Genomic DNA, 113775 nt, shown 5'->3' on the forward strand with positions numbered 1-113775 from the left:
ATATACACCAGCAGCGCCGGAACCTCCGAGCTGATGATAGCGGGTGGCGTGTTTTCCAGTGGTGCGTTGTCAGCCTTCTGTTCAGCCGAGAGCACGCCAACCGCGGCTTCGAGTTGATCCAGTGAAATGGTTTTCTTGCGACTTTCGGCGTCTTTCTGCAGTGCCGCGAGCCAGGTTTCGGACTGGCTGGCATCCGCCGGGAAGTCAGCCTTGATGATTTTGTATTGATCGAGGGCGACCCAGCGTGTGGCCTTGTCGACCAGCGTGTGCGCGCTGAATTGCACAATCCCGTAGGTCGATTTGCCATCGGCGCCCGTGGCTTCGACGGCCGCGCGGGCATTAAGGGTGTAGCCGTCCCAACTGTCGAGTTGCGGTTGGTACACGGTGAGTTTGGCCTTGCCGCTGGTGATCACCTGAGGCCACGTCGGCTCGCTTGGCGCGGCATCGGCAGTCTTCGCCGGGGTCGCCGCCCAAGCATTACCAACCGTCAAAAGGCTCAGCATCAACATCATCAAAAACACACGCGGGTAAGACATTGTCAGCTCCATCGACAGGCCGATCTTTGAAGAAATAACCGCGAAACCACGGCCGTCGAAAAAGCATAGTCGCCCGCCATGGAAATACCCGGTCGATTCGCGGATTGGCGGAAAGTCGAGTGTGGCAATGTGTTGCGATGTGGTATTTCAGGGCACGAGATTCTGAAACCTGTCATTGGAGACCAGCATGTTCAACGCCATTGTGATCAACAAAGACGACAGCGGTTATCGCGCCAGCGTGCAGCCACTTAACGACGATCAGTTGCCTGAGGGTGACGTAACGGTGCGCGTTGCCTACAGCACGATGAATTTCAAGGATGGTTTGGCGATTACCGGCAGCAGTCCGGTGGTGCGCAAATTCCCGATGGTGCCGGGCATCGATCTGGCCGGGACGGTCGAAACCAGCGCGCACCCTGACTATAAGGTGGGCGATCAGGTGGTGCTTAATGGTTGGGGTGTCGGTGAAAACCATTGGGGCGGTCTGGCGCAGAAGGCACGACTTAATGGTGACTGGCTGATTCCGTTGCCCGAAGCGTTTACCGCCGCTCAGGCCATGGCCGTCGGCACCGCGGGTTACACGGCAATGCTCTGTGTTCTGGCATTGGAGCGCAACGGGGTAACGCCGCAGCACGGGGAAATCCTGGTGACCGGCGCCAATGGCGGCGTCGGCAGTTTTGCCATTGCGCTGCTCAGCAAGCTCGGCTATCGCGTGGTGGCGTCGACGGGACGAGTGGCGGAGCACGAATACCTGAAGCAACTGGGTGCCAGCGAAATCATTGATCGCGCGACCTTGTCCGAGCCGGGCAAACCGCTGGCCAAGGAACGCTGGGCGGGCGTCATCGACTCGGTCGGCAGCCACACGCTGGCCAACGCCTGCGCCAGCACCCGCGCGGAGGGAACCGTCGCGGCGTGTGGTCTGGCTCAGGGCATGGATTTCCCGGCTTCGGTGGCGCCATTTATTTTGCGCGGCGTAACCTTGGCCGGCATCAACAGCGTGACCCAGCCCAAGGCGCGCCGATTGGAGGCTTGGGATCGTCTGGCGAAGGATCTGGACTTTTCGCTGCTCGACTTGATCAGCCATGAAATCGCCCTGAGCGAAGCCATCGATGCCGCGCCGAAACTGCTTGCCGGACAGCTGCGCGGCAGGGTGGTGGTCGACGTCAATCGCTGACAATCACCCTCGCGATCTACATCGATATTCATTGAGGCTGGGTTTCGCGCTCAAGCAGTTGACGTTTGCGCTCGACACCCCAGCGATAGCCCGAGAGATTACCGTCGCTTCGGACCACACGGTGACAGGGGATGGCCACGGCCAGGCGGTTAGCCCCACAGGCCTGCGCCACCGCGCGCATCGACGTCGGTGCGCCAATGCGCTGGGCAATCTCGGCGTAGCTGGCCGTGGTGCCCGCCGGGATTTCTCGTAACGCCTGCCACACGCGCTCCTGAAATGCCGTGCCTCTGACATCCAGTGGCAGATCCAGGCCGATGGCCGGCGATTCGATGAAACCTACGACCTCAGCGATTAGCTGTTCAAACTCACTGTCGGCGCCAATCAGGTTGGCCTTGCGAAACTGATCCTGCAGATCGCACACCAGTTGATGCGGATCGTCGCCCAACAGGATCGCACAAACGCCACGTTCGCTTTGGGCCACCAGGATCGCACCGAGCGAGCACTGGCCGACAGCGAAACGGATGTCGTTGTTCTGGCCCGCGGCGCGGTAGTCGCCAGGTTTCATGCCCAATAGCTGATCTGCCGCTTCATAAAACCGGCTGTTGGAATTGAAACCGGCGTCGTACAGCGCATCTGTCACGGAACCGCCGTCGGCGAGACGTTCACGCACTTTGCGCGAGCGCTGCGCGGCTGCGTAGCCTTTGGGCGTAAGCCCCGTCGCCGCTTTGAAGACCCGGTGGAAATGGAAGGGGCTGAGCCCGGCGGTTTGTGCCAGCTCATTCAGCGTTGGCAATGTTTCGGCGGAGGCAATCTGCCGGCACGCTATCGCTACCGTGGCGGCGTGCTGTGCCGCCACGTCGCTTTGATCCTTGCTCGCGCGTTTGCTTGGCCGATAGCCCGCCGCCTCGGCCTGTTCGGCTGTGTCGAAAAATTCGACGTTCTGCGGTTTTGGCAAACGCGCCAGGCTGCTTGGCCGGCAGTAGATGCCCGTGGTTTTCACTGCGTAGACAAATTGCCCGTCTGCTTGCGGATCACGTGCGACCACCGCCGCCCAGCGTGGGTCGTTTTCGGTGGTAAATGGCGTGGAAAGCGTTTTCATGATGGGGGAATCCGTTGACCTGTTTGATTCAGGTTAACCAGCGCCGATGATCGCAACACTCCGCGCCTTGCGGTCAAACTTTTGCGGGTTATCCGGCCACGCGGAATGTCAGGTTGAGCCGCTGCTCGCCCAGACGCGGATGCCGTCCTTGTTTGATCGGCAGCACTCCGTGAAAGCGCAAGCGGTCAACGCCACCCCAGACGACCATATCACCATGCAGTAACGGGATTTTCTGTTGTTTGTCGCCCCGCTTGAAGCCGCCGAAAAGAAACATCGCCGGCAAACCCAGTGACAGCGAAACGATCGGCGCGCTGTAGGCTTTTTCGTCTTTGTCCTGATGCAATGACATCTTGGCACCGGGGACATAGCGATTGATCAGGCAGGAATCAGCATCAAAATCAGCAAAACCCGCATCTGCTGCTGCCGCGCGCGCCAGGTCGGAAAACACTGCAGGCATCCGCGGCCACGGCAATCCGCTGAGCGGATCGACGGTGGAATATCGGTAGCCGCTGCGATCTGTGATCCAGCCCAACGCGCCGCAACTGCTGGTGCCCACCGACATGCTGAAACCTCCCGGTGTCATCATGTGGCGCAAGGGCGCTTGGGCAAGGATCATGTCCAGCGCTGGCAGCAGTTGGTCGATCACACCCAGAGCGAAACCGCGCAGCAGCCACGATTGCTCACCAATCTGCTCTTTACGCGGTTGCTGTTCGGGTTCGTGTTCGGCGAACAGATCAAAATTATTCGGTTGCATGACGGTCGCGACGCATCGTGGAAGGTGGGCCTAGGGTATGCCGATTTCCACTGTGAAGGCGATTGACGATCTACAGTGCTTTGCTGACGGCAATTTCGCTGATGTCGTCGGTCTGGTCATGCAGCTTGTCCAGCTCGGCCTTGGCCTCTTCTTCGCTGCCGTTTACCAACTCAGCGAACTCGAAGCGGCGTTCACCATTGAGTTTGTACTTGATGACGTATTTGGTCGTTTGAGCCACGGTCATGCTTTCCTGTATGAATGAACGGAGTGTCTCAGCTGAGTTTGGTGCTGGAACGGCGGATGATCTTGATCGAGTGAGTCAGCGTCGGTTTGCGCGTCACGCTGATCGGGCGGCGGTTGACGGTGTCGATGGTAATGTTCCAGAAACCGGTGCTCGGCGCGGTAATGCGCGCCGGGAACGTATCAAAGGCGCCACCGTGGTAGGTGTGGCGACCGCCGTTCTTGAAGCTGCGGAAGTTGGCGTCGTTCATCAAACGAATGTTGCACATCTGCGAGCATTGGATGACGACGATGTCGTCTTCGTTGAGGTGCTCGCGCTGGTGAATAAATTTCATGGGCGCCTCCAGAAGGGCTTTTTCTACAAAATCAAAACGATAGCTTGTCGATTGGCGCAGTTTATCAGCCCGGACGGGTTATTATCTGGCCGTCGGGCGTCGGTTTGACAATTTTGAACAGATATTCGCGATTGGATGCGGGTTAAATGCAAAAGGCCTCGGAGAAAAACAGCATTTGTGCTGTCGGACGGTCTTTAACGGAGGTTTTGTATGAAGTGGGGTGTGTTGTGTCTGCCGTTGGTTCTGGTGATGGGTGGCTGTGCCAATGTTTCGGAAATCAACGAAACGTTGCCGACCATGAATGTGATCTCCGGCAAGAAGCCCCATGAGTATGCTCAGTGCCTGACCGAAAAACTCGCCGACAGCCGCGGCGCGTTGCAGGTACAGCCACAGAAGGACGGGGTCCGGGTGATTGTTCCAGGCAAACTGTCCTCAGGCCCTGCGGCGGTGTTTGATATCGAAGATCGCTCCAGCGGGAGCAGCATCAAGCTGCACGAGCGCATGTCGAATGTGCCGGTGCGCCCCAAGGATGTGCAGAAGGCCGCCAATGCGTGCATTTCCGGCTGATAGACTGTCCGCTATCAGCACCGATGCCGTCACAGTCATGCTGTGACGGCATTTTCATTTCTGGAGTCGCGATGAAGCGAGAGCAAGTACGGGAACGCCACGTAGAGGGCCTGATCTCGGCCACCCATGTGATTCAGAATCCGGCCAATCCGGGCGAGTGGATCGTGTTTTTCAAGAAGAGTGCCGGACGGAGTTATTTTCTGGTGGACGATAACGACGAAGTCGAGTCGTTCAACCGTCTCGACGATCTGATCGAAGTCGTGCGCGGTCTTGGGATCAAGTTCGCCGAGATCCACATGTAGGGCTTATTTGCAGACCACTACGACGCTGCGGTTTTTGTAGTTGCCAACATCGACGCCAAGGGTTTTGTCGCTCTCTTTGGGCTGCGGGGTGCCGTCAGTGCCAACGATGCGATAGCCAGTGCCGGCGCAGGATGCATCGGCTTTTTCGTAGCAAGTGGCCCACGAGTTCGCTTCGCCGGAGCAATCGATGCTCAGGCCTTGCTCGCCATTGTTCAGGTAAGTGGTTTCCGAGGTCGCGCAACCGCTCAGTGCCAATACCGCAAAAAGGGGCAGCCATCTGTTCATGTTCATGGTGTATGTCGTCTTCAGCTAAGGGGGACTAGACGCTCTGACAGCGCGGCGATGAAAAGGTTATAGCGATTGGCCACTTGTTTGTACGCGGGTACAAAAAAGCCCTGCGCAAAGGCAGGGCTGAGGCGTGTTGTGACAGATCAGTCCTGATCTTTGCCACGACGTTTGGACGAAGAAGGCGTGTCGGTGAACACGGACGCAACATCAGTCGCCATTTGCTCGCTGTCGAAAGGGCCAGCAATGTGCTCACCGTTGGTGGTGGTCAGCGTCCACTTGCCGTCCTTCTTGTCGATCACATACCCGTTGATGATTTTTACCGCAGCCATCTATCTGTCTCGTTCGCTGGTTCAAAGTCGCCATGATACCGGCAAATGCTCGCATTGGGGGGCGATGAGCGTATGGTGGTGCAGTTTGCTGGCGTCTTTGAGCTACGCTGATCTGGCCGCACAAAAAGGCGGATGGAACTATCGGCGAGAATATTTCTCTATGATGGCATCGGTTAGCCAGTGCGGGGCATTGTAAGGTGCACGCCGCCTGATTAGACTGCGCCGAAACTCGTACACACAGCCCTTTCAAGGACTTATATGATCAAGAAATGCTTGTTCCCAGCAGCCGGTTACGGTACTCGCTTCCTGCCAGCGACTAAAGCCATGCCCAAAGAAATGCTGCCGGTGGTAAACAAGCCACTGATCCAGTACGGCGTTGAAGAAGCTCTGGACGCTGGCCTGACGGAAATCTCCATCGTTACCGGTCGTGGCAAGCGCGCTCTGGAAGACCACTTCGACATCAGCTACGAGCTGGAAAACCAGATCAAAGGCACCGACAAAGAGAAATACCTGGTCGGTATCCGCAAACTGCTCGACGAGTGCTCGTTCTCCTACACCCGTCAGACCGAAATGAAAGGCCTGGGTCACGCGATCCTGACCGGCCGTCCGCTGATCGGTGATGAGCCGTTCGCCGTGGTACTGGCGGACGACCTGTGCGTCAACCTCGACGGCGACGGCGTTCTGACCCAGATGGTCAAGCTGTACAAGCAGTTCCGCTGCTCTATCATCGCTATTCAGGAAGTCGACCCGCAGGAAACCAGCAAGTACGGCGTAATCGCTGGCGAGATGATCCGCGACGACATCTACCGCGTTCACAGCATGGTCGAGAAGCCAAAGCCGGAAGACGCACCGTCGAACCTGGCGATCATCGGTCGCTACATCCTGACCCCGGACATCTTCGACCTGATCGAACAAACCGAGCCAGGCAAGGGCGGCGAAATCCAGATCACCGACGCCCTGATGAAACAAGCCCAGAACGGCTGCGTCATGGCCTACAAGTTCAAAGGCAAGCGTTTCGACTGCGGTGGTGCTGAAGGCTACATCGAAGCGACCAACTTCTGCTTCGAGAACTTCTATAAGACTGGCAAGGCTTACTAAGAGCGCTTGATCGGTTTGCATGTAAAAGCCACCTACGGGTGGCTTTTTCATTTTCTGCCCTTATATGTTTGGCAGCGCTTGCCCAATGGATGGCGGCAGGTATGCTGATCCCCTGCCGAGGAGATAGACATGGCCTACGATTTTGACCTTTATGTGATTGGTGCCGGTTCCGGCGGTGTGCGTGCTGCGCGTTTTGCGGCCGGATTCGGTGCGAAAGTGGCGGTGGCCGAGAGCCGTTATCTAGGCGGGACCTGTGTCAACGTCGGCTGCGTGCCGAAGAAGCTGTTGGTGTACGGCGCGCATTTCGCCGAAGACTTTGAGCAGGCATCCGGTTTCGGCTGGAGTCTGGGTGAAGCGAATTTCGATTGGGCGACGCTGATCGCCAACAAGGATCGCGAGATCGATCGCCTCAACGGCATCTATCGCAATTTGCTGGTCAACAGCGGCGTGACCCTACATGAGGCGCACGCGAAAATCGTTGGTCCGCACGAAGTTGAGGTGAATGGCGAGCGCTTTACCGCGAAGAATATTCTGATTGCTACCGGTGGCTGGCCGCAGATTCCGGAAATTCCGGGGCGCGAGCACGCGATCGGTTCCAATGAGGCGTTTTTCCTCAAGGAACTGCCTAAGCGTGTGCTAGTGGTTGGCGGCGGTTACATCGCGGTCGAATTCGCCGGGATCTTCCACGGCCTCGGCGCGAACACCACGCTGTTGTATCGCGGTGATCTGTTCCTTCGCGGCTTCGACGGCTCGGTACGCAAACACTTGCAGGAAGAGCTGACCAAGCGCGGTCTGGATCTGCAATTCAACGCCGACATCGCGCGTATCGACAAGCAGGCTGACGGCAGCTTGAAAGCCACCCTCAAGGATGGTCGTGAGCTGGAAGCGGATTGCATTTTTTATGCAACCGGCCGGCGTCCGATGCTCGACAATCTGGGGCTGGAAAACACCGATGTGCAGCTCACCGATAAAGGTTTCATCAAAGTCGACGAGCAATACCAGACCAGCGAGCCGTCAATTCTGGCGCTGGGCGATGTTATCGGTCGTGTGCAACTGACGCCAGTGGCGTTGGCTGAGGGCATGGCGGTAGCGCGTCGTCTGTTCAAGCCAGAGCAATACCGTCCGGTGGATTACAAGATGATCCCGACCGCGGTGTTCAGCCTGCCGAACATCGGCACGGTCGGTTTGACCGAAGAAGAAGCCCGGGAGGCTGGTCACGATGTGGTGATCTTCGAAAGCCGCTTCCGACCGATGAAGTTGACCCTGACTGAATGTCAGGAAAAAACCCTGATGAAACTGGTGGTCGACGGCAAGACCGACAAGGTCCTTGGCTGCCACATGGTCGGTCCGGACGCCGGCGAAATCGTGCAAGGCTTGGCGATTGCGTTGAAGGCTGGCGCGACCAAGCGTGACTTCGACGACACGATCGGGGTGCACCCGACGGCCGCCGAAGAGTTTGTCACCATGCGTACACCGGTCGGCGCTTAAGCGTCCTTCGGTTTGCCTGGGTCTGGCGCTGCCGCAACGGTAGCCGCCAGACGCTGGCTTTCTTCCAGGCTCGCCTGAGCTTTGCCTAATTCCTTTTCCAATGCCTGATTGACTAGCGTCTGTTCCTCGACGCTCTGTTTGAGTGCCTGGCTTTCCAGCGTGGCCACCCGCAGGCGTTCCTGGAGGAGGGTGCGCTCGCTGTCGACGCGCGTGGCCTGTTCGAGTAACTGATCCTGCCGCTGATTGCTCTGTTTGAGCTGATCCTGCGTCAGGCTCAGTTCGCGCTGAGTGCCACGATTTTCAGTCAGCAGGCGCTCGTTGTCGCGGTGCAGTTGGGTGATTTCGTCCTGACGTACCAACGCGCTTTGCTGAGCCTGACGCAGCTCGGCCTGAATCTGCTGCACCTGACTTTCGTGACGGCTCTGCTCCTGCTCGCGCTGCTCTTTCGTGGCATTGCGGTAGTGCTCCAGCGCGTCGCGTGCGTGCAGGTGCTTTTCCTCTAGCGAGCGGATCTGCTCATCCTTGTCCTGGAGGCGCAATTCAAAGTCGGCCAATGCCTGATTAAGCCCGGCGTTGCGCGTCTGTTCGGTTTGCAGCATCGAGCGCGTGTTGTTCAGTGCTTCGGATTCGCGCTCCAGCGCGGCACATTGAATGCTGTGTTCGTGCTCGATTTTTTCCAGCGCCTGACGAACTTGCTTCAGCTCTGATTCCAAAGCCTCGCGTTGTTCTTCGAACTGCTCACGCGCCTGCTCGATGGGCTCTTGCGCCTGTTCCTTCAAGCGCTGAGCGAGGCGCGAGACCAATGCGGTCAACTCGTCGTCGATCGGCTCTGCTGACGCTTCAATCGGCTGAGCGCCGTCGTCCAGCTCTTTCAGATAGCGATGGATCGTGGTTTTCGAGCCGGTGTTGCCCATTTCGATGCGTACTGCATCGATGCTTGGGTGTTCGCCGCGAGCCAGAATCGCGGTGCGCGCGATTTGCACTAGTGCCTTGGTAATGCCGCCACGGGCCATGTGAACTCCTACGGTTTCGTACTGTGGTACATGCCACTAAGGTACGCAGTGTACCATCCTGAATATAAAGGTAAACCTTTGGAATAAAAGACGCGGGATATACTGGTATTACCCAGTGTCAGGCGGCAAAATGCGCATCTGCACCTATTCATCAGTACGCCAGCGAGAAGAACAGCCCATGAGCGATCTGGATCGCTATCTGCAAGCCGCCACCCGTGACAACACGCGCCGTAGTTATCGCGCGGCCATCGAGCATTTCGAAGTGAAGTGGGGCGGGTTCTTGCCAGCGACCGCCGACAGCGTCGCGCGGTATCTGGTGGCGCACGCCGGCGAGCTATCGATCAACACGCTGAAGCTGCGCCTTTCTGCACTGGCGCAATGGCACAACAGCCAAGGCTTTGCCGACCCGACCAAATCGCCAGTGGTGCGCAAGGTGTTCAAAGGCATCCGGGTATTGCACCCGGCGCAGGAGAAGCAGGCCGAGCCACTGCAGTTGCAGGATCTGCAGCGCGTCATTGACTGGCTAGAACAGGAAGTGCAAACCGCGAGAGAGCAGCAGGATCGCCCGCTATTGCTCAAGGCTTACCGCGATCGTGCGCTGATCCTGTTGGGATTCTGGCGTGGCTTCCGCAGCGACGAGCTGTGCCGCCTGCAGATCGAGCATGTGCAAGCGCACGCCGGCAAAGGCATCACTTTGTATTTGCCGCGCAGCAAAGGTGATCGGGAAAACCTCGGGCAGACCTATCAAGCGCCGGCGCTGCTAAAGCTGTGCCCGGTGCAGGCGTACATCGACTGGGTCACCGAAGCAGCGCTGGTGCGCGGCCCGGTATTCCGCAGCATCGATCGCTGGGGCAATCTGAATGAGGAGGGTTTGCACGCCAACAGCATCATCCCTTTGCTGCGCCAGGCACTGCAGCGCGCAGGGATTGCTGCCGAAAACTACACCAGCCATTCCCTGCGTCGCGGCTTCGCCACTTGGGCGCATCAGAGTGGTTGGGACCTGAAATCGTTGATGAGTTACGTCGGCTGGAAGGATATGAAGTCGGCGATGCGCTATGTTGAAGTCAGCCCATTCCAAGGGATGGCTCGGATTACGGATAACCCGGCTTCGTCGTAGATATCGTTTTCTTCTATAAATACAGTCCGCTAATAGCGAAAACAAATCAGCAGCATCAGGTTTGCCAATGAGCCATCCGTCGAGTGAGTGGGTAGGATTCACCCATCGAATTCACAACCCTGACGGAGAGTCATCAATGCCTATCATCAACAGCCAAGTAAAACCGTTCAAAGCTACCGCGTTCAAAAACGGCGACTTCGTTCAAGTCTCGGACGCTGACCTGAAAGGCAAGTGGTCGGTCGTGTTCTTCTACCCAGCCGACTTCACCTTCGTTTGCCCAACCGAACTGGAAGACCTGGCTGACAACTACGCTGCTTTCCAGAAGCTCGGCGTAGAGATCTACAGCGTTTCCACCGACACCCACTTTGCCCACGCTGCCTGGCACAACACTTCGCCAGCTATCGGCAAAATCGAATACACCATGATCGGCGACCCGACCCACGCCATCTCCCGCAACTTCGACGTGCTGATCGAAGAAGTTGGCCTGGCTGACCGTGGCACCTTCGTGATCAACCCTGAAGGCCAGATCAAAATCGTTGAACTGAACGATGGCGGCGTTGGCCGTGACGCTTCCGAGCTGCTGCGCAAGATCAAGGCTGCTCAGTACGTTGCTGCTCACCCAGGCGAAGTTTGCCCAGCCAAGTGGAAAGAAGGCGAAGCCACTCTGGCTCCGTCCCTGGACCTGGTCGGCAAGATCTAAGTCTGTGACACGCAACTCAGGGCGGTACGCCGCACCTTCTTAAGTACGCTGCACCGCCCAATAAAAATGCCCGGGCGAGATTCGCTCGGGCTTTTTTTCGCCTCAAATAAAGGAAATCGCCCGTATGTTGGACGCCAATCTTAAAGCCCAGTTGAAATCGTACCTGGAACGGGTCACCCAGCCGATCGAGATCGTTGCTTCCCTCGACGACGGTGCGAAATCCCGTGAAATGCTGGAACTGCTGAAAGACGTTGCCAGTCTTTCGAGCCAAATTACTCTGATCGACAGCGGTGACGATGCACGCAAGCCATCGTTCTCGATCAACCGTCCAGGCGCTGACATCAGTCTGCGTTTCGCCGGCATCCCGATGGGCCACGAGTTCACCTCGCTGGTACTGGCCTTGCTGCAAGTCGGCGGCCACCCATCCAAAGCCAGTGTTGAAGTGATCGAGCAGATTCGCTCGCTCAAAGGCGAGTTCAGCTTCGAGACCTACTTCTCGCTGTCCTGCCAGAACTGCCCGGACGTGGTCCAGGCACTGAACCTGATGGCCGTGCTCAACCCGAACATCCGCCACGTCGCCATCGACGGCGCGCTGTTCCAGGATGAAGTCAACGATCGCAAGATCATGGCGGTGCCGAGCATCTACCTTAACGGTGAAAACTTCGGTCAGGGCCGTATGGGCCTGGAAGAAATCCTCGCCAAACTCGACACCGGCGCCATCGAGCGTCAAGCCGAGAAGATCAGCGCTAAAGAGGCCTTTGACGTACTGGTCGTCGGCGGTGGCCCGGCTGGCGCTTCGGCCGCCATCTATGCGGCGCGTAAAGGCATCCGCACCGGTGTGGCGGCTGAACGTTTCGGCGGTCAGGTGCTCGACACCATGGCTATCGAGAACTTCATTTCCGTGCAGGAAACCGAAGGGCCGAAACTGGCCACGGCGCTGGAAGAACACGTCAAACAATACGACGTCGACATCATGAACCTGCAACGCGCCGACAAGTTGATCCCTGGCAAAAACGGCGAGCTGCACGAAGTTCACTTCGCCAGCGGCGCGACCCTCAAAGCCAAGAGCGTGATTCTGGCGACTGGTGCGCGGTGGCGTGAAATGAACGTGCCGGGCGAGCAGGAATACCGCAACAAAGGCGTGGCTTACTGCCCGCACTGCGACGGTCCGCTGTTCAAAGGCAAGCGTGTGGCGGTGATTGGCGGCGGTAACTCCGGCGTTGAAGCAGCCATCGACCTGGCCGGGATCGTGTCGCACGTAACGCTGCTGGAGTTCGACGTACAACTGCGCGCCGACGCTGTACTGCAACGCAAATTGCACAGCTTGCCGAACGTCACCGTGATCACCAGTGCGCAAACCACTGAAGTCACCGGTAATGGCGAGAAGGTCAACGGCCTGCGTTACAAGGACCGCAACACTGACGAACTGCGCACGGTCGAGCTGGAAGGGATTTTCGTGCAGATCGGTTTGCTGCCGAACACCGATTGGCTCAAAGGCACCATCGAGCTGTCGCCGCGCGGCGAGATCATCGTCGACAATCGTGGGGAAACGTCGATCCCGGGCATCTTCGCTGCTGGCGACGTGACGACCGTGCCGTACAAGCAGATCGTGATTGCGGTGGGCGAGGGCGCTAAAGCTTCTCTGAGCGCGTTTGATCACTTGATCCGCACTTCGGCTCCGGCTTAAACGCCCGGCCAGAAATGAAAAAACCCGTGAGCGATCACGGGTTTTTTATGCCTTACACCAAATCAGTTACAGCGGGGTTGGCTGAATGATCTCGACCCAGTAACCATCCGGATCCTTGATGAACGCCAGGCTTTTCATGCGGCCATCGGTCAGGCGCTTCTGGAAGTCGCAGCCCAGTTCTTCGAAGCGCGCGCAAGCGGCAACAATGTCCGGCACCGAGATGCAGATGTGGCCAAAGCCACGCGGATCGGTGTTGCCGTTGTGATAGGCAAACTCAGCATCGTTTTCGGTGCCGTGGTTGTGGGTCAGTTCCAGAATGCCCGGGATCGACTTCATCCACTCGGTGCGCGCAGCCGCATCGGCCGGGATCTGGGCTTTGTCGACCAGGGCGAGGAAGTACAGGCTGAACTCGGCTTCCGCGAAGTCGCGCTTTTCAACCAGCGAGAAACCCAGCACGCGTGTGTAAAAGTCCAAAGACTTGGTGATGTCTTTTACACGCAGCATGGTGTGGTTGAAAACGAAGTTGCGGGTTGCGCTGTCTGGCGTGGCGGTGACGCCGGGGAAAGTGTTCAGTTCTTGCAGGCTCATGGGCCCTCCAATAGCTATGGGCGAGTGAATGGGCGCAATGATACGCATGCCTGCCGGCATCGCCAAATGAAAGGGCGGGCTTGCCCTGCGCACAGGCGGGGCTCAGACTTTGCCGTTCAATCTTCGAGTGCGCCCGGTAATGATCCGACTGTTTAAATCCCCGTTTGTTTTTTTTGCTTTGTCTCTGATCGTGGCCCCTGTGGTGGCGGACGAACCGAGCATCACTTGGCCGGCAGGTTGGGAAGTCGAAGCGCTTCCGGACGTGTCACCGCAGGTTTCCCGTCAGCGTGCGGTAAAAAATGACGCCGATGGCAATCAGGTGATGGTCATGGAGTTGACCATGACTCAGGTTGAGGCGGGCCATCAGGTCAACTTGCAGGGCGTGCTGCTGGAGATGCGCAAATCGATTCAGAAAGATTTTTTCCAGGGCGGTTACCAGAGTGTCTGCAACAAAGTGCACTCGGCTACGCTTGGCTCTTTACCGGCGCTGGAGTCGACTTGCACGATCACCGAAAACGGTCGACATGTGTTATCGCAAACGCTGGTGGCGGCGGTCGAGGCAGACAAGGCTTATGTTCTTTCCTACGCCGGTCAGGCAGAGGTTTATAAAGCGAGCGCAGACGAAATAGTCGCTGTGAGAAACAGTCTGAAACTTTAATTTACCGACTCTAGCCACGGCGGAGATTAGATACTCGAAGGGATTAAGTACAAAGTTTAACATTGAGCTTCTGCTGCAACATTGAGCAGCAAATTGTTTAGGCATCTGCTTCATAGACGTTACAGGGTTGGCTCAACTTGTTCGATGAAATTCATTTCATTTGTTAGATATTGTCAACAAAAAAGCCCTGCGTGATGCAGGGCTTTTTTGTTGACGTCAAAGTTAACCGCGCAACCAGGAATCAACGGTGGCAGCACCGTATTGTTCTTTCCAGGCTTTCAGCCCACGGTGGTTGCCACCTTTGGTTTCGATCAGTTCGCCGGTGTGCGGGTTCTGGTAAACCTTGACTACGCGAGCGCGGCGGGTCTTAGGTGCAGCAGACGCCTGCAGGGCCGACTTGCCCGGGTTCGGATCGAGAATGGCGATGATGTCCTTAAGGCCTTTGCCGTAGGTTTTCATCAGCCCCTGGAGCTTTTCTTCGAATTCGATTTCCTTCTTGAGACCGGCATCGTTCTTCAGCGATTCCAGCTGCTTGAGCTGTTCCTGAAGGGCCTTTTCAGCTGCGCGAAATTCAGCGAGTCTGGACAATATCTTTACTCCAATAGTGTGTTCGGCTGATACCAACCGCAAACAAAGCTATAAGCCAAGAGCCTTGAAGCGACTCGGTGATAAATGGCTCACCTGCCAATCTTGCATCAGGTTGAAAAAATTGTAGTAGTTAATGCGCCAAGAGTAAATCCTGATGTTGTCTTCATGTAACGACAGTGGTGTTTTGAATCAATTTGGTGCGCTTCGTCGGTGTGCCCGGCATAAATCTGAATAGTTAATCGTGACTTAATGCACGGAGAAAATCCGCCGCTGGCATTGGCTTGCCGAACAGATAGCCTTGCATAAAGTTGACGTGATGAGCGGTCAGGTAATCGGCCTGTTCCTGTGTTTCGACACCTTCGGCAACAATACCCAGATCGAGCTTCGCCGAGAGTTCGATGATCGTGTCCAGAATATGCCGCGACAATGCGTCGATGCCGATCATGGCGACGAAACTCTGATCGATCTTGAGAAAGTCGACATTGAATTTGCGCAAGTAACCCAGGCTCGAGTGACCAGTGCCGAAGTCATCGATTGCGATCATCACGCCCATGGCATGCAGTTGCTCGAACAGTTGGCGGGTGATGTCGGTGGGCTCGATCAATTCGCGTTCGGTCAACTCCAATACCAGGCTGATGCTGCCGGGAGCAAAGGCTGCAAGAAGCTCGCGGCAATCTTCGACCAGTTCCAGATCCCGGCAGTGACTGGCGGTGATGTTGATGCCGAGGTGAAACGGCTGCGTCAACAGGGCGGATTGCGGCCCCAGCAACGCAGCGGTCTGCTGCATCAACGCGCGGGTCATTGGCACGATCAGTCCCGAGTGCTCGGCAAACGGAATAAACAGATCAGGACGCACCAGACCTTCTTTGGGATGATTCCAGCGCATCAATACTTCAGCGCCCGACCATTTTTTGCTGTCGCCGTGCACCACCGGCTGGAAGTATGGAATGAACTCGCCGGCATCCAGCGCGCGTTGCATTTCGTGGCTGGGCGAGGTCGAGCGTTTCTGCAGAACATGGCCGATAGCGCCCGAGACCGCGCCGAAGAAGATCAGCAGACTGAACAGCGGCGGGTATTCCTCAGCCATGTAGCGCCAGGTTTCTCCCTGCGGGAAACCCGCGGAAACGCTGAACCCATGATCCGGCGACACCAGCGTGCTCTGTGCGACGGGCAGCGGGGGCAGGGGAGCTTGATGGACTTTGCCATCGACCGAGAGCCAGTTGTCGCCAACTTGCAGCAACAACAGCGTTTGCCGGCCAATCAGACGCAGGATGTTACTCAAGTGATAGCCATCCAGTGTAGTCAGGGCGCCGCCGCGACCGTCGCTGAGGCGATACACCAACAGTGCGGAATTGGGCGTCACCGGGTTGCCGTTCATGAGCCACAACTTGCCTTGGTGATAATCCCCGGCGTTGACCGCCTCTTTGAAATCGCCGAACAGCGAACTGCAATAGAGATTGTTGTCCCACACCAGATTGGTCGAACGCACAAAGGGGCGGCGCGTCACTTGTTCGCGCAACGCCAGTTTTACGTCTTCGCAGGGTTTACCGGCCAACGGCAACAAGTCCCGCGCCGCTTGCGCGGTGCTGTCGAGCATCAATTCGAACTGGCGCAAGGCCTCTTCGGCCGTGTGTCGAGCACTCTGCTCAAGTGTGCGTCCGGCTTGCATATAGAGAATCACGCCGCCTGACAGTATGGGCAGCAGACCACTCAATAAAGTGACGGCGATACGGGTGCTGCGCTTGCGGCGCGGTCTGACGGTCAACGGCATGGGCGCATCCTGTCGCGATGGGGTGAGGCTCTTGAACGCAAGCCGGAAAACGGCGCGCCGCTGAAATACGTTTTCAGCCAGAGGGAGGATAGATGGCAGATGCCGCTTGCGCTGCTCACGGCGGGGGATTGGCGTCGTCAGCTTGAAAAAGGCATTTTACCTGTGCGACAAACCCCTTGCACCCGTCGGAAAAAAGCGGATTTTAGAGAGAGGGCAGACAAGCCTATTTACGCTGTGTAGAATCGGTTTACGCATACAATAATAATCGTCTTCTGGCAGCAGAAGCCTCGCCCGCAAGAGCCTTGGGTCGACAATGAAGATATTCGGGTTTCAACTGATCTACGGTGACTTCCTTGCCCGCAGTGTGCGTGGCATCTCCTGCGCGCCACCCACCGACCTCACATGACTGACAAATAACCCTGGTTAATTGATAAGAAATGATGAGGTGCCACCATGGCAGATTTATACGAAAACCCAATGGGCCTGATGGGCTTTGAATTCATCGAGCTCGCATCACCGGTGCCGGGCACCCTGGAGCCGATCTTCGAGATCATGGGCTTCACCAAAGTCGCCACTCACCGTTCCAAGAACGTGCACCTGTACCGTCAGGGCGCGATCAACCTGATCCTCAACAACGAACCCAACAGCGTCGCTTCGTACTTCGCGGCCGAGCATGGCCCGTCGGTGTGCGGCATGGCGTTCCGCGTCAAGGATTCGCAAAAAGCCTACAACCGCGCACTGGAACTCGGCGCTCAGCCGATCCACATTGAAACCGGCCCGATGGAGCTGAACCTGCCGGCGATCAAAGGCATTGGCGGCGCACCGCTGTACCTGATCGACCGTTTTGGCGAAGGCAGCTCGATTTACGACATCGACTTCGTGTTCATCGAGGGCGTTGATCGTAATCCGGTTGGTGCCGGCCTGAAGATCATCGACCACCTGACGCACAACGTGTATCGCGGTCGCATGGCGTACTGGGCGAACTTCTACGAGAAGCTGTTCAACTTCCGTGAGATCCGTTACTTCGACATCAAGGGCGAATACACCGGCCTGACCTCGAAAGCGATGACCGCGCCGGACGGCATGATCCGCATCCCGCTGAACGAAGAATCGTCCAAGGGCGCAGGTCAGATCGAAGAGTTCCTGATGCAGTTCAACGGGGAAGGCATCCAGCACGTGGCGTTCCTCACCGACGACCTGATCCAGACCTGGGATCAGTTGAAGAAGATCGGCATGCGCTTCATGACGGCACCCCCGGACACCTATTACGAAATGCTCGAAGGGCGTCTGCCGAACCACGGCGAGCCGGTCGATCAACTGCAATCGCGCGGCATTCTGCTCGACGGTGCGTCGGAGCAGGGCGACAAGCGTCTGCTGCTGCAGATCTTCTCGGAAACCCTGATGGGCCCGGTGTTCTTCGAGTTCATCCAGCGCAAGGGCGACGATGGTTTCGGCGAGGGCAACTTCAAGGCCTTGTTCGAATCGATCGAGCGTGACCAGGTGCGTCGTGGCGTGCTTGCCACCGAGTAATCCGCTGCTGAAATGAAAAATCCCGGCCTGCAGAAATGCAGAGCCGGGATTTTTTGCTTTTAAGGGCGGCGTTGACGCATCAGATGTTTGAAGCCTTCGAAGATCAGTACCACAACCGCCATCCAGATCGGAATGTAGGTCAGCCATTCGCCAGACTTGATGCTCTCGCCCAACAGTAGCGCCACACCTAGCAACAACACCGGCTCAACGTAACTCAACAAACCAAACAGACTAAACGGCAGCAATCGGCTGGCAATGATGTACACCACCAGCGCCGAGGCGCTGATCAAACCGAGCAGCGGGATCAGCCACAACAACCCGGGGTATTGATCGAACACGCCAAAACCCTGTTCGCCGCCGTGCACAAACCAGTAAGCGATGGGCAGCATCAGTGTCATGTCGACCCACAACCCGCCGAGGTGGTCGGTCTTCAGGTACTTGCGCAGAACGAAGTACAGCGGATATCCAATGACGACCACCAGCGTCGCCCAAGAAAAGCCACCCACCTGATACAGCTCGTTCAACACGCCCAGCGAAGCAAATAACACTGCGATTTTCTGCAGGTACGACAGGCTTTCGCCGTAGGCGATTCGTCCGGTCAACACCATTGCCAGTGGCAGCAGGAAGTAGCCGAGCGACACGTCGAGGCTGTAGCCATTGAGCGGCGCCCACATGAACAGCCACAGTTGCACGCCGAGCAGGGCGGAAGAGACGAGCAGGCCAGCGATCAATTTCGGCTTGGCGGCCATCAGCCGCACCAGTTCCAGCACCCGCCGCCATTCTCCGGATACCAGCATGAACACGGTCATGCACGGCACCGTCAGCAGCATGCGCCAGCCGAAAATTTCCACGCCGCTCAATGGGGTGAGCAGCGAAGTGTAGTAATACATGACGGCAAACAGCACCGAGGCTGAAACCGATAAAGCGATACCTTTAGACAAACTGTCCTCGCGGGTGGGTGAGCAAACGGGGCGCGAAGGATACGTGGTTTTTGTGCTGAATATTGGCCGGTTGCTCAATATTTACAACATCCCGTCCTCACGAATGAAGGCGCTGCCGTGGATCGAGATTTCGGCAACGCCTACAGGAGTGTAGTCAGTGAGGTTTGATCAGTGGATTGCCAAGGCGCTGAATGTACATCTCGCCCAATCGGTACGACGCGTGATCGGTGATATGGCCAATGTCGCGGTAAACCGGCAATCCATCGACGGTGGTCATGCAGGATTTGCCCTCGCATTGCACGCTTTTCGGGTCGACGATGATCAGGCTTGGGTATTCCGCCTGCAGTTCACTGAAGAGTTTTTCCAGTTCCGGGTCTTGCGTGCCAGACAATGGCGCCAAGGCGCAGCCACGACTTTGCTCTGCGCTGCCGAACAGTCCACGCAATTTGATCTGTTGAAACAGGCATTCATTAATGCCCGGTGGCATGGGCAGGGTGCTCTTCAGAAGAACGGGCGTTGCGCCGGTGTTCACGATGGTGTCCAACGCTTGGCGAATCGCCACGGCCATGCGTTGGCGCGACAGTTCGATGCTGCGCGGGTCATCCAGGCGGGTGACGATCGCATCGGACATATAACCCTCCCAGAAGTGTCCGATAATCACGTACTGGAAGGCGTTATTCCGGATGATCTCGTAGTAGCGCTGAGCGGCATCGTGGCACTTTTTATACAGCGCGTTTTTATATTTATACCAGTTGTATAAATAGAGCTCGGGCAGCGCCAGGCATGCCGGGTACGCCTGCGCGAGCACGGAAAGGTCGGCATCCTTGGCCAGCGTGTCGACGAACCCCCAGTACTGATTCGAATAGGAGTCCCCCATCAGAAACACCTGTGGCGCGGCTTTTACGGCGCCGAACAGACAGTCTGGATCGGCGCCGTCGCTGACGCCCAGGCACTTTTCCCTGGCGGCTGGAACCGACGCGTTCAAACGGTCGAACAGCTGACGGGTCTCAGAGCCGAAGCGGCCCGGCCAGCCCTCGTGTTTCTGCCCAGCCGCGTGCAGGATCGACAGGGCGATCGCGGGCACGATCATCAGCACCACCAGGGTTTTGGCAAAACTGGCCCGGGCTTTTCGGAATCTGTTTTCGATCAGGACAAAGGACAGGTAACCGCTCACGAAGCTGGCGACGAAGTAGAAGATCGTTACGGGCGGGGTCAACGCGATGCCCAAGTCGTTCATCACCGCGAGGATCGGCCAGTGCCACAAGTAAATGGAATACGAGAGCGTGCCTATGAACACCAGAGGTTTGAACGCCAGCACTTTCGCCGTGACGCTGACATCGCCGATCCCGCGAAACAGCAGGGCCGCGGTCGCAAGGCACACCGCAATGGCGTGATAGCTCGGAAAGCCTGAGAGGATGTCGTTGCGGGTCGCGCAGTAGGCGATCGTGGCCAGCGACAGGGCGCCGATCAGCGATGCGCTCAGGCGATTGAGCCGGAATGTCTCGGTGCTGAAGATCACGGCGCAGGAGCCGATCATCAACTCAAAAATACGTGCGGTGAAAAAGTAGTAGTTTTGCTCGGGATGCGCGTACGACAAATACAGCGCCACGGCCATCGCCGCCAAGGTCAGAGCGAGGACGGTCGCCTTGAAGATTTTTTTCGCCACATAGCGGTGGAGCAGCCAGAGGCCCAGAGGCAAGAGCAGATACCACTGCCACTCGATGGCCAGCGACCAGGTGTGTAACAGCGGCAGACTGGCCGCATCCGGCGTGGCGTAACCGGTTGTCGCTTTGGCAAAGTATTGATTGGAGATGAGCAGCGAGGTGTACTTTTCGCTTTTGAGAAAGTCGATGTAATCACTTGGCAAGTACAGCAGCGTGGTCACCGCCAGGGTGACGATGAGCAAGGCAATGACCGCCGGTTGCAAGCGCCAGATCCGCCGCGTGTAAAAGCCGGAGAAACTGAACGTACCGTTATCCAGCGACTTGAGGATGATCGAGGTGGTCAGGTATCCGGAGATGACGAAAAAGATGTCGACCCCGATGAAGCCGGCCGGGAACAGCGTCAGTCCGCCGTGAAAAATCAATACCAGCAGCACCGCGACGGCCCGAAGGCCGTCGACATCGGCGCGGTATTCAAGTGAGGTTTTGCCCACACCGGACGTTGCAGTCGTCCCTGGCACCGCCTGTATGCCCGGGCTGTTTTTGGTGCTGAACAGTTTAAACAGCAACGCGCGCAGTGGTTTCCGCGCAGATTCGATGGGGCGGTTGAACATTGATGTATCCCGGGCCGTGTCAGTGCGATCAATCAGATTCCGTTTGATCGCGATCAATTCCATGAAAAACAGCCGATTGTATCGGCTGTTGATACAGAGGGAAAATCTTAAACCTGACGCGGCGTGCGACCTGACACAAAGTGACTGACATCGTTGAACCCCGGCGTCGACGAGTGCCCCGGCGTGACCAGCGAGTCGATAAATGCCTCATCCTCCGCCGTGATTTTCACTGTTTGTGCCTTTGTGTAGGCATCCCACTGTTCTTCTGTGCGTGGCCCGACAATCGCCGACGTCACCGCGCTGTTGTTCAACACCCAGGCAATCGCAAATTCAACAATGCCAACGCCACGTTGCTCGGTGTACTGATGAATCTGCTGGGCAATGCGCAACGACTCCACGCGCCATTCGGTTTCCAGAATGCGTTTGTCCTGACGTCCGGCGCGGCTGTTGGCGTCCGGTTGCGCGTCCGGCGCGTACTTGCCGCTGAGCACACCGCGAGCCAGCGGGCTGTAAGGCACCACGCCGAGGCCGTAGGTTTGCGCCGCGGTGATCTGCTCGGTTTCAGCCTGGCGGTTGACGATGTTGTACAGCGGTTGGCTGATCACCGGGCGATCAACGCCGAGTTGATCGGCGATGCGAATCACCTCGGCAATCCGCCAGCCGCGATAGTTCGACAGGCCCCAGTAACGAATCTTGCCCTGACGAATCAAGTCGCCAATCGCCGAAACGGTCACTTCGAGCGGCGTATTGTGGTCTTCGCGGTGCAGGTAATAAATGTCGAGATAGTCGGTGCCCAAGCGAGTGAGGCTGGCTTCCAGACCATTGAAAATATGCTTGCGGCTCAAACCGCTGCGATTCGGCAGGCCGTCCACCGGGCCGAAACCGACCTTGGTCGCCAGTACCCAGTCATGCCGATGGCGGGCAATCGCTTCGCCGACGATCTCTTCGGAGCGACCCTGGGTGTAGACGTCAGCGGTGTCGATGAAGTTAATCCCCTGATCCCAGGCCTTGTCGATGATGCGCAACGAATCTTCGGCGCTGGTTTGTTCGCCGAACATCATCGTGCCGAGGGTGAGGGTGGACACCTGCAAACCCGAATGCCCCAGTGTGCGATAGCTCATGCCGAAATCCTTTTGTCGGTGGGAAATCCTCAACAAATACCAGATGCCTTAAAGCGCGCAAAGTGAATTATTGATGGGATAAAAAAACGGCCCATAAGGGCCGTTTTTTGTCTGCCGCCAGGGCTTAAGCCCGCAACGTCCGCGTCATGCGCAGCGCCAGCAAGCTGCCGCCGACAATCACACCCGCCAGCAGATACAACGCCGCATCGGTCGAACCGGTGCTGTCCTTGACCCAACCGACCAGGTACGGGCTGAGGAAACCGGCCATCTGCCCCATCGAATTGATCAGCGCCAGGCCACCGGCCGCCGCGCCCGCGCTCAACATCGCCGTCGGCACTGGCCAGAACATCGGCAGGCCGGTCAGCGCGCCCATGGTCGCAATGGTCAGACCGAGAATCGCGATCGCCGGATTGGCGGCGAAATTCACCGCGATGACCAGACCGATCGCGCCCATCAGCATCGGCACCACCAAGTGCCAGCGGCGTTCTTTGCGCAGATCCGCCGAGCGACCGACCACCAGCATGAACACCGCCGCTAGCAGATACGGAATCGCACTGAGCCAGCCGATCACCAGGTTATCGCTGAAGCCAAGGTTCTTGATGATCGACGGCAGCCAGAAGTTGATCGCGTACACGCCACTCTGGATGCAGAAGTAGATCAGGCCGAACGCCCAGATCGCCGGATTCTTGAACACGGCAAGCAACGAGTCGGAGGTGGTTTTCGGCTTGTTCGCCAGGTCTTCGGCCTGATCCGCCTCAAGCACCGCGCGCTCGTGCGGGGTCAGCCACTTGGCATTGGCGAAGCTGTCGCTGAGCAGGAAATAGGCGAGGGCGCCGAGGATGACCGTTGGAATCCCTTGCAGCAGAAACATCCACTGCCAACCGGCCAAACCGCCTTGGCCGGCGGCGAAGTGGTTGAGAATCCAGCCGGAAAACGGGCTGCCGAGCAAACCGGAGACCGGAATGGCCGACATGAACAACGCCATGATCCGGCCACGGCGAAAGGTCGGGAACCACTGCGAGAGATACAGCACGACACCCGGGAAGAACCCGGCTTCGGCGGCGCCGGTAAACAGGCGCAGGGTGTAGAACTCGGTCGGGGTGGTGACGAACAACAGGCAGGTCGACAGCGTGCCCCAAGTGATCATCATCACCGCAATCCAGCGTCGAGGACCGAATTTGGTCAACGCCAGGTTGCTCGGTACGCCACACAGGACGTAGCCGATGAAGAAGATGCCGGCACCGAGGCCGTAAACGGTTTCGCTGAATTTCAACGCGTCGAGCATCTGCAGTTTGGCGAATCCAACGTTGACCCGGTCGAGGTAGTTGAACAAGTAGCAGATGAAGATGAAGGGGATTAAACGCAGGGTGATGCGTTTATAAACGGCATTTTTATCGTCGTCTTTGGTCTGGGTAGCTGCGGCGCTGTGCGACATAGCGGCTCTCTCTTTATTATGATTTTTTGCGATGCAAAGGGTAACGTTGATCGCCCTGAGAGTCTCGGCCAACCTTGGCAGGATTGTCTTTGTGCCTGAGCACAGGGTTTGCCGCCAGACCCTGTGCGGGTGAACAACCGCCAGTGCCAGAAAATAAGGATTGCCGCCGCTATGTTTGAACTCGATCACGACCTCGCCCAGGACATCGTCGACCGGGCCATGGCCATTTTGCCCTACAACGTCAACGTCATGGACAGCCAGGGCCTGATCCTCGGCAGCGGCGAACCGGAGCGTATCAATACCCGCCACGAAGGGGCGCAACTGGTGCTGGCCAATGGGCGCGTGGTGGAAATCGATGCGCAAACCGCCGTGCATTTGAAGGGTGTGCAACCGGGGATCAACCTGCCGTTGCTGCTCGATCAACGCTTGATCGGTGTGCTCGGCATCACCGGCGAGCCTGAACAATTGCGTACTTACGCGGAGCTGGTGCGCATGACCGCCGAAATGCTTGTCGGCCAGCGCAATCAGCAGGCCGAGCAGCAGTGGCGACGTCAGCGCTGCGACGATCTATTGGCGTTGCTGCTGAGCGAGGCCGGGGATTCGCCACGGCTGATCGATGAGGCCCAGCAACTGGGGCTCAAGCCGCAATTGACGCGGGTGCCGTATCTGTTCGAACTCGGTCTGGAGCATGGGCCGGGGCAAACGGTGGATGCGCTGAGTGCCTGGCTGACCTCGCGCTATCCCGACAGTTGGTGCGTGAGTTCGGCCAAGTCATCGCTGCTCTGGTGCCGGCCGGCGAGCCAGAACGTCGAGCATGATCGGCTGCTGGAAAAACTCGATAGCGGTGGCTGGAATATTTTGCGCATTGCCGTGGGTGGCCAGGCCGATGGCTTGCTGGGACTGCGGCGCTGCTATCGGCGGGTCGGCGATTTGCTCGCCTATGGCCGCGAAGTGCTGCCGCATTCGCGCTTGCTGACGCTTAATCGCTACCGGTTGCCGGTGATGTTGTGGCGGCATCGCAATGACGATGCGCTGGATGAATTGCTCAAGCCCTTGCGCAAAGTGATCGCCAAGGACGGCAACGGCCAGTTGCTGGCGACGCTGCGCAGTTGGTGCGAACACGACGGGCAGAGCCAGGCGTGTGCGGATGCGTTGGGGATTCACCGTAATAGCTTGCGCTATCGGATGGAGCGGATCGCCGAGTTGAGTGGGGTTGATCCGTTGCGGCTGGATGGGATGTTGGCGCTTTATCTTGGGGTGCAGCTCCTTCCCCAGACCGATCCGAATTGATAGGGCGCCTTTTAGGACGCCTTCGCGAGCAGGCTCGCTCCCACATTGGAATGCGGTCAACCTGTGGGAGCGAGCCTGCTCGCGAAAGGGCCGGGACATTCAACAAAAGTTTCTTTGTGGAAATGAACAATAAACGCCCGCACCGCTTGTGCAGCGGACCGGCGTCAATGCGCATGCCGACTGGCAGCATGAGGGGCATTGGAACTGGAGAATTCGCATGAAGATCGTCATCGCCCCCGATTCGTTCAAGGACAGCCTGAGTGCCCAAGGCGTTGCCGAGGCCATTGCGCTTGGCCTGGCGCAAGTCTGGCCGCAAGCCACGTTGGTCAAATGCCCAATGGCCGATGGCGGTGAAGGCACGGTCGAGTCGATTCTCGCCGCGTGCGAAGGCGAACTGCGCCGCACCCGCGTGCGTGGCCCGCTCGGCGCGCCGGTTGACGCCGCTTGGGGCTGGTTGCCGCACAACCACACCGCAATCATCGAAATGGCCGAGGCCAGTGGCTTGCAATTGGTGCCAACGGGGCAGCGCGATGCCTGCATCACCAGCACCTTTGGCACTGGCGAGCTGATCCGCGCGGCGCTGGACGCCGGCGCTCAACGGGTGATTCTGGCAATTGGCGGCAGTGCGACCAACGATGCCGGCGCCGGCGCCATGCAGGCGCTGGGAGTGAAATTGCTCGATGTGCAAAATCAGACGCTGGTACCGGGCGGTTTGGCCTTGGCGCAACTGGCGCGGCTGGACATCAGCGAACTGGATCCGCGTCTGGCGCAGGTGCGTTTCGATATCGCCGCCGATGTGGACAATCCACTCTGCGGCCCCCACGGTGCCTCGGCGATTTTCGGCCCGCAAAAAGGCGCCTCGCCGGCGCAGGTGCAGCAACTCGATCAGGCACTCGGGCACTTCGCCGACCTGTGTGCCGAGGCGCTGGACAAAGACGTTCGCGATGAGCCGGGCTGCGGTGCAGCGGGCGGTCTGGGGTTTGCGGCTAAAGCATTTCTCGGCGCGCAGTTTCAGGCCGGGGTTGAAGTGGTCGCCGAACTGGTCGGCCTTGCTGCAGCCGTGGAAGGCGCGGATCTGGTGATCACCGGCGAAGGTCGCTTCGATGCGCAGACCTTGCGCGGCAAAACGCCGTTTGGCGTGGCGCGAATCGCCAAACAGCGCAACGTGCCGGTAATCGTCATTGCTGGCACCTTGGGCGACGGATATCAGGAGCTCTACGACCACGGCATCGATGCAGCATTCGCCGTGACCAGCGGCCCGATGACGCTGGAGCAGGCGTGTGCCGAAGCACCGCGCTTGCTGCGCGAACGCGCCACCGATATCGCTCGGGTTTGGCAACTGGCGAAGAGCAGCCTGTAACTCCCGGCGTGAAGGGTGTTTCAATCTTGTAACACCCTGAAAAATAGTTGTGCTTGACCCGCAATCTTCCTAAAGCCTGGCCGATACAGCTAACAGGCGCGCACACCACACCCCCAAATAGTGACGCCGGACTGAAGCCCGCCCCACGGGCCAGTGATCACGGCAAGGACGCTCGTAGTTTCTATCATCCGAGAGTCCATCTATGTCCTTGCGTAACCTGAATATCGCGCCACGTGCCTTCCTCGGTTTTGCCTTTATCGCCTTGCTGGTGGTCGTGCTCGGCGTGTTCGCCGTCAACCGCATGTCGATCATCCGCCAGGCCTCGATGGACATGGAGTCGACGCAACTGCCCAGCGTGACGCATCTGGCTGTAGTGACGGAAAACGTCCTGCGTCTGCGCATCCTGTCTTTCCGCGTGCTGGTCAACCGCGAGCCTGCCGGTTTGCAGGAAGCCCAGACCCGCATCGCGGCGCTGGTCGACAAGGTGCGCAGCGCCCAGGCCAGCTATGCGGCATTGCCGGCCGGCGCGGAAGAGCGCGCGTTGTATCAGACGTTCGCGAGCACGCTGGATAACTACGTGCAAGCGCAGAACCAGATGATGGAGCTGTCACGCCAAGACAAAATCGATGAGATGCGCAGCCTGATCAACACGCGGATCAAGGACGGCACCGACCAGATGGGCGAGCAGCTCAACAAGCTGATTGCGATCAACGCCGCTGGCGCCAAAGCCGCTTCGGCGCAGGCCGGTGAAAAATACGACAGTGCGATCTTCGGCATCGTCCTCGTCGCCATCATTGCCGCGCTGGCCACCGTGCTGCTGGCCTGGTTGCTGACCCGCAGCATCGTCACACCGTTGAACCGCGCCGTCGCTGCGGCGCGAACCATCGCCGAGGGCAACCTGACCAAAACCATCGAAATCGACGGCAACGACGAGCCGGCGCGCCTGCTTGAAGCCTTGGCGGCGATGCAGACCAACCTGCGCAAAACCATCGAGCAGATCGCCGGTTCCGCCACCCAACTGGGCGCCGCTGCCGAAGAACTCAGTGCGGTCACCGAAGAAGCCTCCCGTGGCTTGCAGCAGCAAAACAATGAGATCGAACAAGCCGCCACGGCGGTCAACGAGATGACCGCCGCCGTCGAAGAAGTCGCCCGCAACGCGGTGTCGACCTCCGAAGCGTCGAACCAGTCGACCCAAGCCGCTCGCGAAGGTCGCGATCAAGTGGTGAAAACCGTCGACGCGATCCAGACCATGACCCACGACGTGCAGAACACCGCGCAAATGATCGAAGGCCTCGCCACCCAGGGTCGCGACATCGGCAAAGTGCTCGACGTGATCCGCGCCATCGCCGAGCAGACCAACCTGCTCGCACTCAACGCCGCCATCGAAGCTGCGCGCGCCGGTGAGGCCGGTCGGGGTTTTGCCGTGGTCGCAGACGAGGTTCGCGCGCTGGCTCATCGCACGGCGCAATCGACCCAGGAAATCGAAAAAATGGTCGCTGGTATTCAGAACGGCACCGGTGAAGCAGTTTCGTCGATGCAACAGAGCAACCAGCGTACCCAGTCGACCCTGGAAATGGCCCGTGCGGCCGGCGTTGCTTTGGAGCAAATCACCCAATCGATTCACCAGATCAACGAACGCAATCTGGTCATCGCCAGTGCTTCGGAAGAACAGGCGCAAGTGTCGCGGGAAGTCGATCGCAACCTGGTCAACATCCGCGATCTGGCCACGCAATCGGCCGCCGGGGCCAACCAGACCAGCGCTGCGACTCATGAACTGTCGCGTCTGGCGGTAGATTTGAATGCGATGGTGGCGCGTTTTGTGATTTGAGATAGGGTGAAGGCTGGAGACCGCGCCATCAGGAGACGTACATGCGCTATTCAGCCTTGACCCAACGAATCGCCGGGGAGGGCGCCGCTGCCTGGCAGATTCACGACCGAGCGCTGGCGTTACGCGCCGAGGGGGTTGATGTTCTGTTGTTGAGTGTGGGCGATCCGGATTTTGATACGCCGCTGCCGATTATTCACGGCGCGATCGACAGTCTGTTGGCGGGTGACACGCATTATTCTGAAGTCCGTGGCCGGCTGGCGTTGCGCAAGTTGATTGCCGAGCGCCATCGCCGCCACAGCGGTCAGGCGGTCGATGCCGACCATGTGATCGTCATGCCCGGCGCGCAGTGTGCGGTGTATTCGGTGGCGCAATGTCTGCTCGATCCGGGCGATGAGGTAATCGTCGCCGAGCCGATGTATGTCACTTACGAAGGCGTGTTTGGTGCCTGTGGCGCGACGGTGGTGCCAGTGCCGGTGCGGCCGGAAAATGGCTTTCGCGTCGATCCGGCGGATGTCGCGGCACGCATTACACCGAAGACCCGCGCCATGCTGCTCAACAGTCCGAACAATCCGTCTGGCGCCAGCCTGTCACTGTTGATCTGGCAGGAACTGGCGGCGCTGTGCGTGCGGCACGACCTGTGGCTGATCAGCGACGAGGTCTACAGCGAACTGCTTTATGAAGGTCATCACGTCAGTCCGGCGAGCCTGCCGGGCATGGCCGAACGCACGGCGACGATCAACAGTCTGTCGAAATCCCATGCCATGACCGGATGGCGCATCGGCTGGATGATCGGGCCGAAATCCCTGGCTGAGCATTTGGTCAATCTGTCCTTGAGCATGCTCTTTGGTCTGCCGGACTTTGTGCAGAAAGCGGCGGAGGTTGCGCTGAAGTCGGATCTGCCGGAAGTGACGCAGATGCGGGAGGAATATCGTTTGCGTCGGGATCTGGTGTGCGAGCGTTTGCAAGGGTGTCCGGGGCTGTACCCGATCCGCCCCGACGGCGGCATGTTCGTGATGGTCGACGTACGCCAGACCGGGCTCGGCGCCCAGGCATTCGCCGAGCAGCTGCTGGAGGGTTATGGGGTTTCGGTGCTGGCGGGGGAGGCGTTCGGACCGAGTGCGGCGGGGCACATTCGCATCGGTCTGGTGGTGGATCGGGTGAAACTGGCGGATGCCTGTTCGCGGATAGCGCTGTGTGCGGCGCAGCTTTTACAGGCGCGCAGTGCCTGACAGGTGTGTGTGTTGTCTGTATTGGCCTCTTCGCGAGCAGGCTCGCTCCCACATTGGTTTTGTGAACACTGAAGATCCAGTGCGGGAGCGAGCCTGCTCGCGAAGGCAGCATTACAGCGACCGATTAATTCAGCCCTGCCAAGCCGATGGATTCACCACATTCGCCGGTTTCTCTCCACTCAACGCCGCGAGCAAATTCTCCACCGCACACCGCGCCATCGCTTCCCGCGTCTCATGCGTCGCCGAGCCCATGTGTGGCGTCGCCACGACATTGTTGAGCTGCAACAACGGCGAGTCATGATTCAACGGCTCACGCTCAAACACATCCAGCCCCGCCGCGCGAATACGGTTATTGCGCAAGGCGTCGATCATCGCCGCCTCATCCACCACTTTGCCCCGGGAGATGTTGATGAAGATGCTCTCCGGGCGCATCAACGCAAACTGCTCGGCGCCGATCAGCTTTTCAGTCTGTGCAGTCAGCGGCAACGTCAGACAAATGAAATCGGCCTCCTGCAACAGCGCCTCAAGGCTGCGATATTGCGCATCGAAACGCGCCTCGACCGCCGGTTTGCGCGATTGACTGTGATAGAGCACCGGCATGCCAAAACCGAAATGCCCGCGTTGCGCCAACGCCTCGCCGATGCGGCCCATGCCGATGATCCCCAGCGTCTTGCCATGCACATCGGTGCCGAAATGCGCGGGGCCGATGTTGCGGTTCCATTGGCCGCTGCGCACCCTGTTTGCCAGTTCCACCACGCGCCGAGCGGTGGCGAGAATCAGGGCGAAACCGGTGTCGGCGGTGGTTTCGGTAAGCACGTCCGGCGTGTTGGTCAGGACGATTCTGCGCCGGGTCAGGTAATCGATGTCGTAATTGTCGACGCCCACCGAAACACTGGCGACAGCTTCAAGCTGCGGTGCCAGATCAAGCAGCGCAGCATCAAGTTTCAGGCTGGCCCCGAGCAAACCGCGGGCGCCGGGCAGGGCGTCACGCAGTTGCATGAGGCCATCGGCGTCGAGGCTGTCGATCAGCGTCACCTCGCACTGTTCCTGTAAACGCGCCATCAGCGCGGGCGAAAGTTTCTTGTACAACACGACCTGTTTTTTCATGGCAAAAGTCTCTTCAGGAATGCGCCGGCACGGCTTGCGTGGCGACGGCTTTGGCGACGACGCGATCACTGGCGCCGGGCTTGAGGAAAATCGTCAGCACCACCGACAGCAGCAACGCGCCGCTCATCAACAAGTACGAAGCGCCGGGCGAACCGGTGGTGCTGTTCAGGTAACCGACCAGGTACGAGCCGCCGAACGAACCCAGCGCGCCCATGCTGTTGATCAGCGCCATCGCACCGCCGGCAACGTTGGCTGGCAGAATCTCCGGGACAATCGCGAAGAACGGGCCGTAAGGTGCGTACATGCAGGCGCCGGCAACCACCAGCAGCGTGTACGACCACCAGAAATGCTCAGCGCCCAGCGCGTACGAACCGTAGAAAGCGATGGACGCAATCAGCAGGGGCGGCCAGACAAAGCGTTTGCGCTTCTGCAGTTTGTCCGAGCCCCACGACACCGCGAGCATGCCGATCACCGCCGCCAGATACGGCAGCGCCGACAGCCAACCGGCCTCGATCATGTCCATTTGCGCGCCGGCCTTGAGGATCGACGGCAGCCACAGCACGAAGCCGTAGACGCCGATGCTCCAGCAGAAAAACTGCAGCGCCAGAATGATCACCTTCGGCGACCGGAATGCTTCGGCGTAATTCTTCACCGCTTTGATGCCGACCTGTTCGGCGGCCAGTGCGCTTTCCAGATCCTGCTTTTCCTGCTCATTGAGCCACTTGGCCTGCGCCGGACGATCATCGGCCAGACGCCACCAGATAAACGCCCACAACACCGCCGGCAAACCTTCGATGATGAACATCCAGCGCCAGCTGAAATGCTGCACCAGATAGCCCGACACCACCGACATCCACAGCATGGTCACCGGGTTGCCGAGGATCAGAAAGGTGTTGGCCCGCGAGCGTTCCGCGCGGGTGAACCAGTGGCAGAGATAGACCAGCATCGCCGGCATCACCGCCGCTTCGACCACGCCGAGCATGAAGCGAATGACGATCAGCCAGTAGGCGTTGGAGACCACGCCGGTCAACGTGGCGAGCCCGCCCCAGAGGATCAGGCTGACGAAAATCAGCTTTTTCACGCTGTGTTTCTGCGCGTAGATAGCGCCTGGCACCTGGAAGAAAAAGTAGCCGAGAAAGAACAGTGCGCCGAGCAGTGATGACAGGCCCGGGGTGATCATCAGGTCTTCGGCCATGCCCGACGCGGCGGCGAAACCGTAGTTGGCGCGATCGAGATACGCCAGGCTGTAGGTGATGAATACGATGGGCATGATGTACCACCAGCGGCGGGTGGCGAGGGTTGCGGTTTTCATGGGTGTTGCTCCTGAGCTTGTTGTTTTTGTCGCAGCAGGTTCAAATTTTTATAGCGCTTATGCGGGCCTCTTCGCGAGCAGGCTCGCTCCCACAGGGGAATGCGGTTTGACTGTGGGAGCGAGCTTGCTCGCGAAGGCGGTTTCAAATTCAACAGATAATTCGAGGCGGGTCGGCAAACCCTCCATATCTCCACGACTCTGCACCGCACGACTGCCAATCCAGTTCGCCCGCTGCACCGCTTCGGCAAAGCTCTGGTGCTCCAGCAAGGCACTGATCATCCCAACGGCGAAACCATCACCGGCGCCGACCGTGTCGACGACATTGGCCACCGGCACCCCGGCGACAAATCCCGACGCCAGATGCGTTCGGTAATAAGCACCTTCCGGCCCGAGTTTGATCGCCACCGCCTCGGCACCCTGATCGAGATAAAACGCCGCGATGTCCGCCGGGTCTTCGAACCCGGTGAGCAGACGCCCTTCGCTCAGGCCCGGCAATACCCAATGGGCGAGGGCGGCGAGGCGATTGATCTCGCGGATCATCTCGCGTTCATTGGCCCACAGGCTCGGGCGCAGGTTGGGATCAAACGACACGCTGCGCCCGGCCGCACGCATACGCGTCATCAGTTCGAAAGACATTTCCCGCGCCGAGGCCGATAGCGCCGGCGGAATGCCAGTGGCGTGCAGATGTCGCGCGCTCAGCAGGCTGGCGTTGATCGACTGCGGGGACAGATGACTGGCCGCCGAACCGCGCCGGAAATACTCGACCTGCGGGTCGCTGCCGTCGTCGCTGCGCGACTTGAACTGGAAACCGGTCGGGTGATCGTTATCGATGGCGACCTGGCTGCAATCCAGCCCTTCGTTGGCCAAGGTCTGCACCACAAAGCGCCCGAGCGAATCATTGCCGACGCGACTCAGCCACGCGACGTTGAAACCCAGCCGCGACAGGCCTATCGCGACGTTGCTGTCGGCACCGGCAATGCGCTTGTGAAACTGCTCGACCGCTGCCAGATCACCGGTCTGCTCGGCGACCAGCATCGCCATGGTTTCGCCGAACGAAAGGATATCGATCTCAGACATGGGCAGGCTCCAGACGGGATTGGCCGAGGCGGGCGAGGGCGGCGACATGCTCAGTGGTCAACTGCACCAGATCATCGCCCTGCAACGGGTATTCGGCGGCGCGCATAACGCCTTGGGCCATGTGCCGCAGGAGTTGTTCCCACAGGTGCAGGTCGCTGACGGCGGGTGGCACGGCGACGAGTTTGCCGTCGGCGCGACGGGCCACGGCTTTGCAATGCACATAGCCGACGTGTCGACCGAGCAGGCGCGCGGCGCTGGCGGCGGACTGGTCTTGCCACTGCCAATTGCCGATGTCGAAAGTCATTTTGATCGGCAGATTGTGCTGTTCGACAGCGGCGAAAAAGCGCTGGAACGGTTCGATGCGGCCGCCGTGCAAAGTCTGGTCGTTCTCCACCAGCAACTGCACCGGGCTGTGTTTCAAGCGCTCGGCCAGGGCTTGCAGATCATTGGTGTCGGTGAAATAGCCCAGCGACACCTTCAGCCATTTCGAACCGAAGACCTCGGCCTGTTGCAGGGCGGTGATCAATTCGGGATTGGGCTGCGCCTGACCGGCAAGCCACAGCTCGGTCGGCGAGGAATAGATGCTTTGCAGGCCCTGCGCCTGGGTCGCTTGCGCCAGTAGCGCCGGATCTTCTCGGGTCAGCAGCTCTTCTCGCCATTCGATGCGATTGGCGCCAGCGGTGGCCAGCACATCGATGAACGATCCTTGACCGCGCTGGCGGACAAGCTCGGCGCCGTAGCTGGACAGGCTGATGGAAACGTCGGGTTTATTCATTGTTATTGACCTCTGAAACCGGTTTCATTTTTGTTCAAAAAAATATCAGTGATTCTGGGTTGTTCTTTCGGGCGCCTTCGCGAGCAGGCTCGCTCCCACCTTTGGAATGCGGTCAACCTGTGGGAGCGAGCCTGCTCGCGAAAGCGTCAGCTCAAACACCGCCAACCTGACGGGTCGATCCCCGCTCAACCAACACCGGCGCAAAATCAATTCTGCGCGCCAGCCCATCATCCCCGCGCAAACGCTTGAGCAAACACTCAAAGGCCCGCGCGCCAATCTCTTGCGTCGGCTGGGCCAGCGCCGTAATCCCGCTGCCTACCAACGGATACCAATCCAGATCATCCAGAGCAATCAGCCCGACATCCTCGAACAACCGGCAACCGATCTCGCGCAACGCAGTGGTCGCGGCCAGCGCCGCCACACCGTTGGCGCAAAACAGCGCTTTCGGGCCGTTCGCAGGATTCTTTAAAAATGTTTGAAGATGAGTAGAGAGATCCACGCCTGTTTCAACAACGGCTCCGCCTAACCCCGAACGCTGCTCAATCTGCGCCTGAAAACTGCTGACCCGTTCGATCCGCGAACTGGTGCCGTCATACGGTTCGGTCACCAGTAGCACATCGCGATAACCACGCTGCTCAAGGTGGGCGAGGGCCATTTCCACTGCTTGCGGGTTGTTCAGGCCAACCATGTCGCTGTCGAGCCCATCGACCTGGCGATCGACCAGCACCAACGGCATCTCGCGGTGAAGTTCATGCAACTCGTCACGGTGATGGCCGAGGGTGTTCACGATCAGCCCTTCGATGTTGTACGAGCGCAACAGCGCCAGGTGCTGGCGTTCCTGCTCGTCATCGCGGTCGGTGTTGCACACCACCAGGCTGTAACCGTGCGCACGGCAGGCGGTTTCCACCCCGTGCATCACGGCAATTGAATAAGGGTTACGTATATCGGCGACGAGCATGCCGATCAGGCGGGTACGGCCGCGTTTCAGGCCACGGGCCATTTGATTGGGACGGTAGCCGAGCTCATCGATTGCCTGCTCGATGCGCAGGGCAATGGCATCGGAGAGCAGGGCGCGATCCTCACCGATGAAACGCGACACACTGGCCTTGGACACGCCGGCGCGTTCGGCGACATCGAGCATGGTCACGCGGCTGCGCTGGGCGGTGGAGAAGTCGTTCACGGTCTGAAACCTTGTTATTGGATTTATAGGTTCAGGCTCTGCAGGCAGTCCTGAAACCGGTTTCAGGAAACACCAAAAGCAAATCCTTCGTCAAGTAAATGATCATCTGCCATTGACTCGCCGACGACGGGCGGGAATGAGTCAGCCGAACAAACCGGCAGCGATATTGATGGAAAAGCCCAGAATGGCCGTGTTGAACACAAAACCGATCAACGATTGTGCCAATACGATTTTGCGGATATCGCGCGTAGCCACACCGACATCGGCAGTCTGCACGGCAACGCCGATGGTGAAAGAGAAGTACAGAAAGTCCCAGTAGTTCGGCGTCGTCAGCCCTTCGGCAAAACGCAATGCTGGTTCCTTGCCATCCCAGGTGTAATACAGCCGCGCGTAGTGCACACAGAAAATCACCCCGATCAGCAGCCACGAACCAATCACGGTGAGTGCGGTAAAACCGTAGTGCAGCAGTTTGCGCGAAGTTTCCAGGTCTTTGCTGCCGGCCAGTTCAAAGGTGATTGTGGCGAGACTGGCGAGTGCGGCGATGCACACCACAAACAGCACCAGCCCGGCGTTTTCGTCCTCGACTTCGGCGATGCGTTTGACGTCCGGGGCCTTGGCGCGGACGGTCAGCCAGAACATCAGGATCAGGTAAGTCCATACGCCGGCGTTCCAGCCGATGAGGATTTTGCTGACGATGGAATCGGCGGGAACCAGGAGACCGGTGGCGAGGCCGAACAGCGCGGCGGCGGACAGGCGAGGGTGGGTGCGGGCGAGGAAGCGCATGGGGACTCGATGGGCCAGGGTGGTTAAGACACCTTAGCCCAGCGCCGACAGGAATGACCACTGGCTCGAGTTTATGACGATCCCTGTGGGAGCGAGCTTGCTCGCGAATGCGTTCGATCAGTCAACATCAACGTTGAATGTAACGACGCTTTCGCGAGCAGGCTCGCTCCCACAGTTTGGATCAGTGGGGCTTGGTGAAGCGTTGTACGAGTTTCATGACCACGACAAAGAACACGGGCACGAAGATCACCGCCAGCGTCGCAGTGATCATCCCGCCAATCACCCCGGTGCCGATCGCCTGCTGGCTGGCCGAGCTTGCGCCAGTGGCAATCGCCAGTGGCACCACGCCAAGGATGAACGCCAGCGACGTCATCACGATCGGCCGCAGACGCAGGCGCGCCGCTTGCAACGTCGCGTCGATCAGGTCGTGGCCTTCGTCATACAAGCTCTTGGCAAACTCGATGATCAGGATTGCGTTTTTCGCCGACAGACCAATGATGGTGATCAGGCCCACTTTGAAGAACACGTCGTTAGGCATCCCGCGCATCGTCACCGCCAGCACCGCGCCGAGTACGCCCAGCGGCACCACCAGCAATACCGAGGTCGGAATCGACCAGCTCTCGTACAGCGCCGCCAGACACAGGAACACCACCAGCAGCGACAATCCAAGCAGGATCGGCGCCTGATTGCCGGACAAGCGCTCCTGCAACGACAGACCGGTCCATTCCTGACCCAGACCTTTCGGCCCTTGCGCGACCAGTCTTTCGATTTCCGCCATGGCTTCGCCCGTACTGTGTCCCGGTTTCGGTTCGCCGGAAATCGCAATCGCCGGATAACCGTTGTAACGGGTCAACTGCGCCGGCCCCTGAATCCAGTTGGCTTGCACGAATGCCGACAACGGCACCATGTGCCCGGCGTTATTGCGCACATGCATCTTCAGCAGATCGGCGACCTGGCTGCGTTGATCGCCTTCGGCCTGCACCACCACACGCTGCATGCGGCCCTGGTTGGGGAAGTCATTGATGTAACTCGAACCGACGGCGGTGGACAGCGCATTACCAATGTCGGCGAACGACACGCCCAGAGCGTTGGCTTGCTTGCGGTCGACGATCAATTGCACCTGCGGCGCTTCGGCCAAGGCACTTTCGCGCACGTTCATCAGCACCGGGCTCTTTTCGGCGGCGGCGAGCAGTTCTGTGCGCGCCTGCATCAATGTCGCGTGACCGAGGCCGCCGCGATCCTGCAAGCGAAACTCGAAACCGCTCGATGTACCGAGGCCATCGATCGGCGGTGGCAACACCGAGAAGGCCATGGCGTCCTTGATTTGACTCAGCGCGATGTTGGCGCGGTCGGCAATCGAACTGGCCGAATCATCGCTACCGCGTTGCGACCAATCCTTCAGCGTTGAAAACGCCAACGCCGCATTCTGCCCGCTGCCGGAGAAGCTGAAACCGAGAATCACCACACTGTCGCTGATGCCCGGCTCGCCGGCGTTATGCGCCTCCAGCTGCTCGGCGACGGCCACGGTGCGGTTCTTGGTTGCGCCGGGTGGCAACTGGATGTCAGTGATGGTGTAGCCCTGGTCTTCCACCGGCAAAAACGAGGAGGGCAGGCGCATAAAGCACAGGCCCAGACCGATCAGCAACACAACGTAGATCAGCAGATAGCGTCCGGTGCGTTTCAACGCATAGCCGACCCAGCCCTCGTAACGATCCGTCAGGTTTTCGAAGCGGCGGTTGAACCAGCCGAAGAACCCACGTTTTTCGTGATGCTCCCCTTTGGCAATCGGCTTGAGCAAAGTCGCGCACAGGGCCGGTGTCAGGGTCAGCGCGAGGAACGCCGAGAACAGAATCGAGGTGGCCATCGACAGCGAGAACTGCTGGTAAATCACCCCGACCGAGCCCTGCATGAACGCCATCGGAATAAACACCGCCACCAGCACCAGGGTGATGCCGATGATCGCCCCGGTGATCTGGGTCATGGCCTTGCGCGTGGCTTCCTTGGGCGACAGGCCCTCGGTGGCCATGATCCGTTCGACGTTCTCCACCACCACAATGGCGTCGTCGACCAGAATACCGATGGCCAGGACCATGCCGAACATGGTCAGCACGTTGATCGAGAAACCCAGCGCCAACATGGTGGCGAAGGTGCCCATCAGCGCCACCGGCACGACCAGCGTCGGAATCAGCGTGTAGCGCACGTTCTGCAGGAACAGGAACATCACCGCGAACACCAGCAGCATGGCTTCGCCGAGGGTGTAAATCACTTTGGTGATCGAGACTTTGACGAACGGTGAAGTGTCGTACGGGATCTTGTATTCCACCCCGGCCGGGAAGTAGCGCGACAGCTCATCCATCTTCGCCCGCACCAGCGTCGCGGTGTTCAGCGCATTGGCGCCCGGCGACAGTTGCACGCCGACGGCGGTGGACGGCTTGCCGTTGAGGCGCGTGCCGAACTGATATTCCTGACTGCCGATTTCAACACGAGCGACATCGCCGATACGCACGGTCGAGCCATCGCGATTGGCTTTGAGCACGATGTCGGCGAACTCTTGCGGCGTCGACAACTGGCCCTTGACCAGAATCGTCGCGGTGATTTCCTGGGTCGCTGGCGACGGCAGATCGCCGATGCTGCCCGCCGAAACCTGAGCATTCTGCGCGACGATGGCTTCGTTGACGTCAGCCGGGGTCAGGTTGAAGGCGATCAGCTTCTGGGGGTCAATCCAGATGCGCATGGCGCGCTCAGCGCCGTACAACTGCGCTTTGCCGACACCGTCCAGACGCTTGATCTCGTTCATCACATTGCGCGCCAGATAGTCACTGAGCGCGACGTCATCGAGTTTGCCGTCGCTGGAGGTCAGGGTGATCAGCAGCAGAAAACCGGAAGAAACTTTCTCGACCTGCAAGCCTTGCTGGTTGACCGCTTGCGGCAGGCGCGACTCCACAACCTTGAGACGGTTTTGCACATCGACCTGGGCCAGTTCCGGGTTGGTGCCCGGCTGGAAGGTGGCTTTTATGGTGGCGCTGCCGAGGCTGCTCTGCGATTCGAAGTAGAGCAGGTGATCGGCGCCGTTGAGCTCTTCTTCGATCAGGCTGACCACGCTTTCATCGACGGTCTGCGCCGAGGCGCCCGGGTACACGGCATAGATTTCGATCTGTGGCGGGGCGACGTCGGGGTATTGCGCCACCGGCAACTGCGGGATGGCCAGCGCACCGGCCAACAGGATGAACAGGGCGACGACCCAGGCGAACACCGGGCGGTCGATAAAGAACTGCGGCATATAAAAGCGTCCTGCTTACTGACCAGAGGTCTGGGCAAGTGGAAGAGGGGTGTCGTCGATCTGCACCTTTTCGCCGGGGCGGGCGTGTTGCAGGCCTTCGATGACTATACGGTCGCCAGGCTTGAGGCCGCCGGTGACGATCCAGCGATTGTTCTGCACCGCGCCCAGTTGCACCGGTTGCTGCGCCACGCGCATTTGCTCGTCGACGGTCAGCACCTGAGCAACCCCGGCGCTGTCACGTTGCACGGCGCGTTGCGGTACGGTGATGCCGTTCTGGATCGTCGCTTGTTCGAGGCGCACGCGGATGAAACTGCCCGGGAGCAAATCCAGATCCGGGTTGGGGAATTCGCTGCGCAGGATGATCTGGCCGGTGCCTGGGTCGACAGTGATGTCGCTGAACAGCAGTTTGCCCGGTAGCGGATAAAGACTGCCGTCATCCTGAATCAACGTGGCTTTGACCTGATCCTGACCGACTTCCTGCAGTTGCCCCGAGCGGAAGGCCCGACGCAGTTCGTTGAGTTCACGGGTGGACTGGGTGAGATCGGCGTGAATCGGGTTCAATTGCTGAATCAGCGCCAGCGGCGTGGTTTCGTTCTGCCCGACCAATGCGCCTTCAGTCACCAGTGCGCGACCTACGCGCCCGGAAATCGGCGCGGTGACGGTGGCGTAGCCAAGGTTTAACCTGGCGCGCTCGACCGCAGCTTTGTTGGCGGCGACATCGGCGGCGGTTTGCCGGGCATTGGCACGGGCGTTGTCGTAGTCCTGACCGCTGATGGCCTGGTCGTCGATCAACTGCGCATAGCGCTGTTCCTGCAGTTTTGCCTGGAATGCATTGGCTTCGGCTTTGCGCAGTGCAGCTTCGGCGCTGTCCAGGTCTGCCTTGAACGGGGCCGGATCGATGCGGAACAGCACGTCACCCTTTTTCACGTCGCTGCCTTCACGGAAAGTGCGTTGCAGCACCACGCCGGCCACCCGTGCGCGCACTTCGGCAATGCGCGGCGCGGCGATCCGCCCGCTGAGTTCGCTGCTGATCGTCAGAGGGTGGGTTTCGATGGTCTCGATGCGCACCGTGGCGGGTGGTGCCTGCTCTTCCGCGTTCGAGGATGAGTCACAGGCGCTCAGCGTCAGCGCCATTGCGATCAGGCCGAGCCCGGCCAGCAGTTTGTTCGACATGTACAACCCCCAATATTGATGGCCGCATCCTACGACCAGACGCGCAGATTAGCGGTGAAGCTTTGTAGGCGCTGTGTGAAATTGTGTAAGGGTTTTGCTCAGGGACGGGTGAGGGCGTATATCCTTTAGCCCTTGAAATTTATTGCGACTGATAAATAGCTTTCGCGAGCAGGCTCGCGCCCACGAGGGATCGCATTCCAAGAGTGGGAGCGAGCCTGCTCGCGAATTCGCTTTATCGCTCGTCACAGCACCTTCTGGAAACACCCATGCCCAACATCCTCCTGGTCGAAGACGACACCGCCCTCGCCGAACTGATTTCCAGCTACCTCGAGCGCAACGGTTATTCCGTCAGCGTGATCGGCCGGGGTGACCACGTCCGTGAGCGGGCGCGGCTGAATCCGCCGGACTTGGTGATCCTCGACTTGATGTTGCCAGGGCTCGATGGCCTGCAAGTCTGTCGCTTGTTGCGGGCTGATTCGGCGACGCTGCCGATTTTGATGCTGACCGCCCGCGATGACAGCCACGATCAAGTGCTGGGGCTGGAAATGGGCGCTGACGATTACGTCACCAAACCTTGCGAACCGCGTGTGCTGCTGGCGCGGGTACGGACGTTGTTGCGCCGCAGCAGTCTCAGCGAGCCACTGACCGCCAACGATCGCATCCTCATGGGCAACCTGTGCATCGACCTGTCGGAACGCACCGTGACCTGGCGCGGCCAGCCGGTCGAACTGTCCAGTGGTGAATACAATTTGCTGGTGGTGCTGGCCCGGCACGCAGGCGAAGTGCTCAGCCGTGACCAGATTCTGCAACGTCTGCGCGGCATTGAATTCAACGGCACCGACCGCTCGGTGGACGTGGCGATTTCCAAGCTGCGGCGCAAGTTCGACGACCACGCCGGTGAGGCGCGCAAGATCAAGACCGTGTGGGGCAAGGGCTACCTGTTCAGCCGTTCCGAGTGGGAATGCTGACCTGATGTTTCGCATCCTCTTTCGCCTGTATCTGGTGACGATCGTTTCCTACAGCGCGGCGATTTATCTGGTGCCGGATCTGGTGGTCATGGCGTTCCGTGAGCGTTTCGTCACCTATAACCTCGACTATTCGCGCGGCCTGCAATCGCTGATCACCAGACAGTTTCATGCCGCGCCGCATGATCAATGGCCCGCGCTAGCGGCGTCGATGGACAAGGACTTTCAACCGCTGCACATCCTGCTGGCTCGCATCGACAGTGCCGATTTCACCGCGATCGAGCAGGAACGTTTGCGCCGTGGCGAAAACGTTGTGCGCATTGGTGATTGGGGTTGGCGCACGCTGGCGGTGACGCCGCTGGATAACGACACCGCCGTGCAAATGGTCGTGCCGCCGGACCCGCTGGACGTCAATCTGTTGTACTGGAGCATCAACGTGCTGATCGGCGCGAGCCTGTTGGGGTGCTTGCTGCTCTGGCTGCGCCCGCACTGGCGTGATCTGGAACGCCTCAAAGGCACCGCTGAACGTTTCGGTAAAGGCCATCTCAGCGAACGCACGAAGATCACTCCAAGCTCGAACATCGGCAGTCTGGCCAACGTCTTCGACACCATGGCCGGTGACATCGAGAACCTGCTCAACCAGCAACGTGATCTGCTCAACGCAGTTTCCCACGAACTGCGCACACCGTTGACGCGCCTGGATTTCGGCCTGGCGCTGGCGCTGTCCGACGATTTGCCGGCCGCCAGCCGTGAGCGTCTGCTGGGTTTGGTCGCGCACATCCGCGAACTGGACGAACTGGTGCTGGAGCTGCTGTCCTACAGCCGCTTGCAGAACCCAGCGCAACTGCCGGAGCAAGTCGAAGTCTCGCTGGACGAGTTCATCGACAGTATTCTCGGTAGCGTCGACGAAGAACTGGAATCGCCGGAAATCGTCATCGACGTCCTGCTGCACGGGCAACTCGAACGCTTCGCGCTGGATCCGCGGCTGACCGCACGTGCGATCCAGAATCTGCTGCGCAACGCCATGCGTTATTGCGAGAAACGCATCCAGATCGGTGTGCAGGTGAATGCCGAGGGCTGTGAGATTTGGGTGGATGACGACGGCATCGGTATTCCCGATGACGAACGCGAGCGGATCTTTGAGCCGTTTTATCGACTCGACCGCAGTCGCGATCGTGCCACCGGCGGGTTTGGCCTGGGCCTGGCCATCAGTCGCCGGGCACTGGAAGCGCAGGGCGGCACGTTGACCGCGGAGAGCTCGCCGTTGGGTGGGGCGCGGTTTCGGTTGTGGTTGCCGACCACTGCTTAAGAGGTCGGTGATGCCGATGTAGGAGCGAGTTTGCTCGCAAAGGCGTCAGTTCACTCAAAGTAACCGAAACCGCTTTCGCGAGCAGGCTCGCTCCTACAAGGGAGGATCAGATCAGGTCGGTTGACTGGATCAACTTAACGCCGGCCACCTGCATCCGCTCAATTGCCGCCGCCAGCGATCCATTCAAATCGATCGCCCGACACGCATCCAGCACCACAATCGCATTGAATCCCGCCGCCCGCGCATCCAGCGCCGAGTACATCACGCAGAAATCCAGCGCCAGTCCAACCATGTAAACCGTGTCGATCCCGCGTTCTGACAAGTAGCCGGCCAATCCTGTAGTCGTGCGGCGGTCGGCTTCGAGAAAGGCCGAGTAACTGTCGATGTCCGGATTGCAGCCCTTGCGGATCACCAGTTGCGCATGGGGCAGGTCGAGTTCCGGGTGAAATTCGGCGTCGGCACTGGCCTGCACACAATGATCGGGCCACAGCGTCTGTTCACCGTAAGGCAATTGAATGACGTCGTAAGGCTGGCGGCCGGGATGGCTGGAGGCGAACGAGGCGTGCCCGCGCGGGTGCCAGTCCTGGGCGATGACGACTTGCTGGAACTGAAGCGCAAGCTGGTTGATCAGCGGCACGATCCGCTCACCCTCAGGCACTGGCAGGCTGCCGCCGGGGATGAAGTCGTTCTGAACATCGATAACCAGTAATGCAGTGCGAGACGAAATCGGCATAGGTGCAATCCTCCTTGGACAAATCACTTGCCCAGAATAGTGGCAGCGCCTGCTAGGCGGTTAAACGACTTCTCAACAACTGCGCCCGTGCCTGCAGATCTGCTGTGGGCACATGGCCGATCACCATCCACGCGTGTTCGCGTTCGGTCCAATACACGACGTTCATCTCGTGCCGGCGCTCGTTGGCCAACGGCTGGCTGCCGCTGTTCGAACGGGTGATACACAAGGCCAGCGGCCCATGATGCTGATCCAGATAGACGATCTGCGCGATCGGCACGCCGTCGTATTCAAGCAGTTGCGCGCGTTTGAATTCGCCACCGGGCAATTTCAACGCTTCCGCAGAAAGAGTCAGCCCCAGACGTGCATTGATGCTGCGCAGTTGTGCCCGTTGCGTGGCGTCGTCGGAAGGCAAATGCTCAAGGGTCTGCGGCACGTAGAGCGCCATGTAGTCGCTGACCAGACCGCGCCAGTTATGCGCTTGCTGCGCCTGCCAGCCCAGTATCAACCGGTCGGCCAGCACGCCGGCGGCGACCAGCGCTGCCGCCGCGCCGCCGATAAACCAGCGTCGACTCAACCCCGGACGCTCCGGCGAAGGGATCGCATCCAGCCGCGCCTGCAAGCGATCCAGCGGCGCCTGTTGCGCGAGTTCGTCATAGGCGTTTTTGAACGGCAGGTTACTCCGCTCCAGCCATTGCACGCGCAGACTGAGCAGCGGATCCTCGGCGGTTGCCGTGTGCAATTGGCTGCGATAACCCGGGTCGAGTTCGTCGTCCAGATAGGCAACCAGTTGTTCGTCCGAAGGGGTGTTCATGACCGGTCTCCTTCGGTGGTTTTCGGCACCGCTTGCAACGGCGGGTATTCGGCGAGTTTCAGGCGCGCCGTGGCCAGGCGGCTCATCACTGTGCCGATCGGCACTTGCAGGATCTCGGCAACTTCACGGTAGGACAAACCCTCGACATAGGCCAGATACACCGTTTCACGCTGGGTTTCCGGTAGCGCATCGACGCGGCGGATGACTTGGGTGGCCATCACATGGGTGTGGGCGGCGTATTCACCGTCGAAGGTCAGCTGCGTGTCGGCGTCGACATGCCCCGAGCCATGACGCACGCGACGGGCGCGCACTTCGTTGAGCCAGATCGAATGCAGAATGCTCAGCAACCAGCGATCCATGCGCGTGCCGGCCAGGTATTGGCCGGATCGCTCCAGTGCGCGCACGCAAGTGGCCTGGACCAAATCCTCGGCGACGTGGCGATTGCGTGACAGCAGCAAACCGTAGCGCCACAAACGCGTCAGATGCTGTCCGAGTTCGGCTCTGAATGCCTGATCGCTGACGATGATCGTCTCCACTTATAAAAGTCAGGTTTTCGTTGAACCGTTAATGGCTTCAGCCAGATCCTGATATTCCTCACAAGCTGTGCCGCAAATCGACTGGATCTGCTGCAGCTGCTCTTGCGCCAGGTCGACGCGCCCTTTGATCACATAGGCCTCGCCGAGGTATTCGCGCACTTGCGCGTACTGCGGATCGAGTTTCACCGATTGCAGGTAATAGCTGATGCCTTCGTCGGTGCGTCCCAGTTTGCGCGTGGCATAACCGCGATAGTTGAGGGCCTTGGCGGTATTCGGTTGCTTGAGCGTGTCGAGCAACGCCAGTGCCTCCTCGTAACGGCCGGCCTTGGCCAGGCGATAGGCGTAATCGGTGCGGTCGGCGTCGGGCAACAGGCTGCTGGTCTGCAACACGCATTTTTGCGTCTGGCTGTCCCATACCTGGCCTTTCGGGCATTCGGGCTTCTGCACCGGATCCTCTTCGTCACCGTTGGCGAAGGCCAGATGACTGGACATCGCCGCGGCCAGCAGCAACGGGGCGGCGAACATAACGGAACGGATAGTCATGGGCAAGGCTCCACAGGGGGTTATGTTTCACTTTGAACACCACAGGGTGAAATTTTATTCATTGCTTAGTCAGTGACTGTTCCAGTCAGGCACAAATTCCGGCGCTATGCTCGTCAGCGTCTGCCGTTGATCCGAAGCTTGAACCGGAGGGGGAAACTGCCATGAACGAACATCTCCACCATTCCACGGGCGGCTACAAAACCGCCGCTGACACCTACGTCAAAGGACGCCCGGATTACCCGCCGCAGGTCAGCGGCTGGCTGAGCGCGACGTTGGGTCTCGATCGTCATAAAACCGTGATCGATCTGGGCGCCGGCACCGGCAAGTTCACGGGTCGACTGGTGGCGACGGGCGCCCAGGTGATCGCGGTTGAACCGGTGCCGCAGATGCTCGAAAAACTGTCCGATGCCTGGCCTCAAGTGCTGGCAGTCAGCGGCACGGCGACGGACTTACCGTTACCGGACGCCTCGGTCGATGTGGTGGTCTGCGCGCAGGCGTTTCATTGGTTCGCCAGTGCAGACGCGCTGACCGAAATCGCCCGAGTGCTCAAGCCCGGCGGCAAGCTCGGTCTGATCTGGAACCTGCGCGACACAACCGTGAGCTGGGTGCCGAAACTGGACGCCATCGTCAATGCACTGGAGGGCGATACGCCGCGTTACTACACAGGCGAGTGGCGCAAGGCGTTCCCGCATCCGGCGTTCGGGCCGTTGCAGCTGCAGCGCTTTCACAATGGTCACACCGGATCGCCGGAAGACGTGATTTTCAATCGGGTGCGATCGACCAGTTTCATTGCCGCGTTGCCGGACGCGCAGCGGGCGAGGGTGGATGAGCAGATTCGTGAGTTGATCGCGGCCGAGCCTGAGCTTCGAGGCAGGGATGTGCTGACAGTGCCGTATGAGACTGCTGCGTTTGTGGCGGTGAAGGGTAGTTAGATTGGCGGGGCGGCTAATCGCTAGCAGGTCTGGCTCCCACAGGGAATTTGTGAACACAGACAGGCTGGCGATTGGAGCCGCCGCCGATGCCATCCAGTCCCGCATTTGTCCGAACCGCCACTGTGATGCCTTGTTATAGTTCGGGACTCATTTTCAGCCCGGTAAAGGATCACTGCCATGACTCAATACTCCGCTTTCAGCGTCGAACTGGCCGACAACATCGCCCATGTGCAGATCAATCGCCCGGAAAAGATCAATTCGATGAACGCGGCGTTCTGGAGCGAGATCGTCGATATCTTCCAGTGGATCGACGACACCGACGAAGTGCGGGTGGTAGTCCTCAGCGGTAACGGCAAACATTTTTCCTCGGGCATCGACCTGATGATGCTCGCCGGCGTCGCCAATGAATTGGGCAAGGACGTCGGCCGCAATGCGCGTCTGCTGCGGCGCAAGATCCTCACCCTGCAAGCCTCGTTCAATGCCGTCGACAACTGCCGCAAGCCAGTGCTCGCGGCGATTCAAGGTTATTGCCTCGGTGGCGCCATCGATCTGATTGCCGCTTGCGACATGCGCTACGCCGCCGAAGATGCACAATTCTCGATCAAGGAAATCGATATCGGCATGGCCGCCGATGTTGGCACTTTGCAACGGTTGCCACGGATCATCGGTGACGGCATGCTGCGTGAACTGGCTTACACCGGTCGCACGTTCGGTGCTGAAGAGGCGCGCAGCATGGGCCTGGTCAATCGCGTCTACAGCGACAAGGATGCGTTGCTCGAAGGGGTGATCGACATCGCCCGCGAGATCGCCTCGAAGTCGCCGATTGCGGTCACCGGCACCAAGGAAATGATCAGCTACATGCGCGACCATCGCATTGACGACGGTCTCGAATACGTTGCCACCTGGAACGCCGCCATGCTGCAATCCACCGATTTGCGCGTGGCCATGGCCGCCCACATGAGCAAACAGAAACCCGAATTCCTGGACTGAGAAACCATGACAGCTCGCTGGACCACTGCAGTACTCGACACCGATCTACCGGGCGGCTGGGCCGTGGCGCGCAGCCCGGAAGGCTTTCTGTTCGATGACAATGGCGCGCTGTTCCCGCGGGAATGGCTCAAGCGTCAGGACCTGTCGATCCTCGCCGAGCACGGCATTGGCCATCTCGACGGCGAACCGGTGTACCTGCTTGAACTGCGCAGTGCCAGCGAAGTGTCGGGTTGCAACTGGAAAGGCCTGCGGGCGTTCATGCTCGATGGCGATCACACGATCTACAAAGTCTTGGGTTACGCTGCGCAAATCGGCACTTGGGCCCGCGAGCACCGTTTCTGCGGCAATTGTGGCCAGGCAATGACGCAGGTGCCGCGCGAGCGGGCGATGTATTGCCAGCCATGCGATCTGCGCAGCTATCCGCGTATTTCGCCGAGCATGATTGTGCTGATCACTCGCGGTGACGAGATTCTGCTGGCGCGCTCACCGCGTTTCGTCACCGGGGTTTACAGCACGCTGGCCGGGTTTGCCGAGCCGGGCGAGTCTGCCGAGGACTGCCTGATTCGGGAAGTGCGCGAGGAAGTGCAGATCGAGGTGAAGAACATTCAGTATTTGGGCAGCCAGTGCTGGCCGTTCCCGCATTCGATGATGCTCGGCTTCCATGCCGAATATGCCGGTGGCGAGATCGTCTGTCAGGAAGACGAGATCGAAGACGCCCAGTGGTTCAACGTGCACGATCTGCCGCCGTTGCCGGCGTCCAAATCGATTGCCCGTTACCTGATCGACGTCTACGTCGCGCGGCGCTTAGGCCACGCTGAACCAGTGCTGCCAGGCTAGGCGTACGGTCAAACCCAGCACCACCGTGATGAACACCGGCCGAATGAATTTGGCGCCGCCGCTGATCGCGGTGCGCGCGCCAAAGAACGCGCCGACCATCACCGACAGGCCCATGCTCAGGCCGATGATCCAGTCCACCTGCCCGGAAAACACAAACACCGACAGCGCGGCAATGTTGCTGACGAAGTTCATGCTGCGCGCCACGCCGCTGGCCTTGACCAGATCGATCGGGTAGAGCAGCAGGCTGCTGACCGTCCAGAACGCGCCAGTACCGGGGCCGGCCACGCCGTCGTAGAAACCGAGGCTGAAGCCTTGGGTCGATTGCCATTTCTTTTTGATCGGCGCGTCGCTGTCCAGTGGCGCTTTCGGCGTGCCGCCAAACAGCAGATACAAACCGCAAGCGAAGACGATCACCGGGAGCATCTTGTTCAGCCATTCCGCTGGCAGGTAATGGGCGACGACAGCGCCAGTCAAGGCGCCGACGAGTGTGCCGACAATCGCGTGGACCCATTGCCGCGGGTGGAACAGCTTGCGCCGGTAGAAGGTGAAACTGGCGGTGGCCGAACCGAACGTCGAACTGAGTTTGTTGGTGCCCAGCACCAGATGCGGCGGCAGGCCAGCAGTCAACAGCGCCGGGGTGGTCAACAGACCGCCACCGCCGGCGATGGCGTCGATGAAACCGGCAATGAAAGCGACGAGGGCCAGAATGGCGAGGGTGGTGAGGTCAACGCTGAGTTCGAAAGGCATGGAATCGGCTTATTCGGCAGGGCGCAGCACGTGAGCTGCGGGGAGGGCGGTCATGTTACTCATTTCCAAGTGTTGCGGCGAGCGATCGGACGCCATCGCTAGCAGGGCTAGCTCCCACAGGTTTTTGTGGTGTACGAAAGTTCACGTTCACTTTGATCCTGCGTAGAGCGTAAACATCTGTGGGAGCGAGCTTGCTCCCACATTTGAAATCACCGTGAAATTACAGGCCCAGGTCCGACAGGCTCGGGTGATCATCCGGGCGGCGGCCCAGTGGCCAGTGGAACTTGCGTTCGCTTTCTTTTATCGGCATGTCGTTGATGCACGCGTAGCGCTGGAACATCAGACCGTTTTCATCGAACTCCCAGTTTTCGTTGCCGTAGGAGCGGAACCAGTTGCCTGAATCGTCGTGCCATTCGTAGGCATAACGCACGGCAATGCGGGTGTCGGAGTAGGCCCAGAGTTCCTTGATCAAACGGTAATCCAGTTCTTTCGCCCATTTACGCGTGAGGAATGCCTTGGCCTCTTCGCGGTTATTGGCGAATTCGGCGCGGTTGCGCCATTTGGTGTCGAGGGTGTAGGCGAGCGATACCCGTTCCGGATCGCGGGAGTTCCAGCCGTCCTCGGCCAGACGGACTTTTTCGATGGCCGATTCATGGTTGAACGGCGGCAATGGCGGGCGTTGCTGGGCTGCAGTAGACATGTTCAGTCTCCCAATCTGATTAATCATTGAACAACAAGTCCGGCTTATTAAGGCATTACAGGTCCAATAACTTTCGCGCCATGCATTGCGCATTATCGGCCGCACTGTGATCACCCATCACAAGCGCTACGGTAATGGCACCGTCAATCAGGATCAGCAACTGTTTAGCCAGCAGTTGCGGGTCTTCGGCGCCATGTTCGGTACACAGCTCGCACACGTAGTCGAGCAGCTTCTGTTTGTGTTCTTTGGCAACCAGCCGCACGGGGCTTTGCGGGTCGCCGGTCTCGCCGCTGGTGTTGATGAACGCGCAGCCGCGAAAGCCTTCCGAGGCGAACCAGCCTTTAAGCACGGTAAACAGGTTGAGCAGGCGATCGGCCGGGGTTTCGGCCTGATCGACGGCGTTGCTGTACCAGTGCATCCAGCGGATGTCGCGGCGTTGCAGTGCGGCGGCGACGAGTTCATCTTTATCTGCAAAGTAACGGTAGATGCTTTTTCTCGAGACGCCGGCAGTTTTCACCAGAAGATCCATGCTGGTGGCAGCGATGCCACTTTTGTAGATCAGTTTTTCGGTGACATCCAGAATGATGTCGCGTGTGTCAGTGCTAGTGATTTCGTTCATGCTGTGCACAGTAGAACGGTTGTTCTCCTTGGTCAAGCGAAGATATTTGTTGAGTATTGATCGTTCCCACGCTCCGCGTGGGAATGCAGCCAGGAACGCTCTGCGTTCCCAAAGAGCCGAACGCGGAGCGTCCGTTGAGGCGTCCCCACGCAGAGCGTGGGAACGAGCCTTCGGCGGGCAGACCCGAAGGATGTGATGGTGTAAGCTCTCGGGTTCTTCGGATTCGACCCATTGCGAGCCCTATGCCGTTGCTTTTCAAACGTTCCTTGCTGCCCAAACTGCGCAGCTTTCCGCTGACCGCCGAGGCCGTGACCATTCTGTCCGGCGCCGCCGAGTTCCGTCGTTGCCTGCTTGAGAAAATCGCCGCAGCGACCCAACGCATCTACATCGTCGCGCTGTACTTGCAGCAGGACGAAGCCGGTCAGGAAATCCTCGATGCCCTCCATGCCGCCAAGCTCAAGCGGCCCGAGCTGGAAATCGCCGTGGTCGTTGATTGGCTGCGCGCCCAGCGCGGATTGATCGGTGCCGGCAAGCAGCCGGGCAATTCGGCGTGGTATCAGGAAATGACCCGCACGCACCAGAGCGAAGTGCCGGTGTACGGCGTGCCGGTGCAGACCCGCGAACTGTTCGGCGTCCTGCACTTGAAGGGCTTCGTGATCGACGATTGCGTGGTTTACAGCGGCGCGAGCCTGAACAACGTCTATCTGCACAAGTTCGACAAATACCGTTTCGACCGCTACCACGTCCTGCAAAGCCGTGAACTCGCCGACTCGATGCATCACCTGGTCAAGCATGGTCTGATCGAATCAAAAGCCGTGCATCGGCTCGACCTGCCGAACCTGCCGACCACGCGCAGCCTGCGCAACGACATCGGCGACCTGCGCAGCCGTCTCAAATACGCGACGTACGACACCGCCACCGGCAGCACGACCCGAGACGGTTTGTCGGTGACCCCGTTGCTGGGCGTCGGCAAGAACAACCCGCTGAACCGAGCGATTCTCGAACTGATCGCCAGCGCGCAAACCCAGCTGACCATTTGCACGCCGTACTTCAACCTGCCGCTGGGGGTGATCCGCGAGATCAACCGCGCGTTGGCGCGTGGCGTGAAAATTGACATCGTCGTCGGCGACAAGACCGCCAACGACTTCTATATTCCGCCAAGTGAGCCGTTCAAGGTGATTGCGGCGCTGCCGTATCTGTACGAGATCAGCCTGCGTCGTTTCGCCAAACGGCATCAGCGCAACATCGACAGCGGCCAGTTGAACCTGCACTTGTGGCGCGATGGCGACAACACCTATCACCTCAAGGGCATGTGGATCGATCAGCGCTATACGCTGCTGACCGGCAACAACCTCAATCCACGGGCGTTCCGCCTGGATCTGGAGAATGCGTTGTTGATTGATGACCCGAAAGGCGAGTGGCTGGAGCCGCGGGCGAAAGAGCTGGAAGAGATTTTCCGCAATACCACGCGGATCGACAGCTTTCAGACTCTGGAGACGTTGCCGGAATACCCGGCCGGGGTGGCCAAGTTTCTCAAGCGGGTGAGTCGGGTGCGGATTGAGCGGTTGCTGTACCGGATTCTCTAACAATCGAAATTATCTAGCGCGGCTGATAAAGCCTTCGCGAGCAAGCTCGCTCCCACAGTTGGAATGCATTCCCATGTGGGAGCGAGCCTGCTCGCGAAGGGGCCCGCTCAGACGCTACAAAAAATCAATTCAGACCCAACTTCCCACGCAACGTGGACAAGTCTTCAGCCAGTGTATTCACCGGCCCTACCAGCGCTTTACGGTCGTTATCCTTCACCTTGTCGTAAGTCTCAAACCCACCGTCCTTGGTTTTGTACTTGGCCAGAATCTTGTCGACCGTCGCGAAGTTCTTGTCGACCTTAGCGATGAACGCCTTGTCCTGCTTCTCGATCTGTGGACGGAACAGATCGACGATTTTCTTCGCGCCGTCGATGTTGCCCTGGAAGTCGTACAGGTCGGTGTGACTGTAGCGATCTTCTTCGCCGGATATCTTGGTCGCGGCGACTTCTTCCAGCAGCGCAGCAGCGCCACCGACGACTTTCTCAGGCGGGAAGGTCAGGCCAGCCACGCGGGTTTGCAGGTCTTTGACGTCGCTGTTGAGCTTGTCCGGCAGTTCGTTGAGGCCCTGGGTGCTTTTCTCCGAGAACAGCGTGTATTCAATGCGGTGGAAACCGGTGAAGTCTTCAGCCTTTACGCCTTTCTCATGGTCGTCGACGCGGGAGTCGATGGACGCATCGAGGTCACTGAACAGCTCGGCGATCGGCTCGATCGACTCGTAGTAAACGCGGGTCGGTGCGTAGAGTTTTTGCGCAGTGGCGAGGTCGCCTTTTTTAACCGCATCGGTGAACTGTTGGGTATGGCTGCCCAGTTCATCGAGTTTTTCGGTGACGTAAATCTTGTAGTCCGACACCGGCCCGACCAGATCCAGCGGCGCCGTGGCGGCGAACGCCGACAGCGGGGTGTTGAGCAAACCAAGGGTCAGCAATAACGCGAGTGGCGTCTTTTTCATGGGGGCGGCTCCAGTGTGGGAATGTTGTTTTATGCAGCTGTTTTCGGTTGTGTGGCATTGAGCAGCGAGCGACCGATGAAATCCTTGTCGCCCGTGACACCCGGCAGGGTGAAGAAATAGCCGCCGCCGACCGGTTTGAGGTATTCCTCAAGCGGTTCGCCGTTAAGGCGGGTCTGCACGGTGATGAAGCCTTTTTCCAGGTCGGCCTGGTAACAGATGAACAGCAGGCCCATGTCGAGCTGACCGTTCTTGTTGACGCCGTTGGAATAGTTGAAGGGCCGGCGCAGGATCAGGTTGGCCTGGCTCGCGGCGGTGCGCGGGTTGGCCAAGCGAATGTGCGCGTCGAGTTTGGTCAGCTTGCCTTCCGGGTCTTTGTGGTAATCCGGCACTTCAGTTTCGTGTTTGCTACCGATGGGCGCTCCGGTGGTTTTCACCCGGCCGAGGATGCTTTCCTGTTCCTGCAACGGCGTGCGATCCCAGCGTTCGACGAAGTTGCGGATGATCCGCACCGCTTGATAGCTGCCGTGCGCGGCCCATGCCGGTTCGTCGCTGCCCGGTTGCACCCAGACGATGCTGTCCATGGCTTTCGCATCGTTGGAATTCGGGTTGGCCGAGCCGTCGCGGAAACCGAGGAAATTGCGCGCCGATTGCGCCGGCACACCGGGTTTCGCCGGAGCTTGCGGCGGCACGCTGCCTTCCTGTTTCCAACGCACCAGCAGCAGGTCGGGCAGGTTTTTGACGATGTCGCGCAGGGCGTGGATGTTGGTGTCGGTGGTGTTCGAGCAAAACTGCAGGCTCAGGTCGCCGTGGCAGCAATCGGCTTCCAGCGCATCGTTGGGGAAACCGACCATGCGGATCAGGCGCTTGGGCTTGGCGTCGGCCAGACCGAAACGCTCGTCGAACAGCGATTCGCCGACGGAAACGGTGATGGTCAGGTTGTCCGGCGTCACGTTCGGGCCGAGGATGCCGGAGTCCGGCGGCGGCAGTTTCGGATCGATCTGCGCGACCGGGCCGCCCTTCATCAGGAAGGCGATGCGCTCATTGAGGGTGCGGAACAGCCGCTCCAGGTCTTCACGGTCACTGGCCAGCACATCGAACGAAACCAGCATGCCCGACGCCGGACGCGGGGTGACGATGCCGGTCTGGTGTACGCCGTGGAAATCATGGCGGTCTTCGGTTTTGTCGCTGCTCGGTGCTTCGGTGACCTGTGCGGGCGCGGCGGCCATCGCCGGGCAGCTCAGGGCTGAGCCGGCGAGGGCCACACCGGCGGCGCCCATGCCCATCAGGACACGGCGACGTTGCAGGTTGAGTGTTTCTGAATCGTTCATCGGTATTCGTCTTCTGCTTACAGGCCGGAGAGGCCGAGGGCGGGATCAATGCCATCAAGCGCGTCGGCCAGAGCCTGGGCCTTGTCGGCGATCTGCTTGCGTTGTTCGCCGCTGACGGAGTCGTAGCTGGCGTAGCCGTCCTTGATCTTGTAGCTGTTGAGTTCTGTGTCGAAGTCGGCCAGGGCCTTGTCGATTTTCGGCAGCAGGTCGGCGGCGGATTTACTCAGCATCGGCCGCAGCAGATCGACGACTTTGTGTGCAGTTGCGGCATTTGCAGCGAAACCGTTGAGGTCGCTGTGGCTGTAGCGTTCTTCTTCACCGCTGGCGGCGCGCACGTCGGCCAGGGTGTTGAGGTTGCGCACGACGATGTTGACCAGTTGCTCGGGTGGCAGGCTCTGCGCGAGCAGTTGCTGTTTAAGCGTGGTGACGTCGCTGAGCAGGCGCTGGGCCACGGGCGCCAACTCATCGAGTTTGCGCTGTTGGAACAGGCCGAATTCGAGGCGGTGGAAGCCGACGAAGGCCGGATCCTGTTCGCGTTTTTCGAAGTAATCGGCGCGGGCGTTGATGCTGTTGTCCAGCTCGGCCAGGCGTTGCGCCGCCGGGGCCAGACGCTGATAAGCGGCACGGGCCGGCAGGTAAAGCGCCTGAGCCTGACTCAAATCTCCGCTTTCGATGGCTTGATTCAGCGCAGTCACGGCTTTGATCAACGCGCTGCTTTGGCTGGCCAGATACACGCGGAACTCCGACAGCGGGCCGACGAAGGCAACCATCGACGGTTTGGCTTTGGCGGCCGCATCAGAGGCGGCAGTCGGCGTCACATGCAACGTCCCGCGCGGGTTACTGAGCAATCCGCAGGTGATCGCGTAATCGCCGGGTTGCAGATTGGCGTTGATCACTTGGCTCAGGCCGGGAGCGATGTTTTCGCGTTCTTCGACGACCAGCACACCGTCAAGAATTTCCCATTCCACCGCGCGGTCGGAGCGGTTGACGATGCGGAAACTGGCGCGGCCGGCCGGCACGGTCAGCGCGTTCGGCTCGCAGCTGCCCGGATGGATGTTCACCACCACTTCATCGTGATTGTGCTGACGCTTGGCTGCGGCCATTTTCGAGGCGTACCAGAACAGGCCACCGGCAGCGATCATGATGACCACCGAACCGGCCACCGCCCAGCGCAAGGCGCGGGGAGGCGAGGCCTGAGGAGTATTAGGCTTTGACATGAATGCCCTTATTGGCTGGAAACGGAAGACGATTGTGCGGAGGGCTTCGGCGCGGGAGCCGGGTAAAAGAACATCACCAACGCCACCACCAGATAAATCAGATACGCGCCGAGGGTGCTGACGGTCGGCGCATCCTGATAACCGAACATGCCGGCCAGCACCGAGCCCAGCGGGCCGTCCATCGGCAGCGTCGCGCTGAAGTCGAAGAGCACGGTCTGCAGGTGATTCCATAGCCCGGCTTCATGCAGGGCCTGCACCGAGTTGGCGAGAATCCCGGCGGCGACTACCAGAATGAACAGGCCGGTCCACTTGAAGAACGCCGAAAGATTCAGGCGCATGCTGCCGCTGTAGATGAGGAAACCGACGATGATCGCCAGAATCAAGCCGAGCAGGGCACCGATCGGCGCGCCCGGGCCTTCGCTTTGCTGGAACACGGCGAGCAGGAAAAACACCGTTTCCAGACCTTCGCGGGCCACGGCGAAGAAGACCATGGCGATCAAGGCGATCACTTGATGCTTTGAAGAAGTCAGTGCGTGATCCAGCGAGGCTTGCAGCGAGTGTTTGATCGAACGCGCGACTTTGCGCATCCAGAACACCATCGAGCTAAGAATGCCCACGGCGACCAACCCGACGATGCCTTCGAACAGTTCCTGCTGCTTTTGCGGGAATTCAGCACTGACCAGTTCCAGACCGCCACCAACCAGCAGGGCGAGGGCGGCGGCGAGGAAAACCCCGATCCACACGGCGGGCATCCATTGGCCACGGCCGGTTTGCTGGAGGTAGCTGGCAATGATGCCAACGATCAGCGCGGCTTCAATGCCTTCGCGCAGCATGATCAGAAAGGGAACGAGCATTCGGTGTCCAATAAGTCATTTGTAGAGGTTACAAGTTGTAACATAATGACAACCATTCTCACATGACAATCATTGACACAAACCTGAACACAAGCTGAACAAGTTAAAGAACAACCATTCTCATGCGCGAGGCACCGATTCATCGTGGGAACTAGCCCTGCTAGCGATTGGCGGTGTGTCAGTTGAAGGAATATTCGACCGGGACGGCCTCATCGCTAGCAGGGCTAGCTAGCTCCAACAGGGGATCTGTGTGGTGTTTGAGGTAAGATGCCGGTCACTCAAAAACAACAAGGTTCACCGCGTTCCATGTCGGAAAAAGACACCATCGCCGTTCAACTGGTGCGTGAAGCGCTGCTGCAAAGTTGTGCCCCGGGCGTGGCCACGGAAGAAGTCTTGAACAAGGTCGGCATTGCGCCGACGCTGCTGCAAACCGAGCAGGGCCGGGTTCCAGCCTCGCAGTACGCCAAGCTCTGGCGGCTATTGGCCCGACGCGGTGATGACGAGTTTTTTGGCATGGACCCGCGCAAGCTCAAGTCCGGCAGCCTCGAATTTCTCTGTCGCAGTGCGATGGCGCAATCGACGCTGTCGGCGGGTTTGAGCACGGGTTTAAGTTTTCTCTCGTTGATGCTCGAGCGCATGCCGGCGCAGTTGGTGCACCAGCAGAGTCTCGCCGAGATCGTTTTGCTGGAAGACGATCCCGAACCGCGTCGCGCCTTCACCTATTTCACCTATTGGATGATCGTCCACGGCGTGGCCTGCTGGCTGGCCGGGCGGCGGATTCCGATCTTGGCGATTGAGTTGCGTTGCCCTGAACCGGGCTTCACCGACGATTACCGAGTGATGTTCTCGGAAAACCTGCGTTTCGACCGGCCACGCACGCGGATGATTTTCTCGGCTGATTGCCTGGACCTGCCAATCAAGCGTTCAGCTGAAGAGTTGAAGCGTTTTCTGGCCCATGCGCCGGCCAATATTCTGGTCAAGTACCGCGATCCCGAAAGCCTGGCCAGTCGGATCAAGCAGGATTTGCGGCAGTTGCCCGCCGAGCAATGGCCGGAAACCGAGGCGTTGGCCCAGCAGTTGTGTATGTCGGCCTCGACCTTGCGCCGGCGTCTGGCCGAGGAAGGGCAGACGTATCAGGGGCTCAAGGACAGTGTGCGCAAGGAATTGGCGATCATCTGGCTGGCGGAGCCTTCGATCAGTTTTGTCGAGATTGCCAGCCGTTTGGGATTTGCTGACGCGAGTTCGTTTTACAAGGCGTTTCGCAAATGGTCGGGATCGAATCCGGGCCACTACCGCACGCTGATCCTGAATGAGGTTGTCTGATCCGGCGCCATCGCCAGCAGGGCTGGCTCCCACAGGGGATTTGTGCACGACGCGAAAACCTGTGGAAGCTAGCCTGATGATCGCTCCCACGCGGAGCGGGGGAACGATCGGTGTGGCAAGGCATGGCCAAACCAGTCAGCCACTTTGATAGCTTTGACCATTGCCGCCACAGCCCCACAGCGCGACTATCCCTCTGTTGTTTACGGTTCCCAGCCTAATAAAAACACAGAGGGATTCTGGCAATGCGCGATTACTTGTCTGCCACCGAACAGTTCAACTATCAGCACACCGTGGATGCCGCGCTCAGCGGTACGCTGGAGGCGCTCAACGCTTGCGTCGAATGCTGCGACCGCCATGCCTTGCCGGGGCGCATCGCGCTGTTCTGGGAGGGCCGCGACGGCGCCAGTGCGACGTACACCTTCAGTGATCTGCAAGACAACGCCGCGCGTTTCGCCAATTTCCTTCTCGCCGAAGGCGTGCAGAGGGGCGACAAAGTCGCTGGTCTGCTGCCGCGCAATATCGAATTGCTCATCACCGTGCTCGCCACCTGGCGCATCGGCGCGGTGTATCAGCCGTTGTTCACCGCGTTCGGCCCCAAAGCCCTCGAACACCGTCTGAATACCTCCGGCGCCAAAGTCGTGGTGACCGATGCGGTCAACCGGCCGAAACTCACTGAAATCGCCGACTGCCCAACACTCGTCACTGTGGGCGGCGCCAAAGGGCAAGGCATCGTCCGTGGCGATTTCAGTTTCTGGGCCGAACTGGCCAATTTTTCCAACGTCTGCGAGCCAGTGCTGCTGACCGGCGAAGACCCGTTCCTGCTGATGTTCACCTCGGGCACCACAGGCCCGTCGAAAGCACTGTCGGTGCCGCTCAAAGCCATCGTCGCGTTCCAGAGCTACACCCGCGACGCCGTCGATCTGCGCCCGGAAGATTCGTTCTGGAACGTCGCCGATCCGGGTTGGGCCTACGGCATTTATTTCGGCGTCACCGGCCCGTTGTCGATGGGGCACCCGATCACTTTCTACGATGGCCCGTTCACCCTCGAAAGCACCTGCCGGGTGATCAACAAATACGGCATCACCAATCTCACCGGCTCGCCGACGGCCTATCGACTGCTGATCGCCGGCGGTGACGAGTTCGCCAAGTCGATCAAGGGCAAGCTGCGTATCGTCAGCAGCGCCGGCGAGCCATTGAACCCGGAGGTGATTCGCTGGTTCGCCGACAACCTCGGCGTGGTCATTCACGACCACTACGGCCAGACCGAACTGGGCATGGTGCTGTGCAACCACCACGGCTTCGAACATCCGGTGCACCTCGGCGCCGCCGGTTTCGCCTCGCCGGGCCATCGCATCGTCGTACTCGATGACCAATACAACGAGCTCGGTGTCGGCCAGCCCGGCATTCTCGCCATCGACCGTCCGCAATCGCCGATGTGCTGGTTCGGCGGCTACGAAGGCGCGCCGACCAAGGCGTTCGTCGGCGACTACTACTTGAGCGGCGACACCGTCGAGTGGAATCCGGACGGCAGCATCAGTTTCGTCGGCCGCAGCGATGACGTGATTACCACCTCCGGCTACCGCGTCGGCCCGTTCGACGTCGAAAGCGCGTTGATCGAACACCCGGCGGTGGTCGAAGCGGCGGTGGTCGGTAAACCCGATCCGGAGCGCACCGAACTGGTCAAAGCCTTCGTCGTGCTCAGTGCGCAATACCGCGCCGCGCCGGAGCTGGCTGAAGAACTGCGCCAACACGTGCGCAAACGTCTGGCCGCGCATGCGTACCCCCGAGAAATCGAATTTGTCAGCGAATTGCCCAAGACCCCGAGTGGCAAATTGCAGCGCTTTATCTTGCGCAACCAGGAAATCGCCAAGGCTCAAGAGGCCGCGGCGCATAACGTTTCAGCTTGAATCAGGAAAGACAGTCATGCAGATCGAGAACAAGGTTTTTATCGTCACCGGCGGTGCGTCTGGCCTAGGCGCGGCCACCGCTGAATTGCTGGTGAATGCCGGCGCGAAAGTGATGCTGGTGGACATGAACGCCGAAGCGGTTGCCGCCCAGGCTCAGCGTCTGGGCGCGCAAAGCGTGGTGGCCGACATCAGCAATGAAGCCGCTGCTGAAGCCGCCGTGCAAGCGACCGTCAAAGCCTTCGGCAGCCTCAACGGTCTGGTCAACTGCGCCGGCATCGTCCGTGGCGAGAAGATCCTCGGCAAGAACGGTCCGCATGCGCTGAGCAGTTTCGCCCAAGTGATCAACGTCAACCTGATCGGCAGCTTCAACATGCTGCGTCTGGCCGCTGCGGCGATTGCCGAATCTGATGCAAACGCTGACGGCGAGCGCGGCGTGATCATCAACACGGCCTCGGTTGCAGCCTTCGACGGCCAGATCGGTCAGGCAGCTTACGCGGCATCGAAAGGTGCGATCGCCAGCCTGACGCTGCCCGCCGCCCGTGAACTGGCGCGCTTCGGCATCCGCGTGATGACCATCGCCCCGGGGATTTTCGAAACCCCGATGATGGCCGGCATGACCCCGGAGGTGCGTGACTCCCTGGCCGCCGGCGTGCCGTTCCCGCCGCGGCTCGGCAAACCTGCCGAATACGCCGCGCTGGTTAGGCATATCATCGAAAACAGCATGCTCAACGGCGAGGTGATCCGTCTCGACGGCGCCTTGCGCATGGCCGCCAAGTAAGGAGGATTTGTCATGACCATTTCCAACGATCCGATTGTTATCGTCAGTGCCGTGCGCACGCCCATGGGCGGCTTTCAGGGCGAACTGAAAAGCCTCACTGCGCCGCAACTCGGCGCCGCAGCGATCAAGGCTGCGGTCGAACGCGCCGGTGTCGCCAGTGATTCTGTTGATGAAGTGCTGTTTGGTTGCGTATTGCCGGCGGGGCTCGGTCAGGCGCCGGCGCGTCAGGCTGCGCTGGGCGCCGGGCTGGATAAATCGACCCGCTGCACCACGGTCAACAAGATGTGCGGCTCGGGCATGGAAACCACCATTCTTGCTCACGACATGCTGATGGCGGGTAGCGCCGATGTGGTGATCGCCGGCGGCATGGAAAGCATGTCCAACTCGCCGTATCTGCTGGACCGTGCCCGCGCCGGTTACCGCATGGGCCATGGTCGAGTGCTTGATTCGATGTTTCTCGACGGCCTCGAAGACGCTTACGACAAGGGTCGGCTGATGGGCACGTTTGCCGAAGATTGCGCCGAGACCAACCACTTCAGCCGCGAGGCGCAAGACGCCTTTGCCATCGCCTCGACTACTCGCGCGCAGCAGGCGATCCAGGACGGCAGCTTCAAGGCCGAAATCGTCCCGCTGACCGTGACCGTCGGTAAAGAGCAGGTGCTGATCAGCAATGACGAGCAGCCACCGAAAGCCAAACTGGACAAGATCGCCTCGCTGAAACCGGCGTTTCGTGAAGGCGGCACGGTGACGGCGGCGAACTCCAGTTCGATCTCTGACGGCGCTGCGGCGCTGGTGCTGATGCGTCAGTCGCAGGCGCAGAAGCTCGGTCTCAAGCCGTTGGCTGTCATTCATGGCCACGCCGCATTCGCCGACACGCCGGGCCTGTTTCCCGTGGCGCCGATCGGTGCGATCAAGAAGCTGATCAACAAGACCGGCTGGTCGCTGGGTGATGTCGATCTGTTCGAGGTCAACGAAGCGTTTGCCGTGGTCGGCATGGCGGCGATGACGCATCTGGAAATCCCGCATGACAAGTTGAATGTGCATGGCGGTGCCTGTGCGCTGGGGCATCCGATTGGTGCGTCGGGGGCACGGATTCTGGTGACGTTGCTGTCGGCGCTGCGCCAGAGAAAACTCAAACGCGGGATCGCCGCGATCTGCATCGGCGGCGGCGAAGCCACGGCGATGGCCGTGGAATGCCTCTATTGATCGCTAAATAGCCCACGTGGGAGCGAGCCTGCTCGCGAAGGCGTTCTGTCAGTCAACACTTGCTTCGCTGATACACCGCTTTCGCGAGCAGGCTCGCTCCCACAAGGGTTCTGTGTGGTAACCCGGATTAAGGATTCACCATGATTCCCAACGAAGACCAAACCCAGATCCGCGACATGGCCCGGCAGTTTGCCGAGGAACGCCTCAAGCCGTTCGCCGCCGAGTGGGATCGCGAGCATCGTTTCCCCAAGGAAGCCATCGGTCAAATGGCTGAGCTGGGCTTCTTCGGCATGCTTGTGCCGGAGCAGTGGGGCGGTTGCGACACCGGTTACCTGGCTTACGCCATGGCTCTGGAAGAAATCGCTGCCGGCGACGGCGCCTGCTCAACGATCATGAGCGTGCACAACTCGGTGGGTTGCGTGCCGATCCTCAAGTTCGGCAATGATGATCAGCGCGAACGCTTCCTCAAACCACTGGCCAGCGGCGCCATGCTCGGCGCCTTTGCGCTGACCGAACCGCAGGCCGGTTCCGACGCCAGCAGCTTGAAAACCCGCGCACGGCTGGAAGGCGATCACTACGTGCTGAACGGCTGCAAACAGTTCATCACCTCCGGGCAAAACGCCGGGATCGTGATTGTGTTTGCAGTGACCGATCCGAGCGCCGGCAAACGCGGGATCAGCGCGTTTATCGTGCCGACTGATTCGCCGGGCTACAAAGTCGCACGGGTCGAAGACAAACTCGGCCAGCATGCGTCTGACACCTGCCAGATTCTCTTCGAAGACGTGAAAGTGCCGGTGGCCAACCGTTTGGGCGAGGAGGGCGAGGGCTATAAAATCGCCTTGGCCAACCTTGAGGGCGGTCGCGTCGGCATCGCTTCGCAATCGGTGGGCATGGCCCGCGCAGCGTTTGAAGCAGCACGCGATTACGCCCGCGACCGCGCCACTTTCGGCAAACCGATCATCGAGCATCAGGCTGTGGCATTCCGCTTGGCCGACATGGCCACGCAAATCGCCGTCGCGCGGCAGATGGTGCATTACGCGGCGGCCCTGCGTGACAGCGGCCAACCGGCGCTGGTCGAGGCGTCGATGGCGAAACTGTTCGCTTCGGAAATGGCCGAAAAGGTCTGTTCGATGGCGTTGCAAACCCTCGGCGGTTACGGTTACCTCAACGACTTCCCGCTGGAACGCATCTACCGCGACGTGCGGGTCTGCCAGATCTACGAAGGCACCAGCGATATTCAGCGCATGGTCATTTCGCGCAATCTTTGACAAGGAATTTATTCATGACGTACGAAACGATTTTGCTGGAAACCCACGGCCGGGTTGGCCTGATCACCCTGAACCGCCCGCAGGCGCTAAATGCCCTGAACGCGCAACTGGTCAGCGAGGTGAACCAGGCCCTCGATGCGTTGGAAGCGGATGCGAACATTGGTTGCATCGTAATCACTGGCTCGAAAAAAGCCTTCGCTGCTGGTGCCGACATCAAGGAAATGGCCGAGCTGACTTATCCGCAGATCTACATGGACGACCTGTTCAGCGACAGCGATCGCGTGGCCAATCGGCGCAAGCCGATCATCGCTGCGGTCAACGGGTTCGCCCTCGGCGGTGGCTGTGAACTGGCGCTGATGTGCGACTTCATTCTGGCCGGCGACAACGCCAAGTTCGGCCAGCCGGAAATCAACCTCGGCGTGCTGCCGGGCATGGGCGGCACCCAACGCCTGACCCGCGCGGTGGGCAAGGCCAAAGCCATGGAAATGTGCCTGAGCGGGCGGCTGATCGACGCGGTGGAAGCCGAGCGCTGCGGCATCGTCGCGCGGATTGTGCCGAGTGATGAGCTGCTCGATGAAGCGCTGAAAGTCGCCGGGGTGATCGCGAGCAAATCGCTGCCGATTGCGATGATGGTCAAGGAGAGCGTGAATCGTGCGTTTGAGGTGAACCTGACTGAGGGTGTGCGCTTTGAGCGCCGGGTGTTCCATGCGGCGTTTGCCACGCAGGATCAGAAGGAAGGCATGGCCGCGTTCGTCGCCAAGCGTGCGCCGGAGTTCAAGGGCAAGTAATGTGCTGAGCTGACTGACGCCTTCGCGAGCAGGCTCGCTCCCACATTGGTTTTTCGGCGAGCACAACTTCTGTGTTCACTGGAGATCCCTGTGGGAGCAAGCCTGCTCGCGAAGCTTTTAAGGTTTGATACGCGAGACACCTCGGTCGGCCCCCTCTCCCGGAGGGAGAGGGCTGGGGTGAGGGAAAAGGGGCCACACCATTACAACTGGTAGTTCTTCAAGTCCCGCGCAATCACCATCCGCTGAATCTCGCTCGACCCTTCATAAATCTGGGTAATCCGCGCATCACGGTAGTACTTCTCGACCGGATAATCTTCCAGATAGCCATACCCGCCATGAATCTGAATTGCCGAAGAACAGACCTTCTCGGCCATTTCCGACGCAAACAGCTTCGCCTGGGAAGCCTCTGACAGACACGGTTTCCCCGCCGTACGCAGCCGCGCCGCATGCAGGATCATCAACCGCGCCGCGTTGATTTGCATGTGCATATCGGCGAGCAGGTTGGCGATGCTCTGGTGCTCGATGATCGGTTTTTCGAACTGCACCCGATCCTTGGAATACGCCAGCGCCGCTTCAAACGCCGCGCGGGCAATGCCGAGTGCTTGCGCGGCGATGCCAATGCGGCCGCCTTCAAGGTTGGACAAGGCAATCGCCAAACCTTTGCCGCGTTCACCGAGTAAATTAGCCTCGGGAATGCTGCAATTGTTCAACGTCACTGCGCAGGTATCCGACGCACGAATGCCCATCTTGTGTTCAGTGCGATCAACGATAAAACCGGCGCTATCCGTCGGCACCAGAAACGCCGAAATCCCTTTCTTGCCCAGATCCGGATCGGTCACCGCAAACACGATCGCCAGTTTCGCCCGTTTGCCATTGCTGACAAATTGCTTGGAACCGTTGATCACCCATTGGCCGTCGCGCAGTTCGGCGCGGGTGCGCAGGTTGTGCGCTTCCGAGCCGGCCTGCGGCTCGGTGAGGCAGAAGCAGCCGATGGTCTGACCGCTGGCGAGATCCGCCAGCCAGGTCTGTTTCTGTTCATCGCTGCCGTAATTGAGCACCGGGCCGCAGCCCACCGAGTTGTGGATGCTCATGAACGCGCCGGTCGCGCCGTCACCGGCGGAAATCTCCTCCACGGCCAACGCATACGCGACGTAGTCGACGTAGGTGCCGCCCCATTCCTCGGGCACCACCATGCCCAGCAGACCGAGTTCGCCCATCTTCGCGACCAGTGCGTCGTCAATCCAGCCAGCCTTTTCCCAAGCCTGCGCATGGGGTGCGATTTCGCCACGGCCAAAGTCCCGAGCCATGTCGCGGATCATCACTTGTTCTTCAGTCAGTTCGAGATCGTGCATGGCTCAGCTCCCGCTCTCATCAAAACCGTGGAAGAAACTCGCGACGTGCGCAGCGTCCAGCGCAGCGAGGGTCGGCGGGTTCCAGCGTGGGGACTTGTCTTTATCGATCAGCAGCGCGCGTACGCCTTCGATCAAGTCGCCACGGGCGAACCACTGGCGATCCAGATGCAGCTCCAGCGCGAAGCAATGTTCCAGGCTCAGGTGCCGACCGCGACGAAGCATGTCCAGGGTCACGGCCATGGCCAGCGGCGAACGGGTTTCCAGCAGATTGGCGGTGCTGGTTGCCCACTCATGGCTGTCGGCAACGGTGACTGCGCGCAATTGCTCGACCATGCTCGGCACGTCGGGCAGCGCGAAGAAGTGGTCGATGGCCGGACGCAATGCTTCGAGCGGCGCATCGGGCAGGGTTTGCACACCGTGTTTGGCCAGCAGGTTTTGCAGCGCTTTGAGCGGGGTGTCCTGCCACTCCATCGCGTCGAGTTTTTCGTCTAGCAGCGCGAGTTTGCTGCTGTCGAGAAACCAGTCGGCCAGGCCGCAATACAGCGCATCGGCGGCACGGATCTGCACGCCGCTGACGCCCAGGTAAGTCCCCAGTTCACCGGGGATCCGCGACAGAAAATAACTGCCGCCGACATCCGGGAAATAACCGATGGCCACTTCCGGCATCGCCAGACGGCTTTTCTCGGTGACCACGCGCAGATCGGCGCCTTGCACCAGACCCATGCCGCCGCCGAGGACGAAACCGTCCATCAGCGCCAGCACCGGTTTGCGGTAGTGATGAATCGTCAGGTCGAGGGCGTATTCCTCGACGAAGAAATCTTCGTGCAGCGTATCGCCGCTTTTGAAACTGTCGTACAGGGAACGAATGTCGCCGCCGGCGCAGAAGGCTTTTTCACCGGCGCCGCGCAGCACAACGGCGTGGACATTGGCGTCTGTCGCCCAGGCGTCGAGCTGCTGTTGCAGCAGGCGCACCATGTCGAGGGTGATGGCGTTGAGGCCGGCGGGGCGATTGAGGGTCAGGTGACCGATGTGATTGCGAACCTCGGCCAGCACTTCGTTTTGCGTGGCATCCATGGACTGGGTCCGCGGGGATGAAGCCTGAGCTGTCATCAGTAACTCCCTGCTTTTATTGTCTTTATTCGAGAAGCTCGCGCGCGAGCGTTACCGGATCGTAACAGTGCAAATTTGCCGTGTACAACGGGGATATGTGCAGGGGCTGTCTGCGTTTTTACCTTAGTCGATATGCCGAAGGTTACTTGGAAAAAACATCGCCAATGCTCCGGCGCTTCGCGTGCAGTTCGCTGGCGTGGATCAGTTGTTCCAGATCCTCGGGGGTGATGTCGATGAAGGCTTCCATGTCGGCCAAGGCGAGTTTGAGGTCTTCGGCGGTGATCGCCTGATTGTCGACCGGGGCTACTGCGGGCGCCGGTTCCGCCGGGCGTTTCGGATAGCGAATCCGCGTCAGGTTGTTGTAGGCCAGCGCACTTAGCAGCATGCACGCCGCGCCGAGCATCACCGGTTCCATGGCTTTCCAGTCCATGGCGATGGTCGCGGGATCGGCCAGTACCAGCGTCAGCGCCAACGCACCCGCCGGCGGATGCAGGCAACGCAGCCAGCACATCAGAATCAGTGCCATGCCCGCCGCCAGACACGCACTGCCGAGGGTTCGGCCAAGCACGTGAGCGACCAGCAGCGCGACGACCCCCGCGCATAAATACCCGCCGAGAATCGACCACGGCTGGGCGAGGGCGCCGGAAGACACGGCGAACAGCAACACCGCCGAAGCGCCCAACGGCCCGATCAGGTGATAGGCGACGTCATGGCCGAACACCTGCGCGCAAAACCACACACTGAACAACGTCCCCAGCGCCATGCCGATGGCGGCGCGACTCCATTCGGTGGGACGGGTGTTGATAGCGGCGGGCAACCAGCGAGCGAGCATTTGAAACTGATCCTTTTACAAATTACGGACAAAAAAAAGGACTTGTCCGGCATATCCGGAAAGCCCTCGAAGTGTTCCAACATTGGGGGAGGAACGCGCACAGTGTGCCGTTCAAACTCGATGCTGACAAATTCATATAAATGCAGTTTGAATGCATTATTTTTGCACTGAAGCGACGCGACGGCCGCTGGCAACACATAAATAGCCGCCGACCGCTGCCAATGCGCTCAAGGCGTAGAACATCACTGGCGCCGGTGTGTGCATCAGCAGAAAACCGCACATCACCGGGCTGGCCGCGCCGCCGAGTGCCGCGAGATTCTGCGCGCCGTAGTAGCTGCCGCGCAGTTCCTCAGGGGCGAGGGTGTCGACGAAGAGGAAATCGGCCGGGTAAATGATCATCTCGCCCAGGGTGAAGATGAACATCGCCACGCACCAGCCAACGAGGCTGTCGGCCAGGCTGAAGCCGATCAGGCCGAGGATGAACAGCGCGGTGCCGCCGGCGATCCAGTGGCGCAAGTGCTCGCGCTTGAGCAAACGGCCGATCTGGTATTGCAACAGAATCACCGTGATCGCGTTGCAGGCGAGGAGCGCAGCCATGGTGTCGAGCGTCTGTTGCTGGGTGTGGGTGACCAGCAAATATTGCGACAGGTACAGGGTGAAGCGCCCGTGTACCAATGTGCTGAGCAAGCAGCCCAAAGTGAAAAGGATCATCGTGCGGTCGTTTTTCAGGATGACCAGGGTCTTCAGAAAGCTTTGCGGCTGACTGACCGAGGCGATCGGGTTCGCCTCTTTGGCGGCGCCCAGCAGAATGAAAATGCTGCCAATGGCAATTGCGCCGGCGACGATAAATGGCGCCGAAGGCTGGATGCCGGCAATCACCACGCCAATCATCGGGCCGACGGCGTAGCCGATATTGGTCAAGGTGTAGTTGAGGGAAAACGCCTTGACCCGTTGGCCGACCGGCAGGTTTTCACTGAGGATCGCTTTCGAGCAGATCATGAACAGCGCCGACGCGGTTTCACTGATGATCAGCACCAGCGTCACCAGATACAGGTTCTGCGCGAAGGTCAGCAAGATCAGGCCGATGCCGCTGGAGAGCATGGTCAGAATCAGCAACTGCCGCTTGTCCAGCCGATCGATGACGTAGCCACCGTAGAGCGACAGCAGCGTCGCGCTGAACACCGCGATGCCCAGCAGCAAGCCGACGTCTTGCGGGTTGAGGCTGAGTTTGTTGCTGAGGAACAGGGTCAGCAGCGGGCCGATCAGGGCGCGGCTGACCACGACGGTCAGCGAGCTGATCATCAACCGGCGGATGAAGCGCGAGTAGGTGGCCACGTCGGGGCAATGTCCTTATTTCAGAAGCTTGGCGTGCGTCATCCTCCCTGCGCATCCATCACCGGTCAACCCGCGACAACACGGCCGCCTGTGGGAGCGAGCCTGCTCGCGAATGCGTTGGGTCAGATACATCAATGTTGACCGACACTCCGCCTTCGCGAGCAGGCTCGCTCCCACAGGAGAATGGCGCCCTATGCGACGTCAGACGCATGCGGCCACTGTTGCAGCGGGATCGGCAATTTGCGCGATTCGCCACGGCCCATCGGGAAGTACTGGAAGCCATTGCGCGCCAGTCGCTCGGCGTCGTACAGGTTGCGGCCGTCGAAGATCACCGGGGTGTTGAGGCGCTGTTTGATCAGGTCGAAATCCGGTGCCTTGAATTGCTGCCACTCGGTGCAGATGATCAAGGCGTCAGCGCCGGGCAGTACCGATTCCGGCGTGCCCATCAGCATCAGTTTCGATTCGTCCGGGTAAAGGTTCTGGGTTTCCTGCATGGCTTCCGGGTCGAACGCACGCACGCTGGCACCGGCGGCCCACAACTCCTCCAGCAGGACCCGGCTCGGCGCGTCACGCATGTCGTCGGTATTCGGTTTGAACGCCAGGCCCCACAGGGCAAAGGTCTTGCCACGCAGATCGCCGCGATAGAACGCGTTGATACGTTCGAACAGTTTGTGTTTCTGCCGTTGGTTGATCGCCTCGACCGCTTGCAGCAAGTCGCTGGAGCAATGCGCTTCTTCGGCGCTGTGGATCAGCGCGCGCATGTCTTTCGGGAAGCACGAGCCGCCATATCCGCAGCCCGGATAGATGAAGTGGTAACCGATGCGCGTATCGGCTCCGATGCCCTGGCGCACCGATTCGATGTCAGCGCCGAGGTGCTCGGCCAGCTCGGCGATCTGGTTGATGAAGCTGATCTTGGTCGCCAGCATGCAGTTGGCGGCGTACTTGGTCAGCTCGGCGCTGCGCAGGTCCATGAACATGATGCGGTCATGGTTGCGGTTGAACGGCGAGTACAGATCACGCATCACGTCGCGCACGTCATCGCCTTCGCAGCCAATGACGATGCGATCCGGACGGCGGCAATCGGCAACCGCCGAGCCTTCCTTGAGAAATTCCGGGTTGGAGACGATATCGAACTGCAGCAGACGGCCGACCTTGATCAAGGCTTTTTCGATGTGCGTGCGCAAGGTGTCGCCCGTGCCCACCGGCACCGTGGATTTCTCGACGATGATCAACGGCTGCTCACGATGGCGGGCAATCGCGTCACCGACCGAAAGCACATAACGCAGATCCGCCGAGCCGTCCTCACGCGACGGCGTACCCACTGCGATAAATGCGACCCGCGCGTGCTGCACGGCGAGCTTTTCATCGGTGGTGAATTGCAGGCGTTTCGAATCCAGCCCTTCGCGCACCAGGCTGGCCAGCCCCGGTTCGAAAATGCTCACGTGACCCTGGCGCAACAGGTCGACCTTCTTCTGGTCGACGTCCATGCACACGACATCATGGCCGACCTCGGCCAACACCGCCGCTTGCACCAGACCGACGTAACCGCTGCCAAATACTGTGATTTTCATGGAGCACTCCTGAATGCGGGCGCACGAGCCGGACGCGTGTTGATGGTGATAACCCCGAGCATGACCAGCGCCACGCCCAGCGATTTGCTGAAACTGAAGGATTCGTTGAACAACGGCAGACTGGCCGCCAGCAGATACACCAGCGCATAGCTGATGCTCAGCAGCGAATAAGCCCGACCCAGCGGCAGATCACGCAGGGCAGCGAGCCAGCAGAGCATCGACATGGCGTAGGCGAAAATCGCTGCGATGACCACGGACAGCGCGCGCCAATCGAGGCTGTCGATGTGCAGCCAGTGTTCCGGCGCTGGCAGGCGCGTCATGCTCCAGCGCATCGCGAGTTGCGCGGCACTGACCAGCAAAACGCTGCCGAGGGCGAAGGTGATGCCACGACGCCGGTTCATGACTGTTGCCCCAGCAAAACCACGCCGCCGATCACCAAAGCCACGCCCAACCAATGCTGGCGGTCGATCGGTTCACGGAAGACGAAGCGCGCGATCAGGGTGATCAGCACGAAATTCAGGCTGAGCATCGGATAGGCGATGCCGACTTCCAGACGCTGCAACACCAGCAGCCAGACCAGCAGGCCCGAACCGAGGGCGAGCAGGGCCAGCCACAACCACGGTGAACGCAGTTTGCTCGCCCATGTCGAGTCGACGCCGCGCCAACTCTCCACGGCGTATTTCTGCGCAATCTGCCCGAGACAGGTCAGCAGGCACGCGGCCAACAGCAGCAACAGGCTCATGACGCCTCCTTGGGCAGAATCATGATCACTAGGTTGCCCTGCTCAAAGCGGACGCCGTCCTTTGGCAGTCTGTCGATTTCGTCCAGTTCGTCCTGCCCCTTGACGCGCATCACCACGCCGACCGAACCGCTGCGGCGTGCCTCGCGCATCCACTGTTGCACGTGATCGGGATCGACCCGCTGTTGAATGCCGTCAGGATAGGCAAGGCCATATTTCAATTCGCCTATCGTGTTGTACAACGCGACTTGCGGCGTTTTCAGACGCCAGGCCAGTGCTGACGCCGCGCCGAGGTCGTTGCTCAGCAGGTGCGTGGTTTGTGCCAGTTCGGTGAGGTGATGCTTGATGAATTGATCGGGCATCTTGTTGGCGACTACCGATTTGGGCATCGCTGCGGGCAATACCGCGATCAGCAACAGACTGCCCAGCGCCGGCGCCGCCCAGCACTGCAATGGCAGAAAGGCTTGCAGCAGGTTGGCGATGATCCAGCCGATCAGGGCGATGAACACCAGCACCATGCTGTGCAGTTCGTGGTCGTAGACCGGTTTGCTCAGTTGGAGATAGACCAGCGCGATCAACGTGACGACACCCAACAGCAGATTCAGCCCACCATTGATGCTCAGCGCACGACCTTGCTCAAGACGCAAACGGTCGGCCAGCGCGTTACCGAGCAGCAACGCCAGCGGCAGCAGGCACGGCAGGATGTAAGTCGGCAATTTGCCGTTGCTCAGGCTGAAAAACAGCAGCGGCATCAGTAGCCACAGCAGCAGGAAAATCACTTTGGGCTGGGCGCGGGTTTGCCAGGCTTGCTTGAACGTCGCCGGCAGCAATCCCGCCCACGGCAGGCTGAAGGCGATCAACAGCGGCAGGTAAAACCACCACGGCGCATCATGCTGGGCATCGTCACCGGCAAAGCGGCGGATGTGTTCATGCCAGAAGAAGAACCGCCAGTAGTCCGGCTCCTGCGCATGCACCGACAACACCCACGGCAGGCTGACGATTATTGCCACGGCAATCGCCACCGGGCCGAACATCAGCAGCTCACGCCAGCGCTTTTGCCAAAGCATCCACGGCAGCGCGATCAGCACCGGCAGCAGCCAGGCAAGAAACCCCTTGGTCATGAAACCCATGCCGCAGCCCAGCCCAAGCAGCGCCCAGGCGGCCATGCGTTTGCCGCGGGTGCGGCTGTCGACGGCGAACCACAGCGCCACCAGACTCAGGTTGACCCAGAAGGTAAATTGCGGATCGAGGTTGGCGTACCCGGCCTGGCCGGCAACAATCGTGAAGCTCATGTAAAGCAGGGCGCAGACGAAGCTTTTACGCGGTTCGTTCCACAAACGCCGGGCGATCAAGTAGCAGAGCATCACGCTCAAACCGGTGCTCAGCGCCGAAGCGAAGCGCACACCGAACAGGTTCTGCCCGAACAGCTCTTGCCCGAGCGCGATCACCCAATAGCCGGCAATCGGCTTCTCGAAATAGCGCAGGCTCATGAAATGCGGCGACACCCAGTTACCGCTCAGGAGCATGTCCTGGCTGATTTGTGCGTAGCGCGTCTCATCAGGAATCCACAAACCATGCGTGCCCAATGGCAGCAGATAAGCCAGCAGACAAATCCCCAACAACAGCAACGGCAAAGCCCAGCGTTTGCTCATGCGCCTTGCACTCCCAACCAGCCTTCACGGCCATCGAGAGCGCCACGTTGCACGCGGCCCACGGGCAAGGCGTTGAAGAACTCGGGTAGCAAATCGCCCAGCGGTGTGAAGTCGATGTTTCGTTGGCGAGCAGCCGCCAGCAGTTGGCGAAAATCCTCAGCCATCAGAATCCCTTCCACTTCGGCATGAATGGTGTAGACGTTGAGCTGTCGCGCCTGGAAGTGATCGAGCAGAAACCCGTTGTAATCCCGCGCCGCGACGATGGGGCCGACGACTTCGTCGAAGGTCGGCAAGTCCACCGGGATCTGCGGTGTTCCCGGCGTGCCGTCGGCCAGCAGCGGACGAAACAGCCGCGTGCCCCGGCAATCGCTGTTGTAGCGAAAGCCGAAGGCTTGCTTGGCCTCGATCACGCGCTCGTCGGCACGCCAACCGGCGGCGGCCGAGCAGGTGATTTTCTCGCCGAGGATGTCGCTCAAGGTGTCGACGCCCTGACGGATCTGCTCGATCAGTTGCGCGTTGCTCCAGCGTCCGGCATTTGCCTGCCAGCCGTGGTGATCCCAGGCGTGCAGACCGACTTCGTGACCGGCGTCGCGGGCCTGACGCATCAGGTGCCCGAGTTCGCGGCCAATCGGTTTGCCCGGCCAAGCCGTACCGGCCAGCAGAATGTCCCAGCCATACAGGCCGGCCGCATTGGAACGGAGCATCTTCCAGAGGAACTGCGGGCGGATCAGGCGCCACAGATGCCGGCCCATGTTGTCGGGGCCGACACTGAAGAAAAACGTCGCCTTGATCTGCGCCTCGTCGAGTATTTCCAGCAAACGCGGCACGCCCTCACGGGTGCCGCGAAAGGTGTCGACGTCGATGCGTAGACCGGCCTGCATCAAGGCTTGTCCGCGAGTTCGAGCATGGCTTCACGCAAGAAGAAATCCAGCGTGTTGCCGATGGTCTCGCGCATTTCCACAGTCGGCGTCCAGTCGAGCAGACGCTTGGCGTTGGCGATGCTCGGTTTGCGGTGCTCGACGTCCTGATAACCGGCGCCATAGAACGCCTTGCTTTCGACGTCGCGGAAACCGGCGAACGGCGGGAAGTTGCTGCGCAAAGGATGCGCTTCGAACTGACGCAGCAACTCTTCGCCCAACTGACGAATGCTCGCTTCGTTGTCCGGGTTGCCGATGTTGATGATCTGCCCGTTGCAGACGTCGCCATCGTTATCGATGATCCGCGCCAGCGCCTCGACGCCATCGGCGATATCAGTGAAGCAGCGTTTCTGCTCGCCGCCGTCGAACAGACGAATCGGCGTGCCTTCGACCAGATTGAGGATCAACTGGGTGATGGCGCGGGAGCTGCCGATGCGGGCCGAATCCAGACGATCAAGGCGCGGGCCCATCCAGTTGAAAGGCCGGAACAGGGTGAAGTTGAGGCCCTTGGCGCCGTAAGCCCAGATCACTCGGTCCAGCAGTTGCTTGGACACGGAGTAGATCCAGCGCTGCTTGTTGATCGGGCCGACCACCAGGTTCGAGGTGTCTTCGTCGAAGTGCTTGTCCTGGCACATGCCATAGACTTCCGAAGTCGACGGGAAGATCACGCGCTTGTTGTATTTGACGCAGTAGCGCACCAGTTTCAGGTTTTCTTCGAAGTCGAGTTCGAACACGCGCAATGGGTTGCGGGTGTATTCGATCGGCGTGGCGATGGCCACCAGCGGCAGCACCACGTCGCACTTCTTGATGTGGTACTCGATCCACTCCGAGTGAATGCTGATGTCGCCTTCGACGTAGTGAAAATGCGGATGGCTACGCAAACGGTCGATGGCGTCAGAACCAATGTCGAGGCCATAGACTTCGTAGCGATCGTCACGCAGCAGGCGCTCGGACAAGTGATTACCGATGAAGCCGTTGACGCCAAGGATCAGCACCCGAGTGCGACGTGGCGCACGACCGGATTCGGCGCCGCGCAGCAGCGAACCGTCGACCAGACCGAGTTCACTCGCCAGTTGCGGGCCGCTGAGGAACAGGCCGTTGTCGTTGCGCTGACCGGACAGAATCAGCAGCGAATCTTCACCGCAGGCGATGCGCAGCGGATCAACGCTGATCACCCGGCCCGGCGCCTGGCCGTCGTTGCCTTTGACGACCTCGGCGCTCCAGACGATGAGTTTGTGCTCACCGACGGCGCAGAACGCCCCCGGGTATGGCTGGGTGACGGCGCGTACCAGATTGAATAGTTGCTCGGCGGGTTTCGCCCAGAGCAGTTTGCCGTCCGCTGCGCTGCGACGACCGAACACCGTGGCTTTCGATTCGTCCTGCGGGGTTTCGCTGATTTTGCCTTGGAGCATGGCCGGCAAAGTGTCGCGCAGCAGGTCAATCGCGGCGATGCGCAGTTTGCCGTGCAGGCTCAGCGCGGTGTCGCTGCGTTCGATGGCCAGGCGTTGTTGAGCGACGATGGCGCCGGCATCGGCACGTTTGACCATGCGGTGCAGGGTCACGCCGGTTTCAGTCTCTCCGTTGACCAGCACCCAGTTGGCCGGAGCACGGCCACGGTAGCGCGGCAGCAACGAGCCGTGCAGGTTGAATGCGCCGTGTTTGGCCACGGCCAGCAGTTGCTCGCTCAGCAGGTTGCGGTAATAGAAGGAGAACAGGTAATCGGGATTGAGCTTGGCGATTCGCTCGATCCACAGCGGGTGGTTCACGTCTTCCGGCGCATGCACCGGGATGCCCTTGCTGGCGCACAGTTGCGCGACCGATCCGTAAAAAGCGTTCTCTTTCGGGGCATCGGCGTGAGTGAACACGGCGGAGATGTCGTAGCCGCTGTCGAGCAGGGCTTGAATGCCGGCGCAGCCAATGTCGTGGTAAGCGAAGACAACAGTTTTTGCACTCATGAGAGAACCTGACCGGTAGTGGAAGTAGAAGAGAGGCCGTCAACGGTGATCGCAGGCGCCGGGTGGGACGGGTGGCTGCGCAAGACTTTTTCAATGAAGAAACGCGGGCGGGCGCGGACGTCGCTGTACATGCGCCCAAGGTATTCGCCGAGCAGTCCCATGCCGATGAACTGGCCGCCGGTGAACACGAACAGCACGGCGAACAGCACGAACATGCCGTCACCGGCCCAGCCGGCGCCGAACACCAGGCGCAACACGATCAGCGCTGCGGCGAACAACACGCCGAGCCCGGCCATGGTGAAACCGACGATGCTCAGCAAACGCAAAGGCGTGGTGGTCATGCAGGTGATCAGGTCGAACATCAGGTTGATCAAGCGCATCGGGCTGTACTTCGAATCACCGTGTTCACGCTCGGCGTGGTTGACCAAGATTTCGGTGGTGTGGCGGGCGAAGCTGTTGGCCAGAATCGGGATGAAGGTGCTGCGTTCGCGGCAGGCGAGCATCGCGTCGATGATCGTGCGGCGGTAAGCGCGGAGCATGCAGCCGTAGTCGCTCATGGCGACGCCGGTGGAGCGCTGCACGGCGAGGTTGATCAGCTTCGACGGATAGCGGCGCAATGCCGAATCCTGACGGTTGCCACGTACCGTGCCGACCACGTCGAAACCTTTTTCGGCTTCGGCGACCAGGCGCGGGATTTCTTCCGGCGGGTTCTGCAGGTCGGCGTCGAGGGTGATCACCACATCGCCCTTGCATTGCTCGAAACCGGCCATGATCGCCGCGTGCTGGCCGTAATTGCGATTGAGGATGACCGCCACGAACGGACTGTCTTCGCGGGTTGCGGCTTCTTCAAGGAGATGGGCGGAATCGTCACGGCTACCGTCGTCGACCAGAACGATTTCGTAGTCGTATCGCAGCATCCGGCACGCCGCTTCGGTGCGGCGCAGCAGTTCCGGCAGGCTGTCCTGTTCGTTGTAGACCGGGATGACGATCGACACGCAGCGAATCGGATAGGGTTTCACAGGCGTTTATCCATGAGGGTGGCGATGGCCCCAACCACGCGATCAAGGTCCTGATCGGTCATGTCGGGGAACAACGGAATCGAGCACAGGCGTGCCGAATTCCATTCGGTGTTGGGCAGGTACAGGTCGGGGTCACGCTGGCGATACCAGGTGTGCAGGTGGGTGGCGATGAAATGAATGCCGGTGCCGATGCCCTGGTCCTGCAAGCCTTTCATGAAGGCTTCGCGGTCGATGCCGCAGCGTTCGCGGTCGATGCGCAGGATGAACAGGTGCCAGGCGTGGGTTTGCGGGTAAGCGGGCAGGGCCAGTGGTTGCACCGGCAGGCCTTCGAGTTTTTGCCGGTAAGCGGCGGCCAGCCCGGTGCGGCGGGCGTTGATGTCGTCCAGACGCTGCAACTGGACCCGTGCGATCGCGGCGTTGATGTCGGCGAGGTTGTATTTGAATCCCGGCTCCATCACCAGCGCCTGCGGCTTGCGGCCACCGGTGAGGCGGTCATAGGCGTCAACACCGAGGCCGTGGAACTTGAGCATGCGCACGCGATTGGCCAAGGCTTCGTCATCGCTGACGAACATCGCGCCCTCGGCACAGGTCATGTTCTTGATCGCGTGGAACGAGAAAATGGCCGTGCCTTGCGCGCCAACGTGGCGGCCCTTGTAACGGGTGCCGGCGGCGTGGGCGGCGTCTTCAATCACCGGGATGCCGTGACGGTCGGCCATCGCGTACAGCGGATCGAGATCGAACGCGGCACCGGCGTAATGCACTGGAATGATGGCGCGGGTGCGCGGGGTGATCGCGGCTTCGATACGCTCGGCGTCAGTCATCAGCGTGTCGCGGTCAACGTCGACGAACACCGGTTTGGCGCCGAGCAACGAGATCATGTTGGCGGTCGATACCCAGGTCTGCGACGGGGTGATGACTTCATCGCCCGGACCAATACCCAAGGCGAGCAACGCGATATGCATGCCGCCGGTTGCCGAAGAAAGTGCGACCGCGTGACGACAACCGACATAAGCGGCGAACTGTTCTTCCAGCGCCTGACTTTCTGGCCCGGTGGTTATCCAGCCTGAACGCAATACTTGCTCGACGGCTGCTATTTCTTCTTCGCCGATACTCGGACGGGAAAACGGCAGAAACGCTTGACTCATAAGAACCTCGAGGCGACAGCCGTCCTTCAGCCAATTGTCTGAAAAACACGTGAATTCAATGGTTTGGGATACCGCCCGGGGAATGCCTGATTGACTTTTAAGTCCACGGACGGCAGGGTTGAAGGCCTTTCGGGGCAACCTGTTGTAATTAAGGTTATGCCGCTTTTTGTGAAAGGAACATCAAAATACGGTGGGCAAATCGTCTATCTGTGAGCCATACAGCCACCGTTCAGACTTCTTCCGTTTATCGGCACTTTTAATAGAAAAGTCCTACGCAAGAGTCGCGCTTTATATAAGTTTCTTTGCACGTTTTAGTTGTTTTGTTGAACTGTTTTCTATTCAAGGCCGTTTCGTTTGATTGACTTGTCGAGTACTGAATCCACCCCGTCCAATACTAATCCGCTGACGCTGTATCTGGCTCGACTGGCGCCCTCGAGCCAACTGACCATGCGTTATGTCTTGCAGGACGCTGCCGACCGCCTCGGTTTTGAAGACGTCGACATTGAGGAAATCCCTTGGCACGGGCTGCAACCCGAAGACGTCGTGGCGCTGGTCGCGGCGTTGCGCGCCGACGGCTATGCGCCGAACACCTCATCGTTGTATGTGAATGCCGTGCGCGGGGTGATGAACGAAGCCTGGCGCATGAGCCTGATCAGCCAGGACCATCTGCTGAAGATGCGTTCGGTCAAAGGCATCGCCGGTACGCGGTTGTCCCAAGGGCGCAATTTGAAGCGCACGCTGATTCATGAACTGATGGAAGTCTGCGCCGCCGATCCACGTCCGCAAGGCCTGCGCGATGCGGCGGTGATTGCGCTGTTGTACGGCACCGGCATGCGCAAATCGGAGTCGGTGGATCTGGATTTGAATCAGGTCGACTTTCACGAGCGCAGCCTGACCGTCACCGGCAAGGGCAACAAGCAACTGATCAAGTACGCACCGCAATGGGCGTTTGCCAAGCTGGACGCGTGGCTGGAGTTTCGTCGCGGGCAGCTCAAGGAAGGCGAGAGTGACGATACCTTTCTGTTCAACCGCATCCGCCGGGGCAGCCACATCACCCGCGAGCGCATCACCAAGCACGCTATTTATTACATCGCCCGTCAGCGCGGCACCCAGGTCGGGGTGAAGATCATGCCCCACGATTTTCGTCGTTCGTTCATTACACGGGTGATCGAGGAGCACGACCTGTCGATCGCCCAGAAACTCGCGCACCACAGCAACATCCAGACCACTGCCAATTACGATGTGCGTGATGACAACGAACGGCGCCGTGCGGTGGATCGCTTCGATCTGTGATCAGGACGCGCTGAATACGTGGGCGGCGCCGAGGATCGACAATTGCACGGCGCTGCCGGCGGGCGGTGCGTGCATGCCGGAGCTGCGCACCAGCAGCGAACGGCCGGGGTTTTGTAGGGTTGCGGAGCGCAGTTCGACAGTGAGGGTGCAAGTGTTGCCGGCAAAATCCCGTTCGGTGACCACGGCGTCACAGCCTTCACCGCCAGCCACAGCGCCTGAGATCTGCAACTGCTCGGGGCGCAACATGATCTGCGCCGTGCCGATAAAACCGTTGCTGTTCACCGGCACCGGGCCGAGATCGCAGTGCGCCCAGCCGGATTCGATGCGCGCCGGCATCACCACGGCTTCGCCGAGAAAGTGCGCGGTTTGCTCGTCGCTCGGGTAGCGGTAGAGATCCATCGGGTGCCCGGACTGCACCAAGCGCCCGCCGCGCATCACCGCCAATTGATCGGCAAACGACAGCGCTTCGCCCTGATCGTGTGTCACCAGAATCGTGGTGACGCCGGCGTCCTCCAGCAAGCGCGCGACCATTTTGCGCATGGCGCTGCGCAGGCCGGTGTCGAGGGCGGAAAACGGTTCATCGAGCAGCATCAGGCGCGGTTGCTGGGCCAGTGCCCGGGCCAGCGACACCCGTTGCTGCTGGCCGCCGGACAATTCGTGCGGCCACCGCTGGGCCATGTTGGCGTCGAGGGCAACGCTGTCCATCAACTGCGCGACGCGCTCGGTTTTCGCCGAACCGGTCAGGGCCAGACCAAAGCCGATGTTCGCAGCGACGGTCATGTGCGGAAACAGCGCGCCGTCCTGCGGCACGTAGCCAATCTGGCGCTGATAAGCGGGTACAGCGTGGGTGCTGTCGACCAGCACTTGGCCGTTGAGGGTCAGGCTGCCGGCGTCGGGGAATTCGAAACCGGCGATCATCCGCAACAGTGTGGTTTTGCCGGAACCGGATGGGCCGACAATCACCGTGCGGCTGCCGGTCGGGACGGACAGGCAGATGTCATCCAGCGCTTTCTGCGCGCCGAAGGATTTGCTCAGGGAGATCAGTTCAAGTGCGTTCATCGGCCAGCGGTGCGCCTGGATTGGTGGTAAAGGATGGCCGTGAGGGGCAGTGACAGCAGCACCATCAACAGGGCGTAAGGGGCTGCGGCGGCGTAATCGATTTCGCTGGTCATGGCCCAGAAACCGGTGGCCAGGGTGCGCGTGCCGTTGGGGGCGAGCAGCAGGGTCGCGGTCAATTCATTGGTGATCGCCAGAAACACCAGCGCCGCGCCGGCAGCTGCACCCGGTGCGGCCAGACGCAAGGTCACCAACCACAAGGCGCGCAACGGCGAGCGGCCAAGGCTTTGCGCGATGTTCTCCAGCTCGACCGGTGCCTGGGCGAAACCGGCACGCAGGCTGACCAGCGCACGCGGCAGGAACATCAGCAGATAAGCGAGCAACACGGTGATGGTGGTCTGGTAGATCGGGCGGGCGAAGTGGATGGTCACGGTAACCAACGCCAGCGCCACGACAATCCCCGGCAAGGAGCTGGTGATGTAGTTGCAGCCTTCGAGCAGGCGTTGCAGTTTGCCCGGTGCGCGGATCGACAGCCAGGCAATCGGAATCGCCGCCAGACTGGTGAGCAATGCGCCGGCCACGCCGAACGACAAGGTTTGCAGCAGCGCGGGCAACAACTCGCCACTTTCCCAGACATCCATGCCACCGGCGATCAACCAGCGACCCAAGGTCAGCAGCGGCACGCCGAGGGCCAACAGGCCGGTGAGGATTTGCAGGCCCAGCCCGAGGGCAACGGTGCCGCCGCTCAACAACACCGTACGTTGTTCGCGGGCACTGCCGGAGCCGACGCGAGCGTAGCGCGCCTTGCCCCGCGCAGCGGATTCGACGGTGAGCATCGCCAGACAACACAGGGCCAAAACGCCGGCCAGCATGTTCGCCGCCGGGCCATTAAAGGTTGATTTGAACTGATCGAAAATCGCCGTGGTAAAAGTGTCGAAACGAATCATCGCGTAGAGGCCGTACTCGGCCAGCAGATGCAAACCCACCAGCAAGGCGCCGCCACAAATCGCCAGACGCAACTGCGGCAACACCACCCGGAAAAACACCGCCCAAGGCTTGAGGCCGAGGGATTCGGCAACGTCCTCAATGGCCGGATCGAGACGGCGCAAAGTCGCCGCCACCGGCAAATACAGAAACGGAAAATAAGCGATCACCGACACCAGCACGCCAGCGGGCAATCCGTGAATCGATGGGATCAGGCTGACCCACGCATAGCTGTGCACGAACGCTGGCACCGCCAATGGCGCCACCGCGAGCAACGACCACATCCGTCGCCCGGGCAGATTGCTGCGTTCGGTCAGCCACGCCAGCGTGGTGCCGAGGACAATGCACAAGGGTAGGGTGATCAACACCAGCAGCACCGTGTTGATCAGCAGTTCGCCGACCCGGGGGCGAAACACCAGCGCTTCGATGGTCGCCCAACCGGTGGCCCACGACACTCCGATGACAAACAGGATCGGCAGCAACGACAGCAGGGACACGGTGATCGCCAAGGCCACCACCCACGAACCCCCTCGACCATTGAGGGCGCGGGTTTTCAGCGGCAGGTGTGCGGAAGAAGCCGCTGCGACGTCGGCCGGTAACGGTTCCGGGATCACTTAGAGGATTCCCGCCTGAGTCATCAGCTCGACGGCTTTCTTGCTGTCGAGTTTCGACGCATCGACTGTTGGCGCATCGAGGTCCTTCAACGGCGTCAGTTTCGGGTTGGACGGTGCGTCTTTGCCGACCGCGTATTCAAACGAGGTGCCGCTGTGGAGAATTTCCTGGCCTTCCTTGCCGGTGATGTATTTGACGAACTTCTGCGCGTCTTCCTGATGTTTGCTCGAAGCCAGCACGCCAGCACCGGAGGTGCTGACAAACGCGCCGGGGTCCTGATTTTTGAAGTAATAGAGCTTGGTGTTCTTGCTGTTTTCGCCGGTTTTGGACTGATCGACGAAGCTGTAATAGTGGTAGATCACGCCGCTGTCGATCTGCCCGGCATTCACCGCTTTGAGCACGGCGCTGTTGCCGCGATACACGGTGGCGTTGGTCTTCATGCCTTTGAGCCAGTCAAGGGTCGCGGCTTCGCCTTTCTGCTCGAGCACGGCGGCAACGATGGCCTGGAAGTCAGCGCCGGCCGGAGACGCCGCCCAGCGACCCTTCCATTCGGGTTTGGCCAGATCGAGCAAGGATTTCGGCAGGTCTTTCTCAGCCAGTTTCGCCGGGTTGTAGACGAACACCGTCGAACGCGCGGCGATGCCGATCCATTGGCCGTGGGCCGGGCGGTAAGCGGCGTCCACTTGTTCCAGCGTCGCTGGCGCAATCGGCGCGAACAGCTTGGCGTTGTCGACCAGCACCATCGCCGGGGAGTTCTCGGTGAGGAACACATCCGCCGGAGACGCCGCGCCTTCCTGCACCAGTTGATTGCCCATCTCGGTGTCATCGCCATTGCGGATCGTCACCGGAATGCCGGTCTCTTCGGTAAACCCGGCGACCCAGGCTTTGGTCAGGCTTTCGTGCTGGGCGTTATAGACCAGCAGACCAACGCCATCGGCGGCATAGGCCTGGCTGGCGCTGAACAGGGCGGTGGCCAGCAGGGCGCGTTTCAGCAAGGCGGGAACGTGTGGACTCATGGCGGGCGGGCTCCTGGCTTTTTAGGCGTTATGGGCAAACCTTCGCCGGGCGTGGGGCGAATGGTCTACCGGTGTTGAGTCGCAGGCAATTCAGGTTGGCGAACGAGAAAAAACGTCAAACCGACCGTTAATCGATGTCATTCCCATTCAGATTAGCAGCGACTGGAAGACGCACGAGAGCCGTGCGTCTTAACTTCAAGCCAGAAGGGGTGATTCAAGAGGAGGACGGGCACCCGCGCGGATTGCCCGCCGCCTGACTGATCAGTGCAGCGAGGCGTTTGACGTTGTTTTGCTGGGCGGTCACCAGTTCATCGATGCTCGGCCCCGAGGGTGTTTGCAAAGTCGAACGGCAAGTGACCAGACCACTGTCGGTATCGCCCAGCGGGCGCAACCGCCATTTCGCATCGATCAACGCGTATTGGCCGGGGATCGAGTCAAACCTTTGCACCTCGATGCGCACCGAGACATTGCCGCGACCGCTGGAATTGCTCAGTTGATCGACCAGCGCACTGCGCAACTCGTCCGCCAGACTCGCGCCCCACCATTGCGTCTCAAGGATCGCCAAACCGCTATTACCTTCGCGAATGACGATTTGCGGACGATCGACCTGCGGCGGCACAGTGATGGCTTCAATCGGGATTTGCGCCCCGGCGCGGGCGCTGCCCAATTGCATCGGAGTCAGCGTATGAAAGCTGATCGGGTCGCTGCGACAAGCGCCCAGCAACATGAATGCAGCGAGCACGGTGATCTTCAGCGGTAAAGCCATGGTTAAGCTCCTGTGCTCAATTGCGTGGCGGTCCTTTCAGATCCAGTGGCGCCGCGTTGTCGGGGCGGCCGCGGATCAGCGATTCCGGATGACGGCCCAGGTAATCCGAGAGTTCACGCAGAGAGCGCGACATCCGCCCCAGTTCGTCGAGGGTTTCGGTGAGCTTCTCGCGTTGCGGCGAGTCCTCGGCCAGGGTCGAACTGGCGGATTGCAGGGTTTTGCTGACATCGGCGAGGGTGCTCTGCACGCCCGGCAAGGTCTTCGCATTGAACTGGGCCAGGCCTTTGCGCAATTCGACCAAGTTGCTGTCGAGGTTGCTGGCGATGCGATCGACCGGCAGTTTGTTGAGCTTGTCGACCACCGCTTCGAGTTTTTCCTGCAATTGTTCGAGGCTGCCAGGCACGGTCGGAATCACCACAGGGCGAGCCGTCGGGTCGAAGGCGACTTTCTCGGCTTTCGGGAAGAAATCCAGGGCGACGTATAGCTGCCCGGTCAGCAGGTTGCCGCTGCGGGCCTGGGCGCGCAGACCATTGTCGATGAAAGTGCCGATGAGGCGGATACCGGCGGCCTCGTCATTGGGATCATGCTTGAACGCGGTGAGCATCTTGCCGTAGGCCAGACCGAGCCGCTGAGGGTAAATGACGATGCCGACGTTGAGCGGGAAGCTGCGTTTTTTCGCGTCAAAGTCCAGATTGATCGCCACCACCCGGCCGATTTCCATGCCGAGGAATTCCACCGGTGCATCCACCTTCAAGCCACGCAGGGACTGATCAAAGCGCAGGCTCAGGTATTGCGCCTTGCCGTTGGGCGGGGCGAGGGCGGTGGTCTGGTCAGCGAACAGGTCGAAGTCTTTGTCATCGGCGGCGGCGACATCGTTGGGGCTGTAATCCGGCGCGCGGAAAGCGATCCCACCGACCAGCAGCGTCGAGAGTGATTCAGTTTTCACCGCAAAGCCGTTGGCGCCGACATTGACGTCGATGCCGCTGGCGTTCCAGAAACGGGTGTTTTCGGTGACGAAGGCGTCGTTCGGCGAATGAATGAACACTTCGATGTTCACGCCTTTGCCGTCGGGGTCGAGGGCGTAAGTGACGACCTGGCCGACCGGGATCTTGCGGTAATAGACCGGAGAACCGATGTCCAGTGAGCCGAGGTCCGAGGCATGCAGCATGAAGCGCTTGCCGGGTTCGCCGTAGGTAATAGGCGGCGGGTTTTCCAGGCCTTTGAAGTTTTTCGCGCGGGTATTGGACTGGCCGATGTCGGCGCCGATGTAGTCGCCGGAGAGCAGGGTGTCGATCCCGGACACGCCACCGGCACCGATCCGAGGGCGCACGACCCAGAACTGTGAATCTTCGCGGGTGAAGGTTTCCGCCTGTTTGGACAGCTTGACCGTGGCATTCACGCTTTTCTGATCGTCGCTCAATTCAACGTCGGTGACTTGGCCCACCACCACGTTACGGTATTTCACTTCGGTTTTATTGGCGGTCAGACCGCTGCCGGTCTTGAAGGTGAGGACGATGGTCGGGCCTTCCTGGAGGATGTTGTGCACCACCAGCGAGATGCCCACCAGCACGGCGACAATCGGCACGATCCACACAAGTGAAACGCCGAAACGACGGGTTTTGACGGGGGCTTGGCCTGGCGCTCGCGGCTCGTCGGTGGCTGACGACTTCATCCATGTCCTCCTCGATTGATTGGGCACTGAGCGTCAGGAACGCAAAAGCACCTCATCAATATAGAAGTGCTTGGCGATAGAGCAAATGTGTATAGCGCATGCGCCGCGATTGATCGTTGATCGTTCCCACGCAGAGCGTGGGAACGATCAGATTGGGTAGGGGGTTAGCCGAGGATTTCGCGCAGGCGATACCAGAACATCCCCAGTGCCAGCAGCGGCGAGCGCAGGGCGGGGCCGCCCGGGAAGGTCATGTGCGGCACGCCGCTGAACACGTCCATGCCTTGGCTGTGCCCGGCGTGAATTGCCTCGCCGAGCAGCTTCGCGCACCAGTGGGTGACGTTGAGGCCATGACCGGAATAGCCCTGTGCGTAGAACACATTCGGATGCTGCTTGAGCCGGCCGACCTGTGGGAAGCGGTTGGCGGTGATGCCGATCTTGCCGCCCCATTGGTAATCGATGCGCACATCCGCCAGTTGCGGGAAGACCTTGAGCATCTTCGGGCGCATATAGGCGGCGATGTCCGCAGGATCACGCCCGGAATAGTGGCAGGCACCGCCGAACAGCAAACGCCGATCCGCCGAGAGCCGGTAATAATCAAGGCCGACTTTCTGGTCGCACACCGCCAAATTGTGCGGGATCAGTTGCGCGGCGCGTTCCTCGGGCAACGGTTCGGTGGCAATGATGTAACTGCCGGCGGGCAGCACTTTGCCACTGAGCCGCTGTTCGAGTTCGTCCAGATGCGCGTTGCAGCCGAGCACCAGACTGCCGGCGCGCACCGTGCCGCTGGCGCAGCGCACCTGCACGGTCGGGCCGTGGATGATTTCCAGCACTTGGCTCTGCTCGAAGATCCGCACGCCGAGTGATGCCGCCAACCGCGCCTCGCCTTGCACCAGATCCAGCGGATGCAGATGCCCCGAGCCCATGTCCACCAGACCACCGGCATAAATGTCGGAGTTGACCACTTGCTGGCTGACCTGCTCCGGCGCGATCAGTCGGGTTTCGTGGGCGTAGCCAAGCTCGGCGAGGTCGACCAATTCGTCCTTGAACGCATCGAACTGCGCCGGGGTGTTGGCCAGATCGCAGAAGCCCCAGCGCAAGTCGCACTCGATGCTGTTGTCTCCGATGCGCTGACGTACCAGATCCACCGAGTCGATGCCGGCGCGCCGCAAGTAACGCACGCCGTCCTCACCGACGTACTTGGCGAATCCCTCGACATCATGGCCGATGCCACGAATCAACTGCCCGCCATTGCGCCCGCTGGCGCCCCAGCCGATCTTGCGACCCTCGATCAAGATCACTGAGAGCCCACGCTGCGCCAGTTCAATCGCGGTGTTGACGCCGGTGAACCCGCCGCCGATCACGCAGACATCGGCTGTCAGGTCACCGTCCAATACTGGATAAGGTGTCGTCGCCCGCGCTGAAGCGGCGTAATAGGAGCGGGCGTGCTCTTGGGTGTACTGATTCATTTGTTCGACTTCACTTTGCTCCACGACCGGGTCATCAGACGCATGATCGCTTGAGGCGGGGTGGTGGAGATGTAGAGCTTGTCGAGGACTTCTTGCGGCGGATAAACCTCAGGATTGTTGACCAGTGCCTGATCCATGTACTGCTTGGCGGCCGGGTTCGGGTTGGCGTAGCCGACGGACGCGCTGACCTTGGCGATCACTTGCGGATCGAGCAGGTAATTGATGAAGGCGTGGGCTTCTTTGGTGTTGCTGGCGTCGGCGGGAATGGCCAACAGATCGAACCAGAGGTTGGCGCCTTCTTTCGGAATGGCGTAGGCGATGTTGACGCCGTTCTTGGCTTCCTTGGCGCGGTTGGCGGCCTGGAACACGTCGCCGGAATAGCCGAACGCCACGCAGATATCGCCGTTGGCCAGGTCCGAGACGTATTTCGACGAATGGAAATAGGTGATGTACGGGCGGATGCTCAGCAGTTTGGCTTCAGCCTTTTTATAGTCTTCCGGGTTTTCGCTGCGCGGGTCCATGCCCATGTAGTTGAGCACGGCGGGGAAGACTTCGTCGGCGGAGTCCATCATCGACACGCCGCACTGGGTGAGCTTCTTCAGGTTTTCAGGCTCGAACAGCACGGCCCAGGAATCGACGTGATCGATGCCCAGCACTTGCTTGACCTTGTCGACGTTGTAGCCGATGCCGTTGGTGCCCCACAGGTAAGGCACGGAATGCGCGTTGCCCGGATCGTTTTTCTCCAGCAACTCGAGCAGTTTCGGGTCGAGGTTCTTGAAGTTCGGCAGTTGTTCGCGGTCCAGTTTGAGGAACGCGCCGGCCTTCACCTGACGGGCGAGAAAGTGGTTGGACGGCACGACCACGTCATAGCCGGTGCGGCCAGCGAGGAGTTTGCCTTCCAGAGTTTCGTTGGAATCGAAAACGTCGTAGATCACCTTGATCCCGGTTTTGGCCTGGAAGTCGGCGAGGGTGGTTTCGCCGATGTAGTCGGTCCAGTTGTAGACGCTGACCTGGGGCTGGGCTTGGGCGGCGACGCTGCACATCAGGGCCAGAGTGGCGGGAACCAGGGTTTTCAATAGACGCATTTCGACACCTCTTCTTCGAATGATCGTTCCCACGCTCTGCGTGGGAATGCCTCAACGGACGCTCCGCGTTCGGCTTTGGATGGGACGCGGAGCGTCCCGGGCTGCATTCCCACGCAGAGCGTGGGAACGATCGACACAGGGGATCTTTTTGGCTTGGGTTAAACGCTGAGCATCAGGAACTCACGCTCCCACGAGCTGATCACGCGCTTGAAGTTTTCATGCTCGGCGCGTTTCACCGCGACGTAGCCGCGCACGAACTTATCGCCAAGGTATTGCGCGACGGTTTCGCACTCTTCCATTTGCGTCAGCGCTTCTTCGATGGTGATCGGCAGACGCAGGTTGCGGCGTTCGTAGGCGCGGCCTTGTACGGCGGCGCTTGGCGCGATGCCTTCGACCATGCCGATGTAACCGCAGAGCAGACTCGCCGCGATGGCCAGATACGGGTTGGCATCGGCGCCCGGCAGACGGTTCTCGACGCGCATCGCTTCCGGGCTGGAGGTCGGCACACGCAGGCCGACGGTGCGGTTTTCTTCGCCCCATTCGACGTTGACCGGTGCCGAAGTGTCCGGCAGGAAGCGGCGGAACGAGTTAACGTTCGGCGCGAACATCGGCAGCACTTTCGGGATGTATTTCTGCAGACCGCCGATGTAATGCAGGAACAGCTCGCTCATCTGCCCGTCGTCATTGGCGAAGACTGGTTTGCCGGTGGCGATGTCGACCACGCTCTGGTGAATGTGCATGGCGCTGCCCGGCTCGTCGCCGATCGGCTTGGCCATGAATGTCGCGGCGACGTTGTGCTTGAGCGCCGCCTCACGCATGGTGCGTTTGAACACGGTGATCTGGTCAGCCAGATCCAGCGCGTCGCCGTGACGGAAGTTGATTTCCATCTGCGCCGGGCCGTCTTCGTGGATCAAGGTGTCGAGGTCCAGACCTTGCAGTTCGCACCAGTCATAGACGTCTTCGAACAGCGGATCGAATTCGTTGGCGGCATCGATGGAAAACGACTGCCGACCGCTTTCCGCACGGCCCGAGCGGCCCAGCGGTGCCTTGAGCGGCAAGTCCGGGTCCTCGCAGCGTTGGGTCAGGTAGAACTCCATTTCCGGCGCAACGATCGGCTTCCAGCCTTTGTCGGTGTAGAGCTGCAAGACTTTCTTGAGGACGTTGCGCGGCGACAGTTCGATCGGGTTGCCGAACTTGTCGAAGGTGTCGTGGATGACGATGGCGGTCGGTTCGATCGCCCATGGAATCACGTAGACCGCGTCAGCCACTGGCTTGCAGACCATGTCGATGTCGGCAGGATCGAGCAGGTCGTAGTAGATGTCGTCGTCGACAAAATCCCCGGTTACCGTTTGCAGCAGCACACTTTCCGGCAGGCGCATGCCTCGCTCATGCAGGAACTTGTTGGTCGGTGCGATCTTGCCGCGGGCGATGCCGGTCAGGTCACTGACCACACATTCAACTTCGGTAATCTTGTGATCTTTCAGCCACGTGAACAGCTGATCGAAAGGGGCATTCATAAAGACCTCGTTATTGGTTTTATAGACGCCGGGGAGGGCGGGTTTCATCTTCCGCCCCTTCCCCTGTGGCGCGTTGACGACTATCTTGGGCGAGCCTTGCAGTTCCATCTATCCACTTTAAGCAGCACCAAAGCGCACCAAAAGAGTGCGCAAGGTCACCCCATGACAACGTGCAATCCGCTCCAGGTTCAAGCGTTCAACACCGCCGATGTGGCCGAGCAAGTCCGCGTAACACCGGGCTGGGTCCAGCATTACCAACAGATGTCGCCGGGGCATTTCGCCGGGCAGATCCGCTATCTGGATCTGCAGGGTGTCGAGGTCTACGAAGAACAGATGAACACCCGCGTCGAGCAGAATTTCAGTGCGCCGTCGGGGGCGCTGGCGTTCTGTTTTGATCGCAGCGACAACGCGCTGTACCTGCTCAACGAAGAGAGCCGCAACATCTGGATCACCCCGGAGAACTACCAGGAAATCGCCGTGGTGTTCGGCCCGGAATTCGTCCGCCTGCACGGTCTCGATGTAGCGAAACTGGAAGGCTTGTTCATGACTCAGCTCAACTGCGGGCAGAACGCGCTGTTCAGCCGCTGGTTAAGCTCGACTCTCACGAAGTTGTCGCAAGCTGTTGATCCGCTTGATAAAGATAGCCTGACAAAACAGCTGTTGGATGACTGTCTGTACATCCTCGACAACGCGCGGGTGTGCCTGGACGGCGGTGGATTGCAGCGGCGCACGGAAGAGCGAACCATCATGAAACGCGTCGGCGAATGGGCCGCTGATTCGCCGGAAGACACGGCCAATCTGCTGGAGCTTTCCCAAGTCGCCGGCGTCTCGTTGCGCCAGTTGCAACAAGCGTTCAAGGCCTACACCGGGATGACGCCCAGTCACTGGTTGCGCCTGCGCCGGTTGAACAGCGCACATCGTGAATTGCTCAAACGCCGGCCCACGGAAACCACGGTTGCCGAGGTGGCGATGCAGTGGTCATTCTGGCATTTGGGGCGTTTTTCAAGCAGTTATCGCGCGTTGTTCAAGGAGTTGCCGAGCGAGACGCTGAAGCGCTAATAAGTGCCGTTGCGGATAAAAAGGCTTTGTCTCGGCGCGCAAGTTAAATAGAATCACTCTCATTTGAAACTGACTTCGCGCAGGTACTCTTGAGATGACTGAAGCAGCGACGCCATCGCCGCAGCACCTGCACGAACTGTATCGCGATCATCGTGGCTGGCTGGAAACCTGGCTGCGGCGGCGCATGGGCAATGCGTGGGATGCGGCTGATCTCAGTCAGGACACCTTTGTGCGCGTGCTGTGCAGTGCGCAACCGATCGCCGACATGCGCGAGCCGCGCGCGTATTTGCTGACCGTGGGCAAACGTCTGCTGAGCAATTTCTACACCCGCCGCAGCCTGGAAAAAGCCTATCTCGAAGCCCTCGCGCAGTTGCCCGAAGAATGCGTGCCGTCGCCCGAGCAACGGTGGGTGCTGCTGGAAACCCTGCAAGCGCTGGATGAATTGCTCGATGGTTTACCGCGAGCGGTGCGTCGGGCCTTTCTCTTGAGTCAGCTCGAAGGCCTCGGTTACCGAGAAATCGCCGAGCGTTTACAAGTTTCGGAGCGAACCATAAAACGTTACATGGCAATGGCTTATGAGCATTGCTTGATGTTGGATCTATGATGCGCGTGGCGCCCAACACCGAAGCGCGGGAAGTGGCGCGTGCCGCCGCGCAATGGCTGGCATTGCTCGAATCCGGCGAGGCCAGTGAAGCCGATCACGTGCGCCTGAAGACTTGGCGCGACAGCGATAGCCGCCATGAAAACGCCTGGCAGAAGATTCAATCGTTGCGTCAGCGCTTTTGCAGTCTGCCGACAGAATTGGCCATGGCCACGCTGGATCGCCCGGATCTGGCGCGGCGGGCGGCTCTGAAAAGGGCGCTGGGTCTGGCGGCACTGGTGCCGACGGCGTGGTTGATCAGTCGCCAGTTGCCGCTCGACGTTTGGCGCGCCGATTTGCACACCTCCACCGGCGAACACACTCGAACACGGTTGGCCGACGGCAGCTCCTTGCAACTGAACACCGCCAGTGCGGTGAACGTCGATCTGGCCAGCCGCCAGTTGACCTTGGTGCGCGGCGAGATGGCGCTCAACGTTCCGGGCAGCACGGCATTGACGGTCAACGCGCCGTACGGTCGGATCCTCGTCAGCCGCAGCGAAATCTGCGTGCGCCTCAACGAACGTGATTGCAACGTGTCGGTGGTCAGCGGCTCGGTGCAGTTGCAGCCGTTGCACGGGCCGACGCTTTGGTTGAACGCCGGGCAGCAGGTGAATCTGCAGGCTTCCGGCGCCGGAGCTGTCGCGCTGTTCGACGCAAAAATGCCGGGTTGGCGTGACGGTGTGTTGATGGCGCAAAACCAGCCGCTGGGTGATTTCCTGCGCGAGTTGAGCCGTTATCGCTCGGGCCTTTTGCGCTGGGAGCCACCACTGGAAGGTCTGCGTGTCACCGGCAGTTTCCGCCTCAACGATACCGATAAAGTCCTGGCGCTGCTGGCGGCGAGTCTGCCGCTGGAGGTGCATTCGCGCACGCGTTTCTGGGTGACGCTGACGCCGCGAAAAAATATCGTCTGAAGCCTGTCCCTTTTTTTCGCCTCACCGGTCATTGCAGGTAAGTGAACAAAATCGAGAGCTTCTTCCAATGCCCGCAGTATTCCCAAGTCGTTTGCGTCCGTTGTTGCAGTTGAGCTTCGTGCTGAGCCTGAGTGCCAGCCCGGTGTTGATTCAATCCAGTTGGGCCGAAGATGCCGCCCGCCGCAGTTACCAAGTGCCCGCCGGCAGCCTGAGTGCCGCGCTGACCCGGTTTGCCGGGTTGGCCGGGGTCAATCTGTCGGTGGATCCGGCGTTGGTGAGTGGCCGCAACAGCAGTGGTTTGTCCGGTGAATTCGCTGTGGAGGAGGGCTTCACCCGCTTGCTGCTGGGCTCCGGTCTGCTACTGCAACCGCTGGGCGATCATGCCTACACACTGATTCCAGCCGCCGAGGGCAGCAGCCTGCAACTGGCGCCGACGTCGATTCTCGGCGCCACCGGTTCCAGCGATACCGATGTGTTTGCCGGCGGCCAGGTCGCCCGGCGTGGCTCGCAGGGTTTGCTGGGGTCGAAAGACTTCATGGAAACCCCGTTCAGCATGACCACCTACACCAGTGAGGCGGTGAAGAATCAGCAGGCGCGCACCTTGGGCGATCTGATTGCCAGCGATCCGTCGGTGCGTGCGACCAACCCGGCCGGTGGCCGCTACGAGCAGTTCACCATCCGTGGTTTCAGCCTGTTCAACAGCGACGTCGCCTACAACGGTCTCTATGGCGTGCTCCCGACGTACACCATCGATATGGAAATGGCTGATCGCGTCGACATCCTCAAAGGCCCGAGCCAACTCATCAACGGTATTTCGCCACGGGGCAGTGTCGGTGGCGGGATCAACGTGGTGCCCAAGCGTGCCACCGACAAACCGATCACCTCGCTGACGGCCAATTACGCCTCGAACAATCAGGCCGGCGGCGCGGTAGATGTCGGGCGGCGCTTCGGCGAGGACAATCAGTTCGGCCTGCGCTTCAATGGCGTCAAACAGTCCGGTGACACCGAGTGGGATCACCAAAGTGTCGACCGTGACATGGCCGTTCTAGGCTTGGATTTTCGCGGTGAACGCCTGCGGCTTTCGACCGATATCGGCCACACCGAACGCGACACCGATGCACCGCAGGAACGCGTGCAGGTTGCGGCCAACGCCAAGGTGCCCAGCGCGAACAGCGTCCATCGCAACTACGCGCAACCGTGGAGCCAGGCGAAAACCGAGGACACCTTCGGCACGCTCAACGCTGAGTTCGACGTCAGTGATTCAGTGATGCTGTACGGCGGCGTCGGTGCGCGCAAAAGTAATCATGACTTCCTGCGCCACGCCGTCTCCGTGACCAACGACGCCGGTGATTTCAGCGTTCTGCCACGGGACTTCACCCGCGACGAAAACGTGCGCACGGCCACCGCCGGCGTGCGCAACTGGTTCCACACTGGGCCGGTGAGCCACGAGGTCAATCTCGCGGCCAGCTACTTCTACATGGATTTCGAGAACGGCGGCGCGCGTTACGCCGCAGGGCGCAGCAATCTGTATGACCCGGTGGAAACGGCAAAACCCGGCACGCCGACGCGCAATGACGCCAAGGTCTATACCGAAAACCGCTTCAGCGGCGTGGCGCTGTCCGACACCCTGGGATTTTTTGATGACCGCTTGCTGCTGACCCTCGGCGCGCGCTGGCAGCGGGTGAAAGTCGATGACTGGAGCGATGACATCAAAGGCGACACCGCTTACGACGAAGAAAAGGTTTCGCCCTCGGGCGGGATTCTGTTCAAGGCAACCGACAAGCTTTCGCTATACGCCAACTACATGGAAGGTTTGAGCCAAGGCAAAATCGCACCGTCGACTTCCATCAACGAAGACGAAATCTTCCCGCCGTTCATTAGTCGCCAGGTTGAAGTCGGCGCCAAATACGATGCCGGCGCCTACGCGCTGACCGCGGCGCTGTTCCGCATCAAGCAACCCGCTTATGAAACCAATGCGACCACGCGAGTGTTCGGGCCCAATGGCAAGCGCGAGAACAATGGCGTGGAGTTGAGCGTGTTCGGCGAACCGCTCAAAGGCTTTCGGCTGTTGGGTGGTGTGATGTACATCGACAGCGAACTGACCCAGACCAGCAACGGCACTTTCGACGGCAACCGCGCGCCGGCGACGCCGAAATACAACGTCAACCTCGGCGCCGAGTGGGACGTGCCGACTGTGCAGGGATTGACGCTGACAACCCGTGGCATTTATTCGAGTTCGCAGTATCTGGATCAGTCCAACGAAAAGGAGATCGACTCGTGGGAACGCTTCGACGTGGGCACGCGCTATGCCTTCAAGGTTGACGACAAGACCATCACCTTGCGCGGCAATATCGAGAACGTGCTGGATAAACGCTATTGGAGTTCGGCAGGGGCTTCGGATGACAGTGAGCCGGGGCTGACGTTGTCGACACCGCGGACTTATCTGCTGTCGGCTACTGTCGATTTTTGATGATCACGCTGTAATGGGCGAAGGGAGCAAGCTCTCTTCGCCCTTGGCAATCGATCCCTCTGTGATTTTCTACAATCCCGCCACGCCCGGCACATCCATATTGATCTTGCGCCAAAACGCTTCAGAGAAACTGTAAACCGAGAAGGCAATCAGCCCTGCGGCCATCACCATCAATATCAGCCATCCCGCTGGCAGATTCTGCAGGGCGTCGAGGGCTTCCTTCATGCCCGGTGGATCCATGGCTTTATACGCGGAGCCGCTGACGGCCAGCAGCAAGGCAATTTCGATGAACACGACGCCACGGGCGATCAGGCCGAACCGCGACACCGGGCGGACGTACTGCATGACGTCTTCGTCGGCTTCAAAATACTTCTCGAATGAGGCCTTCCAGCCTTTGATGATGTGAGCAATTCCCACACCCAGCGGAATGAGCGCGATCACGTACACCAATAAATTCGAGTATTCCCAGGACAACAGATGCGCCAGCCAGTCCTTGGTTTGGCCGCCGGAATCGCCCGAGCTTTTGATGCCGCTGACCAGCAGGCCCAAGGCAAAGAATGCCAGCGCACCGTTGACCAGGCCGCCCGCAAACAAACCCACGCGAATCACCAGACCTTTCAGATTCTTGCCGTGATGGTCGACATCGCGGGTCGCTTGCAGGAAACGCCAGGCGGCAAAAGCGAGCAGACCGGCCACCACAAGTCCAACCAGAAAATAACCGAATGGCTGAGCCAGCAAGGCTTCGAGGCTTCTGTGGCTGTCTTTGGGTTTTGTCGAATCGTGTGCTGCCAGCAAGGCGAATAGACCGATGATCAGGTAAAGCACGCCCCGAGCGGCGTAGCCTCCCCGAGCGAGTATGACAAGGCTGCGTTGCGCGGACATTGGATCAATTCCCGAAAGTGATTCAAGAGCAGACCCCTCTCGTTGGGAGGGGTTCTATGAACGGAGGGAAAACTGTCGGAACGCATCCTCTTTGAACTAATCATCCGGCGCGCGCCCCTAATGTTTGGCTGCCCGCCATGCGGTCAGGGCTGTCGGATTTCCCCACTCACTCACGCAGGTTTGATGAATCATGAAGAGCGAACAAGTAGAAGGTGTAGCAGAGAAGCTGGCCGGCAAGGCGCAGAGCGCAGTCGGTAGACTGATGGGTGATTCGGCATTGGAGGCTGAGGGCGCTGGGCGCCAGGCCGCAGGCCAACTGACCAAAACCTACGGCGATACACTCGACAGCGTCTCGACATTCGTTAAAGAGAAGCCCGTCGCCGCACTCGCGATTGGCGCGGGTTTGTTGCTGTTGGTCAATCGTCTGCTGCGCCGCTGAGCCGTGATGTAGGGCGCTCCCGACCGGGACCCCTTATCGTTATCGCCCCCTCACAATGCCTGGATTCAAAAACCGGAGATTGTGAGGGAGGCTGACCGCTTTACACGCAATGGCTTACATGGCACGGCCAATGGCTTGCTCATAGTAAGAAAGGAAACTCTGCCACTGCGATTGATCCCAGAAAGAATGCCGTCTGAGTTGCGGGATATCGTGCCGCGCTGCGCCCATTGCAGTCACACGACCGCGAGACTTTTCAAGATCCAGCAGCGCCAGTTCGAAGTCGAACTGCTCGCCCGTCATCGATGCTTTGATAAAGATGTGTTTGGAACGCATGCAGCCGTGCTGCCATTTGCCCGAGTGCATGCGCGCGAGCATTTGCGCCAAACGCTCTAAAAGTCGCTGATGCTGTTCTGTCGTCAGCATGCTCGCGGCACCCTGGCCGTACCAGGTATCCAGATCAATAAAGCCGCCGAGATCTTCGGTCACCAGAACGCCTTGCCACACGCCTTCGACTTTTCTCGCGCCGTAAAACACTGGTCGTGGAGCATTCACGCCCAGCTTCTGAAGTCTGGACAGTGCAGCGCCCTCACGCAGCGCGGTGGGCCGGCCGGTGGGATAACGCAGGCTGCGAAACAGATGGCCGGTCTGACGCTTGACGAAAAATGTCCTGTCGTCTTTCACAATCAGCTGGACACCACTGGTGCCGCTGCGGCGCACATTCGGCGGTTCGACCCAGTCCCCGGAAGTACCCCACCAGAATTCAAACTCATTACCTGCACGGCCCATTATCCGCTCCATTTATTGTTGGAATTTTCAGTGCGACGTTTGCATTATCGTCGCGATAGCAGCTCTGTCCATGGGCGGAAGTTAATAGTTCCGTGTAAATCGCAACTTTTTGCCGCCAAGTTGCGATTTTAGGCTGCTTTTTTTGAACTGTGGTGCCGCGCAGATAAGCGGGGTGAGGGGGGTAGTGACTGGCGACTGTTACATCCGGTGATGTTCCAGCAAAAAGTCCACGAACAATCGCACCCGTGCCGGCATTGCCGCTCCGCCAACGAACACCGCATGGATCGGTTCTTCGTCCCCGGGATTGCAGTCCTCCAACAGCGCAATCAACTCGCCGCGCTGCAGGTCTTCGCGCACGCTGAATTCACCGATACGGGCAATGCCGGCACCTACTCGCGCGAGTTGTGCCAGCGCTTCACCACTGCTGCATTCGATGTTGCCGCTGACCTTCAGGGAAAACTCTCTTGCGTCGCGGATAAACGGCCAGTTGGACTCGGCCCGGCGAAAGTTGAAGCGCAGGCAGTTGTGCTGCAGCAGGTCTTCCGGTTTTTGCGGGGTGCCGTGGCGCTGCAGATACTCGGGCGATGCCACCACGACCTGGCCGGTGGCGCCGATCCGGCGCGCGGTCAGCGGGCTATCGGGCAGATGGCCAAAGCGCACCGCGACGTCGGCCTGGCCGCTGAGGATGTCGACCACTTCGTCGCCGAGGGTGAGGTCGACGACGATGTTCGGGTAACGGGCGCTGAAGGCTGCGACCAAGGGAACGATGGCCAGCCGCCCATGGCCGAGGGCGGCACTGACGCGCAATCGCCCCTTGGGTACGCCTTGATCGGCGATGGCTTCTTCGACTTCATCCATGTCGGCGAGGATACGTCGGGCGCCGCGCAGGAACGCTTCGCCCTCGGCGGTGAAGGTGATCGCTCGGGTGGTGCGCAATAACAGGCGAGTGCCGAGACGCTGTTCGGTACGCGCGATGATCCGGCTGACGGCCGAGGGCGTCAGGCCCAGTGCCCGCGCAGCGGCTGAAAGGCTGCCTTCCTGCGCCACGGTGGCGAACACGCTCATTTCACCTGACCTGCCGTTGAAATCCACTTGTGCCTCCTACGCAAAGGTGATTGCCAAAAATGCCATCTACCGGCCGAAAGGATTGGATCGTAGCATCAGCGGCATAGATGAGGAGCTTTCCATGCGTATCAATCCACCACTTGTTGCACTCGCCGTCGGTGCCTTTGGCATCGGCGTAACCGAGTTCGCCCCCATGGGCATGTTGCCGGGTATCGCCGCGGATCTTGGCGTTTCCATCCCAGCCGCCGGTTTGCTGGTCAGTGCTTATGCGCTGGGCGTATTGCTCGGCGCGCCACTGATGACCCTGACTACCGGCAAAATTCCCCGGCGCTATCTGCTGATCGGGCTCATGGCGATTTTTACCCTGGGTAATCTGATGTCAGCGCTGGCCACCGATTACTACAGCCTCATGGTCGCCAGGGTGGTGACGTCACTGACCCACGGTGCATTTTTTGGCGTCGGCTCGATTGTCGCCGCCAGCCTGGTCGCTCCGGAGAAACGGGCCGGTGCGGTGGCGGCGATGTTCATGGGCCTGACCCTGGCGACTATCGGCGGTGTGCCGTTGGCGGCCTGGTTCGGCGAGTTGTACGGTTGGCGCTCGGCGTTCTGGGGCATTACCGGCCTGGGCGTGGTGACCATGGCGGCGCTGTGGTTCGCGCTGCCCAATGTGCCGGCGCCGAAAAGCGTCGGGGTCATGGCGGAAATTCGGGTATTGGCGCGCGGCCCGGTGCTGGGCGCGCTGGCCCTGACCGTCGTCGGTTCGAGCGCGATGTTTACCGTGTTCACTTATATCGCACCGATCCTCAGCAATGAGACCCATGCATCTACCGCCTTCATCACCGCGATGCTGGTGCTCTACGGTGTCGGTTTGACGCTGGGCAACATGTGGGGCGGCAAAGCTGCAGACCGCTCGATAGACCGCACCCTCATTGCCTCGCTGAGCGTGCTGATTCTGGTCTTGTTGGCGTTCACCGTACTGATGCGTTGGCCGCTGCCCGCCGCCGTGGCCATTCTGATCTGGGGTATCGCCAGCTTTGCCTTGGTGCCACCGCTACAGATGCGCGTGATGGAAGCGGCCAAGGACGCGCCCAATCTGGCCTCGGCGGTGAACATCGGCGCCTTCAATTTCGGCAATGCGATTGGCGCGGCGCTGGGTGGGGCGGTGATCAACGCGGGTCTGGGTTATCCGGCGATCTCTCTGGCCGGAGCGGCAATGGCGGGCCTTGGATTGCTGATGGTGTTGGCGTTTGCCTGGCGTTCCAGAACGATTGCAGCTGCCGTGGTGTGACAAGCTCGCGGCCTCCCTGAAACGGCCGCGGGAAGTAGCTACGACAACGCTTGATCGAGGCCCGCACTGCGGGCCTCTTTGCTTCCCGGCGTGAACTGCAATCGCCATCAAAGCGTGGTGATCTGCCCGTTACGATCCAGTTCATACACCTTGTTCCCCTGCAATTTCTCCTTCAGCCAGCGCTCCGCCTTACCCAGCGGTCGTTGTCGCGCCCAAAGCAGATCCACACCAATCTGCCAGTCCGTATGCGGATACGCCGAGAGCTGCAGTTCCACCAGTTCACCCTTGGCCAGTTCACGCTGAATAAGCTGGCGGGGCAGGGTGGCCCAGCCGAGCCCGGCGCGGACCATTTCCAGTAACGCCAGATAGCTTTCCGCTTGCCATAACTGGGTCGAGCGCAGGTATTCGCTGCTCGGCAGTTTGCTTGCGTGGGCGCTGAAGGCCAGGCGCCGATGGACGTGCAGGTCGTCGAAGCTGACGTTGTCGAGTTGCGCCAATGGATGGTCGGGATGGCAGACGTGCAGCATGATCAGTTTGCCCAGTTGCTGGAACGCCAGTTCCTTGGGGTAGCCGGGCTGTGAGAACGCGACGCCGAGGACGGCTTCGCCGCTGCTGACCAACTCGCTGACGTCGCCGTACACCGGGTGGCGGATGATCAGGTCGACGAAGGGGAACGCTGCTTCGAAGGCTTTGAGCACCGGCATGATCGGGCCGTACGGCGTTTCAATTGCCAGCGTCAGGCTCGGTTCGACGTTGTCCGAAAGGCAGTCGGCGTGGGCTTCAAAGGTCATGCAGCGTTCGAGCACGGCTTCGGCTTGAATCAGCAATTTGTGGCCGCTGACGGTGAGGGCAGGGCTGCGGTTGCTGCGGTCGAACAGGTCGACGCCCAGGTCGGTTTCAAGATTGGCAATCGCCGCACTGATGGTCGATTGGGTCTTGCCCAGTTTGCGTCCGGCGGCGGAGAACGATCCGCTTTTGACCACTTGGACGAACATCAACAGTTGATCGAGTGAGAAGCGCAAGCGGTGAACTCCCGGGTCGAGGTGAGGGGTTTGCAGCGGCTAACGAACGCGTGATTGTGCCATCGAAAAAAGCGATGGTTGCTAATTTGTTTCATCGCAATAAACGTTCAAAGATGGCCCCGCGTCAAACGATCTCCGGGGCGAATCCAATCTCACAACCGCCCCTGAGCATGCCCGCGATCTCAACAGATGCCGCACCTTCAGGAGCGTGTGAAATGACCCCACAACGCATTCATCCGGTGGACGAGGTTTTGCCACTGCGACAGTTGTTCACGTTTGGCTTGCAGCATGTGCTGGTGATGTACGCGGGAGCGGTGGCTGTGCCGCTGATTCTCGGGAGTGCGATGGGGCTGACTTCAGCGCAGATCGTCTTGCTGATCAACGCCAACCTGTTGACCTCTGGCGTGGCGACGCTGATTCAAACTCTCGGTTTCTGGAAATTCGGCGCGCGTCTGCCGCTGATTCAGGGCTGCTCGTTCATTGCTCTGGCGCCGATGATCATGATCGGTAAAGAGTTTGGCCTCAGTCAGATTTTCGGCGCGGTGATTGCCGCAGGCTTCATTACGATTGCCTTGGCACCGGTGTTCAGCCGCTTGCTGCGGTTTTTTCCGCCGGTGGTGATTGGCAGTCTGATCACCATTATCGGCATCTCGCTGATGCCGGCGGCGGCGATCTGGCTGGGCGGCGGCAATCCCGACTCGGCGGATTTTGGTAATCCGGCGAACTTGTTGCTGGGTCTGGCCACGGTCAGCGTGACACTGGTGATCTATGCCAAATGCAAAGGCTTCCTCGGCAACCTCAGCGTGCTCATCGGCTTGTTTGTCGGCAGTCTGATCGCAGCGGCTTGCGGCATGACTCACTTCAATCGGGTCAGCGAAGCGGCGTGGTTTGAGCTGAGTGCGCCGATGGCCTTCGGCGCGCCGGAATTCGCACCGGTGCCGATTCTGATCATGACCCTGGCGATGCTGGTGATCATGGCCGAGACCACTGGCAACTGCCTGGCGATCGGCAAGTTGACCGGCAAACCAACCACACAACAGACCCTCGGCAATGCGTTTCGCGCCGACGGCTTGTCGACCATGCTCGGTGGCTTGTTCAACAGTTTTCCCTACAACGCCTTCACCCAGAACACCGGTTTGATTGCGCTTTCCAACGTGAAAAGCCGCTTCGTCGTAGCTGCGGCCGGGGCAATCATGGTGCTGATGGGCCTGTTCCCGAAACTCGGCGCGTTGATCGCGGCAGTGCCGACGCCGGTGCTCGGCGGCTGCGCGATCGTCATGTTTGGCATGACCACGGTGGCGGGAATTCAAGAGCTGTCACGGGTGCAATTCGAGGGCACGCGCAACGGCATCATCGTCGCCGTGTCGGTCAGTGTTGGCGTGCTGCCGATGTCGTTTCCGGCTCTATTCGAACACGTCGGCCCGACCTTGAAACTGGTGCTCGACAGTGGGATTTTCCTCGGTGCGATCACCGCCATTGTCCTCAACATCCTGCTCAACAACGAAAAAAATTCGACCGAAACCATCGGCGTTGAACTGACCGACTGACTTTTGTTTTCCACTGCCCAGGAGTTACCCATGAATCAATTCACTCAGCTCACCCCGGCCGGCGTCAGCGAACTTGATCTGACCTTGCTGCGCCAGACCATCGCCTTGTCCGAGGCATCGAAACAACGCGGTCGCCATCCGTTCGCGGCATTGGTGGCCGACCGCAACGGCAAGGTGATAGTCGAAGCGGGGAATAACTCGATGCCACCGGAAGGCGATCCGACTCAGCATGCGGAGTTGGTGGCGGCAGCGGCGGCTGCAAAACTGCTGTCACCGCAAGAGCTGGAACTGTGCACGCTGTACACCAGCGCCGAACCTTGCTGCATGTGCGCCGGCGCGGTGTACTGGACGGGCATCGGGCGGGTGGTTTATGCGTTGTCGGAGCATGCGCTGCTTGGGTTGACGGGAGACCATCCGGAGAACCCGACGTTCTCTCTGCCATGCCGCGAGGTGTTCGCCAAGGGGCAGCGCAAGGTCAGTGTGTTCGGGCCGATGCTGGAGGGCGAGGCGGCTAAGCCGCACAAGGGTTTTTGGTTGTAACCGCTTAGAAACGAAGCGCGAGTGGTGTGAGGTTGCGCTATCCAGAGACTTAAGAACACTTGTTCTCCGAGAGGGAGAAGGTGCGAAGTTTTGGAACTGCCAGCCCTCGGCCGATGCCAAATGAGTAACCAGAACGAGGGCAAAGCAATGACTGAAGAAACAGCACAACTTCCTGAGGAAGAAGTACCGGATCAATCGACGCCTGCGCACTCCACAGAGGAAGAGCAAAAGCGCCTTAAAGATTTTAACAAGGAAGGCATCCCGCCCGGCAACTGCTGATGGGTAGGCACTGGCTCGGGACACCTACCTTCGGCTCGTCGCTTTGCGACGCGCCATGAGGCGTTCGCCCGTGCCAGTGCGGCCATCGGCGGGGATTTCAAGCGTGGGTGTCAACGCTGAGTGTCATTTGGATCAATGTTGCCTGCAGCGCGTGGAGGTTGCCAGCGCATACAGAAATCTGATTTTGAATCTCGATTGTTCTTTGAGCCTTCTCTTCTTCTGGCATATTCATTCTTTCGGTTTTAGCCAGCTCTGCTTTGCGAGTTGCAAGTTGTTGCTGTATCTCGGCAATTTGTTTTTTTATCAGTTCGACTGCACTAATAGGATGTTTGATTTTATTTACACCTTCTTCGCTTGAGTCAACTCGAAGTTCGTAGTCGCTTGTGGTTTTCTTCGTAAGTGATAGATGATTTTGCGAATCTGATTTTATGTGTTGGTTGTTCTCTGGCTTGTTTGTATGGGTGGTTACGCTGATTGCGCTGATTTTTGGCATGGCTAATTCTCTTGGCTTTCTCGCCTATAGGGCGTTGGGGCTATTGATTTCACACGGTTGCGCGTGAGTGCTCACTACGCCTTTTATGGTAATGAGCCTTTTCCGTGTGGATATAGGAATTGTCTTGTTTTTGTGCGCCATGGCTAGACGTGCAGAAACGACAAGGCTCTGAATAAATCAGAGCCTTGATGTTGAAGATTGACGAATTGAACGTGTTATTTCGATGTGTCTACGCTGGTTGAGCAAGAAAGCCGGTAATGCTCATAGTTCAAATCCTTCAGTCGTTCTGGAAGCTTGTAAGGGGCGGGGCAACTTTTACCCTGCCACTTGATTGTAATGATGCCTTGATCTTTGGTAACAAGCGCTAACGCCTTGCCGGTGGGGTCGGAAAGCGCCAGTTGTTTACCATCGGCGTCCATCAATACGGCTCCGAATGGGAGGGGTTTGCCCTCGGCATCGTAGAGTTCGAACTGGATCCGTCTCCCTTTGCTGCCTTCGAAGCGCGCGAGCACGACTGAACCTCGTCTCGGTACGAGTTGTTGAGTGGCGTTGTCCAACTCGATTTCAGCGCCCAGATTTCGTGTGTCCAGCGTCACCCAGTTCACGCGATAGGGCTGTGCATTTGGAACGACGGCATAGCCGTTGAGGCCGGTTTTCACGCCGGAGTAGCTGCTGACTTCGACCCCGGACATGCCAGGCACTTCCACCAGTGCGAATGTTTCGCCGACGGTCTGGCCCATGTTGATTCCACCCGCGTGGGCCACGATCGATCCGGCCGCGCTCAGGTTCTGTGATTCATAACCGCTGCCTCGGCTGTAGCCCAATCCCAGATCACCCATCGCTGTACGGGTACTCAGGCTCAGTGAGCCGGAGCGATCACCTTGCACACTGCGGCCGGTCTGTACGGAATAGTAGGTGTCACTGTCTTCAGTCAGATAACCATTGATCCCGGCTTGCGTACTGGTGCCGGCGTTCTGATGATTGCTGGAAATATAGGCACGAGGCGCGCGAGGTGTCGATCCGAGCGGGAATGAGATCGAAACGCTCAATTGAGTGTCGTGAGTGGTGTCACCGCGTGTGCCGAATTCCTCGGTTTTACTCAAACTTATGTTGTAGTTCAGGTCGCGCCAATTATTGTTGTAACCGGCAGAAAAGCTGCGCGAGCCACCGCGATCCCAATAGCGCTGATCACTGGCATTCAAGTACAGCGAGCCGTACTGGCGCGCTTCGCCCAGGGTCTGGTTGACCGTGAGGTCGGTACGGGTTTTGGCGTTACCTGCGCGCCGCGTAGCGCCGGTGCTGGTGTCCTGAACGTGGTCGGTCAGCGTGCGGTAACCCTCGGTCGAATAACGATAGGCTGCGAGGGTGAAGCTGGTATCGGTGCCGGTGAAGGTCTTTGCATAGAGCGCGCGTACGCTGCTGCCCTGGGTCGTTTTGCCAAATGCCTTGCTGGACGATTGCGTGAGGTCCAGCGACATCGCGCCAATCGAAGTGTTCTTCGCCGCACCAACTGAAAGCGCCTTGAAACCGTTGCTGGCCTGAATGCCGGCAATGCCTGTCAGGTTGCTGGTCAAACCGTAGGCGAAAGTGCCGCCCAGGAAGGCCGGCTTGTCATAGCCTTCGCTGTTGTTGTTGAATTTGCCGCTCGACAGGCTGTACTTCAGCTGTCCCTCACGCACCATCGTCGGCAAGGCGGAGAACGCCTGCCGGGTGACCTTGCGCCGACCATCCGCCTCGACAATGGTGATCTCCAGATCACCATTGGAGCCCGATGGATAGATATCGCTGATCTCGAACGGACCCGGCGGGACGTTGGTGGTGTAAAGAATGTAGTTATCCTGGCGGACCTCGATCTTCGCATTGGTTTCAGCCACGCCACGAATGATCGGCGCATAGCCGCGCTCGCTGTCTGCGCGCATGCCCTCATCAGAGGCCACCTTTACGCCTTGGTAGCGCACGCTGTCGAACAGGTCTGAGTCGGAAAAGATTTCACCCGCGCTCAGTTGCCCCTTGATCGCCGTGAGGTCGCGCTGGATGAACGTGCGGTTGCTGACGAACCGATTGGGCCGGCCGGTGGCACTGCTCAGGTTGGACTCGTTACGCAAGCGCCAGGAACCGAAGTTGATGCCGTTGCGCAGCCCCAGATTATTCGAGATTTGCGTCGAGTAATCGGTTTTGCTGCGGGTGCTGCTCAACTGATAGTTGATGAACCCGGCGGCCACGCCATCGTCCCAAAGCTCTGGGTCCACATAGCCGCGCATGCCACGCGCCATCGCGACCTGCGGCACGCTGATATTGAGGCGCAGGCGGTTGGCGTCAAAACTGAGACTGGCTTGCTCGATCATCGCCGCAAGATCGTAGTGATCAGCAGGTTGTTGCTCATCAACCAGCCCTTGCTCACGCAGTTTGCGCATGTCCACGCCCAACTGCTGTAACAATTCCAGGGTGATGCGTGGCTCGACTTTGCCGTTGAGCGGGTTGGCCGCGAAATCAACGTCGCGACGCCCGACCAGTGTGCCGTTGCTGAACACGTCAACGCGATATCGGCCCGGCAGAACGCTGTTGGCATTCAACAAGGGTTGCAGATCGACCGCCGATGAACCTTCAAGAAACAAGGTGTTGAAAGCTTCACCCGCTACCGCGGCCGGGGCTTCGGCACCCATGGCGAAGCCACAAATGGCCATGTTGATGGCAAAGCACAATGGATGCAGGCAGCCCAACGCCGTTTTGCTTTTATGGCGCGCAACGTGATGCTTTACACAACTTGAAGATGTGTGGTGTTGGGAGGAGAACATGCAATTTGCCTTATCAGTCCGTGTTGCTTCAACCGGAGTCCGGAACTCGTAAATAGCTTGTGAATTGGCGGGGTGGGGCGAGGAAGTTACTGGGTGGATGCATCTTTCACGCGCTCGGCATGACTTTCGGTAGCGCTGAGTGGTGCATCGAATCGTTGTTGTGCGCCGTAATCATTAATGGCCGAAAAAGTCAGGCGTGGAGAACCGGATGGCAACGCTTTCAAATTGAACGAACGAACTTCGCCCGGAACGATCATTGTCGAATCAATCACCAGTTCCGCTTTATTTCCAGCAGCGACTTTCAGGTCGGCCAGCGATACGTGGTAATTGCTTTGATTTTTTACTTTCAGTACCGACTTGCCAGCTTGCGTGACCAATTGCCATACAAGTTGCACTGGCGCTTGCGCAGCGTCACCGGTGAGTCCGTCCGGGCGGAAGAACACCTTGATGCGCTGACGCACCGCCAGTTGCAGCGTATTGACATCGGCAGCGCTGGCCTGAGGGATTTCCTGCACGTTCAGCCACACCACTGACTCTTTGTCTGCAGGCATGCCGCGGCCTTCATAGAGAATCCTCAACAGTTGCTGTTGATTGGGTTCGAGTCGGGCCAGCGGTGGAGTCACCGCAAATGGCGGCGCGCTGCCAGCCGTGTCGCCGGCATCCAGCCACGATTGCGCCAGGATGGTTTGCCCGCCGTTGCGCACGGTGACGTTCGCCTCTTTGTGCGCGCCATCGAAAATGATCCGGGTGGAACTCAAGGAGATGCTTGCGAATGCCGAGTGTGTCATCAACACCCCGGCAAGCCCCAGGCACAGCGGAAAATAGCGACTTAACATAGTTTCACCGATTGATCTGGTCGGGAAGGACGAGGCACAGCGGCCCCGTCCAGGTCTTGCGTGCTGCTTATTCGTATTCGAGAACGAACGGCAGAGTGGCGTTACCGGTACCTGCAGTAGCGGTGGTCTTGTCGCCGGTGGTGACGTAAGCGGCTGCGAACGACAGGGTGCCGTCGCCGCCAGTGGTGCCGTCCCCAGTCAGGCTGGTCTGTACTTTGGCAGTGGCTTCGGAGCTCAGGTCGATCAACTGGCCGTTGCTGTCCAGCAGCGCGATACCTACGCCTTTGGCCGCATCAGTACCTTGCAGCTTGAGAACTTTCTTGCCATCAACCAGGCCCGAACCGCCGTTGACGGTTGGTTTGAACAGCATCGACACCTTAGTGCCGGCGTTGCAGTTCACTTTCAGGTTGAAATCGTTGGCAGCCACGCGACCAGCACCAGGGGCAGAATCGGTGCCCATGTCTTTGATCGATACGCTGCCCATGTCCACAGCGATCATCTTGTCGTTACCCGAAGCGCCATCTACCGAGCACGCGTCGTTGTTGATGACGCCGGTGAAACTGATTTGACCGCTGCCGCCCTTGACGGCTTTAGCGGCTTCTTCTTCAGCCAGTGCGCCAGTGGAGGCAGCCAGTACGGAAAGAGTGAGTACTGCGAAAGCGAACTTTTTCATGTTTATATCCGAAGTTATTGTGAAGTGCTGCATTGAAATGCCAGGCCATGTTAGGTCGGTGATGGCGATGGGTCTTTGAGATTTGTCTTAAAGCGTGGCAAGTGCGAACAAGGCGGCAATATCGGAAGTGCGTATTTATATTCTCAGTAAAGTACAGCGGACTAAATGAGACAATTCTCAAAGTCGCGCGAGCTCTATCTGATTAGTATTCGCGGACGCAGAAATTCTCAGTCAATGCAAAGTTTGTGAGCAATCTTTCTGTTGGAAGATGATTCAGGCTTTTCGCTATTAATGGCTGATAGAAAGAGGTTCCCGGTTTGTGAACACGCTTCGTATATTGGTATTGGAAGATCACGCCTTCCAGCGCACGGCTGCGGTCAGCGCGCTTAACAGTCTGGGTTACAAAAATATCTTTCAGGCGGCTGACGGAAAGGATGCGCTGGCGGTGATCTCCCAGGCAGGAGGTGTGGACGTTGCGTTGTGTGACTTGAGCATGGCCGGGATGGATGGTTTGACCTTTCTGCGCCTGGCGAGAGAGGCCGGATTGATTCGCGCAGTGATCATCTGCAGTTCACTGCCTGAAGACTTGTTACGCACGGTTGATCGAATTGTCACGCTGCAGGGCCTGGAATTGCTTGGCAGTGTCGGCAAGCCCTTGATGGTCGATGTACTGGCGCCATTGCTGGCTCGCTATCGGCCGCACAGCCAGGTCGAGGCCAAAGTGGCGGAAAGTCATCTCGATCAGCCTACGGAGAACGAAGTACTGGAAGCGATACGCCGGCAGGAATTTCGCGCTTACTTCCAGCCCAAGTTTCATCTGCGCAGTGGTGAGGTGGATGGCGCCGAGGTGCTGGTGCGCTGGCAAAGCCCCAGTCGCGGATTACTTTCGCCGGGTATGTTCTTGCCAACGATCGAGCGTTGCGGGCTGCTCGACGAAATGTTTTTCAGCCTGCTCACGCAAGGACTGAGTCTGCAGCGTTTCGTGCAGTCCCACGGCAAGCCGTTCAAGCTCGCCTTCAATCTCGACGTCACGCAGATGGCCAACCCGAATCTTGTCGACCGGATCAAGGCGCTGTTGCGCATTCACGGCGCCTCGCCAGCCGGGCTCATATTCGAGCTGACGGAAACCGGTCTGCTGCAGATGCCCGAGATCAGCATGGAAAACATGGTGCGTCTGCGCATGCTCGGCTTCAGCCTGGCGATCGATGATTTCGGTGTCGGCTATTCTTCGCTGGAACGACTGTGTCAGATGCCGTTCAACGAAATCAAACTCGACGCCGGTTTCGTGCAGAATTTCCAGCAGGCTCGCTACAGTGCAGTTATCCACGGTGCACTGGCCTTGGCGCGCGAGCTGGACATGCGAGTGGTCGCAGAAGGCATTGAAACCGCAGATCAGGTCCATCACCTGGCTCGACTCGGTTGCCAGTGGGGGCAGGGCTTCTTCTATGCTCGACCCATGAATTGGGCGCATCTGGTCGATTGGCGTTTTGAGGGGCAAAAATCGTCCTGGCGCCGGGCAATAGGCACGTCCGACCTTTGATCCGCGCGCGCGGTCTGACTTTTGGGACAAAGCCCTATTTCGTCACGTCTTCAAAACAATCATCATGTGACGAGAAATCAATCAGATGCACCTGAATGCTTCGGTGATGCCCGGGATCGGCTGCGGTTGCCAAGTGCTGATGATCCTTCAACCCTCCTCATCATGGAGCTGTTCATGCATTGGTCAGTCGTGAATCCGTTACGCGTTGCCATCCTTGATGATCACTCGCTCATACGTCTGGCGATGAAATCGCGGCTGACGCGCGAAGCCGAGTTCAGTGTCGTGGGCGTGTACGCGAGCAGTGCGCAGTTGCTCGCTGGATTGCGCGAGACCGAAATCGACCTGCTGATACTCGACTACAAGCTGCACGATGGCGAGCTGGACGGGCTTAATCTGATTCGCCTGCTGCGCAAGCAATATCCGGGCATGCGCATCCTCGTCTCATCCTCCGAAGAGCGCCCGGCAGTAGTGAACATGGCGATCGGAGCGGGCGTCAGCGGATTCTTCGGCAAGTCCCAGCCAGTCGATGACCTGATCACCGGCATCCGCTGCGCAGCGTCCGGCCAGTTGTACCTGTCGCAGGCAATGGCCTTCGAACTTGATGTGCTGCCTGTGTCAGTCGATGAGCCTGCTGGTAGCAATGATGACGGCGCGGCGCACAGCGACGATTTTCTGAGCAATCCTCTGCTGTCGCCGAAAGAGAAAGAAGTCTTGCGCTGCTGCCTCGAGGGTATGGGGGTGACGCAGATCGCTTTGAAGTTCTCGCGCAGTCGCAAAACCATCAGTGGGCAAAAACAGGCCGCTTTCAAAAAGCTTGGCATTCGTGGTGATGCAGAGCTGTTCAAGTTGCAGCACAGCCTGACAGCCGACAACCAGGGATAACTCGCTTATGTTTCATCTGTTGCGCGGTGCTTTGCTCGTCAGTGTGCTTTTCGTATTCGGTAGCGGGTCGTTGTGGGCAGCAGAGCCGCGCACTCTGCAGGTGTTCGGTCGATCAGACTGCAAGGAGGTGCAAGTCGATCTTGGCAATGAGGACTGGAGTTGGCTACGGCAGAAACGCAGCCTCGTATTGGGATCGGCACTTCCGGATTTTCCGCCTTATGTCATGACCGCAAGCGGTACGCGTTATGAGGGGATTGCCGCTGACATTGCCTGCATTATCGGCCAGGCCTTGCATGTCGAAGTTACCGTCAAGGCTTATCCTGACCGTCGCGACGCCATGGCGGCGCTAGAGCGCGGCGAAATCGACATGTTGGGAAGCTCCAACAGTTTCGAGTTGATCGACGGCCTTGTTACGCTCAGCAAACCTTATGTCGAAGACGTGCCAGCGATGTTCATGCGCGGCGATGATCGGCGACCGATGCCGGCCAATCTGGCCGGATTGCGTATTGCGGTTGCCGACGACTACCTGCCATCCAGTCAGTTGCATGGTTTGTACCCCAACGCCGAGTTCGTGCTTTTTCCATCGAACGAGTTGGCACTGGCTGCACTGGCCTTTGGCAAAGTCGATCTGTTTCTGGGCGACACGGTGTCCAGCAATTATCTGATCAATCTCAACTACTTCAACTATGTGCGCCTGCACTCTTTCGTCAAAACGCAAACCAGCGGTTTCAGCTTTGCCTTGCGCCGAGGTAATGATCAACTGCTGCGTCTGATCGACTCGGTCATTGAGTCGATGGGTGAAGGCAAGATAGCCGAAATCTCCAAGCGCTGGTCCGGTGGTGGCGGGGCACTGACACCCAAACGTATCGATCTGACACCCGGCGAAGCACGCTGGCTTGAGCAGCACCCGGTCGCGCGGTTCGTGATCAATGACGACCAAGCGCCATTTGCGTTCTTTGATGGCGATGGCAATTTTGGTGGGATCGGCGCCGATCTGCTGGAGCTGATTCAGCGGCGCACTGGTTTGCAGATCGATGTAGAGCGCACCGACAGCTTTTCCAGCTTGAGCACTCGCTTGCTTGATGGCAGCGCCGATATCTCGTTGCTGACGCCAACCGTCTCCCGTGAAGTCGGTATGCGTTTCACCCACCCGTTCCTTGCCAGTCCCTTTGTGATTGTCACCGCCAAGGACGCAGGCGCGCCTTCAAGCCTGCAGGAGCTACGCGGCAAGCGCGTCGCCGTCCCCGAAAGCTCGGCGGAGCGTGAGCTGCTCAAGGATTATCCCGACATCGAGATTGTCGACAGTGAAACAGTGCTGGGCGCTTTGGCTGACGTGAAGAATGGGCGAGCGGACGCGATGATTACCACGTTGCACGGTGCGCGCTACTACATCGCTCACATCTACAGTGACAGTTTGCGCATCTCCAACATCGTCGGCATGAACAAGGGTTTTCTCGCCTTCGCGGCCCGGCGCGCCGATACCGAACTGGTCAGTATTCTGAACAAGGCTCTGCTGAGCATTCCACCCGATGAGCTGGACGTGATCCTCAACCGTTGGCGTCCCATTGCAGCGTTCTCGGGACTGTCGTGGCGAGATTACAAGGTATTGATCTACCAAATCAGCGCTGGCGCTTTCTTGATTATCCTGGGATCGCTGGCGTGGAATTTCTATATTCGCCGGCAGATCCGCGAGCGCAGTAGGGCAGAGCGCTTGCTCGGCGATCAGCTGAAGTTCATGGGGGCGCTGATCAACGGCACGCCGCATCCCATTTACGTACGCGATCGGGAAGGTCGGCTTGTCACCTGCAATAACAATTATCTGCAAACGTTTGGCCTGCTGGAAAAGGACGTAGTCGGCAAGACCGTGCTCGAAAGCGGCAAGCGCAATCGCCAGGAAGCGTTGCAATTTCACGATGACTATCTGCGCGTCATCGAGCGGGACGAACCTTACGAGGTGGATCGCACACTGCATGTCGGTGATACGCGGCTGATCATTTATCACTGGATCCAGCCTTATCACGACACGACGGGGGAAGTCAGAGGCGTGATCTGCGGCTGGATCGACATCAGCGAACGCCGCGAACTGATTGAGGAGTTGCGTTCGGCGAAAGAGCTGGCTGATGAGTCGAGCCGCGCCAAAACAACATTCCTGGCGACAATGAGCCATGAAATCCGTACGCCGATGAGCGCCGTGATCGGCATGCTAGAACTCACACTCAAGCGTGCCGAGCAGGGCCACTTTGATCGACCGGCGATTGAAGTGGCCTACGACTCGGCGAAAGGCCTGCTGGAGCTGATCGGCGATATCCTCGATGTGGTTCGCATCGAGTCTGGGCATGTCAGTCTTTCGCCCAAACGTGCCAACCTGCGCGAACTGGTGGAGTCCGTAGCGCGGGTCTTCGACGGCTTGGCCAGGCAGAAGAGTCTGATATTGAAACTCGATATCGACGCCACTGTCGGCTGTGACGTACTGGTAGATCCGATGCGCTTCCAGCAAGTGCTCTCGAACCTGGTCGGCAATGCCATCAAGTTTACCGATACCGGGCATGTCAGCGTCTCGATTCGCGGCCAACGCCTTGCTGACGAACGTTTGCAGGTCGACCTCAAAGTCGAGGACACCGGCATCGGCATTTCCAGCTCTGATTTGCAGAACCTGTTCCAGCCGTTTTCGCAAGCCAATCACGGCCCCTCGAACCGGGGGGGCACCGGTCTGGGATTGGCGATTTCACGTTCGTTGTGCGAGTTGATGGGCGGGCGACTGAATATAACCAGCACCTTGGGCAAGGGCACCTGCCTGGAAGTGTCGCTGTTCTTCAATATCCTCAGTCCGCTCGGCGGCAAGGTGCTGCCTGTTTCGGTTGTCCAGGACAAGCCAGTGCCGACGCTGCGAATTCTGGTAGTGGATGACCAGAGTGCCAACCGCCTGTTGCTGACGCAGCAGCTCAGCTTTCTTGGCCAGTCGGTGCGTGATGCTGCCGATGGTGCGCAGGCATTGGCATTGTGGCGCTCTGAGCCATTCGACATTGTGATCACGGACTGCAACATGCCGGTCATGAACGGCTATGAACTGGCCCGCACCATCCGCCAGGACGAACGCGACAGTGGTGGCGCGCCGTGTATCGTCTTGGGCTTCACAGCCAACGCGCAGCCGGAAGAAAAAGTGAAATGCCGAGAGGCGGGGATGGACGACTGTCTGTTCAAACCGATCAGCCTCAGCACCTTGTCGACCCTGCTTGCCGGCTGGGAAAAGAATGTCGAAACCGAGCCAGTTGAAAGCCTGCCTGCGGCGGGTATCAAGGAGCTGGGATCGATTCGCGAGCGTCTGAACGAGCTCACCGGAGGCGATCTCGACATGATGAAAGAACTGCTGCGCGAGGCGCTGTCGAGTTGTGAGAAGGATCTGGAGGAGTTGCATTCGCTGATACCCGAAAGCGATCCCGGGCTGTTGGCTGACCTGGCACATCGGATCAAGGGCGCAGCGCGCATCGTCGCCGAACATCAGGTCATCGAGGCGTGTAACGACCTTGAGGCCGAGTGCGAAGCGCCGGTCATCGATCCACTTGATATCAATCGCAGCGCGTTGAAGCTTGAGCATGCACAGGCTGATCTGATCAAGAAAATCAAACGGGTCGAGCTGTAACTTTATTGGCGCAGGGCCCTGCTGACTGGCCTTGTATTGAAGGGGGACGTTAAAGATCATTTTGCAACGGGCGATACCTTGGTTAATAACCATGGAGTTTCGCGATGATCATTCGACGTCCTTTATTGATTGCCTGTCTCTGCCTGCTTAGCTTTGACACCGTCAGCGCGGCCCAGTCTGCGCCCGTCAGCGGAGTGATTCGCTTCAGCGGACAGATCGTCGAGGCAAGTTGCATGGCGAGTGGTGCTAGCCGTGCTTCTGCTTCTGTCGAGCTGCTTGATTGTCCGCAGGCGAGCACCGGTCAGATATTCTCGGTGACTAACGTCAGTGCGGCAGGGCGGGGTGAGCCGCGCCAGCAAGTGTTTGTGAAGATGATTGCCGATACCCACGAGCAGGAAAAATATTACGACCAGCGCCTGCTGCTCACGGACATCAAGGGCCACCCGATAACGACTGGCAATTACGTCGTGACGCTGACGCTGCCTTGATGGACTGAGAAAGAATGAGTTTGCGCCCCTTGTTTCAAGGTTACTGACAACAAGGGGCATTAATAATGAGAATTGTCTGGTTCGTACACAACCGTCCCGCGCTTCTGGCATTGCGCCGCTCTCCACCGTTGCAAAATCCCTCCTTCCAATAACCTTGAACCAAGCCACGCCGCGCTAGCGCAGGCTTGTCGTCAAAGTGTGCTTTTCGTTCAGCGAATCCTGTGGTTATTTTGAGACAAGTCTCATATCGGACTAGTTGGCCCTTGGTTATTTTCTTGAAAGGAAGAATGGAGCTGCCAAAGGTGTCCGATGTTTCTTGAAAATAACCGAAGTCGATCCTTGCGGATCCTGATCGCCGATAACGACGTGCGTAGAGGTCTGTCGATTGAACAACAGTTCAACAAGCTGGGCTGTCTCAGCGTAGTGAACGTCTGTACTTATCGTGACCTGAGAGTACTGACGTATTACTGCCCCCAACGGCTCAGCCTGGTCGTGGTCAATGCTGAGTTGCTCAACGAGATGGCGATGGATCCGCTCGATTTTTTTGGGGAAAACCCGCTGATTCGTCACCTGCTGATTTTCAACCCCAGTGATGATCATCAGTGGTCGAAGACTTTTTTCAACCCGCATCCGCAACGCTGGATGCGTCTGGTCTCGAAAATCGATCTGCCGCGATTGGCGGATTTTCTGATGCTGGCTGATCCCGCGCTCAATGAAAGTGCGGAGCCGGCCTCAACTGATCCCACGCTTCCTTCGTGTGCAAACCGCTAGCTGCACCCTTGCGCGGTGACGGCTGATTGTCTGCGCCAGCTTTCCTGCCAGCTCGTAAGACCCATTGTCTTGAATACACTCTAAGGTAAGGCATCATGCTGCTTCGTAAACTCAACCTCGCGCCGCGATCGGCGCTGTGTTTTGGCTTGTTCTGTCTCATGATTATCGCGATCGGATTGATCGCCTTGCAGCAAGTCGACTTGCTCAACAAGGCAGAAACCTATGTCGAGACGACCATCGTGCCAAGCATCAAGCTGCTCGGCCAACTGGATCGCGAGTTCATCGAAATCAAGGGCAATAACGCCCGTCTGCGCAACCCTATCGAAACCCCTGAGCGCAAGGCTCAGGCCTTGATGGAGATTCAGCAGTCGCGTCAGCTCATCAAAAATCATCAGCGAGCGCTCATTGATCTGCTGGTAACTGACGCCGGGCGTGAGGCGTTCGTGGCGTTCGCCAAAGCACAACAAGTCAATGATCAGGCGCAGGACCAATACCTTGAAACAGTGGCAAAAGGGCAGCTTGAAGCGGCCATTGCGCTGTCAAAGAATCAGATGCGTGCCGCCTCGGACGGCGTGCAGGTCGCGCTCAAAAAGCTGATTGCTCTCAACGAGATCGAAGCATATGAAGCGGGCAAGCAGGCCGACAATGTCTACGAACACACGCTGTTGATCGTCAGTGTGTTCA

Annotated in this window: 105 protein-coding genes (2 of these 105 only partly in view); 43 read left to right on the top strand and 62 right to left on the bottom strand. The window is 59.4% G+C overall.

The window, feature by feature from the left end; translation table 11 throughout:
* On the bottom strand, positions 1-536 hold the 5' end (the start) of the coding sequence (locus ACQ4OE_RS02770) for an autotransporter (RefSeq protein ID WP_430945588.1). Its footprint begins 1906 nt before the window's first position; 536 of the gene's 2442 nt are visible here — the first part of the coding sequence; it begins with the start codon at positions 534-536; the stop codon falls past the left edge of the window.
* A gap of 187 nt (positions 537-723) precedes the next feature.
* Between ACQ4OE_RS02770 and ACQ4OE_RS02775 the strand changes: the two genes are divergently transcribed.
* On the top strand, positions 724-1707 hold the full coding sequence (locus ACQ4OE_RS02775) for an MDR family oxidoreductase (RefSeq protein ID WP_430945589.1): 984 nt from the start codon (positions 724-726) through the stop codon (positions 1705-1707).
* Between the two features lie 28 nt (positions 1708-1735).
* Here ACQ4OE_RS02775 and ada read toward each other — a convergent pair whose 3' ends face one another.
* From ada to ACQ4OE_RS02795, 4 genes are all read right to left on the bottom strand, one after another.
* Entirely contained in the window at positions 1736-2806 is a 1071-nt protein-coding gene (gene ada, locus ACQ4OE_RS02780; protein ID WP_430945590.1) for a bifunctional DNA-binding transcriptional regulator/O6-methylguanine-DNA methyltransferase Ada, read from the bottom strand.
* Between the two features lie 88 nt (positions 2807-2894).
* Positions 2895-3560, bottom strand: a complete 666-nt coding sequence (alkB, locus tag ACQ4OE_RS02785) for a DNA oxidative demethylase AlkB (protein WP_430945591.1) — start codon at positions 3558-3560, stop codon at positions 2895-2897.
* A gap of 70 nt (positions 3561-3630) precedes the next feature.
* Positions 3631-3798 carry a hypothetical protein gene (locus tag ACQ4OE_RS02790; RefSeq protein WP_430945768.1) on the bottom strand — a complete coding sequence of 56 codons (168 nt, stop codon included), beginning with the start codon at positions 3796-3798 and terminating at the stop codon, positions 3631-3633.
* A 34-nt stretch (positions 3799-3832) separates the two neighbouring features.
* On the bottom strand, positions 3833-4135 hold the full coding sequence (locus ACQ4OE_RS02795) for a DUF1883 domain-containing protein (RefSeq protein ID WP_016984992.1): 303 nt from the start codon (positions 4133-4135) through the stop codon (positions 3833-3835).
* Positions 4136-4345: 210 nt separating this feature from the next.
* Here ACQ4OE_RS02795 and ACQ4OE_RS02800 point away from each other — a divergent pair, with 210 nt between their 5' ends.
* Both ACQ4OE_RS02800 and ACQ4OE_RS02805 read left to right on the top strand, forming a co-directional pair.
* On the top strand, positions 4346-4702 hold the full coding sequence (locus ACQ4OE_RS02800; protein ID WP_122590965.1) for a hypothetical protein: 357 nt from the start codon (positions 4346-4348) through the stop codon (positions 4700-4702).
* A gap of 71 nt (positions 4703-4773) precedes the next feature.
* Complete coding sequence (locus tag ACQ4OE_RS02805) at positions 4774-5004, top strand: hypothetical protein (protein WP_008082673.1); 231 nt, start codon at positions 4774-4776, stop codon at positions 5002-5004.
* A gap of 3 nt (positions 5005-5007) precedes the next feature.
* Here the strand turns inward: ACQ4OE_RS02805 and ACQ4OE_RS02810 are convergent, their stop codons facing one another.
* Both ACQ4OE_RS02810 and ACQ4OE_RS02815 read right to left on the bottom strand, forming a co-directional pair.
* Entirely contained in the window at positions 5008-5289 is a 282-nt protein-coding gene (locus ACQ4OE_RS02810; RefSeq protein ID WP_430945761.1) for a hypothetical protein, read from the bottom strand.
* Positions 5290-5435: 146 nt separating this feature from the next.
* Positions 5436-5621: a hypothetical protein gene (locus ACQ4OE_RS02815; protein ID WP_122590968.1), complete on the bottom strand. Its 186-nt coding sequence runs from the start codon at positions 5619-5621 to the stop codon at positions 5436-5438.
* A gap of 258 nt (positions 5622-5879) precedes the next feature.
* Between ACQ4OE_RS02815 and galU the strand changes: the two genes are divergently transcribed.
* Together galU and gorA are read left to right on the top strand one after the other, a co-directional pair.
* Positions 5880-6719, top strand: coding sequence for a UTP--glucose-1-phosphate uridylyltransferase GalU (gene galU, locus ACQ4OE_RS02820; RefSeq protein ID WP_053120371.1), 840 nt, complete (start codon positions 5880-5882; stop codon positions 6717-6719).
* Positions 6720-6848: 129 nt separating this feature from the next.
* The gene (gene gorA / locus ACQ4OE_RS02825) at positions 6849-8207 is read left to right on the top strand and encodes a glutathione-disulfide reductase (RefSeq protein ID WP_430945592.1); all 1359 of its coding nucleotides are present in this window, start codon (positions 6849-6851) and stop codon (positions 8205-8207) included.
* Here the strand turns inward: gorA and ACQ4OE_RS02830 are convergent.
* Positions 8204-9220 carry a DNA-binding protein gene (locus ACQ4OE_RS02830; protein WP_430945593.1) on the bottom strand — a complete coding sequence of 339 codons (1017 nt, stop codon included), beginning with the start codon at positions 9218-9220 and terminating at the stop codon, positions 8204-8206. The genes gorA and ACQ4OE_RS02830 overlap by 4 nt on opposite strands.
* 178 nt (positions 9221-9398) lie before the next feature.
* On the opposite strand from ACQ4OE_RS02830, the gene ACQ4OE_RS02835 reads away from it, so the two are divergent.
* The 3 genes from ACQ4OE_RS02835 (at position 9399) to ahpF (ending at position 12724) form a co-directional block, all read left to right on the top strand.
* A complete protein-coding gene (locus tag ACQ4OE_RS02835; RefSeq protein WP_430945594.1) occupies positions 9399-10337 on the top strand; it encodes a site-specific integrase in 939 nt (312 codons plus the stop codon).
* A 136-nt stretch (positions 10338-10473) separates the two neighbouring features.
* Positions 10474-11037, top strand: a complete 564-nt coding sequence (gene ahpC / locus ACQ4OE_RS02840) for an alkyl hydroperoxide reductase subunit C (RefSeq protein WP_007912224.1) — start codon at positions 10474-10476, stop codon at positions 11035-11037.
* Positions 11038-11161: 124 nt separating this feature from the next.
* Positions 11162-12724 (top strand): alkyl hydroperoxide reductase subunit F, encoded by a 1563-nt coding sequence (gene ahpF / locus ACQ4OE_RS02845; protein ID WP_102901880.1) that lies wholly within the window; start codon positions 11162-11164, stop codon positions 12722-12724.
* Between the two features lie 66 nt (positions 12725-12790).
* On the opposite strand, the gene gloA is transcribed toward ahpF, so the two are convergent.
* A complete protein-coding gene (gene gloA / locus ACQ4OE_RS02850) occupies positions 12791-13312 on the bottom strand; it encodes a lactoylglutathione lyase (protein ID WP_430945595.1) in 522 nt (173 codons plus the stop codon).
* A gap of 139 nt (positions 13313-13451) precedes the next feature.
* Here gloA and ACQ4OE_RS02855 point away from each other — a divergent pair, with 139 nt between their 5' ends.
* Positions 13452-13970 (top strand): DUF4946 domain-containing protein, encoded by a 519-nt coding sequence (locus tag ACQ4OE_RS02855; RefSeq protein ID WP_430945762.1) that lies wholly within the window; start codon positions 13452-13454, stop codon positions 13968-13970.
* A gap of 222 nt (positions 13971-14192) precedes the next feature.
* Here the strand turns inward: ACQ4OE_RS02855 and ACQ4OE_RS02860 are convergent, their stop codons facing one another.
* Positions 14193-14558, bottom strand: coding sequence for a histone-like nucleoid-structuring protein, MvaT/MvaU family (locus ACQ4OE_RS02860; RefSeq protein WP_430945596.1), 366 nt, complete (start codon positions 14556-14558; stop codon positions 14193-14195).
* A gap of 235 nt (positions 14559-14793) precedes the next feature.
* A complete protein-coding gene (locus ACQ4OE_RS02865) occupies positions 14794-16329 on the bottom strand; it encodes an EAL domain-containing protein (protein ID WP_430945597.1) in 1536 nt (511 codons plus the stop codon).
* A gap of 453 nt (positions 16330-16782) precedes the next feature.
* Here ACQ4OE_RS02865 and hppD point away from each other — a divergent pair, with 453 nt between their 5' ends.
* Complete coding sequence (gene hppD, locus ACQ4OE_RS02870) at positions 16783-17859, top strand: 4-hydroxyphenylpyruvate dioxygenase (protein WP_122590984.1); 1077 nt, start codon at positions 16783-16785, stop codon at positions 17857-17859.
* Between the two features lie 59 nt (positions 17860-17918).
* Here the strand turns inward: hppD and rarD are convergent, their stop codons facing one another.
* Entirely contained in the window at positions 17919-18800 is an 882-nt protein-coding gene (gene rarD / locus ACQ4OE_RS02875; RefSeq protein WP_430945598.1) for an EamA family transporter RarD, read from the bottom strand.
* On the opposite strand from rarD, the gene ACQ4OE_RS02880 reads away from it, so the two are divergent.
* Positions 18748-18954 (top strand): hypothetical protein, encoded by a 207-nt coding sequence (locus tag ACQ4OE_RS02880; protein WP_430945769.1) that lies wholly within the window; start codon positions 18748-18750, stop codon positions 18952-18954. The genes rarD and ACQ4OE_RS02880 overlap by 53 nt on opposite strands.
* Here the strand turns inward: ACQ4OE_RS02880 and ACQ4OE_RS02885 are convergent, their stop codons facing one another.
* The 3 genes from ACQ4OE_RS02885 to ACQ4OE_RS02895 all read right to left on the bottom strand — a co-directional run bounded on the left by ACQ4OE_RS02885 (position 18955) and on the right by ACQ4OE_RS02895 (position 23631).
* Positions 18955-21075, bottom strand: a complete 2121-nt coding sequence (locus ACQ4OE_RS02885; protein ID WP_430945599.1) for an acyltransferase family protein — start codon at positions 21073-21075, stop codon at positions 18955-18957.
* A 107-nt stretch (positions 21076-21182) separates the two neighbouring features.
* Positions 21183-22196, bottom strand: a complete 1014-nt coding sequence (locus ACQ4OE_RS02890) for an aldo/keto reductase (RefSeq protein ID WP_122590987.1) — start codon at positions 22194-22196, stop codon at positions 21183-21185.
* 124 nt (positions 22197-22320) lie between these two features.
* Entirely contained in the window at positions 22321-23631 is a 1311-nt protein-coding gene (locus ACQ4OE_RS02895) for an MFS transporter (RefSeq protein ID WP_122590988.1), read from the bottom strand.
* Between the two features lie 171 nt (positions 23632-23802).
* On the opposite strand from ACQ4OE_RS02895, the gene ACQ4OE_RS02900 reads away from it, so the two are divergent.
* From ACQ4OE_RS02900 to ACQ4OE_RS02915, 4 genes are all read left to right on the top strand, one after another.
* A complete protein-coding gene (locus ACQ4OE_RS02900) occupies positions 23803-24921 on the top strand; it encodes a sugar diacid recognition domain-containing protein (protein ID WP_430945600.1) in 1119 nt (372 codons plus the stop codon).
* A 217-nt stretch (positions 24922-25138) separates the two neighbouring features.
* Positions 25139-26281 carry a glycerate kinase gene (locus tag ACQ4OE_RS02905; protein ID WP_430945601.1) on the top strand — a complete coding sequence of 381 codons (1143 nt, stop codon included), beginning with the start codon at positions 25139-25141 and terminating at the stop codon, positions 26279-26281.
* 202 nt (positions 26282-26483) lie between these two features.
* Positions 26484-28109, top strand: a complete 1626-nt coding sequence (locus tag ACQ4OE_RS02910; protein WP_430945602.1) for a methyl-accepting chemotaxis protein — start codon at positions 26484-26486, stop codon at positions 28107-28109.
* Positions 28110-28150: 41 nt separating this feature from the next.
* Positions 28151-29338: a pyridoxal phosphate-dependent aminotransferase gene (locus ACQ4OE_RS02915; protein ID WP_430945603.1), complete on the top strand. Its 1188-nt coding sequence runs from the start codon at positions 28151-28153 to the stop codon at positions 29336-29338.
* Between the two features lie 129 nt (positions 29339-29467).
* Here ACQ4OE_RS02915 and ACQ4OE_RS02920 read toward each other — a convergent pair whose 3' ends face one another.
* The 8 genes from ACQ4OE_RS02920 to ACQ4OE_RS02955 form a co-directional block, all read right to left on the bottom strand.
* Positions 29468-30445: an NAD(P)-dependent oxidoreductase gene (locus ACQ4OE_RS02920; RefSeq protein WP_430945604.1), complete on the bottom strand. Its 978-nt coding sequence runs from the start codon at positions 30443-30445 to the stop codon at positions 29468-29470.
* Between the two features lie 13 nt (positions 30446-30458).
* Positions 30459-31757, bottom strand: coding sequence for an MFS transporter (locus tag ACQ4OE_RS02925; RefSeq protein WP_430945605.1), 1299 nt, complete (start codon positions 31755-31757; stop codon positions 30459-30461).
* Between the two features lie 57 nt (positions 31758-31814).
* Complete coding sequence (locus ACQ4OE_RS02930; RefSeq protein WP_430945606.1) at positions 31815-32834, bottom strand: sugar kinase; 1020 nt, start codon at positions 32832-32834, stop codon at positions 31815-31817.
* A complete protein-coding gene (locus tag ACQ4OE_RS02935) occupies positions 32827-33609 on the bottom strand; it encodes a sugar phosphate isomerase/epimerase family protein (protein WP_430945607.1) in 783 nt (260 codons plus the stop codon). The genes ACQ4OE_RS02930 and ACQ4OE_RS02935 overlap by 8 nt, the downstream gene beginning before the upstream one ends.
* 151 nt (positions 33610-33760) lie before the next feature.
* Entirely contained in the window at positions 33761-34789 is a 1029-nt protein-coding gene (locus ACQ4OE_RS02940; RefSeq protein ID WP_430945608.1) for a LacI family DNA-binding transcriptional regulator, read from the bottom strand.
* Between the two features lie 141 nt (positions 34790-34930).
* A complete protein-coding gene (locus ACQ4OE_RS02945; protein WP_430945609.1) occupies positions 34931-35572 on the bottom strand; it encodes a DUF1345 domain-containing protein in 642 nt (213 codons plus the stop codon).
* A gap of 181 nt (positions 35573-35753) precedes the next feature.
* A complete protein-coding gene (locus ACQ4OE_RS02950; RefSeq protein WP_430945610.1) occupies positions 35754-38852 on the bottom strand; it encodes a multidrug efflux RND transporter permease subunit in 3099 nt (1032 codons plus the stop codon).
* A 15-nt stretch (positions 38853-38867) separates the two neighbouring features.
* Positions 38868-40025, bottom strand: coding sequence for an efflux RND transporter periplasmic adaptor subunit (locus ACQ4OE_RS02955; protein ID WP_430945611.1), 1158 nt, complete (start codon positions 40023-40025; stop codon positions 38868-38870).
* A gap of 266 nt (positions 40026-40291) precedes the next feature.
* Here ACQ4OE_RS02955 and ACQ4OE_RS02960 point away from each other — a divergent pair, with 266 nt between their 5' ends.
* Both ACQ4OE_RS02960 and ACQ4OE_RS02965 read left to right on the top strand, forming a co-directional pair.
* On the top strand, positions 40292-40993 hold the full coding sequence (locus ACQ4OE_RS02960) for a response regulator transcription factor (protein ID WP_122591015.1): 702 nt from the start codon (positions 40292-40294) through the stop codon (positions 40991-40993).
* Between the two features lie 4 nt (positions 40994-40997).
* On the top strand, positions 40998-42299 hold the full coding sequence (locus ACQ4OE_RS02965) for an ATP-binding protein (RefSeq protein WP_430945612.1): 1302 nt from the start codon (positions 40998-41000) through the stop codon (positions 42297-42299).
* Positions 42300-42405: 106 nt separating this feature from the next.
* On the opposite strand, the gene pncA is transcribed toward ACQ4OE_RS02965, so the two are convergent.
* The 4 genes from pncA to ACQ4OE_RS02985 all read right to left on the bottom strand — a co-directional run bounded on the left by pncA (position 42406) and on the right by ACQ4OE_RS02985 (position 44922).
* Complete coding sequence (gene pncA, locus ACQ4OE_RS02970; protein ID WP_430945613.1) at positions 42406-43032, bottom strand: bifunctional nicotinamidase/pyrazinamidase; 627 nt, start codon at positions 43030-43032, stop codon at positions 42406-42408.
* Between the two features lie 52 nt (positions 43033-43084).
* On the bottom strand, positions 43085-43843 hold the full coding sequence (locus ACQ4OE_RS02975) for a transcriptional regulator (protein ID WP_430945614.1): 759 nt from the start codon (positions 43841-43843) through the stop codon (positions 43085-43087).
* Positions 43840-44325 (bottom strand): RNA polymerase sigma factor, encoded by a 486-nt coding sequence (locus tag ACQ4OE_RS02980; RefSeq protein WP_430945763.1) that lies wholly within the window; start codon positions 44323-44325, stop codon positions 43840-43842. The genes ACQ4OE_RS02975 and ACQ4OE_RS02980 overlap by 4 nt, the downstream gene beginning before the upstream one ends.
* A 63-nt stretch (positions 44326-44388) precedes the next feature.
* Complete coding sequence (locus ACQ4OE_RS02985; protein ID WP_430945615.1) at positions 44389-44922, bottom strand: tetratricopeptide repeat protein; 534 nt, start codon at positions 44920-44922, stop codon at positions 44389-44391.
* Positions 44923-45083: 161 nt separating this feature from the next.
* Here ACQ4OE_RS02985 and ACQ4OE_RS02990 point away from each other — a divergent pair, with 161 nt between their 5' ends.
* The 3 genes from ACQ4OE_RS02990 to nudC all read left to right on the top strand — a co-directional run bounded on the left by ACQ4OE_RS02990 (position 45084) and on the right by nudC (position 47681).
* Positions 45084-45854, top strand: coding sequence for a class I SAM-dependent methyltransferase (locus ACQ4OE_RS02990; protein WP_430945616.1), 771 nt, complete (start codon positions 45084-45086; stop codon positions 45852-45854).
* Between the two features lie 177 nt (positions 45855-46031).
* A complete protein-coding gene (locus ACQ4OE_RS02995; protein WP_430945617.1) occupies positions 46032-46844 on the top strand; it encodes a crotonase/enoyl-CoA hydratase family protein in 813 nt (270 codons plus the stop codon).
* A 6-nt stretch (positions 46845-46850) separates the two neighbouring features.
* On the top strand, positions 46851-47681 hold the full coding sequence (gene nudC / locus ACQ4OE_RS03000; RefSeq protein ID WP_430945618.1) for an NAD(+) diphosphatase: 831 nt from the start codon (positions 46851-46853) through the stop codon (positions 47679-47681).
* On the opposite strand, the gene ACQ4OE_RS03005 is transcribed toward nudC, so the two are convergent.
* The 3 genes from ACQ4OE_RS03005 to ACQ4OE_RS03015 all read right to left on the bottom strand — a co-directional run bounded on the left by ACQ4OE_RS03005 (position 47649) and on the right by ACQ4OE_RS03015 (position 49747).
* Positions 47649-48428 carry a TSUP family transporter gene (locus ACQ4OE_RS03005; protein WP_116030382.1) on the bottom strand — a complete coding sequence of 260 codons (780 nt, stop codon included), beginning with the start codon at positions 48426-48428 and terminating at the stop codon, positions 47649-47651. The genes nudC and ACQ4OE_RS03005 overlap by 33 nt on opposite strands.
* A 220-nt stretch (positions 48429-48648) precedes the next feature.
* Positions 48649-49128: a DUF1348 family protein gene (locus ACQ4OE_RS03010; protein WP_430945619.1), complete on the bottom strand. Its 480-nt coding sequence runs from the start codon at positions 49126-49128 to the stop codon at positions 48649-48651.
* Between the two features lie 55 nt (positions 49129-49183).
* Positions 49184-49747 (bottom strand): TetR/AcrR family transcriptional regulator, encoded by a 564-nt coding sequence (locus ACQ4OE_RS03015; protein WP_430945620.1) that lies wholly within the window; start codon positions 49745-49747, stop codon positions 49184-49186.
* Positions 49748-49989: 242 nt separating this feature from the next.
* Here ACQ4OE_RS03015 and pssA point away from each other — a divergent pair, with 242 nt between their 5' ends.
* Positions 49990-51333, top strand: coding sequence for a CDP-diacylglycerol--serine O-phosphatidyltransferase (pssA, locus tag ACQ4OE_RS03020; RefSeq protein WP_430945621.1), 1344 nt, complete (start codon positions 49990-49992; stop codon positions 51331-51333).
* Positions 51334-51457: 124 nt separating this feature from the next.
* Here the strand turns inward: pssA and efeO (ACQ4OE_RS03025) are convergent, their stop codons facing one another.
* From efeO (ACQ4OE_RS03025) to efeU, 4 genes are read right to left on the bottom strand one after another with little or no spacing between them, the layout of a single operon-like run.
* Positions 51458-52282 (bottom strand): iron uptake system protein EfeO, encoded by an 825-nt coding sequence (gene efeO / locus ACQ4OE_RS03025; RefSeq protein WP_430945622.1) that lies wholly within the window; start codon positions 52280-52282, stop codon positions 51458-51460.
* 29 nt (positions 52283-52311) lie between these two features.
* Positions 52312-53610: an iron uptake transporter deferrochelatase/peroxidase subunit gene (gene efeB, locus ACQ4OE_RS03030; protein ID WP_430945623.1), complete on the bottom strand. Its 1299-nt coding sequence runs from the start codon at positions 53608-53610 to the stop codon at positions 52312-52314.
* A gap of 17 nt (positions 53611-53627) precedes the next feature.
* Complete coding sequence (gene efeO, locus ACQ4OE_RS03035) at positions 53628-54827, bottom strand: iron uptake system protein EfeO (protein ID WP_430945624.1); 1200 nt, start codon at positions 54825-54827, stop codon at positions 53628-53630.
* Between the two features lie 8 nt (positions 54828-54835).
* Positions 54836-55681, bottom strand: a complete 846-nt coding sequence (efeU, locus tag ACQ4OE_RS03040) for an iron uptake transporter permease EfeU (RefSeq protein ID WP_105706568.1) — start codon at positions 55679-55681, stop codon at positions 54836-54838.
* Between the two features lie 306 nt (positions 55682-55987).
* Between efeU and ACQ4OE_RS03045 the strand changes: the two genes are divergently transcribed.
* The 6 genes from ACQ4OE_RS03045 to ACQ4OE_RS03070 all read left to right on the top strand — a co-directional run bounded on the left by ACQ4OE_RS03045 (position 55988) and on the right by ACQ4OE_RS03070 (position 62951).
* On the top strand, positions 55988-57004 hold the full coding sequence (locus ACQ4OE_RS03045) for an AraC family transcriptional regulator (RefSeq protein WP_430945625.1): 1017 nt from the start codon (positions 55988-55990) through the stop codon (positions 57002-57004).
* Positions 57005-57246: 242 nt separating this feature from the next.
* Positions 57247-58911, top strand: a complete 1665-nt coding sequence (locus tag ACQ4OE_RS03050) for an AMP-binding protein (RefSeq protein ID WP_430945626.1) — start codon at positions 57247-57249, stop codon at positions 58909-58911.
* A gap of 16 nt (positions 58912-58927) precedes the next feature.
* On the top strand, positions 58928-59689 hold the full coding sequence (locus tag ACQ4OE_RS03055) for an SDR family NAD(P)-dependent oxidoreductase (protein WP_430945627.1): 762 nt from the start codon (positions 58928-58930) through the stop codon (positions 59687-59689).
* A gap of 12 nt (positions 59690-59701) precedes the next feature.
* Complete coding sequence (locus ACQ4OE_RS03060) at positions 59702-60895, top strand: acetyl-CoA C-acyltransferase (RefSeq protein ID WP_430945628.1); 1194 nt, start codon at positions 59702-59704, stop codon at positions 60893-60895.
* A gap of 140 nt (positions 60896-61035) precedes the next feature.
* Positions 61036-62163 carry an acyl-CoA dehydrogenase gene (locus tag ACQ4OE_RS03065; protein WP_430945629.1) on the top strand — a complete coding sequence of 376 codons (1128 nt, stop codon included), beginning with the start codon at positions 61036-61038 and terminating at the stop codon, positions 62161-62163.
* 14 nt (positions 62164-62177) lie between these two features.
* Entirely contained in the window at positions 62178-62951 is a 774-nt protein-coding gene (locus ACQ4OE_RS03070) for an enoyl-CoA hydratase (RefSeq protein WP_430945630.1), read from the top strand.
* Between the two features lie 200 nt (positions 62952-63151).
* Here the strand turns inward: ACQ4OE_RS03070 and ACQ4OE_RS03075 are convergent, their stop codons facing one another.
* From ACQ4OE_RS03075 to arnB, 12 genes are all read right to left on the bottom strand, one after another.
* Positions 63152-64303 carry an acyl-CoA dehydrogenase family protein gene (locus ACQ4OE_RS03075; protein ID WP_430945631.1) on the bottom strand — a complete coding sequence of 384 codons (1152 nt, stop codon included), beginning with the start codon at positions 64301-64303 and terminating at the stop codon, positions 63152-63154.
* A 3-nt stretch (positions 64304-64306) separates the two neighbouring features.
* A complete protein-coding gene (locus ACQ4OE_RS03080; protein WP_430945632.1) occupies positions 64307-65413 on the bottom strand; it encodes an enoyl-CoA hydratase/isomerase family protein in 1107 nt (368 codons plus the stop codon).
* Between the two features lie 142 nt (positions 65414-65555).
* On the bottom strand, positions 65556-66245 hold the full coding sequence (locus ACQ4OE_RS03085) for an HPP family protein (protein WP_122591051.1): 690 nt from the start codon (positions 66243-66245) through the stop codon (positions 65556-65558).
* A gap of 156 nt (positions 66246-66401) precedes the next feature.
* Entirely contained in the window at positions 66402-67580 is a 1179-nt protein-coding gene (locus ACQ4OE_RS03090; RefSeq protein WP_430945633.1) for an MFS transporter, read from the bottom strand.
* Positions 67581-67771: 191 nt separating this feature from the next.
* Entirely contained in the window at positions 67772-69151 is a 1380-nt protein-coding gene (locus ACQ4OE_RS03095; protein ID WP_134175313.1) for a UDP-glucose dehydrogenase family protein, read from the bottom strand.
* Positions 69148-69552: a 4-amino-4-deoxy-L-arabinose-phosphoundecaprenol flippase subunit ArnF gene (arnF, locus tag ACQ4OE_RS03100; protein ID WP_430945634.1), complete on the bottom strand. Its 405-nt coding sequence runs from the start codon at positions 69550-69552 to the stop codon at positions 69148-69150. Before arnF ends, ACQ4OE_RS03095 begins: the two co-directional genes overlap by 4 nt.
* The gene (gene arnE, locus ACQ4OE_RS03105; protein WP_430945635.1) at positions 69549-69893 is read right to left on the bottom strand and encodes a 4-amino-4-deoxy-L-arabinose-phosphoundecaprenol flippase subunit ArnE; all 345 of its coding nucleotides are present in this window, start codon (positions 69891-69893) and stop codon (positions 69549-69551) included. The genes arnF and arnE overlap by 4 nt, the downstream gene beginning before the upstream one ends.
* On the bottom strand, positions 69890-71542 hold the full coding sequence (gene arnT, locus ACQ4OE_RS03110; RefSeq protein ID WP_430945636.1) for a lipid IV(A) 4-amino-4-deoxy-L-arabinosyltransferase: 1653 nt from the start codon (positions 71540-71542) through the stop codon (positions 69890-69892). The genes arnE and arnT overlap by 4 nt, the downstream gene beginning before the upstream one ends.
* Complete coding sequence (gene arnD / locus ACQ4OE_RS03115) at positions 71539-72423, bottom strand: 4-deoxy-4-formamido-L-arabinose-phosphoundecaprenol deformylase (RefSeq protein WP_430945637.1); 885 nt, start codon at positions 72421-72423, stop codon at positions 71539-71541. Before arnD ends, arnT begins: the two co-directional genes overlap by 4 nt.
* The gene (arnA, locus tag ACQ4OE_RS03120) at positions 72423-74414 is read right to left on the bottom strand and encodes a bifunctional UDP-4-amino-4-deoxy-L-arabinose formyltransferase/UDP-glucuronic acid oxidase ArnA (RefSeq protein WP_430945638.1); all 1992 of its coding nucleotides are present in this window, start codon (positions 74412-74414) and stop codon (positions 72423-72425) included. Before arnA ends, arnD begins: the two co-directional genes overlap by 1 nt.
* Entirely contained in the window at positions 74411-75433 is a 1023-nt protein-coding gene (arnC, locus tag ACQ4OE_RS03125) for an undecaprenyl-phosphate 4-deoxy-4-formamido-L-arabinose transferase (protein WP_430945639.1), read from the bottom strand. The genes arnA and arnC overlap by 4 nt, the downstream gene beginning before the upstream one ends.
* Positions 75430-76578 carry a UDP-4-amino-4-deoxy-L-arabinose aminotransferase gene (arnB, locus tag ACQ4OE_RS03130; RefSeq protein WP_430945640.1) on the bottom strand — a complete coding sequence of 383 codons (1149 nt, stop codon included), beginning with the start codon at positions 76576-76578 and terminating at the stop codon, positions 75430-75432. The genes arnC and arnB overlap by 4 nt, the downstream gene beginning before the upstream one ends.
* Before the next feature lie 447 nt (positions 76579-77025).
* Here arnB and ACQ4OE_RS03135 point away from each other — a divergent pair, with 447 nt between their 5' ends.
* On the top strand, positions 77026-77871 hold the full coding sequence (locus ACQ4OE_RS03135; protein WP_240999154.1) for a tyrosine-type recombinase/integrase: 846 nt from the start codon (positions 77026-77028) through the stop codon (positions 77869-77871).
* Here ACQ4OE_RS03135 and ACQ4OE_RS03140 read toward each other — a convergent pair whose 3' ends face one another.
* From ACQ4OE_RS03140 to ACQ4OE_RS03175, 8 genes are all read right to left on the bottom strand, one after another.
* A complete protein-coding gene (locus tag ACQ4OE_RS03140) occupies positions 77872-78930 on the bottom strand; it encodes an ABC transporter ATP-binding protein (protein WP_430945641.1) in 1059 nt (352 codons plus the stop codon).
* On the bottom strand, positions 78927-80522 hold the full coding sequence (locus ACQ4OE_RS03145) for an ABC transporter permease (protein WP_430945764.1): 1596 nt from the start codon (positions 80520-80522) through the stop codon (positions 78927-78929). Before ACQ4OE_RS03145 ends, ACQ4OE_RS03140 begins: the two co-directional genes overlap by 4 nt.
* A 3-nt stretch (positions 80523-80525) precedes the next feature.
* The gene (locus tag ACQ4OE_RS03150) at positions 80526-81539 is read right to left on the bottom strand and encodes an iron ABC transporter substrate-binding protein (RefSeq protein ID WP_430945642.1); all 1014 of its coding nucleotides are present in this window, start codon (positions 81537-81539) and stop codon (positions 80526-80528) included.
* A gap of 214 nt (positions 81540-81753) precedes the next feature.
* Complete coding sequence (locus ACQ4OE_RS03155; RefSeq protein WP_430945643.1) at positions 81754-82305, bottom strand: PqiC family protein; 552 nt, start codon at positions 82303-82305, stop codon at positions 81754-81756.
* Between the two features lie 16 nt (positions 82306-82321).
* Complete coding sequence (locus ACQ4OE_RS03160; RefSeq protein ID WP_430945644.1) at positions 82322-83977, bottom strand: intermembrane transport protein PqiB; 1656 nt, start codon at positions 83975-83977, stop codon at positions 82322-82324.
* A gap of 164 nt (positions 83978-84141) precedes the next feature.
* Positions 84142-85443, bottom strand: coding sequence for an NAD(P)/FAD-dependent oxidoreductase (locus ACQ4OE_RS03165; protein WP_430945645.1), 1302 nt, complete (start codon positions 85441-85443; stop codon positions 84142-84144).
* Positions 85440-86528, bottom strand: coding sequence for a polyamine ABC transporter substrate-binding protein (locus tag ACQ4OE_RS03170; RefSeq protein WP_430945646.1), 1089 nt, complete (start codon positions 86526-86528; stop codon positions 85440-85442). The genes ACQ4OE_RS03165 and ACQ4OE_RS03170 overlap by 4 nt, the downstream gene beginning before the upstream one ends.
* 158 nt (positions 86529-86686) lie before the next feature.
* The gene (locus ACQ4OE_RS03175) at positions 86687-88045 is read right to left on the bottom strand and encodes a glutamine synthetase family protein (protein ID WP_064390134.1); all 1359 of its coding nucleotides are present in this window, start codon (positions 88043-88045) and stop codon (positions 86687-86689) included.
* Between the two features lie 162 nt (positions 88046-88207).
* Here ACQ4OE_RS03175 and ACQ4OE_RS03180 point away from each other — a divergent pair, with 162 nt between their 5' ends.
* The 4 genes from ACQ4OE_RS03180 (at position 88208) to ACQ4OE_RS03195 (ending at position 93125) form a co-directional block, all read left to right on the top strand.
* Positions 88208-89104 (top strand): helix-turn-helix domain-containing protein, encoded by an 897-nt coding sequence (locus ACQ4OE_RS03180; protein ID WP_430945647.1) that lies wholly within the window; start codon positions 88208-88210, stop codon positions 89102-89104.
* Positions 89105-89198: 94 nt separating this feature from the next.
* Positions 89199-89708 (top strand): sigma-70 family RNA polymerase sigma factor, encoded by a 510-nt coding sequence (locus ACQ4OE_RS03185; protein ID WP_122591080.1) that lies wholly within the window; start codon positions 89199-89201, stop codon positions 89706-89708.
* Positions 89708-90655 carry a FecR domain-containing protein gene (locus tag ACQ4OE_RS03190; protein ID WP_430945648.1) on the top strand — a complete coding sequence of 316 codons (948 nt, stop codon included), beginning with the start codon at positions 89708-89710 and terminating at the stop codon, positions 90653-90655. Before ACQ4OE_RS03185 ends, ACQ4OE_RS03190 begins: the two co-directional genes overlap by 1 nt.
* A gap of 67 nt (positions 90656-90722) precedes the next feature.
* Positions 90723-93125, top strand: a complete 2403-nt coding sequence (locus ACQ4OE_RS03195) for a TonB-dependent siderophore receptor (protein ID WP_430945649.1) — start codon at positions 90723-90725, stop codon at positions 93123-93125.
* Positions 93126-93194: 69 nt separating this feature from the next.
* Here ACQ4OE_RS03195 and ACQ4OE_RS03200 read toward each other — a convergent pair whose 3' ends face one another.
* Entirely contained in the window at positions 93195-94007 is an 813-nt protein-coding gene (locus ACQ4OE_RS03200) for a DUF1206 domain-containing protein (RefSeq protein WP_430945650.1), read from the bottom strand.
* Between the two features lie 190 nt (positions 94008-94197).
* Here ACQ4OE_RS03200 and ACQ4OE_RS03205 point away from each other — a divergent pair, with 190 nt between their 5' ends.
* Positions 94198-94446 (top strand): CsbD family protein, encoded by a 249-nt coding sequence (locus tag ACQ4OE_RS03205; protein ID WP_122591087.1) that lies wholly within the window; start codon positions 94198-94200, stop codon positions 94444-94446.
* A gap of 114 nt (positions 94447-94560) precedes the next feature.
* On the opposite strand, the gene ACQ4OE_RS03210 is transcribed toward ACQ4OE_RS03205, so the two are convergent.
* Positions 94561-95232, bottom strand: a complete 672-nt coding sequence (locus tag ACQ4OE_RS03210; protein ID WP_122591088.1) for a lipopolysaccharide kinase InaA family protein — start codon at positions 95230-95232, stop codon at positions 94561-94563.
* A 198-nt stretch (positions 95233-95430) separates the two neighbouring features.
* Positions 95431-96324 carry a LysR family transcriptional regulator gene (locus tag ACQ4OE_RS03215; RefSeq protein ID WP_430945651.1) on the bottom strand — a complete coding sequence of 298 codons (894 nt, stop codon included), beginning with the start codon at positions 96322-96324 and terminating at the stop codon, positions 95431-95433.
* Positions 96325-96418: 94 nt separating this feature from the next.
* On the opposite strand from ACQ4OE_RS03215, the gene ACQ4OE_RS03220 reads away from it, so the two are divergent.
* Positions 96419-97585: an MFS transporter gene (locus ACQ4OE_RS03220; RefSeq protein WP_430945652.1), complete on the top strand. Its 1167-nt coding sequence runs from the start codon at positions 96419-96421 to the stop codon at positions 97583-97585.
* A 107-nt stretch (positions 97586-97692) separates the two neighbouring features.
* Here ACQ4OE_RS03220 and ACQ4OE_RS03225 read toward each other — a convergent pair whose 3' ends face one another.
* Complete coding sequence (locus tag ACQ4OE_RS03225) at positions 97693-98607, bottom strand: LysR family transcriptional regulator (protein WP_430945653.1); 915 nt, start codon at positions 98605-98607, stop codon at positions 97693-97695.
* A gap of 215 nt (positions 98608-98822) precedes the next feature.
* Between ACQ4OE_RS03225 and ACQ4OE_RS03230 the strand changes: the two genes are divergently transcribed.
* The 3 genes from ACQ4OE_RS03230 to ACQ4OE_RS03240 all read left to right on the top strand — a co-directional run bounded on the left by ACQ4OE_RS03230 (position 98823) and on the right by ACQ4OE_RS03240 (position 100973).
* Positions 98823-100154, top strand: coding sequence for a nucleobase:cation symporter-2 family protein (locus ACQ4OE_RS03230; RefSeq protein ID WP_430945654.1), 1332 nt, complete (start codon positions 98823-98825; stop codon positions 100152-100154).
* A gap of 30 nt (positions 100155-100184) precedes the next feature.
* Positions 100185-100694 carry a nucleoside deaminase gene (locus ACQ4OE_RS03235; RefSeq protein WP_430945655.1) on the top strand — a complete coding sequence of 170 codons (510 nt, stop codon included), beginning with the start codon at positions 100185-100187 and terminating at the stop codon, positions 100692-100694.
* Positions 100695-100841: 147 nt separating this feature from the next.
* Entirely contained in the window at positions 100842-100973 is a 132-nt protein-coding gene (locus tag ACQ4OE_RS03240) for a hypothetical protein (protein WP_430945656.1), read from the top strand.
* A gap of 97 nt (positions 100974-101070) precedes the next feature.
* Here ACQ4OE_RS03240 and ACQ4OE_RS03245 read toward each other — a convergent pair whose 3' ends face one another.
* The 4 genes from ACQ4OE_RS03245 to ACQ4OE_RS03260 all read right to left on the bottom strand — a co-directional run bounded on the left by ACQ4OE_RS03245 (position 101071) and on the right by ACQ4OE_RS03260 (position 105770).
* Complete coding sequence (locus ACQ4OE_RS03245) at positions 101071-101466, bottom strand: hypothetical protein (RefSeq protein WP_430945657.1); 396 nt, start codon at positions 101464-101466, stop codon at positions 101071-101073.
* Between the two features lie 215 nt (positions 101467-101681).
* Positions 101682-104150 carry a fimbria/pilus outer membrane usher protein gene (locus tag ACQ4OE_RS03250; RefSeq protein WP_430945765.1) on the bottom strand — a complete coding sequence of 823 codons (2469 nt, stop codon included), beginning with the start codon at positions 104148-104150 and terminating at the stop codon, positions 101682-101684.
* Positions 104151-104347: 197 nt separating this feature from the next.
* Positions 104348-105097 (bottom strand): fimbrial biogenesis chaperone, encoded by a 750-nt coding sequence (locus ACQ4OE_RS03255; protein WP_430945658.1) that lies wholly within the window; start codon positions 105095-105097, stop codon positions 104348-104350.
* A 67-nt stretch (positions 105098-105164) separates the two neighbouring features.
* Positions 105165-105770: a fimbrial protein gene (locus ACQ4OE_RS03260; RefSeq protein ID WP_034154082.1), complete on the bottom strand. Its 606-nt coding sequence runs from the start codon at positions 105768-105770 to the stop codon at positions 105165-105167.
* Between the two features lie 319 nt (positions 105771-106089).
* On the opposite strand from ACQ4OE_RS03260, the gene ACQ4OE_RS03265 reads away from it, so the two are divergent.
* The 6 genes from ACQ4OE_RS03265 to ACQ4OE_RS03290 all read left to right on the top strand — a co-directional run.
* Complete coding sequence (locus ACQ4OE_RS03265) at positions 106090-107310, top strand: EAL domain-containing response regulator (protein ID WP_169841572.1); 1221 nt, start codon at positions 106090-106092, stop codon at positions 107308-107310.
* 174 nt (positions 107311-107484) lie between these two features.
* Positions 107485-108192, top strand: coding sequence for a response regulator transcription factor (locus tag ACQ4OE_RS03270; protein ID WP_034154080.1), 708 nt, complete (start codon positions 107485-107487; stop codon positions 108190-108192).
* Between the two features lie 7 nt (positions 108193-108199).
* On the top strand, positions 108200-111832 hold the full coding sequence (locus tag ACQ4OE_RS03275; protein WP_430945659.1) for a transporter substrate-binding domain-containing protein: 3633 nt from the start codon (positions 108200-108202) through the stop codon (positions 111830-111832).
* Positions 111833-111936: 104 nt separating this feature from the next.
* Positions 111937-112320, top strand: coding sequence for a type 1 fimbrial protein (locus ACQ4OE_RS03280; RefSeq protein ID WP_430945660.1), 384 nt, complete (start codon positions 111937-111939; stop codon positions 112318-112320).
* A 309-nt stretch (positions 112321-112629) separates the two neighbouring features.
* Positions 112630-113091 carry a hypothetical protein gene (locus ACQ4OE_RS03285; RefSeq protein ID WP_430945661.1) on the top strand — a complete coding sequence of 154 codons (462 nt, stop codon included), beginning with the start codon at positions 112630-112632 and terminating at the stop codon, positions 113089-113091.
* 95 nt (positions 113092-113186) lie between these two features.
* A protein-coding gene (locus ACQ4OE_RS03290) for a methyl-accepting chemotaxis protein (RefSeq protein WP_430945662.1) crosses the window boundary here: on the top strand, positions 113187-113775 show its beginning. 1040 nt of this gene lie beyond the right edge of the window; 589 of the gene's 1629 nt are visible here — the first part of the coding sequence; the start codon lies at positions 113187-113189; its stop codon lies off the right edge, out of view.

The sequence above is a fragment of the Pseudomonas sp. WC2 genome, from assembly GCF_050586545.1.
Classification (GTDB): Bacteria; Pseudomonadota; Gammaproteobacteria; order Pseudomonadales; family Pseudomonadaceae; genus Aquipseudomonas.

Excerpts from the sequence above, each read along its gene's own strand:
- ACQ4OE_RS02775 (WP_430945589.1), top strand. The coding sequence starts at position 724 with ATGTTCAACGCCATTGTGATCAACAAAGACGACAGCGGTTATCGCGCC.
- ada (WP_430945590.1), bottom strand. The coding sequence starts at position 2,806 with ATGAAAACGCTTTCCACGCCATTTACCACCGAAAACGACCCACGCTGG.
- alkB (WP_430945591.1), bottom strand. The coding sequence starts at position 3,560 with ATGCAACCGAATAATTTTGATCTGTTCGCCGAACACGAACCCGAACAG.
- ACQ4OE_RS02795 (WP_016984992.1), bottom strand. The coding sequence starts at position 4,135 with ATGAAATTTATTCACCAGCGCGAGCACCTCAACGAAGACGACATCGTC.
- ACQ4OE_RS02800 (WP_122590965.1), top strand. The coding sequence starts at position 4,346 with ATGAAGTGGGGTGTGTTGTGTCTGCCGTTGGTTCTGGTGATGGGTGGC.
- ACQ4OE_RS02805 (WP_008082673.1), top strand. The coding sequence starts at position 4,774 with ATGAAGCGAGAGCAAGTACGGGAACGCCACGTAGAGGGCCTGATCTCG.
- ACQ4OE_RS02810 (WP_430945761.1), bottom strand. The coding sequence starts at position 5,289 with ATGAACAGATGGCTGCCCCTTTTTGCGGTATTGGCACTGAGCGGTTGC.
- ACQ4OE_RS02815 (WP_122590968.1), bottom strand. The coding sequence starts at position 5,621 with ATGGCTGCGGTAAAAATCATCAACGGGTATGTGATCGACAAGAAGGAC.
- galU (WP_053120371.1), top strand. The coding sequence starts at position 5,880 with ATGATCAAGAAATGCTTGTTCCCAGCAGCCGGTTACGGTACTCGCTTC.
- gorA (WP_430945592.1), top strand. The coding sequence starts at position 6,849 with ATGGCCTACGATTTTGACCTTTATGTGATTGGTGCCGGTTCCGGCGGT.
- ACQ4OE_RS02830 (WP_430945593.1), bottom strand. The coding sequence starts at position 9,220 with ATGGCCCGTGGCGGCATTACCAAGGCACTAGTGCAAATCGCGCGCACC.
- ACQ4OE_RS02835 (WP_430945594.1), top strand. The coding sequence starts at position 9,399 with ATGAGCGATCTGGATCGCTATCTGCAAGCCGCCACCCGTGACAACACG.
- ahpC (WP_007912224.1), top strand. The coding sequence starts at position 10,474 with ATGCCTATCATCAACAGCCAAGTAAAACCGTTCAAAGCTACCGCGTTC.
- ahpF (WP_102901880.1), top strand. The coding sequence starts at position 11,162 with ATGTTGGACGCCAATCTTAAAGCCCAGTTGAAATCGTACCTGGAACGG.
- gloA (WP_430945595.1), bottom strand. The coding sequence starts at position 13,312 with ATGAGCCTGCAAGAACTGAACACTTTCCCCGGCGTCACCGCCACGCCA.
- ACQ4OE_RS02855 (WP_430945762.1), top strand. The coding sequence starts at position 13,452 with ATGATCCGACTGTTTAAATCCCCGTTTGTTTTTTTTGCTTTGTCTCTG.
- ACQ4OE_RS02865 (WP_430945597.1), bottom strand. The coding sequence starts at position 16,329 with ATGCCGTTGACCGTCAGACCGCGCCGCAAGCGCAGCACCCGTATCGCC.
- hppD (WP_122590984.1), top strand. The coding sequence starts at position 16,783 with ATGGCAGATTTATACGAAAACCCAATGGGCCTGATGGGCTTTGAATTC.
- ACQ4OE_RS02880 (WP_430945769.1), top strand. The coding sequence starts at position 18,748 with ATGACGGCAAACAGCACCGAGGCTGAAACCGATAAAGCGATACCTTTA.
- ACQ4OE_RS02885 (WP_430945599.1), bottom strand. The coding sequence starts at position 21,075 with ATGTTCAACCGCCCCATCGAATCTGCGCGGAAACCACTGCGCGCGTTG.
- ACQ4OE_RS02890 (WP_122590987.1), bottom strand. The coding sequence starts at position 22,196 with ATGAGCTATCGCACACTGGGGCATTCGGGTTTGCAGGTGTCCACCCTC.
- ACQ4OE_RS02895 (WP_122590988.1), bottom strand. The coding sequence starts at position 23,631 with ATGTCGCACAGCGCCGCAGCTACCCAGACCAAAGACGACGATAAAAAT.
- ACQ4OE_RS02900 (WP_430945600.1), top strand. The coding sequence starts at position 23,803 with ATGTTTGAACTCGATCACGACCTCGCCCAGGACATCGTCGACCGGGCC.
- ACQ4OE_RS02905 (WP_430945601.1), top strand. The coding sequence starts at position 25,139 with ATGAAGATCGTCATCGCCCCCGATTCGTTCAAGGACAGCCTGAGTGCC.
- ACQ4OE_RS02910 (WP_430945602.1), top strand. The coding sequence starts at position 26,484 with ATGTCCTTGCGTAACCTGAATATCGCGCCACGTGCCTTCCTCGGTTTT.
- ACQ4OE_RS02915 (WP_430945603.1), top strand. The coding sequence starts at position 28,151 with ATGCGCTATTCAGCCTTGACCCAACGAATCGCCGGGGAGGGCGCCGCT.
- ACQ4OE_RS02920 (WP_430945604.1), bottom strand. The coding sequence starts at position 30,445 with ATGAAAAAACAGGTCGTGTTGTACAAGAAACTTTCGCCCGCGCTGATG.
- ACQ4OE_RS02925 (WP_430945605.1), bottom strand. The coding sequence starts at position 31,757 with ATGAAAACCGCAACCCTCGCCACCCGCCGCTGGTGGTACATCATGCCC.
- ACQ4OE_RS02930 (WP_430945606.1), bottom strand. The coding sequence starts at position 32,834 with ATGTCTGAGATCGATATCCTTTCGTTCGGCGAAACCATGGCGATGCTG.
- ACQ4OE_RS02935 (WP_430945607.1), bottom strand. The coding sequence starts at position 33,609 with ATGAATAAACCCGACGTTTCCATCAGCCTGTCCAGCTACGGCGCCGAG.
- ACQ4OE_RS02945 (WP_430945609.1), bottom strand. The coding sequence starts at position 35,572 with ATGCGCTTCCTCGCCCGCACCCACCCTCGCCTGTCCGCCGCCGCGCTG.
- ACQ4OE_RS02950 (WP_430945610.1), bottom strand. The coding sequence starts at position 38,852 with ATGCCGCAGTTCTTTATCGACCGCCCGGTGTTCGCCTGGGTCGTCGCC.
- ACQ4OE_RS02955 (WP_430945611.1), bottom strand. The coding sequence starts at position 40,025 with ATGTCGAACAAACTGCTGGCCGGGCTCGGCCTGATCGCAATGGCGCTG.
- ACQ4OE_RS02960 (WP_122591015.1), top strand. The coding sequence starts at position 40,292 with ATGCCCAACATCCTCCTGGTCGAAGACGACACCGCCCTCGCCGAACTG.
- ACQ4OE_RS02965 (WP_430945612.1), top strand. The coding sequence starts at position 40,998 with ATGTTTCGCATCCTCTTTCGCCTGTATCTGGTGACGATCGTTTCCTAC.
- pncA (WP_430945613.1), bottom strand. The coding sequence starts at position 43,032 with ATGCCGATTTCGTCTCGCACTGCATTACTGGTTATCGATGTTCAGAAC.
- ACQ4OE_RS02975 (WP_430945614.1), bottom strand. The coding sequence starts at position 43,843 with ATGAACACCCCTTCGGACGAACAACTGGTTGCCTATCTGGACGACGAA.
- ACQ4OE_RS02985 (WP_430945615.1), bottom strand. The coding sequence starts at position 44,922 with ATGACTATCCGTTCCGTTATGTTCGCCGCCCCGTTGCTGCTGGCCGCG.
- ACQ4OE_RS02990 (WP_430945616.1), top strand. The coding sequence starts at position 45,084 with ATGAACGAACATCTCCACCATTCCACGGGCGGCTACAAAACCGCCGCT.
- ACQ4OE_RS02995 (WP_430945617.1), top strand. The coding sequence starts at position 46,032 with ATGACTCAATACTCCGCTTTCAGCGTCGAACTGGCCGACAACATCGCC.
- nudC (WP_430945618.1), top strand. The coding sequence starts at position 46,851 with ATGACAGCTCGCTGGACCACTGCAGTACTCGACACCGATCTACCGGGC.
- ACQ4OE_RS03005 (WP_116030382.1), bottom strand. The coding sequence starts at position 48,428 with ATGCCTTTCGAACTCAGCGTTGACCTCACCACCCTCGCCATTCTGGCC.
- ACQ4OE_RS03010 (WP_430945619.1), bottom strand. The coding sequence starts at position 49,128 with ATGTCTACTGCAGCCCAGCAACGCCCGCCATTGCCGCCGTTCAACCAT.
- ACQ4OE_RS03015 (WP_430945620.1), bottom strand. The coding sequence starts at position 49,747 with ATGAACGAAATCACTAGCACTGACACACGCGACATCATTCTGGATGTC.
- pssA (WP_430945621.1), top strand. The coding sequence starts at position 49,990 with ATGCCGTTGCTTTTCAAACGTTCCTTGCTGCCCAAACTGCGCAGCTTT.
- efeO (WP_430945622.1), bottom strand. The coding sequence starts at position 52,282 with ATGAAAAAGACGCCACTCGCGTTATTGCTGACCCTTGGTTTGCTCAAC.
- efeB (WP_430945623.1), bottom strand. The coding sequence starts at position 53,610 with ATGAACGATTCAGAAACACTCAACCTGCAACGTCGCCGTGTCCTGATG.
- efeO (WP_430945624.1), bottom strand. The coding sequence starts at position 54,827 with ATGTCAAAGCCTAATACTCCTCAGGCCTCGCCTCCCCGCGCCTTGCGC.
- efeU (WP_105706568.1), bottom strand. The coding sequence starts at position 55,681 with ATGCTCGTTCCCTTTCTGATCATGCTGCGCGAAGGCATTGAAGCCGCG.
- ACQ4OE_RS03045 (WP_430945625.1), top strand. The coding sequence starts at position 55,988 with ATGTCGGAAAAAGACACCATCGCCGTTCAACTGGTGCGTGAAGCGCTG.
- ACQ4OE_RS03050 (WP_430945626.1), top strand. The coding sequence starts at position 57,247 with ATGCGCGATTACTTGTCTGCCACCGAACAGTTCAACTATCAGCACACC.
- ACQ4OE_RS03055 (WP_430945627.1), top strand. The coding sequence starts at position 58,928 with ATGCAGATCGAGAACAAGGTTTTTATCGTCACCGGCGGTGCGTCTGGC.
- ACQ4OE_RS03060 (WP_430945628.1), top strand. The coding sequence starts at position 59,702 with ATGACCATTTCCAACGATCCGATTGTTATCGTCAGTGCCGTGCGCACG.
- ACQ4OE_RS03065 (WP_430945629.1), top strand. The coding sequence starts at position 61,036 with ATGATTCCCAACGAAGACCAAACCCAGATCCGCGACATGGCCCGGCAG.
- ACQ4OE_RS03070 (WP_430945630.1), top strand. The coding sequence starts at position 62,178 with ATGACGTACGAAACGATTTTGCTGGAAACCCACGGCCGGGTTGGCCTG.
- ACQ4OE_RS03075 (WP_430945631.1), bottom strand. The coding sequence starts at position 64,303 with ATGCACGATCTCGAACTGACTGAAGAACAAGTGATGATCCGCGACATG.
- ACQ4OE_RS03080 (WP_430945632.1), bottom strand. The coding sequence starts at position 65,413 with ATGACAGCTCAGGCTTCATCCCCGCGGACCCAGTCCATGGATGCCACG.
- ACQ4OE_RS03085 (WP_122591051.1), bottom strand. The coding sequence starts at position 66,245 with ATGCTCGCTCGCTGGTTGCCCGCCGCTATCAACACCCGTCCCACCGAA.
- ACQ4OE_RS03095 (WP_134175313.1), bottom strand. The coding sequence starts at position 69,151 with ATGAAAATCACAGTATTTGGCAGCGGTTACGTCGGTCTGGTGCAAGCG.
- arnF (WP_430945634.1), bottom strand. The coding sequence starts at position 69,552 with ATGAACCGGCGTCGTGGCATCACCTTCGCCCTCGGCAGCGTTTTGCTG.
- arnE (WP_430945635.1), bottom strand. The coding sequence starts at position 69,893 with ATGAGCCTGTTGCTGCTGTTGGCCGCGTGCCTGCTGACCTGTCTCGGG.
- arnT (WP_430945636.1), bottom strand. The coding sequence starts at position 71,542 with ATGAGCAAACGCTGGGCTTTGCCGTTGCTGTTGTTGGGGATTTGTCTG.
- arnD (WP_430945637.1), bottom strand. The coding sequence starts at position 72,423 with ATGCAGGCCGGTCTACGCATCGACGTCGACACCTTTCGCGGCACCCGT.
- arnA (WP_430945638.1), bottom strand. The coding sequence starts at position 74,414 with ATGAGTGCAAAAACTGTTGTCTTCGCTTACCACGACATTGGCTGCGCC.
- arnB (WP_430945640.1), bottom strand. The coding sequence starts at position 76,578 with ATGAGTCAAGCGTTTCTGCCGTTTTCCCGTCCGAGTATCGGCGAAGAA.
- ACQ4OE_RS03135 (WP_240999154.1), top strand. The coding sequence starts at position 77,026 with ATGCGTTATGTCTTGCAGGACGCTGCCGACCGCCTCGGTTTTGAAGAC.
- ACQ4OE_RS03140 (WP_430945641.1), bottom strand. The coding sequence starts at position 78,930 with ATGAACGCACTTGAACTGATCTCCCTGAGCAAATCCTTCGGCGCGCAG.
- ACQ4OE_RS03150 (WP_430945642.1), bottom strand. The coding sequence starts at position 81,539 with ATGAGTCCACACGTTCCCGCCTTGCTGAAACGCGCCCTGCTGGCCACC.
- ACQ4OE_RS03155 (WP_430945643.1), bottom strand. The coding sequence starts at position 82,305 with ATGGCTTTACCGCTGAAGATCACCGTGCTCGCTGCATTCATGTTGCTG.
- ACQ4OE_RS03160 (WP_430945644.1), bottom strand. The coding sequence starts at position 83,977 with ATGAAGTCGTCAGCCACCGACGAGCCGCGAGCGCCAGGCCAAGCCCCC.
- ACQ4OE_RS03165 (WP_430945645.1), bottom strand. The coding sequence starts at position 85,443 with ATGAATCAGTACACCCAAGAGCACGCCCGCTCCTATTACGCCGCTTCA.
- ACQ4OE_RS03170 (WP_430945646.1), bottom strand. The coding sequence starts at position 86,528 with ATGCGTCTATTGAAAACCCTGGTTCCCGCCACTCTGGCCCTGATGTGC.
- ACQ4OE_RS03175 (WP_064390134.1), bottom strand. The coding sequence starts at position 88,045 with ATGAATGCCCCTTTCGATCAGCTGTTCACGTGGCTGAAAGATCACAAG.
- ACQ4OE_RS03180 (WP_430945647.1), top strand. The coding sequence starts at position 88,208 with ATGACAACGTGCAATCCGCTCCAGGTTCAAGCGTTCAACACCGCCGAT.
- ACQ4OE_RS03185 (WP_122591080.1), top strand. The coding sequence starts at position 89,199 with ATGACTGAAGCAGCGACGCCATCGCCGCAGCACCTGCACGAACTGTAT.
- ACQ4OE_RS03190 (WP_430945648.1), top strand. The coding sequence starts at position 89,708 with ATGCGCGTGGCGCCCAACACCGAAGCGCGGGAAGTGGCGCGTGCCGCC.
- ACQ4OE_RS03195 (WP_430945649.1), top strand. The coding sequence starts at position 90,723 with ATGCCCGCAGTATTCCCAAGTCGTTTGCGTCCGTTGTTGCAGTTGAGC.
- ACQ4OE_RS03200 (WP_430945650.1), bottom strand. The coding sequence starts at position 94,007 with ATGTCCGCGCAACGCAGCCTTGTCATACTCGCTCGGGGAGGCTACGCC.
- ACQ4OE_RS03205 (WP_122591087.1), top strand. The coding sequence starts at position 94,198 with ATGAAGAGCGAACAAGTAGAAGGTGTAGCAGAGAAGCTGGCCGGCAAG.
- ACQ4OE_RS03210 (WP_122591088.1), bottom strand. The coding sequence starts at position 95,232 with ATGGGCCGTGCAGGTAATGAGTTTGAATTCTGGTGGGGTACTTCCGGG.
- ACQ4OE_RS03220 (WP_430945652.1), top strand. The coding sequence starts at position 96,419 with ATGCGTATCAATCCACCACTTGTTGCACTCGCCGTCGGTGCCTTTGGC.
- ACQ4OE_RS03230 (WP_430945654.1), top strand. The coding sequence starts at position 98,823 with ATGACCCCACAACGCATTCATCCGGTGGACGAGGTTTTGCCACTGCGA.
- ACQ4OE_RS03235 (WP_430945655.1), top strand. The coding sequence starts at position 100,185 with ATGAATCAATTCACTCAGCTCACCCCGGCCGGCGTCAGCGAACTTGAT.
- ACQ4OE_RS03240 (WP_430945656.1), top strand. The coding sequence starts at position 100,842 with ATGACTGAAGAAACAGCACAACTTCCTGAGGAAGAAGTACCGGATCAA.
- ACQ4OE_RS03245 (WP_430945657.1), bottom strand. The coding sequence starts at position 101,466 with ATGCCAAAAATCAGCGCAATCAGCGTAACCACCCATACAAACAAGCCA.
- ACQ4OE_RS03250 (WP_430945765.1), bottom strand. The coding sequence starts at position 104,150 with ATGGCCATTTGTGGCTTCGCCATGGGTGCCGAAGCCCCGGCCGCGGTA.
- ACQ4OE_RS03255 (WP_430945658.1), bottom strand. The coding sequence starts at position 105,097 with ATGTTAAGTCGCTATTTTCCGCTGTGCCTGGGGCTTGCCGGGGTGTTG.
- ACQ4OE_RS03260 (WP_034154082.1), bottom strand. The coding sequence starts at position 105,770 with ATGAAAAAGTTCGCTTTCGCAGTACTCACTCTTTCCGTACTGGCTGCC.
- ACQ4OE_RS03270 (WP_034154080.1), top strand. The coding sequence starts at position 107,485 with ATGCATTGGTCAGTCGTGAATCCGTTACGCGTTGCCATCCTTGATGAT.
- ACQ4OE_RS03275 (WP_430945659.1), top strand. The coding sequence starts at position 108,200 with ATGTTTCATCTGTTGCGCGGTGCTTTGCTCGTCAGTGTGCTTTTCGTA.
- ACQ4OE_RS03280 (WP_430945660.1), top strand. The coding sequence starts at position 111,937 with ATGATCATTCGACGTCCTTTATTGATTGCCTGTCTCTGCCTGCTTAGC.
- ACQ4OE_RS03285 (WP_430945661.1), top strand. The coding sequence starts at position 112,630 with ATGTTTCTTGAAAATAACCGAAGTCGATCCTTGCGGATCCTGATCGCC.